The 112,140-nt window shown below is 47.3% G+C and carries 131 protein-coding genes and 1 other annotated feature (2 of these 132 running past the window's edge); of the genes, 80 read left to right on the forward strand and 51 right to left on the reverse strand.

The genetic code is table 11. The features are described 5' to 3' along the window. The 4 genes from M662_RS05240 to M662_RS05255 all read left to right on the forward strand — a co-directional run. Positions 1-171: the final stretch of a SpoVR family protein gene (locus M662_RS05240; protein WP_008634638.1), read on the forward strand. It extends 1,239 nt beyond the left edge of the window; only the last 171 of its 1,410 coding nucleotides appear in the window; its start codon lies off the left edge, out of view; its stop codon occupies positions 169-171. 198 nt (positions 172-369) lie between these two features. Then, entirely contained in the window at positions 370-906 is a 537-nt protein-coding gene (locus M662_RS05245) for a hypothetical protein (protein WP_008634641.1), read from the forward strand. 169 nt (positions 907-1,075) lie between these two features. Next, positions 1,076-1,966 (forward strand): D-amino-acid transaminase, encoded by an 891-nt coding sequence (gene dat / locus M662_RS05250; RefSeq protein WP_008634643.1) that lies wholly within the window; start codon positions 1,076-1,078, stop codon positions 1,964-1,966. Between the two features lie 113 nt (positions 1,967-2,079). After that, positions 2,080-2,526 (forward strand): hypothetical protein, encoded by a 447-nt coding sequence (locus M662_RS05255; protein ID WP_235601453.1) that lies wholly within the window; start codon positions 2,080-2,082, stop codon positions 2,524-2,526. Between the two features lie 25 nt (positions 2,527-2,551). Here M662_RS05255 and M662_RS05260 read toward each other — a convergent pair whose 3' ends face one another. Then, entirely contained in the window at positions 2,552-3,187 is a 636-nt protein-coding gene (locus M662_RS05260; protein ID WP_008634660.1) for a YczE/YyaS/YitT family protein, read from the reverse strand. Between the two features lie 133 nt (positions 3,188-3,320). Between M662_RS05260 and M662_RS05265 the strand changes: the two genes are divergently transcribed. Continuing rightward, entirely contained in the window at positions 3,321-4,070 is a 750-nt protein-coding gene (locus tag M662_RS05265; RefSeq protein ID WP_026578316.1) for a (S)-benzoin forming benzil reductase, read from the forward strand. 37 nt (positions 4,071-4,107) lie between these two features. Here the strand turns inward: M662_RS05265 and M662_RS05270 are convergent, their stop codons facing one another. The 3 genes from M662_RS05270 to M662_RS05280 form a co-directional block, all read right to left on the reverse strand. Beyond that, positions 4,108-5,085 carry a S66 family peptidase gene (locus M662_RS05270; RefSeq protein ID WP_026578317.1) on the reverse strand — a complete coding sequence of 326 codons (978 nt, stop codon included), beginning with the start codon at positions 5,083-5,085 and terminating at the stop codon, positions 4,108-4,110. Positions 5,086-5,202: 117 nt separating this feature from the next. After that, the gene (locus M662_RS05275) at positions 5,203-5,742 is read right to left on the reverse strand and encodes a dihydrofolate reductase family protein (RefSeq protein ID WP_008634666.1); all 540 of its coding nucleotides are present in this window, start codon (positions 5,740-5,742) and stop codon (positions 5,203-5,205) included. Positions 5,743-5,836: 94 nt separating this feature from the next. After that, a complete protein-coding gene (locus tag M662_RS05280; RefSeq protein WP_008634668.1) occupies positions 5,837-6,706 on the reverse strand; it encodes a DMT family transporter in 870 nt (289 codons plus the stop codon). 129 nt (positions 6,707-6,835) lie between these two features. On the opposite strand from M662_RS05280, the gene M662_RS05285 reads away from it, so the two are divergent. Together M662_RS05285 and M662_RS05290 are read left to right on the forward strand one after the other, a co-directional pair. Next, entirely contained in the window at positions 6,836-7,132 is a 297-nt protein-coding gene (locus M662_RS05285) for a hypothetical protein (protein ID WP_008634674.1), read from the forward strand. Positions 7,133-7,156: 24 nt separating this feature from the next. Then, positions 7,157-7,723, forward strand: coding sequence for a GNAT family N-acetyltransferase (locus tag M662_RS05290; RefSeq protein ID WP_008634676.1), 567 nt, complete (start codon positions 7,157-7,159; stop codon positions 7,721-7,723). Between the two features lie 29 nt (positions 7,724-7,752). Here M662_RS05290 and M662_RS05295 read toward each other — a convergent pair whose 3' ends face one another. Then, positions 7,753-9,261 carry a SulP family inorganic anion transporter gene (locus tag M662_RS05295; protein ID WP_051348945.1) on the reverse strand — a complete coding sequence of 503 codons (1,509 nt, stop codon included), beginning with the start codon at positions 9,259-9,261 and terminating at the stop codon, positions 7,753-7,755. Positions 9,262-9,466: 205 nt separating this feature from the next. Between M662_RS05295 and M662_RS05300 the strand changes: the two genes are divergently transcribed. Continuing rightward, positions 9,467-9,886, forward strand: coding sequence for a universal stress protein (locus M662_RS05300; RefSeq protein ID WP_026578319.1), 420 nt, complete (start codon positions 9,467-9,469; stop codon positions 9,884-9,886). Positions 9,887-9,939: 53 nt separating this feature from the next. Here M662_RS05300 and M662_RS05305 read toward each other — a convergent pair whose 3' ends face one another. The 3 genes from M662_RS05305 to M662_RS05315 all read right to left on the reverse strand — a co-directional run bounded on the left by M662_RS05305 (position 9,940) and on the right by M662_RS05315 (position 12,862). Next, on the reverse strand, positions 9,940-11,577 hold the full coding sequence (locus M662_RS05305) for a putative ABC transporter permease subunit (RefSeq protein ID WP_008634681.1): 1,638 nt from the start codon (positions 11,575-11,577) through the stop codon (positions 9,940-9,942). Continuing rightward, positions 11,570-12,292 carry an ABC transporter ATP-binding protein gene (locus M662_RS05310; protein ID WP_008634682.1) on the reverse strand — a complete coding sequence of 241 codons (723 nt, stop codon included), beginning with the start codon at positions 12,290-12,292 and terminating at the stop codon, positions 11,570-11,572. The genes M662_RS05305 and M662_RS05310 overlap by 8 nt, the downstream gene beginning before the upstream one ends. Positions 12,293-12,358: 66 nt before the next feature. Continuing rightward, positions 12,359-12,862 carry a GNAT family N-acetyltransferase gene (locus tag M662_RS05315; protein ID WP_008634692.1) on the reverse strand — a complete coding sequence of 168 codons (504 nt, stop codon included), beginning with the start codon at positions 12,860-12,862 and terminating at the stop codon, positions 12,359-12,361. Between the two features lie 89 nt (positions 12,863-12,951). On the opposite strand from M662_RS05315, the gene M662_RS05320 reads away from it, so the two are divergent. Together M662_RS05320 and map are read left to right on the forward strand one after the other, a co-directional pair. After that, positions 12,952-13,506, forward strand: coding sequence for a sugar O-acetyltransferase (locus M662_RS05320; RefSeq protein WP_026578320.1), 555 nt, complete (start codon positions 12,952-12,954; stop codon positions 13,504-13,506). A gap of 87 nt (positions 13,507-13,593) precedes the next feature. Beyond that, positions 13,594-14,349, forward strand: coding sequence for a type I methionyl aminopeptidase (gene map / locus M662_RS05325; protein WP_008634701.1), 756 nt, complete (start codon positions 13,594-13,596; stop codon positions 14,347-14,349). 73 nt (positions 14,350-14,422) lie between these two features. Here map and M662_RS05330 read toward each other — a convergent pair whose 3' ends face one another. The 3 genes from M662_RS05330 to M662_RS05340 all read right to left on the reverse strand — a co-directional run bounded on the left by M662_RS05330 (position 14,423) and on the right by M662_RS05340 (position 16,515). Next, the gene (locus tag M662_RS05330; RefSeq protein WP_008634702.1) at positions 14,423-14,620 is read right to left on the reverse strand and encodes a cold-shock protein; all 198 of its coding nucleotides are present in this window, start codon (positions 14,618-14,620) and stop codon (positions 14,423-14,425) included. Between the two features lie 195 nt (positions 14,621-14,815). Next, positions 14,816-15,667: a hypothetical protein gene (locus M662_RS05335; protein ID WP_008634703.1), complete on the reverse strand. Its 852-nt coding sequence runs from the start codon at positions 15,665-15,667 to the stop codon at positions 14,816-14,818. Positions 15,668-15,687: 20 nt separating this feature from the next. Further along, positions 15,688-16,515 (reverse strand): alpha/beta fold hydrolase, encoded by an 828-nt coding sequence (locus M662_RS05340; protein ID WP_008634704.1) that lies wholly within the window; start codon positions 16,513-16,515, stop codon positions 15,688-15,690. Positions 16,516-16,610: 95 nt separating this feature from the next. Here M662_RS05340 and M662_RS05345 point away from each other — a divergent pair, with 95 nt between their 5' ends. Then, positions 16,611-17,390: a cobalamin-binding protein gene (locus tag M662_RS05345; RefSeq protein ID WP_026578321.1), complete on the forward strand. Its 780-nt coding sequence runs from the start codon at positions 16,611-16,613 to the stop codon at positions 17,388-17,390. A 20-nt stretch (positions 17,391-17,410) separates the two neighbouring features. Here the strand turns inward: M662_RS05345 and M662_RS05350 are convergent, their stop codons facing one another. Together M662_RS05350 and nhaC are read right to left on the reverse strand one after the other, a co-directional pair. After that, a complete protein-coding gene (locus tag M662_RS05350) occupies positions 17,411-18,247 on the reverse strand; it encodes an MBL fold metallo-hydrolase (RefSeq protein ID WP_026578322.1) in 837 nt (278 codons plus the stop codon). 189 nt (positions 18,248-18,436) lie between these two features. Beyond that, on the reverse strand, positions 18,437-19,837 hold the full coding sequence (gene nhaC / locus M662_RS05355; protein ID WP_008634710.1) for a Na+/H+ antiporter NhaC: 1,401 nt from the start codon (positions 19,835-19,837) through the stop codon (positions 18,437-18,439). A 400-nt stretch (positions 19,838-20,237) separates the two neighbouring features. Here nhaC and M662_RS05360 point away from each other — a divergent pair, with 400 nt between their 5' ends. From M662_RS05360 to M662_RS05375, 4 genes are all read left to right on the forward strand, one after another. After that, positions 20,238-20,978, forward strand: coding sequence for an AzlC family ABC transporter permease (locus M662_RS05360; RefSeq protein WP_026578323.1), 741 nt, complete (start codon positions 20,238-20,240; stop codon positions 20,976-20,978). Continuing rightward, positions 20,975-21,268, forward strand: coding sequence for an AzlD domain-containing protein (locus M662_RS05365; RefSeq protein WP_026578324.1), 294 nt, complete (start codon positions 20,975-20,977; stop codon positions 21,266-21,268). The genes M662_RS05360 and M662_RS05365 overlap by 4 nt, the downstream gene beginning before the upstream one ends. Before the next feature lie 61 nt (positions 21,269-21,329). Beyond that, on the forward strand, positions 21,330-21,728 hold the full coding sequence (locus M662_RS19445) for a hypothetical protein (RefSeq protein WP_201276725.1): 399 nt from the start codon (positions 21,330-21,332) through the stop codon (positions 21,726-21,728). 122 nt (positions 21,729-21,850) lie between these two features. Continuing rightward, positions 21,851-22,384 carry a GNAT family N-acetyltransferase gene (locus M662_RS05375; protein ID WP_026578325.1) on the forward strand — a complete coding sequence of 178 codons (534 nt, stop codon included), beginning with the start codon at positions 21,851-21,853 and terminating at the stop codon, positions 22,382-22,384. 37 nt (positions 22,385-22,421) lie between these two features. Here M662_RS05375 and M662_RS05380 read toward each other — a convergent pair whose 3' ends face one another. Continuing rightward, positions 22,422-23,300: a cation diffusion facilitator family transporter gene (locus tag M662_RS05380; RefSeq protein WP_008634720.1), complete on the reverse strand. Its 879-nt coding sequence runs from the start codon at positions 23,298-23,300 to the stop codon at positions 22,422-22,424. A 309-nt stretch (positions 23,301-23,609) separates the two neighbouring features. Here M662_RS05380 and wrbA point away from each other — a divergent pair, with 309 nt between their 5' ends. The 3 genes from wrbA (at position 23,610) to M662_RS05395 (ending at position 25,747) form a co-directional block, all read left to right on the forward strand. Continuing rightward, positions 23,610-24,215 carry an NAD(P)H:quinone oxidoreductase gene (gene wrbA / locus M662_RS05385; protein ID WP_162129278.1) on the forward strand — a complete coding sequence of 202 codons (606 nt, stop codon included), beginning with the start codon at positions 23,610-23,612 and terminating at the stop codon, positions 24,213-24,215. A 383-nt stretch (positions 24,216-24,598) separates the two neighbouring features. Then, the gene (locus M662_RS05390; protein WP_008634724.1) at positions 24,599-24,841 is read left to right on the forward strand and encodes an IDEAL domain-containing protein; all 243 of its coding nucleotides are present in this window, start codon (positions 24,599-24,601) and stop codon (positions 24,839-24,841) included. A 126-nt stretch (positions 24,842-24,967) separates the two neighbouring features. Beyond that, on the forward strand, positions 24,968-25,747 hold the full coding sequence (locus M662_RS05395; protein WP_035388439.1) for a M15 family metallopeptidase: 780 nt from the start codon (positions 24,968-24,970) through the stop codon (positions 25,745-25,747). Between the two features lie 217 nt (positions 25,748-25,964). Here M662_RS05395 and M662_RS05400 read toward each other — a convergent pair whose 3' ends face one another. Continuing rightward, a complete protein-coding gene (locus M662_RS05400; protein ID WP_026578328.1) occupies positions 25,965-26,585 on the reverse strand; it encodes an NAD(P)-dependent oxidoreductase in 621 nt (206 codons plus the stop codon). Positions 26,586-26,925: 340 nt separating this feature from the next. Between M662_RS05400 and fumC the strand changes: the two genes are divergently transcribed. The 3 genes from fumC to M662_RS05415 all read left to right on the forward strand — a co-directional run bounded on the left by fumC (position 26,926) and on the right by M662_RS05415 (position 28,950). Beyond that, a complete protein-coding gene (gene fumC, locus M662_RS05405; protein WP_026578329.1) occupies positions 26,926-28,317 on the forward strand; it encodes a class II fumarate hydratase in 1,392 nt (463 codons plus the stop codon). A gap of 131 nt (positions 28,318-28,448) precedes the next feature. Further along, on the forward strand, positions 28,449-28,652 hold the full coding sequence (locus tag M662_RS05410) for an alpha/beta-type small acid-soluble spore protein (protein WP_008634733.1): 204 nt from the start codon (positions 28,449-28,451) through the stop codon (positions 28,650-28,652). A gap of 64 nt (positions 28,653-28,716) precedes the next feature. After that, positions 28,717-28,950, forward strand: coding sequence for a hypothetical protein (locus M662_RS05415; RefSeq protein ID WP_026578330.1), 234 nt, complete (start codon positions 28,717-28,719; stop codon positions 28,948-28,950). A 99-nt stretch (positions 28,951-29,049) separates the two neighbouring features. On the opposite strand, the gene M662_RS05420 is transcribed toward M662_RS05415, so the two are convergent. Beyond that, positions 29,050-30,147, reverse strand: coding sequence for an ABC transporter ATP-binding protein (locus M662_RS05420; protein ID WP_008634738.1), 1,098 nt, complete (start codon positions 30,145-30,147; stop codon positions 29,050-29,052). Between the two features lie 143 nt (positions 30,148-30,290). Further along, on the reverse strand, positions 30,291-31,184 hold the full coding sequence (locus tag M662_RS05425; RefSeq protein WP_026578331.1) for a PucR family transcriptional regulator: 894 nt from the start codon (positions 31,182-31,184) through the stop codon (positions 30,291-30,293). Between the two features lie 120 nt (positions 31,185-31,304). Between M662_RS05425 and M662_RS05430 the strand changes: the two genes are divergently transcribed. Next, complete coding sequence (locus tag M662_RS05430; RefSeq protein WP_008634743.1) at positions 31,305-31,586, forward strand: metal-sensitive transcriptional regulator; 282 nt, start codon at positions 31,305-31,307, stop codon at positions 31,584-31,586. A gap of 70 nt (positions 31,587-31,656) precedes the next feature. On the opposite strand, the gene M662_RS19450 is transcribed toward M662_RS05430, so the two are convergent. Continuing rightward, positions 31,657-31,833, reverse strand: a complete 177-nt coding sequence (locus M662_RS19450; protein ID WP_008634745.1) for a hypothetical protein — start codon at positions 31,831-31,833, stop codon at positions 31,657-31,659. A gap of 133 nt (positions 31,834-31,966) precedes the next feature. Between M662_RS19450 and M662_RS05435 the strand changes: the two genes are divergently transcribed. The 3 genes from M662_RS05435 to M662_RS05445 all read left to right on the forward strand — a co-directional run bounded on the left by M662_RS05435 (position 31,967) and on the right by M662_RS05445 (position 34,480). Continuing rightward, positions 31,967-33,103 (forward strand): DUF445 domain-containing protein, encoded by a 1,137-nt coding sequence (locus tag M662_RS05435; protein WP_026578333.1) that lies wholly within the window; start codon positions 31,967-31,969, stop codon positions 33,101-33,103. Positions 33,104-33,189: 86 nt separating this feature from the next. Next, positions 33,190-33,549, forward strand: a complete 360-nt coding sequence (locus M662_RS05440) for a YlbF/YmcA family competence regulator (RefSeq protein WP_008634748.1) — start codon at positions 33,190-33,192, stop codon at positions 33,547-33,549. A 160-nt stretch (positions 33,550-33,709) separates the two neighbouring features. Then, a complete protein-coding gene (locus M662_RS05445) occupies positions 33,710-34,480 on the forward strand; it encodes an enoyl-CoA hydratase (RefSeq protein WP_026578334.1) in 771 nt (256 codons plus the stop codon). Between the two features lie 46 nt (positions 34,481-34,526). Here M662_RS05445 and M662_RS05450 read toward each other — a convergent pair whose 3' ends face one another. After that, positions 34,527-34,712 (reverse strand): YhzD family protein, encoded by a 186-nt coding sequence (locus tag M662_RS05450; RefSeq protein ID WP_026578335.1) that lies wholly within the window; start codon positions 34,710-34,712, stop codon positions 34,527-34,529. Positions 34,713-34,872: 160 nt separating this feature from the next. On the opposite strand from M662_RS05450, the gene M662_RS05455 reads away from it, so the two are divergent. The 6 genes from M662_RS05455 to M662_RS05480 all read left to right on the forward strand — a co-directional run bounded on the left by M662_RS05455 (position 34,873) and on the right by M662_RS05480 (position 42,923). Further along, the gene (locus M662_RS05455) at positions 34,873-35,772 is read left to right on the forward strand and encodes an ABC transporter ATP-binding protein (RefSeq protein WP_008634754.1); all 900 of its coding nucleotides are present in this window, start codon (positions 34,873-34,875) and stop codon (positions 35,770-35,772) included. Next, positions 35,765-37,018, forward strand: coding sequence for an ABC transporter permease (locus tag M662_RS05460; protein ID WP_026578336.1), 1,254 nt, complete (start codon positions 35,765-35,767; stop codon positions 37,016-37,018). Before M662_RS05455 ends, M662_RS05460 begins: the two co-directional genes overlap by 8 nt. 120 nt (positions 37,019-37,138) lie before the next feature. Further along, entirely contained in the window at positions 37,139-38,386 is a 1,248-nt protein-coding gene (locus tag M662_RS05465; protein ID WP_051348946.1) for a metallophosphoesterase family protein, read from the forward strand. Then, entirely contained in the window at positions 38,383-41,304 is a 2,922-nt protein-coding gene (locus tag M662_RS05470; protein WP_026578338.1) for an ATP-binding protein, read from the forward strand. The genes M662_RS05465 and M662_RS05470 overlap by 4 nt, the downstream gene beginning before the upstream one ends. Before the next feature lie 92 nt (positions 41,305-41,396). Continuing rightward, positions 41,397-42,659 (forward strand): MDR family MFS transporter, encoded by a 1,263-nt coding sequence (locus M662_RS05475; protein ID WP_008634757.1) that lies wholly within the window; start codon positions 41,397-41,399, stop codon positions 42,657-42,659. A gap of 72 nt (positions 42,660-42,731) precedes the next feature. Further along, positions 42,732-42,923 (forward strand): sporulation YhaL family protein, encoded by a 192-nt coding sequence (locus M662_RS05480; RefSeq protein WP_008634758.1) that lies wholly within the window; start codon positions 42,732-42,734, stop codon positions 42,921-42,923. Between the two features lie 40 nt (positions 42,924-42,963). Here the strand turns inward: M662_RS05480 and M662_RS05485 are convergent, their stop codons facing one another. The 3 genes from M662_RS05485 to M662_RS05495 all read right to left on the reverse strand — a co-directional run bounded on the left by M662_RS05485 (position 42,964) and on the right by M662_RS05495 (position 44,941). Further along, positions 42,964-43,854, reverse strand: a complete 891-nt coding sequence (locus M662_RS05485; protein WP_008634760.1) for a peptidylprolyl isomerase — start codon at positions 43,852-43,854, stop codon at positions 42,964-42,966. A 233-nt stretch (positions 43,855-44,087) separates the two neighbouring features. Then, a complete protein-coding gene (locus tag M662_RS05490; protein ID WP_008634761.1) occupies positions 44,088-44,270 on the reverse strand; it encodes a hypothetical protein in 183 nt (60 codons plus the stop codon). Between the two features lie 119 nt (positions 44,271-44,389). Then, the gene (locus M662_RS05495; protein ID WP_008634763.1) at positions 44,390-44,941 is read right to left on the reverse strand and encodes a DUF3267 domain-containing protein; all 552 of its coding nucleotides are present in this window, start codon (positions 44,939-44,941) and stop codon (positions 44,390-44,392) included. Positions 44,942-45,169: 228 nt separating this feature from the next. Between M662_RS05495 and M662_RS05500 the strand changes: the two genes are divergently transcribed. Continuing rightward, positions 45,170-45,502 carry a DUF1878 family protein gene (locus tag M662_RS05500; RefSeq protein WP_008634765.1) on the forward strand — a complete coding sequence of 111 codons (333 nt, stop codon included), beginning with the start codon at positions 45,170-45,172 and terminating at the stop codon, positions 45,500-45,502. 52 nt (positions 45,503-45,554) lie between these two features. Here M662_RS05500 and M662_RS05505 read toward each other — a convergent pair whose 3' ends face one another. From M662_RS05505 to M662_RS05520, 4 genes are all read right to left on the reverse strand, one after another. Continuing rightward, positions 45,555-46,127, reverse strand: coding sequence for an HTH-type transcriptional regulator Hpr (locus M662_RS05505; protein WP_008634767.1), 573 nt, complete (start codon positions 46,125-46,127; stop codon positions 45,555-45,557). A gap of 515 nt (positions 46,128-46,642) precedes the next feature. Then, the gene (locus M662_RS05510; protein ID WP_008634769.1) at positions 46,643-47,050 is read right to left on the reverse strand and encodes a YtxH domain-containing protein; all 408 of its coding nucleotides are present in this window, start codon (positions 47,048-47,050) and stop codon (positions 46,643-46,645) included. A gap of 148 nt (positions 47,051-47,198) precedes the next feature. Beyond that, a complete protein-coding gene (locus M662_RS05515; protein WP_008634771.1) occupies positions 47,199-47,738 on the reverse strand; it encodes a tryptophan transporter in 540 nt (179 codons plus the stop codon). 127 nt (positions 47,739-47,865) lie between these two features. Beyond that, positions 47,866-48,288 (reverse strand): HIT family protein, encoded by a 423-nt coding sequence (locus M662_RS05520; RefSeq protein WP_008634773.1) that lies wholly within the window; start codon positions 48,286-48,288, stop codon positions 47,866-47,868. Positions 48,289-48,423: 135 nt separating this feature from the next. On the opposite strand from M662_RS05520, the gene M662_RS05525 reads away from it, so the two are divergent. From M662_RS05525 to M662_RS05535, 3 genes are all read left to right on the forward strand, one after another. After that, entirely contained in the window at positions 48,424-49,167 is a 744-nt protein-coding gene (locus M662_RS05525; protein WP_008634775.1) for an ABC transporter ATP-binding protein, read from the forward strand. After that, the gene (locus M662_RS05530) at positions 49,160-50,374 is read left to right on the forward strand and encodes an ABC transporter permease (RefSeq protein ID WP_008634777.1); all 1,215 of its coding nucleotides are present in this window, start codon (positions 49,160-49,162) and stop codon (positions 50,372-50,374) included. The genes M662_RS05525 and M662_RS05530 overlap by 8 nt, the downstream gene beginning before the upstream one ends. A gap of 110 nt (positions 50,375-50,484) precedes the next feature. Continuing rightward, positions 50,485-51,186: an EcsC family protein gene (locus M662_RS05535; protein WP_008634779.1), complete on the forward strand. Its 702-nt coding sequence runs from the start codon at positions 50,485-50,487 to the stop codon at positions 51,184-51,186. Here M662_RS05535 and M662_RS05540 read toward each other — a convergent pair. Together M662_RS05540 and M662_RS05545 are read right to left on the reverse strand one after the other, a co-directional pair. Continuing rightward, entirely contained in the window at positions 51,183-52,361 is a 1,179-nt protein-coding gene (locus M662_RS05540; RefSeq protein WP_008634788.1) for a M20 family metallopeptidase, read from the reverse strand. The two genes, M662_RS05535 and M662_RS05540, sit on opposite strands and share 4 nt — an antisense overlap. Positions 52,362-52,484: 123 nt before the next feature. Beyond that, positions 52,485-52,922 (reverse strand): ferritin-like domain-containing protein, encoded by a 438-nt coding sequence (locus tag M662_RS05545; RefSeq protein ID WP_008634790.1) that lies wholly within the window; start codon positions 52,920-52,922, stop codon positions 52,485-52,487. 206 nt (positions 52,923-53,128) lie between these two features. Between M662_RS05545 and M662_RS05550 the strand changes: the two genes are divergently transcribed. Further along, positions 53,129-53,554: a disulfide oxidoreductase gene (locus tag M662_RS05550; protein ID WP_152522229.1), complete on the forward strand. Its 426-nt coding sequence runs from the start codon at positions 53,129-53,131 to the stop codon at positions 53,552-53,554. After that, positions 53,551-54,048 carry a thioredoxin family protein gene (locus tag M662_RS05555; RefSeq protein ID WP_008634799.1) on the forward strand — a complete coding sequence of 166 codons (498 nt, stop codon included), beginning with the start codon at positions 53,551-53,553 and terminating at the stop codon, positions 54,046-54,048. The genes M662_RS05550 and M662_RS05555 overlap by 4 nt, the downstream gene beginning before the upstream one ends. 79 nt (positions 54,049-54,127) lie before the next feature. Here M662_RS05555 and M662_RS05560 read toward each other — a convergent pair whose 3' ends face one another. Further along, on the reverse strand, positions 54,128-54,634 hold the full coding sequence (locus tag M662_RS05560) for an antibiotic biosynthesis monooxygenase family protein (protein ID WP_008634803.1): 507 nt from the start codon (positions 54,632-54,634) through the stop codon (positions 54,128-54,130). A 96-nt stretch (positions 54,635-54,730) separates the two neighbouring features. Here M662_RS05560 and M662_RS05565 point away from each other — a divergent pair, with 96 nt between their 5' ends. From M662_RS05565 to hemY, 4 genes are all read left to right on the forward strand, one after another. Continuing rightward, a complete protein-coding gene (locus M662_RS05565; RefSeq protein WP_236096539.1) occupies positions 54,731-56,875 on the forward strand; it encodes a transglycosylase domain-containing protein in 2,145 nt (714 codons plus the stop codon). Between the two features lie 115 nt (positions 56,876-56,990). Next, positions 56,991-58,040, forward strand: a complete 1,050-nt coding sequence (hemE, locus tag M662_RS05570; protein WP_008638874.1) for a uroporphyrinogen decarboxylase — start codon at positions 56,991-56,993, stop codon at positions 58,038-58,040. Positions 58,041-58,042: 2 nt separating this feature from the next. Then, positions 58,043-58,969, forward strand: coding sequence for a ferrochelatase (hemH, locus tag M662_RS05575; RefSeq protein ID WP_008638872.1), 927 nt, complete (start codon positions 58,043-58,045; stop codon positions 58,967-58,969). A gap of 8 nt (positions 58,970-58,977) precedes the next feature. After that, entirely contained in the window at positions 58,978-60,384 is a 1,407-nt protein-coding gene (gene hemY / locus M662_RS05580; RefSeq protein ID WP_026578341.1) for a protoporphyrinogen oxidase, read from the forward strand. A gap of 32 nt (positions 60,385-60,416) precedes the next feature. Here hemY and M662_RS05585 read toward each other — a convergent pair whose 3' ends face one another. After that, entirely contained in the window at positions 60,417-61,346 is a 930-nt protein-coding gene (locus M662_RS05585; protein ID WP_026578342.1) for a nucleoside hydrolase, read from the reverse strand. 181 nt (positions 61,347-61,527) lie between these two features. On the opposite strand from M662_RS05585, the gene M662_RS05590 reads away from it, so the two are divergent. Further along, positions 61,528-62,541, forward strand: coding sequence for a LacI family DNA-binding transcriptional regulator (locus M662_RS05590; RefSeq protein WP_008638866.1), 1,014 nt, complete (start codon positions 61,528-61,530; stop codon positions 62,539-62,541). A gap of 97 nt (positions 62,542-62,638) precedes the next feature. Here M662_RS05590 and yhfH read toward each other — a convergent pair whose 3' ends face one another. Further along, positions 62,639-62,767, reverse strand: coding sequence for a protein YhfH (gene yhfH / locus M662_RS05595; RefSeq protein ID WP_081694921.1), 129 nt, complete (start codon positions 62,765-62,767; stop codon positions 62,639-62,641). Positions 62,768-62,886: 119 nt separating this feature from the next. Here yhfH and M662_RS05600 point away from each other — a divergent pair, with 119 nt between their 5' ends. From M662_RS05600 to M662_RS05615, 4 genes are all read left to right on the forward strand, one after another. Then, on the forward strand, positions 62,887-63,618 hold the full coding sequence (locus M662_RS05600; RefSeq protein WP_026578343.1) for an MBL fold metallo-hydrolase: 732 nt from the start codon (positions 62,887-62,889) through the stop codon (positions 63,616-63,618). A 69-nt stretch (positions 63,619-63,687) separates the two neighbouring features. Further along, the gene (locus M662_RS05605; protein ID WP_008638860.1) at positions 63,688-64,689 is read left to right on the forward strand and encodes a lipoate--protein ligase; all 1,002 of its coding nucleotides are present in this window, start codon (positions 63,688-63,690) and stop codon (positions 64,687-64,689) included. A gap of 138 nt (positions 64,690-64,827) precedes the next feature. Further along, positions 64,828-66,366, forward strand: coding sequence for a fatty acid--CoA ligase family protein (locus M662_RS05610; protein WP_026578344.1), 1,539 nt, complete (start codon positions 64,828-64,830; stop codon positions 66,364-66,366). 324 nt (positions 66,367-66,690) lie between these two features. Then, positions 66,691-67,623: a hypothetical protein gene (locus M662_RS05615; protein ID WP_051348947.1), complete on the forward strand. Its 933-nt coding sequence runs from the start codon at positions 66,691-66,693 to the stop codon at positions 67,621-67,623. A gap of 330 nt (positions 67,624-67,953) precedes the next feature. Here the strand turns inward: M662_RS05615 and M662_RS05620 are convergent, their stop codons facing one another. After that, entirely contained in the window at positions 67,954-68,412 is a 459-nt protein-coding gene (locus M662_RS05620) for a DUF3939 domain-containing protein (protein WP_026578345.1), read from the reverse strand. Positions 68,413-68,436: 24 nt separating this feature from the next. On the opposite strand from M662_RS05620, the gene M662_RS05625 reads away from it, so the two are divergent. Both M662_RS05625 and M662_RS05630 read left to right on the forward strand, forming a co-directional pair. Further along, on the forward strand, positions 68,437-68,658 hold the full coding sequence (locus tag M662_RS05625; protein WP_152522230.1) for a hypothetical protein: 222 nt from the start codon (positions 68,437-68,439) through the stop codon (positions 68,656-68,658). Between the two features lie 123 nt (positions 68,659-68,781). Then, positions 68,782-69,285 carry a competence protein ComK gene (locus M662_RS05630; RefSeq protein ID WP_152413409.1) on the forward strand — a complete coding sequence of 168 codons (504 nt, stop codon included), beginning with the start codon at positions 68,782-68,784 and terminating at the stop codon, positions 69,283-69,285. Here the strand turns inward: M662_RS05630 and M662_RS05635 are convergent. Then, positions 69,230-69,622 (reverse strand): YhjD family protein, encoded by a 393-nt coding sequence (locus M662_RS05635; RefSeq protein ID WP_008638839.1) that lies wholly within the window; start codon positions 69,620-69,622, stop codon positions 69,230-69,232. The genes M662_RS05630 and M662_RS05635 overlap by 56 nt on opposite strands. Positions 69,623-69,826: 204 nt before the next feature. On the opposite strand from M662_RS05635, the gene M662_RS05640 reads away from it, so the two are divergent. The 5 genes from M662_RS05640 to M662_RS05660 all read left to right on the forward strand — a co-directional run bounded on the left by M662_RS05640 (position 69,827) and on the right by M662_RS05660 (position 78,687). Next, positions 69,827-70,468, forward strand: coding sequence for a TVP38/TMEM64 family protein (locus M662_RS05640; protein WP_008638837.1), 642 nt, complete (start codon positions 69,827-69,829; stop codon positions 70,466-70,468). Positions 70,469-70,529: 61 nt separating this feature from the next. Continuing rightward, positions 70,530-71,066: a signal peptidase I gene (lepB, locus tag M662_RS05645; protein WP_008638835.1), complete on the forward strand. Its 537-nt coding sequence runs from the start codon at positions 70,530-70,532 to the stop codon at positions 71,064-71,066. Between the two features lie 132 nt (positions 71,067-71,198). Continuing rightward, on the forward strand, positions 71,199-74,696 hold the full coding sequence (addB, locus tag M662_RS05650) for a helicase-exonuclease AddAB subunit AddB (RefSeq protein ID WP_026578347.1): 3,498 nt from the start codon (positions 71,199-71,201) through the stop codon (positions 74,694-74,696). Between the two features lie 3 nt (positions 74,697-74,699). Beyond that, the gene (gene addA, locus M662_RS05655) at positions 74,700-78,416 is read left to right on the forward strand and encodes a helicase-exonuclease AddAB subunit AddA (protein ID WP_026578348.1); all 3,717 of its coding nucleotides are present in this window, start codon (positions 74,700-74,702) and stop codon (positions 78,414-78,416) included. Next, positions 78,400-78,687 carry an HNH endonuclease gene (locus M662_RS05660; RefSeq protein WP_008638821.1) on the forward strand — a complete coding sequence of 96 codons (288 nt, stop codon included), beginning with the start codon at positions 78,400-78,402 and terminating at the stop codon, positions 78,685-78,687. The genes addA and M662_RS05660 overlap by 17 nt, the downstream gene beginning before the upstream one ends. Before the next feature lie 99 nt (positions 78,688-78,786). Here M662_RS05660 and M662_RS05665 read toward each other — a convergent pair whose 3' ends face one another. From M662_RS05665 to M662_RS05690, 6 genes are all read right to left on the reverse strand, one after another. After that, a complete protein-coding gene (locus M662_RS05665; protein WP_008638817.1) occupies positions 78,787-79,005 on the reverse strand; it encodes a spore germination protein in 219 nt (72 codons plus the stop codon). A gap of 63 nt (positions 79,006-79,068) precedes the next feature. After that, on the reverse strand, positions 79,069-79,437 hold the full coding sequence (locus M662_RS05670; protein ID WP_008638816.1) for a spore germination protein GerPE: 369 nt from the start codon (positions 79,435-79,437) through the stop codon (positions 79,069-79,071). After that, complete coding sequence (locus M662_RS05675; protein ID WP_008638815.1) at positions 79,430-79,633, reverse strand: hypothetical protein; 204 nt, start codon at positions 79,631-79,633, stop codon at positions 79,430-79,432. The genes M662_RS05670 and M662_RS05675 overlap by 8 nt, the downstream gene beginning before the upstream one ends. Then, positions 79,630-80,184 (reverse strand): spore germination protein GerPC, encoded by a 555-nt coding sequence (gene gerPC, locus M662_RS05680; RefSeq protein ID WP_008638814.1) that lies wholly within the window; start codon positions 80,182-80,184, stop codon positions 79,630-79,632. Before gerPC ends, M662_RS05675 begins: the two co-directional genes overlap by 4 nt. Positions 80,185-80,228: 44 nt before the next feature. Further along, positions 80,229-80,456 carry a spore germination protein GerPB gene (locus M662_RS05685; RefSeq protein WP_008638813.1) on the reverse strand — a complete coding sequence of 76 codons (228 nt, stop codon included), beginning with the start codon at positions 80,454-80,456 and terminating at the stop codon, positions 80,229-80,231. 11 nt (positions 80,457-80,467) lie between these two features. After that, a complete protein-coding gene (locus M662_RS05690) occupies positions 80,468-80,689 on the reverse strand; it encodes a spore germination protein (RefSeq protein ID WP_008638811.1) in 222 nt (73 codons plus the stop codon). Between the two features lie 87 nt (positions 80,690-80,776). On the opposite strand from M662_RS05690, the gene M662_RS05695 reads away from it, so the two are divergent. The 3 genes from M662_RS05695 to M662_RS05705 are packed head-to-tail and all read left to right on the forward strand — an operon-like array spanning position 80,777 to position 83,681. Further along, positions 80,777-81,967, forward strand: coding sequence for a DUF418 domain-containing protein (locus M662_RS05695; protein ID WP_026578349.1), 1,191 nt, complete (start codon positions 80,777-80,779; stop codon positions 81,965-81,967). An 18-nt stretch (positions 81,968-81,985) separates the two neighbouring features. After that, positions 81,986-83,188, forward strand: a complete 1,203-nt coding sequence (locus M662_RS05700; RefSeq protein ID WP_008638807.1) for a DUF2157 domain-containing protein — start codon at positions 81,986-81,988, stop codon at positions 83,186-83,188. Next, entirely contained in the window at positions 83,181-83,681 is a 501-nt protein-coding gene (locus M662_RS05705; RefSeq protein ID WP_026578350.1) for a GDYXXLXY domain-containing protein, read from the forward strand. Before M662_RS05700 ends, M662_RS05705 begins: the two co-directional genes overlap by 8 nt. Positions 83,682-83,869: 188 nt before the next feature. Here M662_RS05705 and M662_RS05710 read toward each other — a convergent pair whose 3' ends face one another. Beyond that, positions 83,870-85,066, reverse strand: coding sequence for an ornithine--oxo-acid transaminase (locus M662_RS05710; protein WP_008638805.1), 1,197 nt, complete (start codon positions 85,064-85,066; stop codon positions 83,870-83,872). A gap of 218 nt (positions 85,067-85,284) precedes the next feature. Between M662_RS05710 and M662_RS05715 the strand changes: the two genes are divergently transcribed. From M662_RS05715 to M662_RS05745, 7 genes are all read left to right on the forward strand, one after another. Then, on the forward strand, positions 85,285-85,644 hold the full coding sequence (locus tag M662_RS05715) for a YisL family protein (protein ID WP_008638804.1): 360 nt from the start codon (positions 85,285-85,287) through the stop codon (positions 85,642-85,644). A 277-nt stretch (positions 85,645-85,921) separates the two neighbouring features. After that, the gene (gene asnB, locus M662_RS05720; RefSeq protein ID WP_026578351.1) at positions 85,922-87,763 is read left to right on the forward strand and encodes an asparagine synthase (glutamine-hydrolyzing); all 1,842 of its coding nucleotides are present in this window, start codon (positions 85,922-85,924) and stop codon (positions 87,761-87,763) included. A 103-nt stretch (positions 87,764-87,866) separates the two neighbouring features. Then, positions 87,867-89,249: an alpha-amylase family glycosyl hydrolase gene (locus M662_RS05725; RefSeq protein ID WP_026578352.1), complete on the forward strand. Its 1,383-nt coding sequence runs from the start codon at positions 87,867-87,869 to the stop codon at positions 89,247-89,249. Between the two features lie 113 nt (positions 89,250-89,362). Then, positions 89,363-89,605 (forward strand): spore germination protein, encoded by a 243-nt coding sequence (locus M662_RS05730; protein WP_026578353.1) that lies wholly within the window; start codon positions 89,363-89,365, stop codon positions 89,603-89,605. Between the two features lie 20 nt (positions 89,606-89,625). Beyond that, a complete protein-coding gene (locus M662_RS05735; protein ID WP_026578354.1) occupies positions 89,626-89,868 on the forward strand; it encodes a spore germination protein in 243 nt (80 codons plus the stop codon). A gap of 30 nt (positions 89,869-89,898) precedes the next feature. Further along, positions 89,899-90,351, forward strand: a complete 453-nt coding sequence (locus tag M662_RS05740) for an Hsp20/alpha crystallin family protein (RefSeq protein ID WP_236096556.1) — start codon at positions 89,899-89,901, stop codon at positions 90,349-90,351. A 42-nt stretch (positions 90,352-90,393) separates the two neighbouring features. After that, on the forward strand, positions 90,394-90,810 hold the full coding sequence (locus M662_RS05745; protein ID WP_026578356.1) for a hypothetical protein: 417 nt from the start codon (positions 90,394-90,396) through the stop codon (positions 90,808-90,810). A 76-nt stretch (positions 90,811-90,886) separates the two neighbouring features. On the opposite strand, the gene M662_RS05750 is transcribed toward M662_RS05745, so the two are convergent. Beyond that, on the reverse strand, positions 90,887-91,747 hold the full coding sequence (locus tag M662_RS05750) for a DegV family protein (protein WP_026578357.1): 861 nt from the start codon (positions 91,745-91,747) through the stop codon (positions 90,887-90,889). Between the two features lie 188 nt (positions 91,748-91,935). Between M662_RS05750 and M662_RS05755 the strand changes: the two genes are divergently transcribed. After that, positions 91,936-92,787, forward strand: a complete 852-nt coding sequence (locus tag M662_RS05755) for a YitT family protein (RefSeq protein WP_008638797.1) — start codon at positions 91,936-91,938, stop codon at positions 92,785-92,787. A 62-nt stretch (positions 92,788-92,849) separates the two neighbouring features. Beyond that, positions 92,850-93,782, forward strand: a complete 933-nt coding sequence (locus M662_RS05760) for a BsuPI-related putative proteinase inhibitor (protein WP_051348948.1) — start codon at positions 92,850-92,852, stop codon at positions 93,780-93,782. 44 nt (positions 93,783-93,826) lie between these two features. Here the strand turns inward: M662_RS05760 and M662_RS05765 are convergent, their stop codons facing one another. Further along, positions 93,827-94,090, reverse strand: a complete 264-nt coding sequence (locus M662_RS05765) for a NifU N-terminal domain-containing protein (RefSeq protein ID WP_008638793.1) — start codon at positions 94,088-94,090, stop codon at positions 93,827-93,829. 129 nt (positions 94,091-94,219) lie between these two features. Between M662_RS05765 and M662_RS05770 the strand changes: the two genes are divergently transcribed. Together M662_RS05770 and M662_RS05775 are read left to right on the forward strand one after the other, a co-directional pair. Next, positions 94,220-95,047: a DUF2785 domain-containing protein gene (locus M662_RS05770; protein ID WP_008638791.1), complete on the forward strand. Its 828-nt coding sequence runs from the start codon at positions 94,220-94,222 to the stop codon at positions 95,045-95,047. A 16-nt stretch (positions 95,048-95,063) separates the two neighbouring features. After that, complete coding sequence (locus M662_RS05775) at positions 95,064-95,492, forward strand: hypothetical protein (protein ID WP_035388518.1); 429 nt, start codon at positions 95,064-95,066, stop codon at positions 95,490-95,492. A 148-nt stretch (positions 95,493-95,640) separates the two neighbouring features. On the opposite strand, the gene M662_RS05780 is transcribed toward M662_RS05775, so the two are convergent. From M662_RS05780 to M662_RS05785, 3 genes are all read right to left on the reverse strand, one after another. After that, the gene (locus tag M662_RS05780; protein WP_026578358.1) at positions 95,641-95,844 is read right to left on the reverse strand and encodes a DUF3813 domain-containing protein; all 204 of its coding nucleotides are present in this window, start codon (positions 95,842-95,844) and stop codon (positions 95,641-95,643) included. A 2-nt stretch (positions 95,845-95,846) separates the two neighbouring features. Continuing rightward, complete coding sequence (locus M662_RS19455; RefSeq protein ID WP_008638785.1) at positions 95,847-95,993, reverse strand: hypothetical protein; 147 nt, start codon at positions 95,991-95,993, stop codon at positions 95,847-95,849. 93 nt (positions 95,994-96,086) lie between these two features. Then, positions 96,087-96,902 carry a Cof-type HAD-IIB family hydrolase gene (locus tag M662_RS05785; protein ID WP_008638784.1) on the reverse strand — a complete coding sequence of 272 codons (816 nt, stop codon included), beginning with the start codon at positions 96,900-96,902 and terminating at the stop codon, positions 96,087-96,089. Between the two features lie 180 nt (positions 96,903-97,082). On the opposite strand from M662_RS05785, the gene M662_RS05790 reads away from it, so the two are divergent. From M662_RS05790 to moaD, 5 genes are all read left to right on the forward strand, one after another. Beyond that, positions 97,083-97,847 (forward strand): alpha/beta fold hydrolase, encoded by a 765-nt coding sequence (locus M662_RS05790; protein ID WP_026578359.1) that lies wholly within the window; start codon positions 97,083-97,085, stop codon positions 97,845-97,847. A 104-nt stretch (positions 97,848-97,951) separates the two neighbouring features. After that, entirely contained in the window at positions 97,952-98,236 is a 285-nt protein-coding gene (locus M662_RS05795; RefSeq protein ID WP_369815262.1) for a metal-sulfur cluster assembly factor, read from the forward strand. 78 nt (positions 98,237-98,314) lie between these two features. Beyond that, a complete protein-coding gene (gene mobB, locus M662_RS05800) occupies positions 98,315-98,833 on the forward strand; it encodes a molybdopterin-guanine dinucleotide biosynthesis protein B (RefSeq protein ID WP_008638778.1) in 519 nt (172 codons plus the stop codon). Beyond that, positions 98,833-99,294 carry a molybdenum cofactor biosynthesis protein MoaE gene (locus tag M662_RS05805; protein WP_026578360.1) on the forward strand — a complete coding sequence of 154 codons (462 nt, stop codon included), beginning with the start codon at positions 98,833-98,835 and terminating at the stop codon, positions 99,292-99,294. Before mobB ends, M662_RS05805 begins: the two co-directional genes overlap by 1 nt. Continuing rightward, positions 99,291-99,524, forward strand: a complete 234-nt coding sequence (moaD, locus tag M662_RS05810) for a molybdopterin converting factor subunit 1 (RefSeq protein WP_026578361.1) — start codon at positions 99,291-99,293, stop codon at positions 99,522-99,524. Before M662_RS05805 ends, moaD begins: the two co-directional genes overlap by 4 nt. A gap of 75 nt (positions 99,525-99,599) precedes the next feature. On the opposite strand, the gene M662_RS05815 is transcribed toward moaD, so the two are convergent. Both M662_RS05815 and M662_RS05820 read right to left on the reverse strand, forming a co-directional pair. Then, on the reverse strand, positions 99,600-100,409 hold the full coding sequence (locus M662_RS05815) for an undecaprenyl-diphosphate phosphatase (protein ID WP_008638772.1): 810 nt from the start codon (positions 100,407-100,409) through the stop codon (positions 99,600-99,602). Positions 100,410-100,559: 150 nt separating this feature from the next. Further along, positions 100,560-100,733, reverse strand: coding sequence for a YjzD family protein (locus M662_RS05820; RefSeq protein WP_008638770.1), 174 nt, complete (start codon positions 100,731-100,733; stop codon positions 100,560-100,562). Positions 100,734-100,865: 132 nt separating this feature from the next. Here M662_RS05820 and M662_RS05825 point away from each other — a divergent pair, with 132 nt between their 5' ends. Then, the gene (locus tag M662_RS05825) at positions 100,866-101,360 is read left to right on the forward strand and encodes a hypothetical protein (protein ID WP_008638768.1); all 495 of its coding nucleotides are present in this window, start codon (positions 100,866-100,868) and stop codon (positions 101,358-101,360) included. Between the two features lie 98 nt (positions 101,361-101,458). Continuing rightward, positions 101,459-102,409, forward strand: coding sequence for a BMP family ABC transporter substrate-binding protein (locus M662_RS05830; RefSeq protein WP_008638766.1), 951 nt, complete (start codon positions 101,459-101,461; stop codon positions 102,407-102,409). A 200-nt stretch (positions 102,410-102,609) separates the two neighbouring features. Here M662_RS05830 and M662_RS05835 read toward each other — a convergent pair whose 3' ends face one another. Continuing rightward, positions 102,610-102,801, reverse strand: a complete 192-nt coding sequence (locus M662_RS05835; RefSeq protein WP_008638765.1) for a hypothetical protein — start codon at positions 102,799-102,801, stop codon at positions 102,610-102,612. A gap of 173 nt (positions 102,802-102,974) precedes the next feature. On the opposite strand from M662_RS05835, the gene M662_RS05840 reads away from it, so the two are divergent. Continuing rightward, the gene (locus M662_RS05840) at positions 102,975-103,913 is read left to right on the forward strand and encodes a beta-ketoacyl-ACP synthase III (protein ID WP_008638764.1); all 939 of its coding nucleotides are present in this window, start codon (positions 102,975-102,977) and stop codon (positions 103,911-103,913) included. Positions 103,914-103,934: 21 nt separating this feature from the next. Beyond that, positions 103,935-105,176: a beta-ketoacyl-ACP synthase II gene (gene fabF / locus M662_RS05845; RefSeq protein ID WP_008638763.1), complete on the forward strand. Its 1,242-nt coding sequence runs from the start codon at positions 103,935-103,937 to the stop codon at positions 105,174-105,176. Between the two features lie 124 nt (positions 105,177-105,300). On the opposite strand, the gene M662_RS05850 is transcribed toward fabF, so the two are convergent. Then, on the reverse strand, positions 105,301-106,314 hold the full coding sequence (locus M662_RS05850; RefSeq protein ID WP_026578362.1) for an LCP family protein: 1,014 nt from the start codon (positions 106,312-106,314) through the stop codon (positions 105,301-105,303). Positions 106,315-106,462: 148 nt separating this feature from the next. Between M662_RS05850 and M662_RS05855 the strand changes: the two genes are divergently transcribed. Together M662_RS05855 and M662_RS05860 are read left to right on the forward strand one after the other, a co-directional pair. Further along, positions 106,463-106,672, forward strand: a complete 210-nt coding sequence (locus M662_RS05855; protein ID WP_236096540.1) for a YuzI family membrane protein — start codon at positions 106,463-106,465, stop codon at positions 106,670-106,672. A 91-nt stretch (positions 106,673-106,763) separates the two neighbouring features. Then, entirely contained in the window at positions 106,764-107,525 is a 762-nt protein-coding gene (locus M662_RS05860) for a YjbA family protein (RefSeq protein ID WP_008638759.1), read from the forward strand. A 30-nt stretch (positions 107,526-107,555) separates the two neighbouring features. Here the strand turns inward: M662_RS05860 and trpS are convergent, their stop codons facing one another. Further along, positions 107,556-108,554 carry a tryptophan--tRNA ligase gene (gene trpS, locus M662_RS05865; protein ID WP_026578363.1) on the reverse strand — a complete coding sequence of 333 codons (999 nt, stop codon included), beginning with the start codon at positions 108,552-108,554 and terminating at the stop codon, positions 107,556-107,558. A gap of 60 nt (positions 108,555-108,614) precedes the next feature. Then, positions 108,615-108,812: a binding site (T-box leader), on the reverse strand. A 54-nt stretch (positions 108,813-108,866) separates the two neighbouring features. Continuing rightward, entirely contained in the window at positions 108,867-109,238 is a 372-nt protein-coding gene (locus tag M662_RS05870; RefSeq protein ID WP_008638755.1) for a DUF3899 domain-containing protein, read from the reverse strand. Between the two features lie 395 nt (positions 109,239-109,633). Between M662_RS05870 and M662_RS05875 the strand changes: the two genes are divergently transcribed. Both M662_RS05875 and opp3b read left to right on the forward strand, forming a co-directional pair. Beyond that, the gene (locus M662_RS05875; RefSeq protein WP_008638753.1) at positions 109,634-111,313 is read left to right on the forward strand and encodes a peptide ABC transporter substrate-binding protein; all 1,680 of its coding nucleotides are present in this window, start codon (positions 109,634-109,636) and stop codon (positions 111,311-111,313) included. Positions 111,314-111,496: 183 nt separating this feature from the next. After that, a protein-coding gene (opp3b, locus tag M662_RS05880; RefSeq protein ID WP_008638751.1) for an oligopeptide ABC transporter permease crosses the window boundary here: on the forward strand, positions 111,497-112,140 show its 5' portion. It continues 283 nt past the right edge of the window; only the first 644 of its 927 coding nucleotides appear in the window; it begins with the start codon at positions 111,497-111,499; its stop codon lies beyond the right edge, outside the window.

Here is a 112,140-nt window from a genome sequence, read left to right on the forward strand (position 1 = left end):
TATATTAAGCATCATTTTGAAGAGGTGGAGCTTGATGTTGGGTACTTGGAGAAGACGCTCCCATACATTCATCAGCTCTGGGGCCGCCCTGTCCATATGGAAACACTCATAGAAGGACGGGACGTCGTGTTCAGCTATGGAGGAAAAAAGATTCAAAAGAAATACTTGTAAGTACCGGACGGCCCTGTGAAAGGGCCGTCGTTTTTTTACATAAGAGACTTCCAAACGACAGCATCTGATCCGACGCTTGGGGAAAGCGGGTTCAAGGAGGAGGATGCCGTCGGATTTTCACGTTCAACGATCGCTCTATCAGAAGGGTTTCTCTGCTATAATGGCGGTAAACGTTACCATTCGGGGGAGGCGTGGAATATGAAACGTGTTCGTTTGGCGATTGCAGGTCTCGTTGTCCTTCTGATCATCTGCTGTTTCTTTTATTTCGATAATCGTAAGTTAAATCAATTGGCTGGTGATGAGTTGTATCCTATGGCAGGCGAACCTACACAGCATCCACAGCCGCTGACAGCGTCGTCGGTAGATATAGGGAATACGGGAATCCACGTAACGAGACTGTACAGTACCAATGCTTCTAAAGGGCTTTTTATGGGCATCTGGTATGGAAAGGGTAATAATAAAATGAATGCTGGTGAAAACGACTGGCTGATGGAAGACGGGGAAATCGATTTTCTTGTACAGGCCGTGGATACGAATGGAACAACCTTCAACGGTGAAATGAATGGTGTGATCCGAGGCACTTTCTCCACATTCCGGTATGTGAAGTTCGATAATTTCCATTATGATGATGAACTGGAGTCCATCACCCTCGCTTTCTACCCATTGATGGAAGGGGAGGAAGGAAAGGAGCCCTATCCCCATGCGTGGCTGGAAACATCGATTCCGGTAGAGTGACGAGCAAGGAATGGCTTCCTCCTGCATAGGTTAGTTTAAGACGGAGGACGGAGACGGACTGGTATCGGAAATGCTGTTTGTGCAAATATTTCGTAAATAATGCCCCTAACTTCTCTGTTTTCTGATACACTATTCGTTAATCGATATTAGGAGTGGAGGATGCTTATTCATGACGATCTATGACCATGTTTTGACAGAAGGCGGCTTTGTTGACCAGAACGATCTGCGTTACCCGTTTGAGGAACGGGGACTCCAATTCGGAGACGGCATCTACGAAGTCATCCGGGTTTACAACGGGACCAGTTATTTAATTCAGGAACATGTCGAGAGGCTGTACCGCTCAGCGGCGGCTGTTAAGATCAATGTTCCTTTTTCCAAAGAAGACATGTACCACAAGATGGAAGAGCTGCTTCATAAGAACGGGATCGACGGGGATGCCAAAATCTATCTTCAGATCACACGCGGATCTGCTCCACGCGACCACGTCTTTCCTTTAAATACAAATGCGAATCTTTATGCTTATGTGAAAGATCTTCCGCGTCCGGAGGCACTCCTTCGTGAGGGTGTATCAGCTGTAACACAGGAGGACGTAAGGTGGGATTGGTGCTACATTAAGAGCCTCAACCTGCTTCCGAACGTCCTTGCCAAGCAGGCGGCAAAAGAACAAAACTGTTACGAAGCCATTCTCCATAAACAGGGGGAAGTGACCGAGTGCAGTTCATCGAATATCTATTTGGTAAAAGACGGGAGCGTGTACACGCATCCGGCTAAGAAGAACATCCTTCATGGGTGTGTACGTATGCGAGTAGAGGCATTCTGCAGTGAGGAGGGCGTTTCTTTCATCGAGCAGGCGTTCCAGGTGGAAGACATATGGAATGCGGATGAAGTATTTCTTTCCAGCAGTACCTCAGAGGTGATGCCAGTCATCCAGGTTGATGGAAAACAGGTAGGGAACGGTGTGCCCGGGACCGTTACACGTACGCTTCAGAAGAAATATGAAGAAGATGCAAAGCTTTCTGCAGACGCATCTCTATTCTCCAGCGAAGTCGCAGCAGAATAGAAGTGGAACCCGCCCGGCATGAACCGGGCGGGTTTTTCGTGTGCGCTGGTTTCACGGGGCTCCCTTTCTTTTTCTATGGTATGCTATAATGCTTAATGAAATCTTCGGAGGGAGTGAGCGATTTGGCAGACGTCAAAATCGAAATGACGAAAGAACAATATGAAACGCTTGTGGAAGCGGTATTTCTTGGAACATGGATGGTTAACTCAACGAAGATGGAACTGGACGAAGCGTTTGAAGATGTTCGGGAACTTGTTCTATCTAAATATAAAGAAGCCGGATTAGAAGACCGTATCGTTTATCAGGATGCCATGGATATACATGACCTCGATGTGGATTATGAGTCTAAGCTGCTTGATACGCATGTGGAGGATTATGATGAATTCAGTTTCTGGGACAAGCTTGTGGAGAAGCTTACTGAAAAGGAATGGACAGAGAAGTATGGACCGATGGAAGGTTCTATGAATGAAGAGCAAATGATGAAGCGTCTGGAGATCGAGGAGAAGATCGGGCAGAAGCTTGAAGAAACTGGAGTAACGAAGCTTTCATTTGATAAGTAACGGACAAAAAGCGTGAGGCACGGCGTCACGCTTTTTGTTTCTCTTTTTTATTTGATTTCGTCCACATGCCCGCAACGGGTCGTGCGAGCGGGAAGGACCATTGAATAAACGGCCCGAGAAGGATGGCTACAAGTAATGTTCCGATACCGACCGGCGCTCCTAACAGGAAGCCGATCAAAGCCATTCCCGATTCGGTGAATATCCGGACGGTACTCTTTGATTGATTGGTCCTTTCGTTCATAATCATCATGAAATGATCGAGGGGGATTCTTGGGAATGGTGTACGCAGATAAAAAGCGATTCCGACAGCGGTGGCGATCAAACCGAGCGAGAAGGTCCCCCATTGGCTCCACCATGCTTCCAATTCAACGTCGGCAAGCATCCCGTAAAGAAAGATATCGAGCGTGCGGCCGCGTATAATGATTGGAATCAGCGATTCATATTGCGGCCGCTTTTTCTCCAGTTTGGCATTAATGAGAAGTAGTATGATGAATGCCGCAATCATGACGCTCCCGACAGTCACAGGCAGGTGCATCGATAAACCTACTGCGATACTGTCCCCGGGACCGACACCAAGACCAGAACGGATAATCAATGCCAGGCCGAGACTGGAAACGATCAGCCCTGCTGCATAGATGATAAACAATAAAAAGTATTTCATGGTCGTCTCCTTTGGCAAGATTCAAATGGACTGCGTATATCATATCGCTACCGGTGGGGGATGTAAAGCGATGCTGTATGGAGTGGTTTCGTCCTATAACGGGAACAGAAAAAAGAAAAGGAGGAGAAGATGAATGAACTATGCAATTATTACCGGTGCTTCACGTGGACTCGGAGAAGCGATAGCCGAGCAGTTGATGGATCGACAGGTATCTATACTTTCCTTATCTCGAACTTCTAATGAAGCGTTGAAACAGAGAGCAAAGGAGAAAGGGGTCTCTTTTTACCACGTTGCCTGTGATTTAAGTGAAGCAGAAGATACAGAAAGAGCGGTGGCGCGTGCATCCGAAATTGTCTTCCGACCGGATACGGATTACATCTACCTTGTAAATAATGCCGGTGTCGTAGAACCCATCGAGACGGTAGGTCAGTTGGACCCTGATTCGGTTTCCAAGCATATTCGAATAAACGTAACGGCACCGATGGTCCTCACTAATCATTTTTTGAAGGAAGCGAACAGCCGCAGCATACAGATGGGAATCATCAATATTACTTCCGGAGCGGCAGAGAAAACGATTCATGGTTGGAGTGTGTACAGCAGTTCGAAAGCAGCACTGAATAAGTTTACAGAGACACTGGCACTTGAGCAGAAAGATCGTACGCATACCATTATTTCCTTTAGTCCAGGCGTCATGGATACGGAGATGCAGGGCGATATCCGCTCATCATCCAAGGATGCTTTTGCTGATGTAGAAAAATTTAAAAAGCTGAAGGAAGAAGGCGGGCTGAGGTCACCGGAAGAGGTGGCCGCTGTCCTGATGAAACTGCTTGGGGATAAAAGTATAGAAAATGGGAAAGTATATCGGCTTTACGATCTAATTTAAAACGAAATCCGCCCTTTGGAGGGCGGATTTCGTTTTATTAATGCTTTAGAATTTCAATGCACGGGCTCTCATTGGAAGTGGAGATCCGTACACGTCCGCCGATTGGGAAGGTGAACATAGGCGTCGTATGACCGAAGCTTGCTCCGGCAATAATCGGTATGTGGTCGAGTTCCCGTTTGGAGCGGATGATGGCTGTAAGCTGTTCGTCTGTGATGTCTGAAACTTCCTGAAACTTTCCGAATACGATCCCCTGCACTTTATCAAAACCTGGTTGATGGAGCAGGGACTGCAAATCCCGATCGAATGTCCCTGCGTTCGTGAGTTTGTCATCTTCCAGAAATAAAACCGTGCCTTCCAGTGACGGCATATACTCTGTTCCTTGGAGGAGGTTGAGCGTGCAGAGATTTCCCCCCAGGGATATCCCTTCTGCTTCGCCTTCATTCAGAACGATACAGCCCGGATTCGGATGAAACGTTCTGTCTTCCTGATTTATGTACCATAAATCATCGCTCCAATGATCAGCAGGTGTGATGCTGATGGGTTTATCTGATGTCATCATATCAATGAAATGCTTGAAGGTGTATGCCGTCCCGCTTTTCATTCCGAACGTTGAAAAGTGGGGACCATTGTAGGTGACAAGACCTGTCTGTTTATAAATACTGCTGGAAAGAGCCGTAATATCAGAGTATCCGCAAAAAATCTTCGGATTTCTACCGATCAACTCATAATCGATGTAGCGGAGCAGCTGATTGCTGTCATAACCGCCGAGAGTCGTCCACACTGCTTTCACTGCCGGGTCGAGAAACGCTTCGTGCAAGTCCGATATGCGATGTTCAATAGGATTCGAGTGCAGAGATCTGTGCTCATCTGCATAAGTGCTGAAGGTCACGATAAATCCTGCGTCGGTCATCCGTTGTACAGCTAACTGCTTTTGATCCTCCGCTACAATAGCCAGCGATTCGGCAGGGGAAATCACACGTATTTCATCCCCTTGCTTCAATTTTTCAGGAAACATAGTCCAAGCCCTCTCTTTCTTTTGAAATTACTCAACTATATCAAATAGGGAAGAAAGAGTCTAGATAAATTTGGAAAATGGATCGAATAGAAGAGTGCAGCCGTAAAGAAGATGCGCCTACTTCTCCGTGGCAGTATTTCTGCGCGCATAGGTGACAAGCAGCATACCATCAGGATAGTGCTTCACGTCTTTGGTCATCAACTCTTCTTCGTGCTCATTATCGAGAAACAGTCGAATGCCTCTGCCAATTAACGTCGGCTGGATGGCTATTTGGAATTCGTCGATCAAGCCTGCACCAATGAAGTGGTGAATCAACTGGGCGCCACCGACCACCCATATGTTGCGGTCCTGCTCCTTCGACATAATTTGAATGAAAGGAACAATCTGCTCCGGTTCTAAATACGTCGCAAAATGATCATGACCTTGTCTGTGATCGCTGACCACATAAACATCCTTTGACTTGTAAGGGAACTCATCCGTCAATTCGAAAATATGGTCATACGTTTTCCGACCGAGAATGATGGTATCGATCGTTTGGAGAAACGCTTCATATCCGTAATCTTCATCGGTATCACTCCAGAGCCAGTCAATGCTCCCGTCCTCTCTTGCAATATATCCATCCAACGACTGGGCGATGTAAAGGATCACTTTTCCCATATCAGGTCCTCCTTCTTAATCGTACTTCAGACTAATCATAAAGAAAAAAGAGGCGAAAGAAAAGAAGCGCCCATTCACATGGACGCTTTCTTCTTCAGGCTTGTTCTGTTTTCTTTGCTTCTTTATTATTACGCAGGAACATGTACAGAGAAGCACCGAAGATGACGACATAGCCGATCACACTCAGAATATCAGGTATTTGTCCGAAGAGCAGAATGCTGATAAGGGCCGAGTACACCACTGTTGAATAGAAGAAAATAGAGATTTCTCTTGCTGGTGCGAACTTGTAAGCAATAGTCAGTCCGAACTGTCCGAGGGTAGCAAATAACCCGGCAGAGAGCAGGTAAACCCATTGTTTAACCGTCATCGGCTCATAGAACGCGATGGTAAACGGCAGAAGAATGACGGTGGTGAAGAAAGAGAAATAGAAAACGATCGTGTAGAATTTTTCTCTGTCTCCAAGCACACGAAGCAGCGTATAGGCACCTGCCGCAAATACTGCCGACAGCACCCCGGAGACATAGGGAATGAACTCTACCGAAAACTGTGGCTTAATAATAAACAAGGTTCCTACGAATGCGATAATAACAGCAATGATCTGATAAAGACGAGCTTTCTCTTTCAAGAAAATCGCTGAAAAAATGATCAGAAGAAAGGGACTCAATTTATTAAGCATGTCCGCATCCGAAAGGACCAGATGATCGATCGCATAAAAGTAAAGAACGATACCGATTGCTCCTAAGGTGGATCGGGAAAGCAGAAGCACCTGGTTCTCCTTCTTGCCAAAGAGCCGCTCTTTATTGTAAAGAACGAAACCGAATGCGATGACGGCAGAAACCAGATTACGGAATAATGTCTTTTGAACGGTGGGCACATCTCCTGACAGCTTGACAAATGCAGCCATCATGGAAAAGCCGAATGCTGATATCAATAATAGGATGATTCCTTTGTTTCGATTACTCATGATGGGTGACCTCCTGTTGTTCTTAGGATATACAAAAAAACACCTTTTCCATCCTAATACAAATTTCCTGCGAAGAAAAGGGAGAACACTCAAGCCCTGTTCTTTAGAAAAGAATGAGGTATACTAAAAGTGAATAAGGAAAGGACGGTTCTTATGATTTGTTCCCATCCGGTTTATTGGAAAGAGCGGAAGATCGAGAATAACAGACAAGTTTATATAGAGCATGAAGCGGTGCTCGAGCTGTTCGAGGACAGAGTCCAGGCTCCTGATGAACAATTCACCATGGATCAAATCCACGATGTTTCCTATAGAGGATTGTCGGAGACGTATGGTTTCTTCTATTTACACACGATTAAGGGTGTGCGGACGTTTATCGTCAAAGAGACGCCCCTGCACTGGATCGAGGCATTCCGGACGTGCAGGTGACATGAGTGATAGGAAGGGATATATGTGCGATCGGTAATAGAGAGTAAACGAATATATTTCAGAGAAGTGGAAGAGGGGGACTGGCCGGCCTTCTACCCGTTTGCTTCCAATGAAGAAGCGGTTCGCTATCAGCCGTGGGGGCCTAATACTCCGGAGGACTGCCAGTTTTTCGTCCGCCAGGTAATGTATGATCGGCAGCAAAGGCATCGCAGTCGCTTCGTTTTCGTTATTGTGAGCAGGCAGGATGGTGCGATTCTCGGTAATATGGAATTGAATATAAGGGACTGGGATGGTGTCGGGGAAATAGGGTTCATCATTAATCCTGATTATTGGGGAAAAGGGTACGCCACGGAGGCCGTACACCTTATCTTGGATTATAGTTTCGGTCTATGTGGTTTGCATCGAATTGCAGCGGTTTCCTGTCCGGAAAATAAGGCATCCATCCGAGTTCTGGAAAAAGCGAAGATGGTTAGAGAAGGCCTCTTGAGGAAGGATCTTTTCATTAAGGGGAAATGGATGGATTCTTGTGTTTACAGTATGTTAAAGGAAGAGTGGGAACAAGGAAAAAGAAGCGCAGAGCCTGCGAATTAGGCTTCCTGCGCTTCTTTGTTTACTTATGATTAATGATTAGACGCCGATGCGCCGGGTTTGTCGTACACAGCAAGGCGTTCTACGAGTTTGGAACTGTCCTTGTTAAGTCCGACAACGGAAACGTCTTTTTCATGTTCTCTGAATTTGATGACAAGCTTGTCAACGGCTCCGACTGCGGAATCATCCCACAGATGGGCGTTTGTAAAGTCTATTTCTACGTGATCCGCATCGACGGTGTAGTCGAATTGCTTAATTAAGTTCTCGGTAGAAGCAAAGAACACCTGTCCGCTGACACGGTACACGATTTTCTGTGCCCCCTCATCCAAGGAACGTTCGACATGTACTTTAGATATTTTAGCAGCGAAGAAAATCGCGCTCAAAAGTACACCCGCAAGGACACCGCGTGATAAATCGTGCGTCATGACGACAGTACCGACTGTAATGACCATCACGGCTGTATCGGTAATCGGTGCCTTATGAAATTTAGTTAAGGAAGACCAGTCGAAGGTTCCGACCGAAACCATGATCATAACACCTACGAGCACAGCCATCGGTATTTGTACAAGCAGATCGTTAAATACGATGATCAGCAGCATCATGAAGATGCCGGCAACTAAAGTAGACAATCGTCCACGTCCGCCGGAAGAGACGTTGATGACAGATTGGCCAATCATCGCACAACCGGCCATACCACCGAAAAGGCCGGAGACAACGTTAGCGACCCCTTGGCCGCGAGCTTCTTTGTTCTTATCGCTTTCCGTGTCTGTCATATCGTCAACGATTTGAGCAGTAAGCAGGGACTCTAGCAACCCGACGAAGGCTAAAGCCAGGGAAATCGGAAAGATGATCTGTAATGTCTCAAACGTCAACGGAATGTCAGGCAGTAGGAAAACGGGGAGGGTACTGGACAATTCCCCCATGTCTCCTACCGTTTTAAGTCCTGTCCCTGTTGTAATGGCGATGATTGTCATCACGATGATGGCAACGAGCGGGGACGGCACAGCTTTTGTGAACCTGGGCAGAATATAGATGATAGCCAGTGAACCTGCAACCATCGCATACATCGCCAACCCTGCTCCTTCAAAGTGAACGAGCTGAGAGGAGAAAATAAGGATGGCCAGTGCATTCACAAATCCGACCATGACGGAGCGCGGAATAAAGCGCATGAACCGGCCGATTTTCAGAACACCAAGCAGAAACTGCAGGATACCTGTCAGAATTGTGGCGGCAAGCAGATACTCGAGTCCGTAATCTTTGACCAGAGTAACCATCAAAACAGCCATCGCACCTGTAGCAGCGGATATCATCCCGGGACGTCCGCCGATGAATGCGATGACGACAGCGATACAGAAGGAAGCGTACAAACCTACCATGGGGTCGACTCCAGCTATGATAGAGAATGCGATTGCCTCAGGGATGAGCGCCATAGCGACGACCAAGCCTGAGAGCACATCGTTTTTTACGTTTCCAAACCATTGTTGTTTAATTGTAAGAGTGTTCAATCGTGCACCTCTTTCCTTGTTATTTGAACTGTCCATGACAGTCCTTCATTCCGGCAAGAACGATGAGATTATAACACTTATTCCAGATGAAACATAATGCGATGTAAGCGTGAAAATCCTGTTCATGCGCTTATATTCTTATCTTTACTCTTTTATTCTCTGTTTTTCGCAATTCGGATAGTGGGGTGAATATACGTGGAAACAATCATGGTAGAATAAGGATAAGAAGGGGGGAGGAACCATGTTCGCGAAGATATTAGTTGCTGCTGACGGATCCAAGCACTCGTTCCGGGCTGCAGAAAAAGCGGGGGAGCTTGCAGCAATGCAGGAAGATGCGGAGGTGACCGTTCTTTACGTAGTGGATAAAGAGAAAGCGAAGTCGGATGTGTTAAATGCTGGTGACAAGGAGACAATCGATCAAAGGAGAAAGGAAAGGCTTCAACCTGTGGAAGCTATTTATAAGGAAAAAGAGGTCCCTTTTCAAACGGTCATCTGTCATGGGGACCCTGGTCCGACTATCGTAACCTACGCTAACACGGAAGCCTTCGACCTCCTTGTTATCGGGAGCCGGGGATTGAATACTGTGCAGGAAATGGTGCTGGGAAGTGTGAGCCATAAAGTAGCGAAGCGTGCCGACTGCCCTGTCATGATCGTCAAATGAAGAGAAAGGCTGTTTCAGTAATAAAAGGCATGGGGAGTCCCCATGCCTTTTGATCAGCTGATTTTATGATACTTCTCTCTGACCATTTTATTTAATAGGAGATGGCCGAGGGTGATTAAGAGTAATAGGAAAGCAAGTACGATTCCGGTAGTCATCCAAAGTCCTTCCAGGCTGCTGTGCCACAGGAAGAAGATGAACAATCCGAATAGGACTGCTTCGACAGCGAGAGGTACAATCGTAATGAACCGGCCCTTGAATACTTCCCGTTCATCTGTCCAATTCAATTTCGGACTGTACAGGTCGATCAGCATTCCCCCGATGCCGGCAAGCCAGCTCATAGCCAGGGAAAGAAGGAACCAGATCCCCCAGATAAGCAGTGGAACTTTGAGTACGATCAGCGCCCCGGCACTGATAATGACCAACGTGAGCAGGTTCATCGTAAAGGAAGTCCACAGCTTACTGAAGATGACAAGCTTTGGCTGGATGGGTAAGTATAAATGATTAAACCAGCTCTTCCCGTCCCGGGAGATAGAAGAAAAGGAAGCTGGATTAACTCCAAGAGCAATGACAGCTACACCAAATGTCCCCAGTATGGCTTTTTTACCGGGAATATCAGCTAACTGTTGGCCGAAGCCGGCCATCGGACCATTCATATCCATTAGAAGGATGACGATCAAAAACACAGGAAAGAACAGGCTCTGCACGAAAATCTGTGTAAAGAACGTCGGTGTCCGAAAGATGACCCGCATCTCTTTCTGCCATAAACGAAGAAGAAGTGGACGTCTTTGCAGGCTTTTATCAAAATCTTCGGATTGGAAAGTGCTGCGTCTTCCGCCGGATAGTCCAAGCACCCCGCGGAAGTAAAGTTTCTGACCTATGGAAGCGAATAGAATAACAGCGGCGATCGCCAAGGCAATCATCAGCAGCAGGTAAAGGATCCCTCCCACACTGGCAGGTTCTGTAAGGGCGATACTGCTGAAATAAGCAGTCGGAACGAATTTCGTTACCATTTCCAGAAGGCCGTTCTGCTCAAGGAGCAGAGCAGCTATGTCGCTGTTTGTCCCACCATCCATACGGATAAGGACATTGATACCGATAGCAAATACAAAACCAAGCATTCCGACGATGATTTTCGTGCGGTCTTTGTTCTTAGAAATATTAGCGAAACGCATGATGAACATGACCAGTATCGACGTCACGACGAACGGAATGATCGGTGTAATCACCCACATGATTATGGAAAAAAAGTAATAAAGCACGCCGGCTCCGCTGTTCAACCCGTAAAAGATTAACGAAGGCAGCAGCAAAGCTGTATTTAATAAGTATAAAGAAAGAAAAGGGACAGCCGATTTCCCAAACAGGATTTGATATGGCTGTAAAGGAAGAGGAATAAAGGATTCAACGTCTTCCGCAAAATAAAATGAACTCAGAACCGTCCCAATGCTTAAGAAAAAGAACAAAATCGTCATCAACACAAATAAAAGTCCGAGAATAAGATTTTCCATACCGAGCGGCTCAAAGGCGGTGTACATATTGCCTATGATACCGTTGAGAAAATAAAGGATCATTAATCCGAAGGGGATGAGTGCAATAACGAGAAAACCGTAGCCCAGCTTTTCACTATTGCTCTTCCCCTGCATGGAGAGCTGCATTTTCAACATGGCTTTCGTCAGGATCCACGCTTTATTCATTTTCCGTCAACTCCAGGAACAGCCTTTCCAGGTTGTCATCTTCTTTGAACTGCTGCCGCATTTCCGTCATATTGCCTTGGAACTGGACATGGCCGTTATGTATAATAGCTACCTCATCACAAAGCTGCTCCACCACTTCTAAGACGTGTGTCGAGAAGAAGACGATCTTCCCTCTGGCGGCATGGTCACGCATCAGCTCTTTCAATGTATAAGCGGACTTTGGATCGAGTCCTGTCAAAGGTTCATCCAGAATCCACACATCCGGGTCGTGCAGCAGCACGCCGGTGACGACTATTTTCTGCTTCATCCCATGAGAGTAGGTTTGAATATGGTCATTCAGTGCATCATAAATACCAAAGCTTTTTGTAAGTTCATCGATTCTCCGGCGTCGTAAATCCTCTGGAACCTCGAAAATATCGGCAATGAAGTTTAAGTATTCGATTCCTTTCAGGCGGAGAAATATATCAGAGCGGTCCGGAACATATCCGAAGAGGCGCTTCGCTTTCATTGGATCTTTTGATATATCAACCCCGTTCAGGGTAATGCTCCCATCATCGATCGGAAGAATACCTGTCATCATTTTAATAGTCGTCGATTTGCCGGCGCCGTTTGGTCCTAAAAATCCGAAGATCTTCCCGTCAGGAATGGAGAGGTCCAGTTCCCGGACCGCCTGTTTGCCGGCGAAGCTCTTGGATATCCGGTTGATTTCTATCATATTTATCTACTCCTTTTATCAACAAGTTCTCACTACATGTACGGTCGAGGGCCGGGAAACGTTTCATTATGTAAGGAAGCACTCCATATGCTCTTCATCAAGGTACCGTTTCTCCAGTTTGACCGCATGTTTCTCCGTACCGTATGTCTTGAATCCAACCTTGGCGTAAAGTCTTTTTGCTGCTTTGTTTTCTGTGACGACGGAAAGGTGAAGCAGTTCGATGCGGATGGCTTTGGCGAATTGCATCACTTCGTTCATCAGCATTTCCCCGCCGCCCGATCCGCGGATGGAAGGTGTGACATACATGGCTACGATATTTGCTTTATGTAAGTACTTTGGATGCGTTTCTTTGACAAGGGTGACAACTCCGGACAGTTTTCCGTCTGAGAAAAGTCCGAATGTCCTGGAAAGATCGTTGTCCAGTCTATCTGCCGTTGTTGGAATAGGGTCCGGTCGCTGTTTCTCCTGGGCGTAGGTGGTGAGGAAAGCGTCCGGGTTTGTCAGCAGTGCTTCGAGTCGGAGTTCATAATAGTCCGCTGCATCTTTCCCGTTCAGTTCTCTAACTTGCATCGAATTCCCCCTTAGTAGTGGTTCCTAGACTAGCTGAAAACTATGGTAAAGTAAAGAAAGAAATGGAAACCTATGACGGAGGTGCGAGAATGACGGAAAAAGAAAAGATGTTAGCTGGAGAATTATACGAATCGTGGGATGATCAACTCGTTGTGGAGCGGTCGCGGGCGAGACAGCTCACCTACGCGTTGAACCATACGAAAGAGTCTGAATCCCATTATAGGAATCAATTGCTGCACGACCTTTTCGGATCCATTGAAGGAGAAATGAGCCTGGAGCCTCCGTTCCATTGTGATTACGGCTCCAACATCCACGTCGGGGACGGTTTCTTTGCAAATTTTGGATGTATCTTTCTGGATGTATGCGCGATTACAATTGGAAAAAGGGTACTGCTTGGCCCGCAGGTGCAGATTTATACCGCTACCCACCCGATGGACAGAAAAACAAGAGCAAGCGGGCTGGAATCGGGAAAGCCGGTCACCATTGGAGATGATGTATGGATCGGTGGTAATGCCGTCATCTGTCCCGGGGTTACAATCGGTGATAATGTCATAATTGGTGCCGGCGCTGTCGTAACGAAAGACGTTCCTTCCGATGTTTTCATTGGAGGAAACCCTGCGTCTATCATTAAAGAAGTGGAATAAGGGCTATGGGTGGTCGTTCTTTCATTTTTTCGTTATCATACTATATGGTGAACACATACGTAAGAAGATAGAAAGGGTTGAACCTAAATGATTAAACGTAAGAGTCGGAGAGAAATTGAGAAGATGCACGAAGCTGGTAAACTGCTGGCAAGTGTACATGAACGTCTACGCAGCTTCATCAAGCCGGGCGTAACGACGATGGAAATTGAACAATTCGTAGAGAAATACTTGGCGGAACACGGAGCGACAGGGGAACAGAAAGGGTACCAAGGGTATGAATTCACAACATGTGCTTCCATTAATGATGAAATCTGCCATGGATTCCCTCGCACCGAGAAATTAAATGCCGGCGATATCGTAACGATTGATATGGTCGTAAACTTGAACGGCTACCTTGCTGACTCTGCCTGGACGCACGCGGTTGGAGAAATCAGTGAGGATGCCCGTAAGCTGATGGATGTAACGAAAACGTCCCTTTATAAAGGGATTGAGCAGGCAGTGCCGGGTAACCGCATTGGAGATATCGGTCATGCCATTCAAAGTTACGCAGAAGGAGAAGGGTATTCTGTCGTCCGTGACTTTACTGGACACGGCATTGGTGAATCCATTCACGAAGACCCATATATCCCTCACTTCGGAGCTGCCGGTAAAGGGGCACGTTTGAAAGATGGTATGGTCATTACGATTGAACCGATGATCAATATCGGTGGATGGGCAAGCCAGATGGATGAAAACAACTGGACAGCACGCACCGTAGACGGATCCTTGTCTGCTCAGTACGAGCATACCATTGCGATTACGAAAGATGGTCCAATCATCTTAACAGAGCAAAGCGAAGAATAAAGAAAAAGCCCGGCAATGGATGCCGGGCTTTTTCGTATAAAAAAACTCCCCGGAAAGGGGAGTTTATACGTCCTTATTTTTGAACGTTAGCTGCTTGTGGTCCACGCTGACCTTCTTCGATTTCGAAAGTTACAACTTGACCTTCTTCAAGAGTTTTGAAACCTTCTTCTTGAATTGCAGAGAAGTGTACGAAGACGTCGTCTTGACCTTCTACTTCAATAAATCCGAAACCTTTTTCTGCGTTAAACCATTTTACTGTACCTTCAACCATGTACAATTACCTCCTGCGTGGAACATCCACATTGTATTACTATTCTTGCTCTCTTCAATTCCATCAAGACGACATCTTTCAAAACATCTTCTCTTGCATGAATCTGATTGAACAACGAATAATTAACATCAGTATAACAGATGGCCCAATTGAATGAAAGCCCTATCTCGAAGAAAGTTGCCATTAATTTGGATGTTATTCCTGGGGCTGTTTTGTGTATGCTTTATTCAGCAGAGCGAAGAGGCTTTTCTCTACAATCGCATCCACATCCCCCTTAGGAATCCTGACTAATTCCGGCAGAGAATATCCCTGTTCGAGAAGGTGGGAAACAACGAGCCATCCGGTGTAATTGGCCTCTTTTTCGTAACCGGATGCGCCTGTACCTTTTGTAAAGGAATAGAGTGCTTCATAATCCGTCCGATGGAGGTGTGGAAGAATGTTGATCATCACCCGGTTAGGTTCACGGGTACATCCCTCCTGATCCCACGTGAAGCAGGGGTCAAATCTGCTGTCGTCCTCGAGAAGAGCCTGAGTCGTATGGAGAGCGACCCCTTCCTGGAATAGGAGCTGTCCAAGCGTCCTGGTGAAGCTCGGGGCAAGACCCGAACGGCTGCAGTGTACGACTCGGGCCAGTTCCTGAATCAACCGGGATTCACTCGCTTCCAGCTCAACCGGGAAGCAGAGGGTATAAGTATCTTCTTCTTTAACGATGAAAGGGTCCGTTTCAAAGGTGCCTACGAAGAACAGCACGGTCAAAGATATCGGCTCTGTGTACCGCATTGTTTGTTTTATATAATCGAAACGATCGTTCAAGTCCACTGGGTCCATTTCAAAATACTTGATACGTTCGTAGGCGAGAGGGTACTGTCCCCACCCATATTCAAGCATTTCTTTAGCGAGCTGGTCATTCTGGTATCCCGGAGGTGTGTGGGGAAAAGCGTAATGTTCCTTCCAAAGGCTTAAGCGTTCATGCGGAGGTGTTTTGGATGCCAAATCATAAAACGTTAAGAAACGATCCAACATTTGTTCACACTTGACAGCAGTCATGATGATCTCCTCCCAATGGATTATGGTTTATTTAAGAATTCCAATCTTTTATTCCACACTTCTTGAGCATCACTGCCGATCCAAATCAAATGACTGTCCGAGTCGACTTCAAATATTTCACAATCACGGACGTTTGACTTTAAGAGAACGGCATGGGCATAGGGGACGGAGCGGTCATAATGGGAATACATTCCAAGTACCGGTACTTCCAGACGATCCATCACCGGGACCTGATGTCTCAAATCCGTCCGAAATCCTTTGCCGGAACGGGAAGTGGCAATCATGTCATAAATGAAGCGACGGTCGTTTGTAGACAACTCCCGGACGATATGATCGGCATCTTTCGTTGTTAACTCTGCCAGCATCTGTTTGATGACGAGGTCCGGAAATAGGGTAAGCATCGTCTTCAAACTTTTCCAAAACACTTTCTCAGCCGGGCCGAATAACACTTGTGCCCGCCGTCTTACTTTTTCTTCCCAAGGCATGGTCATTGCCGCTTCCATGATCAGCTTGGACACACGATCAGGGTGATGCAGTGCCAGGGCGATGCCGGTAGGACCTGCGGCTGATACAGCAATGACATGGACCTTCTCCAAACGTAAATGATTGAGAACTTCAATGATCGTATCGGCGAAAGCGTCAGGCGTGCGTCCTGTGGATATATCCGTTCCATCGTATCCTGGACGGGAAATCGTAAGCAGGGAATAGCCTTCATAGACAAGGCTGCCGTGGGAAAGGTCGGTTTCCCTGGTGCAGTGCCCGCCTTTCAGAAGCAGCACAACAGGGCCGACTCCTTTATATGTATATTCAACGACTCCTTTGGACGTATCGAGTAATGCTGTCGTCATGAAATCAGCCCTTTCTTTCATTTTCCATAAATTAAATATAAGCTATAATGAAGGAAATTGAAACATCAGATGATTCTGAAAAAAGAGGTGGGAACATGAGAATTGTGTCGATTTCTCCTAGCAATACTGAGATTGTCGCGTATTTGAATCAGACACATCTGTTGGTTGGTGTCGACAATTATTCTGATTACCCGGTGGAAGTAAAGAAGCTGCCAAAACTTGGCCCGGATTTGTCCATAGATATGGATAAAGTGGCTTCTTTGAAGCCTGACCTCGTCCTTGCGTCGTTATCCGTTCCGGGAATGGAGAAAAATATCGAAGCACTGGAAGACCGGGGCTTGCCCTACATTATATTGAAGGCGGACAGTCTTTATGAGATCGGCGAGGAAATCAGGAAAGTAGGCACAGCTCTTGGAGTAAAGCGGGAAGGAGAAGCAAAAGCATCGGCATTTCTCGCAGAAATTGATTCCTATCGACAGAAAAACAGGGAGAGTGGGGTTCGTCCTTCTCTTTACTGGGAGTGGTGGCCCAAACCGGTGTTCAGTCCTGGAGGAAAGAACTGGTTGACGGAGATAAGCGAGCTGGCTGGTGCTGTCAATATTTTTGCTGACAAGGATATCGCTAATTATAAGACCGATTGGGAAGAAGTGAAGAGGAGAGATCCCGATCATATCTGCATGGTCTGGGTCGGCGTTGCGGAGGATAAGATGAATCCCGATCTACTAAAGAAAAGATCAGGGTGGAACGGGCTTAAGGCGTTAAAATACGAGAGGATTCACGTCTTGGAGGAATCGTTGTTCTGTCGTCCTGGTCCACGTCTGCTGGCTGGACTTAGACAGCTTGATACTTTACTAAATGAAAAAAGAGACGGATGAATTTCCGTCTCTTCGCCGGGCTAATGGATGTTTCGCTTATGCTTCGGCACCGCGAGCTCTTTGAAGTTTTTTGCGAGCTCCTCCAATTGGGTCGTCAGGAGCTCTCCTTCCATTGGAAGCCCATGACCGGTAATCGCTACTCCAGGGTTCAGTGCAGCCAATGCCTTGACGGATTTTTCCGCATCGTCCCAGTTATGAGTGAAATAGGCAGGTGGCCCATGGACGTGTTGATGCTGAATGAACACAGCCATACTTGACTCCTGTTGAACCGTGATAAAGGCGTCGCCTGCGATCAGCGTCCTGTCCTGCTTTCTGAACAAGGAGACGTGTCCCGGTGTATGTCCCGGGGTGTGAACGATACGCCAATCCTCTAAAAAAGGAAGTGTTCCATCTTCCGGAAGCGGGTGAACGTATTTGCTCAGATCGACCGGATCTGTTGGGAAGAACGGGGACAACAGCGAGAAGAGCCCGCCTCCAACTGTAGCATCTCCAACCGGATAATCCCGTTTGCCTGTTACATAATCCATCTCCAACGGGTGAATATATATGGGTACTTCCCAATGGTGCGCGAGCTTCTTCGCAGATCCGACATGGTCGAAGTGACCGTGAGTGAGGAGGATCGCCCGCGGGGGATTGTCCTGTCCAAACCTTTTTTCTACCGCTTCAATAATCCGTTTGCTGTAATGAGCTATGCCGCAATCGATCAATACCCAGTCCTTGGTGTCCTTGTTTCCTATAAATACCACATTTGCAATCAGTGTTCTATAAAATGCAAGGTCCGGAAGAACTTCCTCTGCCTCTGCATGCCCCATATGCCAATCGTCATTCGAATGTTCTCCATGCTCGAACGTTTCCAATCGCTTCACCTCTTTCTTTTCCTTTCTTTATTTTGAGTGGTTCGCTCCTGCTTTATTCAAGAAGAGGGGATGCGGAAACAGGATATGGTAATAAGGCTTCCGATCTGCGTTAAAGGTATGGCTTTTCCTGTCAATATTTCTTCTGAAAGCTGAAAAAAAGAGCGCAGAGTGCGCTCTTTTTACCTTTGTTCAATTCACTTTTCGATATGTTTCTTCTGCTTTCGGTGTCAGAGTCCTTCCCGTCAATCCGAAAAGGATCGTGAGTATCGGACAGAGGATACAGAAGAAGGCGAAAGGTAGGTAATCCAGCACCGAAACCCCGAGAACGTCGGCAAGGAAGACACCGCACACGCTCCACGGAACGAGCGGATTGATTACTGTACCGGCATCTTCCAGTGTCCGGGAGAGGTTCTTCTTCGCAAGACCTGCTTTCTCATACACGCTTTGGTATGCTTCTCCTGTCAGGAGAATGGAAAGGTATTGCTCTCCGATAGCAACATTGATCCCGATGGCTGTGAGTGCTGTCGAAACGGTCGCTGCCCGTGCGGACTTCAAAGTGCTCTGAACGCTGGAGAGAACGGCTGGTATCACTCCTGTAACAAAGAATAATCCTCCTAATGCGAGTGCCAGAATGACGAGAGAAACGGTGAAGAGCATTCCGTTCATCCCGCCACGGGTTAGCAACTGGTCGATGACTTCGTTTCCAGTCGTTCCCTGAAAACCTCCAAACCAAGTACTCCATAATGCCTGCCAGTCAAGGATTCCCCGTAAACCTGCGATGACAGTGGCAGTCATACTGCTGATGGCGAGAGATAAGAACGCCGGTCTTTTGGTCATCGTCATGATAACTAAGACAAGAAGAGGAATCCAAGACGTCCAATGCATTAATCCGGTGTCCACAAGACCGATACGAAATTCATCCAGTGCTTCTGTATTCGTCGATGCATCAGGAGACAGAAATATGAAAAGCACGAAAGTCAGAATGGAAGCCGGAATAGTCGTCCAGGCCATATTTTTGATATGATCGAATAAGTCGACCTTTACGACGGTAGAGGCTAGGTTGGTTGTATCTGACAATGGTGACATTTTATCTCCGAAGAAAGCACCGGAGACGATTGCTCCCGCTGTCATGGGTAAGGAAACATCTGCGGACTGTGCTACACCCATAAAGGCGACACCGACAGTTGCTGCGGTTGTAAAAGAACTCCCCAGGGCGACGCCTACGATGGCTGTGACCGCGAAGATGATGGCCAGGAACCAAGGACCTCCGGCCAGCAGGAAGCCTGTATTCATAAGTACGGGAATGGTACCGCTCGCCATCCAGCTGGAAATAAGTATTCCGATGACGAAGAATAACAGAACGGCTCCCATTCCCGTCTGAGCACCTTCGACCATTCCGTGCTGCAATTGCTTAAACGACATCTTCTTTAAGAGACCGTAACCGATCATGATGAAGATGCCGATCAGAATCGGTACATGGGGAGTTGCCTGCAGACCTATAATGAAATAACTGATGACTCCCACTGTGATCAAAAGCATAATAATGGATTCTATGATGCCGGGCAGTGATTTGGGCTGTAAATGTAACATATCCTATTCCTCCTGTTCTTTTCTGCATACAAAAAAGCCTCGTCCTGGATCAGGGACGAAGCTTTACTCCGCGGTACCACCCTTGTTGGTAAGATAACTTACCCGCTCATTTGGTGTATCATCTGCAGCGAACCCTGTAATTCAAAGTTGGAAGGGCCCGGATTTCCACCATTTCATCCGGTCTCTGACTGCTGCTCTTTCCACTTCTACTTCGGAGTTCCTGATACGTATATATTCTTTTTCGCTTGAACGCTTTTGTGCAATGAAGTAAGTAAATACATAATATGAAAAACAAGGCTCCATGTCAATGGTTTTTTATGCTAGTCTATTTTCTTTGATCCTGATATTCTGTATATTGTAAATATTGTGAAGTTCTTAGTCGATCAGGAGGGGTTGCTAGATGGGAGCATCACTAATTGGAACGCCTGTTCCTGCGACACGTTTACATATGGTAAGGAACGGGATTGTTGCAGGTATGCCGATCATGCTCGGTTATCTCCCTGTAGCCTTGACCTATGGCGTACTGGCGGGAAGGTCGGGGATGACTATGGTGGAATTGACCTTAATGAGCGTATTGGTGTTCGCCGGAGCTGCGCAATTCCTGGCTGTAGGTATGGTGGCTTCGGGAACCGGAATCATTGAAATCATCCTTGCTACATTCGTTCTTAATTTTCGTCATTTTATCATGAGCTTTTCTTTTGTCAATCGTTTAAAAGGGATTGCCGTTAAACCCAAGCTTCCGATGGCGCTTGGACTTACGGATGAAACGTTTGCTATGTCTTCCTTATATAAGGATCCTGCCGACGAGCGGCATGGAGCGTATTTCTATGCGTCTCTTATTTTGACTGCTTATGTTTCCTGGGTTGCGGGTTCTTTCTTCGGAGGAGTGCTCGGGGATGTCATGCCGGAACGTCTGAGTGACAGCATGGGAATTGCGTTATATGCGATGTTTATCGGACTATTAATTCCATCTTTAAAAGGAAGTGTTCGAGTCGCATCCATAGCAGGAGCGGCTATGCTCATTAATTTTATTTGTCAATCCCCTGAGATGAGTGAAGGATGGTCGATTGTTCTCGGTACGGTAATCGGCGGCTTCCTCGGGATATGGATGCCGGATGAAGAAGGGGGAGAAGGTAAGTGATCGTTTGGATGATTATCGGTATGGCCGTTGTTACAGCCATCCCTCGCATTGCTCCGGTATGGATTGCCGGGTTCGTCAGCTTTCCTCCTTGGGTGGATCGGTGGTTAAATGCCATTCCTTACGCCGCGTTAGGAGCGTTAATCTTTCCTGGTATTCTGCGTGTAAAGCCGGATGCCCCGCAGGTCGGTATCATTGCGGGTCTTGCGGCCGTTTTGTTAGCCTGGCTGAAAGTACCCGTCATAGGAGTGGTTCTTGGTGCGGTCATCGTGGTGTTCCTCCTGACGTTGTAGGCACACCTCTGGTTGGGGTGCATATCGTATAAGGATAATTCGCGGAAGGGATTTGATCGTTATGTACCGACAACAATGGTTTCCTTTCGGGCCGCCGGGACGACCGCCCGGCCCTTCAGGCCCCCCTGGACCTCCAGGGCTCCCACCCGGGCCTCCAGGACCGCCGTTTGGAGGTGGAAGTGGTGCAGGACAGCTGCCGCCCCCTCCGCCCCCTCCTCCGCCGGAACCGCAGCAAAATCAGTACCAGTCTCCTGCCCCCCTTGCTGTGGATCCGCAGTCTCTGTTCGGCTGCATGTACCGGAATACGTGGATTCGCTTAGAGAATGGCAGCTCTTTCTGGTTTTATCCGACGTTCATCGGGAGGACGTCGGTCGCGGGATACAGATGGCAGCGCCGCCGGCAGCAATGGGTTTATACCGGTTTCGACACCCGGTTAATAGCAAGCTTCCAGTGTAGATAAGGGAGAAAGGATGATGCCCTCAGGTATCATCCTTTTTTATTGACGGCCGCAACGGGAAGAAGACTGCTATTTACAAGGCATTCTGATACAATAGAAGCATCTTAAGTGAAGGGACGAGTACCATGCCTGAAGTAAGAACGGCCCGTTTTGAAGATGCAGCCACTATAGCAGAAATACATGTGAAAAGCTGGAAATCTACGTATAAGGATCTAATAGCAGAGAAGGACTTAAGCAATACGACGGTCGAACATCGAATCGCGTTATGGGAAACCGTCCTGAAAAAACCGGTGAACGGTCAAATTGCCTATGTCATTGAGAACGATGATCACGAGCCCGTAGGATTTGTTTCCGGGGGGAAAGAGCGGACGAAAAACTACGGGTATGATGGAGAAATATACGCGATTTATTTATTGGAAGAATACCACGGAAAAGGATACGGAAAGCAGCTGCTGAGAGCATTTACGGAAGGAATGCTGGAAGCCGGATATCAATCGCTGCTCGTATGGGTGCTGACCAATAACCCGTCCAGCCGTTTTTATATTAAATATGGCGCCGACCCGGTGGAAGCGGAAAAGGTGACCATCGGACAAGGAACATACGAGGAGACTGCGTATGGATGGCGTAACCTTTTAGATCTTTTAGGAAAATTAAACTGAAGAAAAGCCCCTGCTGGAATTCCAGCAGGGGCTTTTCTTAATCCTCTTCTTTTTCGTAGGGCTCGATGTGAATGTGGGCATAAGTAATGTTGTTCTCTTTCTCCAAGTGGTCTTCGATTTCATCTGTAATGTCATGCCCCTGTTGAATGGTGATGTTGGGATCGACGTGAATGATCGCATCGACCAGTGTTTTGTTTCCTTGAAGACGCGCTTTCACATCCTTTACCGCCCACACTTCCGGATGAGAAGCAATGGCTTCACGTATGTGCTCCAAGTCCCCTTCATCGTATCCGTCGGTAAGGGTATGGGTGGAGTCCTTGAAAATATCCCAAGCGGTTTTGCATATGATGAGGCCTACGATAAGACCTGCCAGAGGGTCCAGCCAAAAGACTCCGAACTGGGCGCCGAATATCCCGATCGCTGCGCCGATACTGACAAGGGCGTCGGAGCGGTTATCCTGTGCTGCGGCATAGACGGCACTGCTGTTGACCGACTTAGCAAGGTTTAAATTATAGCGGTAAACGCCATACATAATGACAGCGGCGACAAGAGCGGTCCAGGCGGTCAGCATCTGCGGCTGCGTTGATTTCTGTTCCAGGATGTCCTGAACGGTACCGATAATTACTTCCAGACCGACGGTCATCATGATAAACGCTGCAATCAGGGAAGCGATTGTCTCTGCGCGGAAGTGGCCGTAGTGATGATCAGCATCAGGCGGCTTCCTGGAAATTTTCAGCCCCACCAGTACAGCGATAGAGGCGATTACATCGGTTGTATTATTCAATCCGTCGGCTCGAAGCGCTTCGGAATCACCGATGGAAGCAATCGTCAGTTTGGCGATGGAGAGGATGACGTAGGCAATGATACTTACCCAAGCTCCACGCTCACCTTTCTTCAAATTATCGTAATCATTCATTCTTCAACCCCCGATGTATTCGGATAAAAGCAAGATATAGCTTACCAGATACATTTTCGTTGAGTCTAGAGAAAAAATGCTTTCCACAGGCATCTTGCTTGGCTGAGGTAAGGATAGTTGCCTTTGTTCAAAAACTCAATGGTGTTTAGTATGTGGAATCTTTTTGATAATAAATATATCTGATAATTAAATCTATTTGTTTCCATTTAGAGGCAATCGGGTATAGAAGGCAGTGTATTGTACGAAGAATATGACAGATAGTAGGAGAGTAACGATTTTACCTTTAACTTAAAAAAAGGAGTGATCTGTATGTCTCAAGTCAAACTGGCAATCATTTATTACAGTTCGACAGGAACGAACTATAAGATGGCGAAGTGGGCGGAAGAGGAAGCGAAGCAAACAGGAGCAGAGGTGAAGCTTCTTCGCGTCCCGGAGCTTGCACCGATGGAGGCCATTGAGCAGAACCCTGCCTGGAAAGAACATTACTTACAGACGAAGGATGAAGTGGAAGAAGCGAAGGTGGATGACATGGACTGGGCTGATGCCATTTTGTTCAGTGTTCCCACCCGTTTCGGTAACGTACCGGCACAGTTTAAGCAGTATATGGATATGGCGGGTGGACTTTGGTTCCAGGGGAAGCTCGTCGACAAAGTGGTCAGCGCCATGACCTCTGCGCAAAACCTTCATGGAGGACAGGAATCGACACTCCTGAATCTCTACACGACTATGTTTCACTGGGGGGCACTCATTGCTGCGCCCGGATATACGGATGATGCAATATTTGCTTCCGGTGGAAATCCCTACGGTACAAGCGTCAGCGTCGATGCGGATGGCAATATGAAAGAAGATATTGAACCGGCCGTTCGTCATCAGGTCCGACGCACACTCGATGTCGCCGGTAAAATTAACAGGTAAGGGAGAAAGCAGCTTCTTAAGAAGCTGCTTTTTTTTATGTCGGAAACCCCTCAGCAATGCAGAATACAATCTCCTTCATCGACGTTGGAACGATTCTACCTGCCGGCCCGGCTCCTTCTCCTGGATACATGACTGCTTCAAAAAGCGCGTCTATTTTTATTTCAGACGTGTATAGAATCGGATACGAATTCCAATTGGTTCTTAATTACCATTTTTTGTTTCAGAGGTAAGGTGGGAATCTTGGAATCAGCCCTCTATTAATGCGTTTTTGCAGGTTTATAAATTTTTAAAATGGGAATCATATAACTAAATATTCAGAAAACTTGTTGCGTTTGCTTGATAAATCCTGCATAATGAAAAAAAGCATGAAGGGGGTATTCAAAATGAGAAAGCAAAAGATCATTTACGTTATCCGTCGGGACCCCGAATACAAAGGGAAAGAGATTACGGCAAAGAGAGAATTGTCCTATGGTATTCAACTTGCCTCACGTCTGCTTTTAGATCACTTAAGTTATCAATTCAATAAAGAACGCCTGGACGAGCAGATAAACCGGGCCATTGATAACCATGACCGCGAAGAATTCGAGCGCTTGAGTAAACAATATCAACCCTTCACATGGGAATAAATGATAAAGCCACTGGGACATGCAGTGGCTTTTTTTAATGGAAAAGAGAAGGGTTTCCCATATGCAACATCTTCCTCTGAGTGTTATAGTAGACTATATGAATACAGATATAGGAAGGTAATAACATTGAAAAAAGCACTGGCAATAACTATGATCAGCCTGTCGCTGACTGCGTGTTCCATCAACACTCAAACGACAGAGCAGAAGGACGAAACCGTTCCGGCTTCGGCGGAACAGAAGCAACAGACATCCGAACAGAAACAGTCTCAGGAAACGAAGCAGGAGCAGTCCGAAGACATAGCCTTGGAGGATGGGACAGTACAGGTTGGTGAGCCGGAGAGCATCACCGCTGTGGTCAACAAGGAAAGAAAGCTGCCCGGTGATTATGTACCGAATGATCTGACCGTTCCAGACGTCCCGTTCTATTTTGAAGAATTCCAGGAGAAGAAGCAGCTGCGTGAACCTGCGGCACGGGCTCTGGAGGATCTGATTGCTGCTGCAGAGGCAGATGGGATGAACATCGTCGCTGCCTCCGGTTATCGCTCGTATGACCGTCAGACGGAAATTTACGATCGCAATGTGGAGATATACGGAAAAGAGGAGACCGATACCTTTTCCGCCGAACCTGGTACAAGTGAGCACCAGACAGGGCTTGCCATGGACGTGACGTCCGCTCAAATGGCATTCAAGCTCGATCAATCATTCGGGGAGACACCGGAAGGAAAGTGGCTCGCTGAGCATGCTCACGAATATGGATTCATTATCCGATATACAGAAGGAAAAGAAGACATAACAGGTTATACGTATGAGCCGTGGCACCTGCGGTATGTAGGGACGGAATACTCTACGGAAGTCCATGAAGAATCCAAGTCATTGGAAGAATTTTTCGGTTTTTATAAGGAATGAGTAAAAAAAGAACTCCCTTTCCAATGAACGGGAGTTCTTTTTTTTCAAGAAGTGATGTTTAAGGAGCAGGATGCTTCAAATGGGACGCTGCTTTAAGGGCTGCCGGTAATACTTCTTTTTGCTGTTCCGGAAGCTATCCCGCGACCAGCACATCTTTCATGCAGTCCGCAGCTGTCCAACGTTTCTTTTCATCGTACACTCCAAGACAAAATCTATCTTAATAGCAGATGCCGACTCTTTTTTGGGGGAATCGGCTGTCGATCATTTCCTGCATAGCAAATTCCGCAGTATCTGTAACCGTTATTTTTTTGCCGTCTTCCGGCAGTTTGTTTATTTCATAACGCACAATTCCTTCTTTTCCACCGTCAGGAAGGTAAGTGGGGCATATAATCGTCCATTCAAGGTCGGACGCTTGCAATAGTCGATAAACCTGGGCGTGTTCTTCCGCAGCGAATGTCTGCTTCCGCTTGGATTCATTGGTTTCAAAGCGGAATTTCCCTTCCTCGTGCCGGCTGTTCAGTATGCCGGCGGTTCCAATAGTGACAATGCGGCTGATTCCCTTTTCCTTCATTACTTGAATAATGTGAGGAAATGATGTGGTTAATGTATCTGTTTTATCCGTACTCAGGCCACTGAAAACAAGATCGCAGCCATCCAGGGTTTGTCTGACGGCTGCCTCTTCTTTCGTATCTCCGACGATAAGCTCCGCACCCGGGATCATCGCTTCTGCTTTCGAGCGGTCTCTTACCAACGCTTTTACGGCGAACCCTCTTTCTATGGCATGCTTGACAACAAGCGAGCCAACTCGTCCTGTTGCTCCAAATACAGCTATTTTCATATAGATCAACTCCGTGTTTCTCAATTATCTTATTTCTTTTTCCTTACACACAAGACTCCTATGTAAACACTCGTCCATTTTAGACGCTACAAAAAAAGGGAGCCCGTTGCAAGGCCCCTTTTCACCACATTATACCCACTTGAGAGATCAAGCAATTATGGACGATGTGTTCAATGGTTGCTTGATACGGTCATTATACATAAAAATCAGAAAAATGTAAATAATCTGAATTAAAATAAGTAGTATTTTGTCAAAAAGAATCGGAACGGTACGTGATTGTTCAAAAGATTCTTGATACAATGAAATGGCAGAAAATGAAATGGTGAAAGGGAGGATTCTTATGGATTATCGTATGGAGAAGGATACCATTGGTGAAATCAAAGTGCCAAGTGAAAAATACTGGGGAGCACAAACACAGCGGAGTAAGCAGAACTTTCCGATCGGGGAAGAGAAGATGCCGAAGGAAGTTGTGGAAGGATTCGCTATATTGAAGAAAAGTGCAGCCAGGGCGAATGCAGAGCTCGGGCTTTTAGAAGCGGATAAAGCGGATGCCATCACCTACGCAGCGGATAAGATTATCGCAGGGGAGCTGGAGGAGCATTTCCCACTGGTCGTATGGCAGACAGGTAGTGGTACACAGTCCAATATGAACGTCAATGAAGTCATTGCCTACGTAGGAAACCAGTGGCTGGAGGAACAAGGCAAAGAAGTGCGTCTCCATCCAAATGACGACGTAAACAAATCACAAAGCTCGAATGATACCTACCCGACGGCGATGCATATCGCATCCGTAAGAAAAGTCGAAGACGTTGTACTTCCGGCTCTCGTACAATTGAAACAAACATTGAATGAAAAAATGGAAGCGTTTCATGAGATCGTTAAAATCGGCCGAACCCATTTGCAGGATGCCACTCCTTTAACATTGGGACAGGAGATCAGCGGCTGGCACCGTATGCTTGAAAAGACGGAAAAAATGCTGATTGAAAGCACTCAATATGTGAAGGAATTAGCTATCGGCGGCACAGCTGTAGGAACGGGGCTCAACGCTCATGTCGATTTCTCCGATCATGTCGTAGCTGAAATCAATAAAGCGACAGGAAAAACTTTCCTTTCTGCACCAAATAAATTCCATGCGCTTACATCTCATGATGAACTCGTCCATGCTCACGGAGCTTTAAAGGCATTAGCCGCGGATATGATGAAAATCGCCAACGACGTGCGCTGGCTTGCCAGCGGACCACGCTGCGGCATCGGTGAAATTACGATCCCGGCCAATGAACCGGGAAGCTCCATTATGCCTGGTAAAGTGAACCCTACTCAAAGTGAAGCCGTGACGATGGTGGCGGCCCAAGTAATGGGAAATGATGCGACCATCGGATTTGCAGCCAGTCAGGGAAATTTTGAACTGAATGTATTCAAACCTGTCATTGCTTATAATTTCCTCCAGTCTGCACAGCTCCTTGCCGACAGCATCGTTTCCTTTGATGAGCGCTGCGCAAGTGGAATTGAACCGAATCACGAACAAATTGAAAAGAATCTGCGCGATTCCTTGATGCTTGTCACAGCCCTGAACCCGCATATCGGTTATGAGAATGCGGCGAAAATCGCCAAGACCGCTTATGAGAAAAATCAGACGCTGAAAGAGACGGCAGTCGAACTGGATCTGTTAACAGAAGAACAATTTGAAGAATATGTAGATCCTAAATCCATGACGAAACCGAACGCAAAGTAAGTAATACCAAGGGTTTTCAGCCATCGTGATCTCTTTTCGTTTTATCTCCAAAAATTTCCTCTGTTTTTTTTGACATAAAAAACAGATGTCCGACCCATACTACGATTACACAGGACAGGAGGTGAGACACGATGGCTAACAACAACAGTTCAAACGAGTTGGTTGTACCTGGCGTACAACAAGCTCTAGACCAAATGAAATACGAAATCGCTCAAGAATTCGGCGTACAACTTGGTGCTGACACTACAGCTCGCGCTAACGGTTCTGTAGGTGGAGAGATCACTAAGCGTCTTGTACAAATGGCTGAACAACAGTTCGGTGGATACCAAAAATAAATATTGGTGACGAAGGAGGAAGGGTGAGCCCTTCCTCCTTATTTTTTGTTAAAGGAGTCCACTTATGCAGGAATGCAGTGCATGCAATGGCTGGGGGGACCAGGAGTATAACTGCCCGCGATGCCCGAACCTCATGAAGGACGAAGGCCGTGCGGCGGATTATTTCGATGATTACAGTCCTTATCTCGATCAGAATGCCACCGATCTCGTGGACGGAGTGGAGAACTCTGGTACCGGTACATGTGTTCATTTGTTTGTATGTGATTCATGCGGGTGGCAGGATATCCGGCAGGTGTAAGGAGAGGAATGAAAAAAAAGAATCCGGCATGACCATTATTGGTTCTGCCGGATTCTTTTCGTTTATACGTAAAATCGGTGGCTGTAAGATTGACGTATATTAATGGATGCGAAGTTCTGTATCTTTGTCGAAGAAGTGGACTTTGTTCATGTCGATCGCTAATTCAATCTTATCTCCGCCTTGAATGTCTGAGCGGGAGTCCACACGTGCGATAAATTCCTGGTCGTTTACTTTGGAATACAGGTAGGATTCGGATCCCATCAGTTCCGCAACTTCGATATCAGCTGTGATTTTCTTATCCTGGTTGGCGTCAATGAACAAAGGTTCGTCGTGCATATCTTCCGGGCGGACGCCGAGAATAATATCTTTGCCGATATAATTCTGCTCGCGAAGCGGCTTCATCTTACCTTCAGGAACGGCAATCTTAATTTCACCGAGCTCAATGTGCCCATCTGCCAGCGTTCCGTTCAGGAAGTTCATGGCGGGAGAACCGATGAAACCACCGACAAACACGTTATCCGGCTTGTCATAAACTTCTTTAGGAGCACCGACCTGCTGAATGATTCCGTCTTTCATAACGACAAGTCTCGTCGCCATTGTCATCGCTTCCGTCTGGTCGTGGGTAACATAAATCGTTGTCGTCTGCAGGCGCTGGTGCAGCTTCTGAATCTCGGCACGCATTTGCACACGAAGTTTCGCATCCAAGTTGGAGAGCGGTTCATCCATTAAGAACACTTTGGCATCACGTACGATGGCACGACCCAGCGCAACACGCTGGCGTTGTCCGCCTGATAACGCTTTTGGTTTACGGTCTAAAAGAGCTTCCAGACCAAGAATCTTGGCAGCATTGTTTACGCGTCGCTCAATTTCACTCTTGTCCATTTTACGGAGCTTCAGGCCGAATGCCATATTATCATAAACGTTCATGTGCGGGTACAAGGCGTAGTTCTGGAAGACCATCGCGATATCGCGGTCTTTAGGAGCAACATCATTCATGCGCTTATTATCGATCATGAAGTCGCCGCCGCTGATTTCTTCCAATCCGGCAATCATCCGGAGAGTGGTGGATTTTCCACAGCCGGAAGGACCGACGAAAACGATAAACTCTTTATCGTCGATATGTAAATTGAAATCATCTACCGCTTTCACATTTTTATCATAGATCTTATCGATATTCTTCAACATTAACTCTGCCATGATCATTTCCCCCTGTGCTAATTTTTAAAAACGCTTTCTGAAAACGTTTTCTTATTAGCTTCAGTGTAGCGGAGTTCCTTGATCTGGTAAATGGACAAAGTGCACAAACCTCTGTCGAATTGGTTTGTGCACTTTGTCGGATGTTACTGTTCCATTTGCAAAAGAGCCAGATATACCGGGACTGCCACTTCAAATTTCTTTACATCCAGTCCTGTTCTTTCAATGAATTTGTCGACCCTGTATTGCAGGCTGTTCCGGTGCATATACAATTTCTTAGCCGCGAGAGTCGTGTTGGAACCGGACTCGAGGAACACCCGGATGGTATCAAGCAGTTCCTTCTCCTCGTCCATATCTGAAAAAACGGTTCGTTTCATATAATTCCAATCCTCTCTGTTCAGAGAATCTAGAAAAAGGTACGGCAGGATTTCGATGGAGGACACGACGGGACCCAAATGATAATCGGCTGCAATAGCTGCTGCCCTTTCGGACCAGAGGAATACGGTGCGCGCATCTTGAATATGCGTTTCCGTATCACTGACATAGAAGCGGATGTCGGTATAGAGATCGCTCATCAATATGTCCGGGATGCCTTCCAAAGTGAGCAGTTCCTGATTTTCCTGAAATACTTCTTCAATAATCATTCCTTCCCGGTTATTCTTCCAAAGAATTGGTACTTCCTCCGGGAAAAGCGATTGGAAAGCTTCTTGTATCGATTCCTTATCAGGCGTTGTATCCTTGATGGAGAAAATTAAGAAACGAAAGGCCCGAGGCGGATGGAAATCAGGAGCTTTGTCCTGGCCTTTAAGTATTTGCCGCCATTGGGCTTCTCTTGTCGGTTCCCCGTGCCTCTCGTTGATCGGCGTGAGGAAAATCGACAGCAGGTCTGCTTCTTTATCGTGAAGTGCAGCTTTGTCAATACCGACCAAATCGCCGTCCTCCGTCGTAAACCATTGGAATTTTGCTGCCTCTTTTCTGTTTTTAGGTTTCTGTAATAAGATCGAAGGGTATATACGTGTGAGTTGATCGATTATCGTCATAGCTCGGCTCTCTTCCTTTTCATTAGAATATTTAATAATATAGTAGTACAATATAGGAATTACGCAAAGCGCTGTTATCAAAATAAGATAAAGGGTGTTAGTGGAGAGGAGGAAAAAGACATGGATCAATTGAAGGAAAAAAGCGTCTACGGTCAGGAGACCAAGAATCGGTTGAAGAGAATTGAGGGACAGGTCCGGGGCGTGTTGAAGATGATGGAAGAAGAAAAGGACTGCAAAGATGTCATCACCCAACTTTCCGCTGCCCGTTCTGCAATGGACCGTGCAATCGGGTACATCGTGGCGAAGAACCTGGAAGGATGCATTCGTCAGGCACATGAAGAAGGAGAATCAGCGGAGGATTTAATTAATGAAGCAGTTCAAATGATTGTTAAAAGCCGATGAGCTCGTCGGAATAAAGAAAGCTGTCGCTTCACCGCGTCTGGAACCCAGACCTTTTAGCGACAGCTTTTTTTTATTTCCCGTCTTTCTTATTTTCTGCCTGTTCCGGGATCTCATGGGCTTCTCCTATTTGTTCTCTGCCGTACACAGGGAGGACCGTGCCGCCGGCCATACCTTCATTGATCATACGGTCGACATCCAGCTCATATTTATCTTTTCCTTCGGGAGCTTCCTTTCGCTTCTTCGTCATTTTCTCACCTCCTTTTTTACATTCTGCCCGATATGGCAGAAACGATGAGGAAAGGAAGCGCTTCTTCTCTTATTGGCACGAGACGTGGAAATCGATTATACTTGGTACACTATGATTGGAAAGAAGGTTGAACATGAATCCAGTACTACTCATCATCATGATGGTCGCCATCGGGGCCCTGATTGGTGGTTTGACGAATTCATTGGCTATTAAGATGCTTTTCCGTCCGTACCGGGCGGTTTATATAGGGAAATTCCGACTTCCATTTACACCCGGGTTGATTCCTAAGCGTCAGAAAGAACTGGCGCAGCAGCTTGGAAAGATGGTCGTCAACCATCTGTTGACAGCAGAAGGACTTCGAAGGAAATTGGAGCATCCGAAATTTCAGGAACAGATGACCGCGTTTGCCGGCCGTGAGGTTCAAAAATTACTGCAGCAGGACAAGCCTTTACGTGACCTGCTCAACAAGTATCACGTGGACGTTTCGACCGCTATGTTGGAACAACAGATAGAAGCATGGGTCGAAGAGCGTTATGATCTGGTTATGGAACGATATCGCACGGTTCCGCTTAAAGAGGTTCTGAAAGAGCAATGGCTGGAACAGGCGGACGAAAGTATAGAAGCTCTGGCCGGGCATCTGCAGGCGAGCGTCGAACAATACTTCCGAAGTGGGGAAGGCCGGGAGAAAGTGGAGGCGCTCATTGAAAATTATATGGACAACCAAGGTTTTCTTGGCAGCATGATTTCCTCATTCATCGGTCCGGAGGGACTGACGGAGCGTATTTATCCCCTTATACTAAAGTATGTTTCCGATAGAGAGATGAATGACTGGCTGCAGTCGATGCTTCGTAAAGAGAAGGACAAGCTGCTCGAGCAGCCGGTCGGTTTCTTTGAAGATAAGGTCGGAAGCCGGACGATCAGCAAAACTCTAGGCAGGACAGCCTCCAACGCCCTCCCTGTGGAAGAGTGGATGAACCGGACGGTACAGGAGTGGACAGCTCCTTATCAGAAGAAGATTGTAGAAGAGTTCGTGCCTGTGGTCGTTCAGAAATCGATCGTCCTGTTATCCTCGAAGATAGAAGGTCTCATGTCTACGATGAAACTTGCAGACATTGTTCAGGAAGAAGTGGAAGCCTTTCAAGTCGATCGACTGGAGGAAATGGTTCTCGGCATTTCCAGAAGGGAATTTAAGATGATTACGTATCTTGGTGCTCTTCTCGGTGGATTAATCGGAATATTACAGGGATTGATTGTCTTATTGATGGGATAACCGGTAATTCCTATACAGAACGAAATGAGTTTGTTATAGTGGGGTAGGAGTTTTGAAAGAACGAAATCTTAGGAGGTACGTAAATTATGTCAAACCTATACGATCACGCATATGATCTTGAGAAAGCAATCCGCAACAGCGAGGAATTCAACGGACTGAAAAGTGCTTATGAAGCAGTCATGAACGACGAAGCTGCGAAGAAAATGTTCGATGATTTCCGCGAAACACAAATCAACCTGCAGCAGAAACAAATGCAGGGTCAGGAAATTACAGAGGAAGAAGTGGAACAGGCACGCAACGTGGTAGAGCTTGTTCAGCAGCACCCTCAAATCTCCAAGCTTATGGAAGAAGAACAGCGTCTGAACACGGTTATCAATGACATCAGCCGCATCATCACGAAGCCGTTGGAAGAGCTTTACGGTAACCCGGAAGCACCTCAACAGTAAGTAATTCGTACACGCCGCCTGAAAAGGGCGGCGTTTTTTTTGCCTTTTTAAAGATGAAAAGGCAAAAACAAGGGAATGCTGTCGATCAAAGCAGGAAAATGAATGGTCATTCACGAAAGAGTATGCATGGTTCAATTCTTATCAACGAAGGGGAATGGATATGAGTCGATATATCATAGAAGAAAAAGATAATGTCGTCCATTTGAAAATCGCCCGAGGGGAGAAATACAATGCCCTTGATGCGGGAATGCTTAAGGAATTTGTCCAGGCGCTCCACGATGTAGAGGCGTGTGAGGCGCAGATTGTCGTCCTTTCAGGAGACGGGCAGGGATTTTGTGCGGGTGGGGATGTTACGATGATGACGGAAGTGGCGGATAAAGATGTATTTGCTGCTGTTATGAATGATATTGAATCCATCGTGACGTCGATATTCCGTATGCCTAAGATTGTCATAGCCGCTGTTCACGGACCAGCTGTAGGATTAGGATTAAGCATTGCCCTTTCGGCTGATTATATTATCGCGGATGCGGACGCCAAGCTTTCGATGAATTTCATTGGTATTGGTCTCGCTCCGGATGGAGGAGGTCATTTCTGGCTTCAAGAACGGCTTGGAACCCATCAAGCAAAGCACTTCGTCTGGGCTGGAGAACAGATGACGGCCGAACAAGCTCTCGAGCATAAACTGGTGGATAAAGTTGTAGAGGGAGACATACAGGCTGAAGCGGATACGTTCGCTGCCTATTGGAGCAGGCGTCCATTATCTTCGATGATTGCAACAAAGCAGATCTATCATCAATATCAAATGCCTCAACTGCAGCGTTATCTTGCAGATGAGAGGGAAGCGCAGTGGCAGCTGAGGCAGACCGCCGATCATGAAGAAGGCGTTCGTGCATTCGTTGAAAAGCGAAGACCACATTTTACCGGGAGATAAGAAAGTAGGAAAGCCACGCACCTGAAGATGCGTGGCTTGATTTATTTCATCGGTGAAACAGGACGAGACGGCCGTCCGGAGATACACAGCGGTGAGTGTAGCTGTCGTATCCCTTCTCTGCTAACTTTTGAGAACCAATATCTTTCGCTTTGTCATCGTTCTCTGCTTCGAATGCTTCATCCAGTACATTTGTGCCGTCCTTTTCGAATACGGTTAAGTAGTAACGCTTCATGGCAATGCCTCCTCAGGTGAATAATCGTTCATTTTCTTACATTGGCTTTTCATACGGGAAAATCCTGCATGGAAGCTGGATTTCTTTTATTTTCCTTGATTATGAAACCTTTTGTTCAAATAGGGCGTACGTATAGAGTACAGAAAGGGGAGAGAAAGGCATGACATTGAAATTAAAATCTGTGACGAAGCAGTTCGGGTCGTTTACAGCTGTGAATGATTTATCGCTGGAAATACCGGAAAAGCAGATCTTCGGGTTTCTTGGTGCGAATGGTGCGGGAAAAACGACGACGTTCCGGATGATTCTCGGGCTGCTGGATCAATCAGCAGGAGAGATTACGTGGGAGGGCGAGACCGTCGGTTACGATAAGAGTCATTTAATTGGTTATTTACCGGAGGAAAGAGGGCTGTATCCGAAACTGAAGGTTCGTGACCAACTCGTCTATCTCGCCTCTTTACGCGGGATGAAGAAGGCAGAAGCCGTAAAGGAAGTTAAAGCCTGGCTCGAACGTTTCAAAGTGCCGGAGTATGAACAGAAACGAGTCGAGGAGTTGTCCAAAGGAAACCAGCAAAAAATCCAGTTCATATCTGCCGTTTTACATAAGCCGAAGCTGCTGATTCTCGATGAGCCTTTTTCCGGATTAGACCCGGTTAATGTAGAGATGCTTAAGTCTGCTGTCGTCGATTTGAAAGAAGCAGGCACGTCGATTGTTTTCTCTTCCCACCGGATGGAGCATGTAGAAGAATTGTGTGAGCATTTATGCATCATGCATCACGGCCGCCCGGTTGTCCATGGAAAGTTGAAGGACATTAAACGTTCTTTCGGAAAAAAGAATATCCGTGTACATGCGGACTTCGATACGTCCTACTTGGAGGCGGTGGAAGGGGTGACGGCTTACAAGTCCATGTCGGAAGGATGCGAATTGCAGATTGCGGAGGAATCGGTTGCCGGCCGCGTGTTTGAAGCGCTTCATGGGAAAGGATTCGTACGCACCTTCGATTTAGAAGAGCCTACCTTGAATGATATTTTCATTGAGAAAGTGGGGTCTTCCTATGAATAAATTCTTCATTATGATGGGGCATGCCTATAAAAACAGAGTGAAGTCGAAATCATTCGTCATCACGACGGTTGTGATGGTTGCTCTTATTTTTCTAGTTTCCAACCTTCAATCCATCATCGAAACATTCTCAGGAGAAGAAGACAGCAGGGAAGTAGCAGTCCTTTCTGAAAATCCGGAATGGTACGCTGCACTGGAACAGACACTATCGACCAATGAAGAGATGGAATTAACGAATTACAAAGGGAACCTCGATGAAGCAAAAGAGGAAGTGGAATCCGGCAATTATGATTCCATTATCGAAATAGAAGCGGATGAATCCGGCCTGCCTGTCGCGACGTATTATGCGGATCAGATCGCTAATACAGGAGAGAGTGAACCTGTCCGCCAAGCACTGGAACAAATGAAGGTCCTTCAGGTGACACAAGATGCGAACGTCGATCCGGAAGTCCTTCAGCAGATTAATCAGCCGGTCGTCTTCGAGTTGGTAGCTTTGGAAGAGAGTGCAAAAACGGCCGAAGAATTGGAACAAACGCGTGGGATCGTCTACATCATGCTGTTCTTTATGTATTTTTCCGTCATCATGTACGGCAATATGATAGCGACGGAAGTGGCGACGGAGAAGTCGAGCCGCGTCATGGAAATACTCATTTCTTCCGTCTCACCTGTATCGCAGATGTTTGCAAAAATCATCGGAATTGCTCTGCTCGGTTTGACTCAGTTTGCCGTCTTTATCCTGGCTGGGTATATTGGCTTGAAACAGAGTGCTGATGGAGGCGAAGATACATTCCTCAGCTTCATCGGTCTGACCAATATTGAGCCGATGACCATTATCTATGCCGTCATCTTCTTCCTGCTCGGCTATCTGCTTTATGCTACGCTTGCAGCTATGCTCGGTTCTCTTGTCAGCAGACTGGAGGACGCCCAGCAGATCGTTGCACCGATGATCATGATGATCGTCATCGCCTTCTTCCTGGCAATAGTGGGCTTAAGCATGCCGGATGCCACATTCATCACAGCAGCTTCGTATTTCCCATTCTTTACGCCGCTGCTTATGTTCCTGCGTGTAGGTATGCTGGATGTACCCGGTTGGGAAGTAGCTTTATCCCTAGGGGTTCTTATTGGATCGATCGTACTGCTTGCCGTCATCGGTGCAAGGATTTACCGCGGCGGTGTTCTCATGTACGGGAAATCCACGTCACTCAAGGATGTGAAGACGGCCCTTCAATTATCTAAAAAGGAAAAATAAAGCTGGAGATCTGCGGGAGAGGGCTTCCGCAGATCTTTTTTTGTGTTATAGGGGAACGTGCATTCGTTTCTTTCGTTTGGTAAAATGAAGATAAAGCTATTGGAAAAGGGGAAAGTCTACATGCATAAACCGATCCGTTTTATCCACAGTGCGGACCTGCACCTCGACAGCCTCTTCAAGACGAAGGGACATCTCGATGATCGTATACTGGAGCAGCTGCGCGAAAGTACCTTCCATGCATTCGATAAGCTGGTCCAGGCAGCTATTGAGCATGAGGTGGATTTTGTGCTGATTACCGGTGACTTATATAATGAAGAAAACCGGAGTCTGAAAGCACAGGTTCACCTCCGGGAAGGATTCAAACGCTTGAAGAAGTTTGGAATCCCTGTGTTTTTAAGCTACGGTAACCATGACTTTACGAAGGGGATGGAAGATCCAATTGAGTTCCCTGACAATGTACATATTTTTCGATCAGAGAATGTAGAACATTTTATATATGAAAAGCAGGGGGAGCCACTCGCTCATATATATGGCTTCAGTTATGAAACAAAAGCGGTGGAAGACAGAAAAGCACTCGAATACAAGCGTACAGGGGCCCCGGCATATCATATCGGAATGCTCCACGGCAGCTTGGATTCGAACAGCGATCATGATGTATATGCTCCGTTCACAATAAGTGAATTGAGGGAGCGTGACATGGACTACTGGGCGCTCGGTCATATTCATAAGCGAAGCATACTTTCCGAGGATCCGCCAATCGTGTATCCGGGAAACATCCAGGGAAGATCCATGAAGGAACAAGGGGAAAAAGGCTGCTATCTGGTGGAAAATAAAGACGGAACCTGGAGCCGCAGCTTCCTGCCGCTGCATACGGTAACGTTCGAAGCGAAGAAGGCAGCTTGTTTATCCGATCATCCACAGGCGATTGAAAAGGCATTAGACGAAGCGAAGTCGCAAGTCGGTGGAGCGAAGTCTGCTGTTATGCTGGAGGTGACGCTGACAGCAGAAGGTGGAGTGCTCAAGCGATGGGCAGAGCAAGGGACAGTCGATGAGTGGGTGGAAGTCCTGAACGAAGCGGAAGATGTAAACAGGGAAGATTGGATATGGATCGATCGTGTCGTTATTAATGATCAGCCTGGCTGGGAAGAAGCGGAACTTCGACGTGGAAACCACTTTCCCGGTGAGCTCTTAAAGATATCTGATGAAATAGGGGACGCAGAACTGGAGGAATGGCTGGCTCCAGTCTTTCAACATCGGAAAATAGCTAAATATGCGGCAGAGATGTCCAGCGAAGAACGACTTTCCATCATGCAGGAAGCGAAGGCGCTGACCATTGACCGGTTATGGAAGGGAGAGGACAGCGAGTGAAAATCCTCGAGTGGAAAATTTACGGATTCGGAAAATGGAACGACCAGTCGATGGAGCTCTCCACTACTCAGGTGAACCTGTTAACCGGCCCGAATGAAGCAGGTAAGTCGACGTTGTATCAATTCATCCTGTTCATGCTTTTCGGTATGAATCCAAAACAAAGAGAACGTTATCTGCCGAAATCCGGCGGAGCAATGGGGGGGCGGTTGGTGATAGAGACGGAAACAGAAGGGGTCGTATCGATCGAGCGCATCCATGATCGTCATAACGGCCGTGCCGTCTGTAGGATGGAAACAGGGGAAGAATATGGGGAAGAATGGTTAGGAGAGCTTCTCGGAGCCGCTGATCGGCATGTGTATCAATCGATATTCAGCTTCAATTCTGAAGACCTTCTTTCCCTGGAGGAAGTTACCGGAGAAAATCTTGGCGAGTTACTGCTGAATATCGGTCTCACAGGGTCCGACGAAATTTATCAAACTGAGAAATGGTTGGAGAAGATGACGGAAGACCGTTTTAAGCCGAAAGGGAGAAAGCCGATCATTAACGAGCAGCTGCAACGATTGGAAACTCTCGATTGCGAGCGAAGAGCGGCTGAAATGGAAGAGAAAGATTACCGGCGATTCCTGGAGGAAGAGAAGCGTACGCGCGAGGAGCTCGATTATCTTGACCAAGCGTGGCAGGAGAATTTGAACCGTCTATACAGAGCACAGCAGCTAATCAAAGCGAGGCCGGTGCTGCTGCAGTATCACCAAACGAAGGAAGAGGCGGAAGGCAAAGATAAGAACCTCCCCTTCCCGGTGTCCGGAAGAGAACGTTACCAGCAGTTAAGAGAATCTCTGCTTCCGTTAGAGTCGGAACAAAGAATGCTGGAAAGCAGGATAGAAGAGCTGAGAGAGGAACAGGCGGAACTCCTGGACAAGGTGGATGAAGATATGGGGGGGTTGGCCCCGTCTGTTTTAGCTGAAAAAGAGGGTTACGAGAGGCTCAGCCATGAACAGGAACAGTTGGAAGAGCGCCGACTGTCCTTGAATGAATCTGTCAACAGGGACTTGAAGAATATGGATGTTCCGGTGGGAGTGGAGGAACTCGACGAGTATACTCTGCCTTTCTATATTGAGGAAACATGGCGTGATCTACATGCAGAGTCCCAAATGGTGGAGCAGGAAGAGCGTCGTATAGAAGAACAGTGGACGGAGATGTCGCGGACTTTTGATCGTGTAGAAGTCCGAAAGGCAGAGATCGAGGAAGAACGGATCAGCAGGGATCAGCGGGACAGGTATGAAAAGCAGATAGAAGCTGCTTATGAGTCGGCTGCCGCTTCCAATCCGGACAGACAGGGACGTACGACAAAGGATCAGCTCTATAAACGGAGAACGGTTGGTGCAGGTGCAGCTGTGGGTTTTGTCCTGTTTATCGGTATTCTGATTGCATCAGGCGCTGGTAATGGATGGTTTTATCTACTCCTCCTTGGACTCGCCGCCATAAGCGGAGCAGCCGCCTTTATGAGTCATAAAAGGATCCGCATCCTCGCTGTATCTGCGGCAAATAAGCTTCCTATATCCCCGCACGGTCTGGAGGAAGCGAGAAGACAGATGAAGAGAGAGGAAAAGCTTCAGGCGGAGTGGGAACATTTGCACCAACAATGGAAACGACTCAGCCAAGAGGAGATTCGACTTGAGGAAAAGCGCAGCCATTTGTCGCAGAGAAAGAATAGACTGGACGCCGGCATCGACGAACAGAAAAGTCTGTACCCATTCCTGACATCGTTGCAGCTCGCTTATTGGGAAAAACTCTATCATCTATTGACGAGAGCCCGGGATAAGAAGTTGGAGTTGAATCAAACGGTGAAGAGAATGGAAGAGAATAGAGAGCAGCTTCTTCTTTCTGAAGAGCGGCTGAAAGCTTTTCATCACCAGATGAATTGGGAATTTAACTCGAAGGATGTGCAGAGAGGATGGCAGCGGCTCTCGGACTGGATTCATGAGCAGGAAAGGATCGATGAAAGAAGGCAGCAGCTGGAACAATCCATTTTAGGAATGAAGGAAAAGGCGAAAACCTGCCTGGATCGGATGAAAGTCTATCAGGATAAAAAGTATGAGCTTTTTTCCATGGCAGGTGTTGATAAGGAAGAAGACTTCCTGTTGAAGTCGAAGGAGAAAGAGGAAGCAGAAGATCTTCACGCACGGCTTTATGAACTCGGACAAAGAGTGGAGGGAATGCTGTCGGACGAAGAGCAGCAGGAATACGCCGTATGGTCGATGGTCCCTGACGAATCGTTTCTTCATGCAACAGTGGAGAAATTTCAGGCAGAGAAAGAGCAGCTGGAAGCGAAGAAGAAAGATACCCAGAAATTGCTTGTGGAAACGACAAGCAAGCTTCAATCACTGGAACGTTCCGGTCGGCGCTCGGAAACGGCACATCGTTTTCAAACAGAGAAAGACCGCCTTCAGGAACAAGTGAAAGAGTGGGCGAAATATCAAATGGCACTTCAGTTTCTTAGAAAAACCAAGCAAGCGTACAAGGATGGCTATCTACCTCGTGTGATGGATGCGGCGGAACGTTATTTTCATAAGCTTACGAAGGGCAAGTACGGGGAGATTTTTCTTTCGGAAGGTACGGAGGTTATACAGGTAAGGGATGGGGATGGCGTCGTCTACAATCCTGAAGAACTATCCAGAGGTACGAGGGACCAGTTGTATGTTTCCTTCCGTCTTGCCTTGGCGGAAACCATGGCGGATTCGTTCCAGCTTCCGTTTCTTGTGGATGATGCGTTTGTCCATTTTGATAAGGATCGTCTTGATACGATGCTGCAGATTCTGGAAGATATTTCTTTGAGGAATCAGGTGCTGCTTTTCTCATGGAGAAGCGACTTGTCTGTGCATTTCCGCTCTGCCCATACGATCGAGTTAACATCGTAATAAAAAGGATGGTGCTCTGCTTATGCGCACGATGCCGTATGATGGAACATGTGTGGAAGTGGAGCATTTTATATGGACAGGAGAAATAAAGAATGAAGTGGAAAGACTGGGATAGAAATTTAAAGATACGTTTGTTTGGAGAAGGGACGATGAATGTACTGTTCTGGGCATTCTTCCCTTTCATGACCATCTTTTTTGAACGTTCTTTCGGAAAAGATCAAGCCGGCCTGATGTTGATCATGTCACAGGCATTTTCGGTCGTCGCCAGTCTGACCGGCGGCTATTGTGCCGATCGTTTCGGCCGAAAGAAGATGATGGTTTTCTCAGCTCTTGGAGAATGCGGGGCATTCGTGCTGTTTGCTGCTGCGAATTCCCCCTGGCTGGATTCACCTTGGTTGACCTTCACGGCTTTCAGCCTGCTCGGGGTTTTCGGAGCGTTATACTGGCCGGCTTCGCACGCAATGGTGGCGGATGTCGTGGAAGAGAAGCACCGCGCAGGTGTTTTCGCTGTGTTCTATACGTCCATTAATATCGCGGTCGTCATCGGACCGTTGATCGGGAGTTACGTTTTCTATGAGCACCGATTTGAGATGCTTTTGACAGGGATCGTCGTTACCGCAGTGCTTGCCTTTGTGCTTTGGTATTTCCTTGAAGAAACGGTGCAGGTGAAAGAGCGTCATAAAACAGAGGGGAAAGGGTTCTTTGCCGTCTTATGGGAGGAATTGGCTGCTTACAGACTCATCGCAACGGACAAGCTGTTCCTCTTGTTCATTGTGGCCGGTGTCCTCGTCGCTCAAACATTCATGCAGCTTGATTTATTGATAGCTGTGTACACAAGTGAAGTCATCGATAATCAAACCCTGCTTGCATTCGGGAATTGGGAATGGACCGTTTCCGGCGAAAGGGCCTTCGGTTTGATTTTGGCTGAAAATGGCCTGCTTGTTGCTTTGTTCACGGTCATTGTCACCAGATGGATGACTCGTTATAAAGAAAAATGGGTTTTTATCGGTTCGAGTCTCTTGTACGCATGCGGGATTGTTTTGTACGGTTTCACGCAATCCATTTGGGTATTTGTCCTCGCCATGGCACTCTTTACGTTTGCTGAATTGATGGTCGTCGGTATACAGGAGAGCTTTGTATCGAAGCTTGCCCCGGAAGATATGCGCGGTCAATATTTCTCAGCTGCATCGTTGAGGTTTACCCTCGGGCGTTTATTAGCACCATTCAGCCTCATCCTCTCCAACTACTTAGGCTTTACCATGACCTTTGTATTGTTAGGAGTCTTCGCTTTGTTGAGTGCCGGAGTATATAGTGTCATGTTTCACAGGCTGGAGAAAAAGGAAAGTGCAGCTTAATGGAGAAGCTTGTTCATAAACTACTTCTTTCCTACATAAGATAGTGACAAATGGGATAGGGAGGATATATCCATGCTATTCGGATTTCCAATTTGGGTCATCTTGTGTGTTGTTTTTATATTTTTAAGCGGCTATATGGCATTCCGTGCAATGAAAGCGGAGCAGAGTCTGGAGCAGGAACATATCGAGAGGGAAGGGCAAGTGTATTTAAAGCGGATGGAACAGGAACGGGAGCGGAAGAAGAAGGCAGTCGTTTCCAAATGAAAAGCCAGGTGAATGCTCACCTGGCTTTTTTGATGGAGTATTATTCTTCTGTCTGCTGCTCGGAATCGGCTTCTTCTTTATCGAAAAGATCTTTGAATTGGTCGATTTTCACATCAGGATTGGCATCCTCGATGATTTGATCCATTTTTTCCTGAATGGCAGCTTGATCGAGCTTGCTGCTCTTCAGTGTGCGTTCAATTTCAGCTTTTTCATCTTCGTAAGAACCTACGTCTTCCACCTCACGCGTATCTGTAAGTTTGATGATGTGGAATCCATAAGAAGTTTGGACAGGGTCACTTACTTCGCCTTTTTCCAATCCGTATGCAGCATCTTCAAACTCTTCAACCATTTGTCCCGGACCGAACCAGCCGAGTTCTCCACCGCTCTCTGCACTTGTATCTGTGGAGTATTCTTTCGCAAGCTCAGCAAAATCTCCCCCGTCGGCAAGTTTCTGCTCGACTTCCTTCGCTGTTTCTTCATCTTCTACAAGGATATGGCTCGCTTGAAGTTCCGTCTTCATGCGGTCATAATATTCCTTCACTTCTTCTTCTTTGACTTCGATGTCCTCAGTCGCTGCTTTTTCCTGCAGTAGGCTTAAACGAAGCGTTTCTTTGAATTCATCTTCATCTTTAATATTGCTCTGTTTCAGAAGGTCTTCAAATTGATCACCGGTTTGGTCTTTGATCTTCTGCAATTCTTTGTCGACTTCCTCATCGGAAACTTCGTAGTTGCTCTTCAGCACTTCTTCCAGGACAAGTTGATTCAGGACTTGCTCTCCAGCCTGGTTTTGCAGTTCCTGGTAGAACTCTTCCTTCGTCACTTCTCCATCTTTTGTTTTCACGACCGCTTCGGACTCATCGGCATCCGATGAACATGCGGACAGGGTAAGTACACTTGCTGCTAAGGCAGCACTTATGACTATTTTCTTCATAGCTTGGACACTCCTAAACCTGTAATGTAGTTTTCCTGACGTAGAGGTTTTATCTTAACAGCCTATGAGTTAATATAACATATTTTCCTTCGTCAGTTCTATATGGACCCTATAAAATGTGTGAATAATTGGTTAATCGACGTTTTTCTTATAGCAGAAGGGGGAATAAGAAGTGGATGCGATGGAAGACATAAAAAAACAGGCCGGGTTAGGAGAACCTGCCTGCCTGCTTCTTATAGTGTATTCAGTACTTCCACATATGATGAAATCAATAAGATTGTAATCAACACATTAATAGTCCGGAAGACGCGGGTTTGCTTTTCATTCGACATTTTCGTCTTTAAGCATAAGGAATGAGTGAGTGAATTAAACACGAATAGAATGACGAGCGCGTACAAGCTGAATCCAATTGCCATGTTGAAGAACCTCCTTTATTCCCTATGAAACTACTCTATCAAAATTTGGATGGAATGAACAGAAAAAACACCCCTCATGATAAAAAACAGCGCCCCTTTTAACGGGCGCTGTTTTATTGTCACGCTTTAGGCTGGTGGATAAGGATGTCGTATCCTTCCTTGGCGTTTTCGATCAGGCATTTCTTCGGTGCTTTCGCGAAATGATTCAGATAAAGGTAATCCGGGAAAGACAGGCCGATGTTCACAGATGCCAGCAGGACAAAGTAAGCGAAGTAGTGAGGGAACATATATCCCATGATCAACGCCGGAAACGTAATTAACATCGTTGGCGCAAGAGCCATAGCGATGGATGTCTGTTTCGAAAGCTTTGTCTTGCATTGGTAGGTGAAAGTCGGAACGCATCTTTTCTTGACCCGGAACTTAACGTGCAGCCTCTTATAACTAAGAATAAGTGGCAGCATGTGCATCAGCCGGTGAATCGACGGCAGAAAGAACATCAGTAATAGAAATGGCAGAAAGCCTCGATCGTTCACATCGTGGCTGCCATGAATCATGGAAAAAGGCAGATACAAAAGTAAAAACGACAGTAAACCTGTCATGAAAGACATGAGTAAAAGACGATTCAAGCCGAATTCTTTATTGATGTTGACTGATTTCCAGCAGTTCATCATAAGAATCCCTCCCTTGCTACTAAAAATGGTGTAATTGTATAATGAATATCAATAAGATATGTTTGATTGTTTGACAGCCGATTAAGCGGCACAAATGGAATAATAGTATGTTTCTACACAAAAAGCAATAGGTTTTATGTAAAAAAATGATTGTCTTTTAAACTTGCAGGGAACGGATAGGTAACCCCTGTAAATAAAGCGTTAACAAGGCGTTGTGGAGGGAAGATTGTGAATAAAGAAAATAATGGGGATTTATGTGCGTTTCATTTGCAGTTGCTGCTGGACGTGGAAGAGATGGATAGATATCCTTTTACAAGGCTGGTTATTGATCGGGAAGTGACAAAGAGGGAGTATCGGCAGACGATGCACCTGCTGGATACGTTAGAAGCTCGCTATGAACAGGAGAAGGAAATCGGATTGATGGATCATACGCCGCTGCTGCTGCACTATGCCGGGATGCTCTGTCCCAAGCTCCCTGTCGGCGAATCCTTGGAAGCTCTTTTAGAAGAAGGATTGTACGAAGAGTTGATCAGCAGACTATTACTACTACATAAACCATAAAAAACCCTTTCCCCGAATCGGTTCGAGGAAAGGGTTTTTTATTGCCTGTTATTTACGAAGATTTAGACTGTTGCTTGTAACTTTCGATATCCGTAGGCTGTTTGATGTTTGTCTCCTGCTCAATATTCTCAAGAGAACGTTCTAGAATTTCCATATATTCATCTCCGTAGATCTCTTTAATCAGGGCAGATAAATCAAGGAATTCCGGTAATTTCCCATACATTTCTGTCATCGGCATCACACCACGCAGCACAGAATTATCTTCTGGATTGTATTCATTTAGTGTTGCTTCCAACAGTTCGATTCCGTCTGCAGTCAATTCCACGTACGTGTTTCTCTTATCATTTTCCCGTTTGGAAAACTGCAGAAGGCCTCGCTCTTCCATTTTCTTCGAGAAATTGAAGGCAGTGGATACATGCATGACTCCATATTTTGAAATCTCTGAGATGCTCGCACCTTTTAAATGGTAAGCAATCCATAAAATATGGTGTTCATTAATGTTCAACTGGAACGGCTTAATCCAATCTTGCCAATCCTTTTCGATGGCTTTCCAAAGCGCCTTGGACAACTGCGCCATTTTATGACTATAGAAAATCGCCTCTCGCTTGGAAACTTTATCCTTCATACATCTCACCTTCTTTTGGTTTTGTATTAGCTTATATTTTGACACGTTTGTCCTAACATAAAAAGATATAATGCGTTAGTTTACGATGATATCTTTCTCCACTATTAATGATATAAAATTTCTATGAATTATCAAGATATAATGTGCTGATATAGTATAAAAATTTCTCGAAGCCGGGTGTCCTCTCTTATGGAACACTTTCCCGAGATTGACGATTTCAAACTATAAATGTATAGGTATTTTAACATAAATTGGTTCGTTTTGGATGGAAGCTTCAAGGTTTTGGGTCAAAATACATTTTTTAAAGTATGGAGGATTTCATTTTCCATTCGTTCCATGGAATTTGAGTCGTTTCAGAATCTTTTTAAAAAAACAGACGTGAAGAACAAAAGGGGAGTATCGCTCGTGAAAAATCTGCATAGAGCTGAAATCGACCAAGCCCTATCTGATATACACTCCAAACAGACGGCTGAATAAAAAAGAATCCCGCTTCATGCAGCGGGATTCCGTGTCGTTTACTGGTGGTTAATGACTTCATGACTTGGCTGGGTTGTGTGGCCCGGCTGTTCTGCTTTGGCCTTCTCTTCCAGCTCTTTCAAGCTTTCTTCGATCTGTTCCAAGTACTTTTGAATGTTCTTCTGATGAGGCTCTACGGTACGCTTCCAGCCTTCAATGGAAGTCTTCACGTCTTCGGAAAGCTCTTTGATCAGCTCCGCGCCTTCTTTGGAAGTCTGAGCAATCTGATCCTTCAACTGGAATCCTTCTTCTTTCAAACTGAGGACGGTGTTCTTCAAACTCTCACTCCTCAGTTTCGCGTTCTCCCTGAAGTCCCGCCCGGAAGAAGGCGTATTAAGCAGGGTGTAAATGGCTGCTGCCGTACCTCCGACAAGAAAACCTAAAGCTAATGATTTACCGTTTGGCATATTCCGTCTCCTTTCGAAAATGGCTCTTATTTATATTTTCTCTTAATATGTATGATTGAAACATGAAAAACAACAAAAAATTCCTTGCTCCTCGAAGTAGTAAACCAAGGGCACTACGCCCGTAGTGCCCTTGCAGCATCCTCTGCTGTTATTTTGCTGTCACACCGGCGGCTGTCTTGGCGATGGATGTCCGTTTCATGATTTTCGTGGCAATCGGGTAGACTACCGCGATGAACAGGATGTTAAAGGCAGTTGCAGGCAACACGACGGTTGCGAACATAATACCGAAACTGGCATCCATCAACCCGATGATATAAAGAACAACGGCTAGGAAAATCGATCCGCTGATCATCGTGCCGATGCCGGCAAGTACAGGCTGTGTGACTTTATGATGAGAGATTTTCTTCGTCATCAGTACGAGAGCGAAAAATGCGAAAGCAGTAACGGGCTTATCAATGATATTGGCCAGTTGGCCGCCCGGGGCTGTGGTCGTAAGTGCGGATATGAACGCAGTCGCAAGGGAAATTAAAAGCACATATGGTACTTTTGGAAACATCAGAATCCCTAAGAACATCATGGCAAGCATCATATCCGGACGCATCCCGAAGAAAAACGGCGGTGCTACGGCGTGAAGCACGGCTCCAATTCCTACTAACAACGATAACATGACTAATACTCGAATATTCATTTACAAACCTCTCCTCAACTATGCTGGTCTCTACTGTATTTACGTCCAGGTGTGTCCTCATGACCACCTGCGATCGTATGCAGATATTATATCAAAAGCTCGTTAAAAATCAAAAAAGACGGCTGTTTTAAAGATGGCTCCCGATCTGGGCTGCGATTGTCTGCAGGTCATCGCTTGAGTAGTCGTCGGTATGCACTTCCCACTTGGCATCAAACCCATCCCCTTCGCCGTAGCGGGGAATCAGGTGGATATGTAGATGGAAAACCGACTGTCCTGCCGGAGCTTCGTTATTGTTCAGGATATTCATTCCGATCGGTTCATACTGCTTTTTGATTGCGTTCGCTATGGCTGGTACCTTCGAAAACAGGCGGGCAGCTATTTCCGGATCGGTGTGGTACACGTCTTGTGTATGGTGTTTCGGGATGACGAGGGTATGTCCTTTCGTCACTTGGCTGATGTCGAGGAAGGCGTACACGTCTTCATCTTCATATACCTTTGCCGACGGGATTTCGCCGTCAATAATTTTACAAAAAATACACGATTCTGCCATATGTCAACACTCCTTTTCTTTTGTCATTCATTGTATCACAGAAACTCTGCTGTTCTCGACGGCGAAAAGTGTATCGCGGAAGGAAATATGATAAAATTTTGGCAAACGTGATGTTCAAGAAAATGGGGGAATACAATGGAACCTTTATTACATATTGAAGATCTCCACGGAGGTTATACGCACAAAAACGTCCTGCACGGCATTTCCTTCAATGTGAATCCACAGGAAATTGTCGGTCTGATCGGACTGAACGGAGCAGGGAAGAGTACGACGATTAAACACATCATCGGCATGATGCAGGCGAAGAAAGGAAAGGTCGCCATCAACGGAACTTCTTTTGATGAAGAGCCGGAGAAATACAGGCAGCAGCTCGGTTATATACCGGAAATGCCGATCCTGTACGATGAACTGACTCTTTATGAACACCTGCATTTGACCGCGATGGCTTACAACGTTCCGGAGGATGAATTCAAGAAAAGGATGGACCCGCTCTTAAAAGAATTTCGGATGGAGAAGAAGCTGAAATGGTTCCCTGTTCATTTCTCGAAAGGGATGAGACAGAAGGTGATGATCATGTGTGCTTTCCTGATCGAACCAGAACTGTATATCGTCGATGAACCGTTCGTCGGTCTCGATCCGCTCGGAATCCAGTCCTATCTTCAGATGATGGAGGATATGCGCGACAAAGGGGCTGGAATCCTGATGTCGACCCATATCCTCGCGACGGCCGAGAAGTACTGCGATCGTTTCATCATTCTTCATGACGGGGAAATACGCGCACAAGGCACGCTGGAAGAACTGCGCCGTTCGTTTGGTAAAGCGCAGGCATCACTTGATGATATCTATGTGGAACTGACGAAGGAAGAGCAGCATGATTAATGCCAAGGAATTTTGGAAAAAACGCTTCTCCGCACATATGAAAGAAACGAACCGGTACTTGAAGTACATTTTTAACGGTCACATGGCCGTCGCGATGTTCTTCTTCGTTTCCGCTCTCGCCTATTTCTATCAGCAGTGGCTGCAGGATATCCCGGAAGGCTTTCCAACGGCTTTGATCGTAGGTGCGGCTTTCGGATATATGGTGAGCTACAGCCCGGTGCGTACGCTTCTCAAAGAGCCGGACTTAGTGTTTCTTCTTCCTGCAGAATATCAGCTCGGAGATTATTTCAGACGCTGCTTGTACTACAGCTATGTCATCCAGCTATACCTCATTTTCCTGATAGGTGCTGCGCTTGGGCCGCTGTATTTTGCCACATATCCGGAATTCGGCACCCGCCATTATTTGATGATGATCGGAGTCGCACTCATCATCAAGGTGTGGAATATGTTGTCGAACTGGTGGATGCTGAAAGAACGCAGTCCGCGGATCCGAGTCACGGACCAGCTTGTAAAAGCCGTCCTGAATGTCGTCATCTTTTACTTCCTGGCGAAAGGGGAGTGGTTGTTTGCAAGTATCGTAACCGTTCTGCTTGTGGTCGTCGTTCTTTATTCGTACAACCTTTCCAGGAAAAAAGCCGGGCTGACTTGGGATCTGCTTGTACAAAAAGACCAGCAAAGGATGCGTACGTTTTACAGAATCGCCAATATGTTTACGGATGTCCCTCATTTGAAGAACACCGTCAAGAAAAGACATGGTTTAGTGCGGGCACTGATTGGTGGACTAACCTATCGGCAAGACCAGGCTTTCGCTTATTTATACCGGATTACGTTCGTCAGAAGCAGTGATTATCTGGGCATGTATTTCCGTTTGATCGTCATAGGCGGTCTCGCTGTCTGGTTCGTTCCGAATGTCTGGTTCAAAGCGGCCTTCGCTCTCCTGTTTCTTTATTTGACCGCTTTTCAAATGATGTCGCTCTGGAACCATCACCGGACGATTGCCTGGATGGATATTTATCCATTAAAGAAGGAATGGAAAACGAAAGCGCTGCTTAGTTGGATGAAGCAGCTTATGCTGTTTCAGACATTTCTCTTCGGACTCTTATTCCTTGTCCAATGGAACCCTGTCGGTCTCGTCATCGTTTGGGGAGGCGGAGCAGTATTCAGCTATCTATTTATAAACAGTTATGTGAAACAAAAGCTGGTTTAGAAACGTACACGTTTACGGCCCGGCTTCATCCGGACATTGTCCCGGCATTCCTCCTCGGAAGACCGGCATGTCCGGATTTTTCATATAATAATCGGAATGGAGGGAGATACATGTCCTATGAATCACGTGTAAAGAGTGAAGCCGAGCGGTGGGCCCGCGCGCTTGAGAAACGACCTTCCCGGCTGCAGCGGTCATCCAAGCGGTTTCAGACGAAAGTGAATGATAAAATTCCGGACAACGTGCATAAGGTAGTCACGGAAGCCGTCAAAGGAATGATCGAAACCGCTTTGACAACATCGAAATATATAGATCGGGTCGAAGTAGATCCGGAATGGACGTTTGCAGAAAAGGAAGAGAAAGTGATGGAACTGCGCCGTAAATATAGCAGGAGTGCGGCATTAGAGGGGGCTGGAACAGGCCTCGGAGGTTTCTGGATCGGGTTGGCCGACTTCCCACTGCTCTTAAGTATAAAAATGAAGTTTTTATTTGATGCAGGTCAGGTTTATGGATGGCAAGTGGAAAGGTATGAAGAAAGGCTTTATCTTCTTCATATATTTCTGCTCGCTTTCTCAAGTGATGAGGCGAGAGCAGGGGTGAAAGAAAAGCTTTGGAAGTGGGAAGAGCTTCCGGAAGAAGCGAAGCAGATGGATTGGCAGACTCTTCAGCAGGAATATCGGGATACGATTGATTTTGTGAAGCTGTTCCAACTGCTCCCTGGAGTCGGGGCTGTAGTGGGATTCGCCGTAAATGGCAGAATGCTTCATCATTTAGGGGAGACGGCGATGCAGTGCTGCCGTCTCCGGATTCTTTAATGTTTATGGTTTTTCTGGTAGCTGAGGAATGTTTGGAACAGCGTCTTTGCAGCGTGTTTCATTGCCCGCTCATCAAAGTCGAATTTCGGATGATGATGAGGGTAATAGTGGTCCGGTAGTCTTGCTCCGGTGAAATAATAGGCGCCCGGTTTCTCCAGCAAATAATAGGAAAAGTCTTCGCCGGCCATGCTTGGAGCTATTTCTTCTGTTTCCAGCCCGGCTTCTGCTTTCGGAGCATTTTTTAGGATTAACTCGGCCTCTTCCGCATGATTGATGACAGGAGGATATCCTTTATGATATTCCAGGGTGTACGCTGCATCATAACCGGTACATGTCCCTTTCAGGATCTTCTCGATTTCTTCGATAATGGAATCCTGGACTTTTGTTTCGAACGTCCGGACGGTGCCGGTAATTTTAGCGGAGTCTGCAATGACGTTGAATGTTTGTCCTGCCTCGAACGTTCCGATAGTGACAACAGCCGTTTTAAGTGGGTCTACACGTCTGCTCACGATTTGCTGCAGGGAAGTGACGAGCTGGGAGCCGATGACAATAGCATCTTTTGTTTGATGAGGCATTGCTCCGTGTCCGCCTTTACCGTGAATGGTGATCTCAAAGCGGTCGGCACCGGCCATGAACGCGCTCTTGGACGTCTGGATCGTTCCGAATGGGGCATCGACCCATAAGTGGGTACCGAAGACAGCATCGACGCCGTCGATAGCGCCGGCTTCCACCATCGGTTTCGCCCCGCCGGGAGCATATTCTTCGGCATGTTGATGAAGAAACAGGATCGTTCCCGGAATCTCTTCTTTATACGGCAGAACGGCTTCTGCTAACCCGAGGAGCGCTGCTGTATGACCGTCATGGCCGCAGGCATGCATGACACCGTCGTTTTTCGAGCGGTAGGGGACATCGTTTTCCTCCTGAATCGGAAGTGCGTCGAAATCCGCACGCAGAGCGACGGTCTTACCTGGTTTCCCGCCTTTCAGAGTGGCGATGACGCCGTTACCTCCTATGCCCGTTTCATACGGGATGCCCAGCTTCTCGTATGTACCTGCAATGTATTTCGCTGTCTGTTCCTCTTCAAAGGAAACTTCCGGGTGCTGATGTAAGTACCTTCTCGTTTCGACCATCTTGTCGTACAAATCGTCGATCGCTTGGAAAATATTATCCCACATGTTTATCTGCCTCCTTTTCCTATGTGTAAATTTTAATACACTCCCGAGGCATTCACAAACAAATATTATTATTCTGATAATAAGAAAAGCCCCGGCACGGCCGGGGCTTTTCTGGATATGCTGTTAATCGTGAAGGCGTGAATCCTGCAGCAGGCGGCCGATTTCTTCCATGTGGCCGGTTTCATCTGCAATCATATCATCAAGCTTGACGGACAACTCTGTCAGCCCGAGTTCCTCTGCCTGCGCTTTACGTTCTTCATACCGTTGAATCGTCTGGCGTTCTGCCTCTTTCGCTTCTTCGAGCATCGGCCGGACATCCTTCAACTGTTTTACTTCTGCCGGAGTCGTCGTAGGCGTTCCGCCCAGTGTGCTGATTTTTTCTGCCAAATAGAGGGCATGGCCCTGCTCGTCGGCTACTTCACTTTCAAAGAACGGCTTTAAAACAGACCGGTACAAGCCTGTGACGACAGCGGCATTATACGTGTACATGATCGATGCCGCATACTCATGGGACAAATCCTCGTTTAAGCCTTCGATCAATGCTTTCATTTTTTCATCCATCGAGCAACATCCTTTCGTAAAACATGGTCTATAATTATCATTCCCCGTGCCTTTTCCTTTAAACATCAGCACTCATATATTGGAGGAAGACGGTGGGTATTTCCCTGGAAATAGGCGGTTGTCCGGCAGCCGGGAAATCCCTTTGTTTTCCTTTGGATCCATTGTATAATGGCAGGTGAGAGAGAGGTTAAGAAAGGATTTGGCGTATGAAAAAAGACATGGAAACACGGGTTTTCCTTATATGGGCAGTGGCGCTCGTCGCTACCGCCGGGAGTTTGTTCTTTTCCGAAGTGCTCGGCTATATTCCGTGCGAGCTGTGCTGGTATCAAAGGATCCTTATGTATCCGCTCGTCCTGATTTACGGTACTTCTCTGATCAAGAAAAATATGGACATCGCCCTGCCGGGGCTCTTCATGAGTGGAATCGGTTCACTCGTATCGATCTACCATTACTGTATCCAGAAAATTCCTGCACTGTCGACGACCGACAGCTGCGGACTTGTCCCTTGTAACGGGCAATACATCAACGTATTCGGTTTCATCACGATTCCTTTTCTGGCCGGTATCGCATTCCTTATCATCTTCATCATTCATTTGACACTTGTTAGACAGAAGGGGAGAAAAGAAGCATGAAAAAGAATATGATCATTTTTGCAAGTATTCTCGCTGTATTAATTGTCGTCCTGATTGTAGTCGTTAACTATCAAAACGGCCAGAAGACGGCGGATAATCCTTATGGAAAAGACAACTTGGATCAGGCGACGATCGATCAGCTTGATGATCCGAACTATCAGAACCAGATCCAGCCGGACGATCTACAGGAAGAAATCGCGTCCGGGGAGCCGGTTACGGTCTACTTTTACAGTCCTACCTGTGTCCACTGTCAGCGGACGACCCCGGTGCTTGTTCCGATGACCGATGAACTCGGAGTTGATATGAAGAAGCTGAATTTGGATGAGTTTGAAGATCAATTCCAGGAATACGGCATTGAATCGACGCCGACGCTCGTCCATTTTGAAGACGGGGAAGAGCAGGCACGGATCGTCGGCGAGCAGTCCGTCACAGCTTTCGATGATTTCTTTCATCAGGAAGTGCTGAAGGACGCAGAAGAGGAAGGGCAGGGCTGAACGAACAGCTTCGCGGGTTTCCTCTGATATTTCAAGCAACAAAAAAAGTGAGCGGCCTCGTGCCGCTCACTTTTCTATACTACCCGTCAAGCTGTGTCATATGGTATTTGGTGATATAAGCGTCACCGTCGATGAAAGAAGGCTTCTTCGCGTGCTTCGGTCCGGACTTCTTATGGGCATCGTCAAAGGATTTGGAGTTCTTCCAATCTTCAAAATCCTGTTCGTTCCGCCACTGGGTGAAGACGACATAGGTGTTACCTTTCAAAGGACGGAGGATGCGGATGGCTTGAAAACCTTCGCGCTGTTCCACATTTCCAGCCCGTTGTTTGAAGCGGTCCTCGAATACGGGACGGCCTTCGTCGCTGACAGGGATGTTATTCATGACCACGAAGCCGTCCGCTTGAACGGTTCCGACGTGGTCGACGGTTTCATAATCCCGTCCTTCTTCAAAGATGGATGTATCCTCCCCTTCATAATAAGCGACGGTCTTATCTCCGTCCTGCATGAAAAACAGAGGGGCTTGTGGATGCTGCTCTTTCAGTTTGGATAGATAGTTTAATGTACCATGCGTCATCGAAACCTTCATAACCGATGTCTCCTTTCTTCACGTTGGTTCCAGTTTACCAACCGCCGATCCACCATGGCAAGCAGGAAGGAGAATAGCAGGAAAGGATGCAAATAGTTGAACTTCAAGAAAATAACAGAAAAACTGCCGCCGTGGAGCAAACGGTTGAAGTGGCCGGGCATTGTCCTTGGTTCCTTCTTCCTGCTTGCACTCATCGGCTATATGACGATTCTTTTCGGCGGCCGGTTTGTTGTAGAGGAAGAAGATTTGATATTGAATGAAATGACGACGGTAGAAACGCCGGATGGAGACGTCATCGAGCGGATCTATACGGAGAATCGTCAGGTCGTCCCGATCTCCCAAATTCCGGAGCACGTGCAGGAAGCTTTCATCGCAGTGGAGGACAGCCGCTTCCGGGACCATTCCGGTGTAGACTTTAAAGGCATTATGCGAGCCGTCTATAAAGATATTATCGCCATGAAGAAAGTGGAAGGAGCGAGTACGATCACCCAGCAGGTGGCGAAGAACCTGTTCCTCTCCAATGAGAAGACGTGGATGAGAAAGACGAAAGAAATGATGGCGGCTTCCTACCTGGAAAGGAATTACACGAAAGATGAGATATTGGAACTGTATTTGAACCGAATTTATTTCGGGGAAGGCGCTTATGGTATTGAGGCCGCTTCCCAGCATTACTTCCAGACATCCGTGGAAAATTTGACCGTGGCTCAAGGAGCCCTGCTCGCTGGACTTCCGAAAGCACCAAACACGTACTCTCCTTTTGATCATCCGGAAGAAGCGGAACAAAGAAGAAATGTTGTACTTTCCCGTATGTATGACGTGGGCGCCATTGACGCTGCTACGATGAAGCAGATGCAGGGATCGACACTTGCTGTTGAAAAAGACGACGAAGAGCCGGAAACGTGGTCGAACAGTTATGTGGATCTCGTCATCGATGAAGCAGCGGATCGGTACCATATTTCCCGTGATGAACTGAAAAGGGGAGGATACCGAATCATCGTAGAAATGGATCCGGAGATTCAAAAGATCGCAGCAGGGGAAATGAAGAATGGGGAATTCGTGCCCGGATCAGCGGGAGAAGTCGAAGGTGCTTTCACGTTGATGGATCATCGAACCGGTGCGTTGGTAGCCGTGGTCGGAGGACGCAATTTCCAGCATGGAGACTTCAACAGGGTACAGGCGAAGCGGCCCCCGGCCTCCACCATTAAACCGCTGGCGGTGTACGGGCCGGCTCTTATGACCGGCGACTATGACCCGTTCTCCCTTTTGTCCGATGAGTTTCAGGGGTTCGGAGATTTTGAACCGAAGAATCATGATGGTCAATATGACGGGGAAGTTTCCCTGTATCAGGCCTTGATGGAATCAAAGAACGTATCGGCCGTCTGGCTGCTCGATAAAATCGGAATATCCTATGCAAAAGGGTACTTGGATAAGCTTGGCCTGCCGACGAAAGATAAAGGTCTTGCTATCGCACTGGGAGGTTTGTCGACCGGCTACTCGCCTATACAAATGACAGAAGCTTACGGCGCCTTTCCGGAAGGAGGAGCGGTACGGGACAGCTACACGATTCGGAAGATCCTCGACCGGAATGATGAAGTCATCCATGAGCATAAGCCTTCTGTAACGAAAGTGTTTGATGCGCAGACGTCCTGGTATATGACGGAAATGCTGCAAGCGACAGTGGAAGAAGGTACAGCTGATGCTGGAAATTATCCGAAGGCGCTTGCGGGCAAGACGGGCACGAATGGTAAGAAGGATGTATGGTTCACAGGCTATACCCCGCAGTACGCAGGCGCTCTTTGGATGGGCTATGATGAGAGCGGAGGCAATCAGGTCCTGAATGGGAGCAGTGTATATCCGACACGGTTGATGAAAGAAATTCTTAGCCGGATCGATCAGCAGCAACCTCTGCAGGAAACGTTCGATAAACCGGACGGCGTGGAGAGCCTGCCTGATCCAATCGAACTGCCGGTCATTGATGATGCCCGTGCTGATGCCGGGTTTGGCGGTATTGCTTCGTTCCGGCACACGATCACCTGGTCTGTACCTGAGGATGACCGGATCATCTACCGTATTTTTAAAATGGAAAACGGAGAAGATGTTAAGGTTGGAGAAGTGACTGGTAAAGGAGAATACAAGATCAATGGATTCCGTCTGTTCCAGCAGGAATCGTACTATATCGTCCCTTATGACCCATTAACAGGGAAAGAAGGACGCCGGTCCAACGTCGTTACCTTCGGATGACTCGTGTTAAAAAGTACAAAATAGTGACAAATTATCCTTTTTTCTATACACATAAAAGATAAATCGTTATAGTTGAAAGCGGATAAATGATGAACGTGATAAAGGAGTCCTTAGGATGAATAAAATCGAAAATGATACGATATTGAGAGCATTTCGAGGGGAAGAGACGGATCATACTCCGGTCTGGTTTATGCGTCAGGCCGGACGTTCCCAACCGGAATATCGGAAATTGAAAGAGAAATATTCGCTGTTCGAAATTACTCATGAACCGGAGCTTTGTGCTTATGTAACAAGGCTTCCGGTTGAACAGTACGGGGTGGACGCAGCTATCCTTTATAAAGACATCATGTCTCCGCTCCCGGCGATCGGTGTCGATGTCGAGATCAAGAAAGGCATCGGGCCGGTGATTCATAACCCGATCAAAAGTAAAGCGGATATCGAGAAACTAGGGTCCATCGATCCGGAGTCGGATGTACCTTATGTCATGGATACGATCCGGCTGCTTACGAGAGAACAGCTGACCGTACCGTTGATCGGTTTCAGCGGGGCACCTTTCACTCTCGCAAGCTATATGATTGAAGGCGGACCGTCCAAAAACTATAATAAGACGAAAGCGTTGATGTACAGTGAGCCGATGACTTGGTTCAAGCTGATGGAGAAATTGGCGGACATGGTGATTACCTATGTGAAGGCACAGGTCGCCGCTGGTGCGAAAGCGATCCAGATCTTCGATTCCTGGGTCGGTTCCCTTAATGTTGAAGACTACCGCACTTATATCAAGCCTGTCATGGAGCGGATCTTCTCTGAATTGAAAGAAGAAGGTGTCCCGTTGATCACGTTCGGTGTCGGTGCCCGTCATTTGATCAACGAATGGAATGACCTTCCTGTGGACGTCATCGGTCTCGACTGGAGAATGTCGATTACAGAAGCAAGAGAAGCCGGAATCACAAAACCGCTTCAGGGCAACTTGGATCCTTCCCTTTTGCTTTCGGACTGGGAAGTGATCGAGGAGCGTGCCAAACGTATCATTGATGAAGGCAGGAAGCATCCCGCCCATATCTTCAACCTTGGTCACGGTGTGACGCCGGACATCAAGCCTGAAACGCTGAAGCGATTGACGAATCTGATTCATGATTATTCGAAAAAGAGCGGAAGAGGTGTATAAGTATGGCAAAAAAACGCATGGGGCTGTTAGTGATGGCCTATGGAACGCCCTATAAAGAAGAGGACTTGGAAAGGTACTACACTCATATACGCAGAGGACGTAAACCGTCTGAAGAACTGCTTCAGGATTTGCGCGAGCGGTATGACGCCATCGGCGGCATATCTCCTCTTGCTAAAATTACAGAAGACCAAGGAAAAGCTTTGGAAGATAAGTTGAATGGTATCCAGGATGAAGTGGAATTCAAGCTTTACCTTGGATTGAAACATATTGAACCGTTCGTGGAAGATGCGGTGGCGCAAATGGCGCAAGACGGGATTACGGAGGCTGTCTCCATCGTTCTCGCCCCACACTATTCCACGTACAGCGTCAAATCATATAACGGTCGCGCAAAAGAAGAAGCGGACAAACACGGCATTTCCATCCAATCTGTCGAGAGCTGGTACGATGCAGAAGGATTTATCGATTATTGGAGCGGCGTTATTGAAGCGGAGTATGCCAAGATGGATGAAAAAGAACGGGAGAAGGCGTGCTTGATCGTATCTGCTCACAGCCTGCCGATGAAAATTCTTGAAGGCGGCGATCCATACCCGGATCAGTTGAAGAAGACAGCAGAACTCATCTCTGAATCTACAGGAATTAAACAATATGAAATCGGCTGGCAGAGTGAAGGGAACACCCCGGATCCGTGGATCGGTCCGGACGTGCAGGACTTGACGAAAGAGCTGTATGAGAAGAACGGTTACACCAGCTTCGTCTATGCTCCCGTCGGTTTCGTATCGGATCATCTCGAAGTTCTGTACGACAACGACTATGAGTGTAAAGTCGTCTGTGACGAAATTGGAGCGAATTACTATCGTCCGGAAATGCCGAATACCAATCCTCAATTTATTCAGACCTTGGCCGAAGTCGTCTTGGCTGAAGTAGAGTAGGGATACGGATGGGACAGAAGAAGGATGTTGTTGTCATCGGTGGCGGTATCACCGGTTTAACGGCAGCTTATTATCTTCAGAAAGAGGCGAAGTCTTCCGGGAAGGACATGAATGTTCAGCTCATGGAAGCCGGTGATCGCCTCGGAGGTAAAATTCATACGTATCAGAAGGATGGTTTCACGATTGAGCGTGGCCCCGATTCTTTCCTTGAGAGAAAAGAATCCGCAGGGCGCCTAGCAAGGGAGGTAGGCCTTGGAAGTGAGCTTGTTCCAAACGGGACAGGTCAGTCGTACATTCTTGTGAACGGCAGGCTTCATAAGATGCCGAGCGGTTCTTTTATGGGAATACCCACCAGGATTCGGCCGTTTCTTTTTTCTGGACTGTTTACTCCGGCAGGCAAAGTGCGGGCGGCGATGGACTTGATCAAATCGAAGAAAACCGTGGAAGGCGATCAGTCGCTCGGACTTTTCTTCCGCCGCCGTCTCGGCAATCAGGTTGTCGAGAACCTGGTAGAGCCGCTGTTATCGGGAATCTATGCCGGAGATATCGATCGATTGAGCATGCAGGCTACGTTCCCTGATTTCTACGATTTGGAGCAGGAATATGGCAGCTTAATCAAAGGACTTCGTGCCACGCGGAAGATCCCGAAGCCTGTCAAAGGACAGAAGAAGCCGAGTGCTTTCCGTACGCTGAAGCGCGGACTTGGTTCACTCGTTGATGCGGTTGAGGATCATTTAGAACCTGGTTCTGTTCATAAAGGGACAGGTGTCGATCATATTGAAAAGAAAGAGGAAGGGTATCACCTTCTCTTAAGTAACGGCACGGTCAAACAGGCAGATGCGATCGTTCTGGCGGTTCCGCATTTCGTTGTCCGCCGTTTGTTCTCGCAGTATGATTTCTTCAAGCCGTTCAAGGAGAAGAATGCAACGTCTGTCGCCAACATTGCGATGGCTTTTGACGCATCTGCTATTAAGAAGGATATTGATGGGACGGGCTTTGTCGTGTCGAGGAACAGTGATTTCCGAATCACTGCTTGTACGTGGACCCACAAGAAGTGGCCGCATTCCACCCCTGAAGGGAAAGTCCTTCTGCGCTGCTATGTCGGGAAACCGGACGATCAGGAAGTGGTCGATCTGTCAGACGAGCAGATAGAAGCGTTAGTCCTTAAGGATTTGAACAAGACGATGAACATAACGGCAGCCCCTGAATTCTCCGTTGTCACCCGCTGGCACCACGGTATGCCGCAATACAAAGTCGGTCATAAGGATCGACTGAAGCACGTGACGGAAGAAATGGCCGAACACCTGCCGGGGGTGTATCTGGCTGGTGGTTCTTTTTACGGTATCGGTCTGCCGGACTGTATCGATCAAGGAGAAGCGGCTGTCCGGAAAGTCGTGGACTATTTGAATAACTAACTGGAGCTGTCGCACACGTGCGGCAGCTTTTTCTATGCCAACACCTTCATGATGTCGTCGAGGAAAAGCTCCTTGTTGAAATCAAGGGCAATGGTGTGGACCGGTGATCCCGGTACCTTCTCCGGAGCGGCGCGGAAATCAGCATAGGTCAGCCCTTTAGATGGACCGGCAGTTACGACTTCGACCTGTTTATGGACGACCTGGTAGTACTCCGGATGCATTAAATAGGAGAAAACAATTAGATCGTGCAGAGGTGCACCGCCTGCATCAGGCAGGATTTTTTCGTACTGTTTGCTGTAGTAGCGGATCATCGGAATAAGGATGCTGCTATATGGACCGGACGCTTGCTTCGCAATGGATTCAATCATGTGATCCGGAACAATGGCCCGGTTGCTGACGTTTAACGGGAGGAGCGTCGTATTGCGGCTGTTGGATATGACCGTCGCGGCTGCGTGTGGGTCGCCGTATATATTTGCTTCTGCAAGCGGCGTTCGGTTTCCGGGAACGAGGAAAGCTCCGCCCATAAGAAGCGTCTGTTTCACTTTCGTTACATTGCTCTCCGCTTGTATGAACGCGAGGGCGAGGGAAGTCAGCCGTGCAAGGCTGATGATGGTCAATTCGGATCGATATTGATCGATGATTTGATAGATTTTCTGGAATGGGTGAATGCGCTGGATGCATTTGTCAGGGACGACAAACCCAAGGCCGTGTACTCCGTGGATGTCATAAAAATACTCGGGAGGATTTCCTGACAGCGGTCTTTTTGCTCCAACAATCACTGGAATTTGCTGCTGGTCGGTCAGGTCAAGCAGGAACGTGATGTTCTTTAAAGCATCTTCCTGGCTGACGTTTCCATAATCTGCAACGATACCTGTAACGGTGATGTCCGGATGGTTAAGTGCATAAAGCAGGGCGAATCCATCATCCACTCCGGGATCTGCGAAAATAAGGACCTTCTCCACGCTTACACTCCCTTTTTTTTCCTTTTAATAAGCGTACGTTAAGCGCGCAGCACCTATGATCCATTACATAAAAAGGAAAAAATATTATGATTCGTATAGTGACAGGGCTTGCAAGATGGCGGAAGGATTAGTATCATGATAATTGGAAACGTTTTCAAGATAACATCAAGGGGGAGTAGGAATGGCTACAATTGAAGATGTAGCAAAACTTGCGGGATTGTCCCGGACAACAGTATCCCGGGTTATCAATGATCAACCTTACGTGACGGAGGAGAAACGCCAGCGTATCCTTCAGGCGATGAAGGAACTGGGATATGTCCCGAACTCTTCTGCTCGAAGGCTCCGCAGTCAAAGGACGGAAACGATCGCTGTGCTCCTGCCTCGTCTCACGAATCCTTTCTTCGGAAACTTAATCGAGGCAATTGAGGAGAAAGCGTCGGAATGGGGTTATCAGGTCATTGTTTGCCAGACACACGATTCCAAGAAAAAAGAAATAGACTATCTGCAGTTGTTGAAAACCAAGCAGGTGGATGGGATGATTATGGCTTCTGTCGTTAATGATTGGAAGGAAGTGGAGCCGTATTTGGAGTCCGGTCCGATTGTTTTTTGTAATGAATATATGGACGAGCCGCTTATTCCTATGGTGCATATGGATCATAGGCAGGCCGCCTACGAAGCCACCTCCCATCTCATTGAACAGGGCTGCCGCCATTTTGCTTATGTCAGTGGAGGTCCGGGGTCGCATCTTGTGAGGGAGCGACGGCATGGGTTCGATCAGGCATTGGAAGAAGCAGGAATGGACCTGACGGAAGTGGTTGCTGTTGATTGGGCGATGGATGTGGGGGACGGACAGAAGGTCTTCCATTTCATCAAAGAAGATCATCCATACATCGACGGGGTCTTCACAGGATCAGATGAAGTGGCCGCGGGGCTTATCTATGAATCGGCATCATCGGATTGGAGCATTCCACAAGACCTGGCAGTCATCGGCTTCGATAATCAAATGATTTCCCTTCTGATGGTACCTTCTGTCACGACGGTGGAACAACCTGTCACGGAGATGGCGGATAAAACGGTTGAAATACTGATTCAGCAGCTTCTCCATCCAGGAGCCGTCATGCCGAGAAGGTATGTTTACCCTCATCAATTACTTATCCGCAATTCCACGAAGCGAAAGAAACTCTCCATCCAGTAGAAACTCTGCCGGGTGGTTTTTTTTGTGCAAAAAAAAGAGCAGCCTCGGCTGCTTGAAATCTCCTGTTCTTTCTTATGATATTTGTGGAATAATAAGATTAGCGGGCCGGATGGTCACATTCGTCGCAGAGGTTTCCGTAGCAGTCTGCTTTTTCATCGATAACCTGCCCACAGGTAGAGCAGTGTTTTTTCGGTAGGTTGCGGAAGAATTCTAGAATACTCATCATTTGTAAACGCCTCCAATTACTTTTAATGTAAAATCATTGTATTATAACAATATTCAGAAATCAACCAACTGTTATAAAACAATTGATAAATAGGAAAAAAGATACAGGGAGTGAGTGAATTGAAATTGACAGTAATAGGCTATTGGGGTGCCTTTCCCGGTCCTGGAAGTGCGACGTCCGGCTATTTATTTGAGAAAGACGGCTTCTCCATGCTGGTGGATTGCGGAAGCGGTGTATTGTCCAGGCTCCAGCAGTTTCGGAAACTGGAAGACATAGATGCGGTTGTCCTGTCCCATTATCATCAGGATCATATGGCGGATGTAGGTCCGTTGCAGTATGCGTGGCTTGTTCACAATAACCTGAAACAGACGGAGGAGATCCTGCCGATTTATGGACATCTGGAAGACGAAGAGAAGTTTTCCGCCCTGACCCATCAATACACAGAAGGAATCGCCTATGAGCCGGAGCAGCCGCTGCATGTCGGTCCTTTCCGTATAGACTTTCACCCAACAGCACATCCCGTTCCGTGTTACGGCATGAGGATAACCGATGGAGAGCAGACGGTCGTCTATACAGCGGATACGAGTTATAAAGAAACCTGGGCACGATTTGCTAAGGATGCAGATCTGCTTATTACCGATACGAATTTCTATAAAGGAATGGACGGGAAAGGTCCAGGCCATATGACGAGTACGGAAGCAGCGACGATTGCAAGAGACGCCGATGTCGATACACTCCTGCTCAGCCATCTCCCGCACTTCGGCTCCTGGACAAAACTGAAGCAGGAGGCGGAGGATGTTTTTTCGGGAACGATCCACCTAGCAGAGGAAGGATGGTCCTGGGATGGGTAAAATCATTGTCTAACTTTGTCGGAACGCTTACAATAAGAGAGGGAATAACGGACTGAAAGGATGAACGGTATGCTTTTTATCGATCATGAAGGAATTAACGATCCAAGAATCAACCTGGCTATTGAAGAGTACGCTTTGAAAAACCTGGATATTAACGAAACGTATCTGCTGTTCTATATCAATGAACCGTCGATTATCATCGGAAAGAACCAGAACACGGTGGAAGAGATCAACACGAACTACGTCGAGGAGAACGGCATCCATGTGGTACGCCGGCTTTCCGGCGGCGGAGCCGTTTATCATGACCTTGGAAACTTGAATTTCAGTTTCATTACGAAAGACGACGGAGACAGTTTCCATGATTTCGCGAAGTTTACAGAACCGGTAACGCAGGCGCTTAAGAAACTCGGTGTCAACGCTGAGTTGTCCGGGCGTAACGATATTGTCGCTGAGGACGGTCGCAAAATTTCAGGAAACGCTCAGTTTTCCACCAGGGGAAGAATGTTTAGTCACGGCACGCTGATGCTGGATTCAGAAATCGAGAATGTCGTCTCTGCCCTGAATGTCAAGACAGAGAAGATAAAATCGAAGGGTATTAAATCCATTCGCAGCCGCGTGGCCAACATCTCTGAATTCATGGACGAAAAGATCTCCATGCAGGAATTCAAAGAATTAATTCTCCGCTATATTTTTGATGTCGAAGACGCAGCCGATGTACCACAGTACAAGCTGACAGAAGACGACTGGGCGAATATCCACAAAATTGCGGAGGAGCGCTATAAGAACTGGGATTGGAATTACGGAAAATCACCGAAATTCAACATTCAGCATACGAAGCGTATCGAAGGTGCCGGCAGTTATGACATTCGTCTGGACGTGACGAAGGGGTATATACAGAATGCGAAGATCTTTGGAGACTTCTTCGGCGTTGGTGACATCTCAGAAGTGGAAGATGCGCTGATCGGTACGAAATATGACCGTCAATCGCTTTCTGCGGCTTTAGATGACATGGATGTGTCGTACTACCTTGGGAAGATAACGAAAGAAGATTTTCTGGAAATGATTTATTAAGGAGGACGCCGGTGCGGATAGGACGCACCGGTGTTTTTCTATTATTTTGCAAAAGTTGCTAAATAATTGTCAGTATTTTATAATTATATAGAAAATTAATAAATTGAATGATTATTCATTCATTGAGGAGGAGCATGCATGAACTTAAGCGAACAGCTGTCGCTTACCGCCGGCAGACAGCCCGAGAGCGATGCTTACATATTTCAGGGCAAACGGGTCAGTTACCAGGAGTTTGATTCGTCGGTTACGAAATTTGCTGGTGCGTTGTCGCAGCTTGGATATGGAAGCGGGGATCATATCGCGCTTGTGAGTGGGAATAGTCCTCTGTTTATGATCGGTCTTTACGGTTCCCTTCGTGCAGGAGCGACGGTCATCCCGATCAATCCGACTTATACCGTGGATGAAATGAGCTATATTTTAAAGAATGGCGATGTGAAGGCTGTCATTACGATGGACATCCTCCTTGAGCAGTTTGAGTATATGGATGAGTCCCTGGATATCCTTCATTACTTCGCTGCGGACACAGGGTCCGGGATCGATCATTCCGCTTCTTCGCTTTCGGAAAAAATGAAATCGTTTACAAGTGTAGTCGCAGGAGGAGACCCTTTGTTTGAAGGACCGCCTTTAAACGAAGAGGATGTGGGCGTCATTCTTTACACATCCGGTACGACCGGAAAACCGAAGGGAGCGATGCTCACCCATCGGAACCTGTATTCCAACGCCACAGACGTGGCAGATTACTTAGCGATCAACGCGGAGGACCGTGTCATAGCGACACTTCCCATGTTCCACGTGTTCTGTTTGACGGTCAGCTTGAATGCCCCTTTGATGAATGGTGGAACGGTGCTCGTCGTTCCTAAATTCTCTCCACAGGAAGTTTTTTCCGTCGCAGAGGAGCATCAGGCTACCGTATTCGCCGGAGTTCCGACGATGTACAATTATCTGCTCCAAACCGGTGCAGGGCAGGAGCCGACATTCCGCCATATGCGTCTGTGTATCTCCGGGGGGTCTTCTATGCCTGTTTCTCTGCTTCAATCTTTTGAAGAGCGGTTTGAGGTGCGTATTTCTGAGGGGTACGGGCTCTCCGAAGCGTCTCCTGTAACCGCATTCAATCCGCTGGACCGTCCAAGGAAGCCCGGTTCGATCGGTATGAATATAAAGAATGTTGTTAATAAAATCGTGGATGAGCTCGGGGAAGAGGTCGACACGGGAGAGGTTGGAGAACTCGTTGTCCAAGGTCCCAACGTCATGAAAGGGTATTATAAGCTTCCGGAAGAGACGGCTGTCACAATCCGCGATGGCTGGCTTTATACGGGAGACATGGCCCGGATGGACGAGGATGGTTATATTTATATCGTCGATCGGAAAAAGGATATGATCATTGTCGGCGGGTACAATGTGTACCCGAGGGAAGTGGAAGAAGTTCTTTACCACCATGAAGATATAACAGAAGCAGCAGTTGTCGGTGCACCCGATCCGGAGCAGGGAGAGACGGTGATCAGTTTTGTCGTTTCAAAGAACCCACTGCTTACGGAGGATCTGCTGAAAAACTACTGCAAGGAAAAACTGGCCAAATACAAACGTCCTTCGAGAATCGAGTTCATGAAAGAGCTGCCGAAGAATACGACAGGTAAAATCCTTCGCAGGAATCTTCGCGAACAACTCACCAATTCCTGACCGGTGTGGACGGCTTTCATCTAAATACAGTTCTTCAACAAAAGGACGTTTTCTAAGAAAGCGTCTTTTTGGTTGGCTGTTTTTATGGAGAGGAGCAGCGGGATCCGGAAAAAGGACACTTTCCACGTGGGCGGCCGATGAGTCTCCATCGCGTCGCGCTTCCAGGGGCTCACCTGTTGCGCTGATCCTGCTGGAGTCTGCCCGCTTCCCCTCCACCTTCTGGAGGAATTGGCCTTCCGTGATTATTTTGTATGACATAAAATGGGAACCAAAAGCTTTCATCCCTCGTAAAAGGTAGAAGAGATAAAAAGGAAGGTGACTGGAATGGCAGAATTACATGATTTGCTGATGGATGCAAAGAAGAAGATGTACGAAAAAGATCAGCTGGAGCGTAAAAGGGAGAAACGAATCGCAGAAGCGGAGGTGCTTCGGCTTAAGGAGGAGGCACTCCGGCATAAGCTGCAAGAAGAGGAGGAAGACGTAGAGAAACTCGAGAAGATGAGTCTAATGAACCTCTTCGTTACCGTGAGTGGAAGAAAGCTGGAACGGATGGAGAAAGAAAAGCGTGAGGTTGTCGAAGCGCGTCTTAAGTGGAGGGAGGTAAAACAGGCGGTTAAAGAGATTCAGCGGGAGATTTCCGGGATGGAAGCCTCCATCTCTGCACTTGGAAATCCTGAGAGGGAGTACGATCGCTGTTATAAGGAGAAAAAAGCAGATTTGATTAAAAAAGGCAGTCAAAAAGGAAGAAAAATAATAGAGCTTGGAAACCAGCGTTCTTTCCTTCAAGCAGAACTTGTGGAAATAGAGGAAGCTGTAACGGCAGGAAAGCAGGCGGGTTCGGCGTTGGACGAAGCAGCAGCTTCTCTGTCATCAGCAGAGAACTGGGGCGTACTCGATATGGTTGGCGGCGGTTTTTGGACAACCGCCGTCAAACATTCCGAACTGGATGATGCGGATCGCTACATCCGAACAGCGCAACAATATTTGCGGACATTCGCAAATGAGCTTGACGATCTACACGACCATTATGAAGTGAAATTGGAAGTTTCCAGCGGATGGGCTGCAGCTGACTACTTCTTTGACAGTCTGGTCGTTGATTGGTTCGTCCAAAATAAAATTCAAGCATCCCAGAAAGAAGTAGAAGATTTACGAAGCAGGACGTATGCAGCTGTTGCAGAACTAGAATCTCTCCATCAGCAATACGAACAGCAGGAAGCGGAATTGAAACGCGAACAGGACCAGGTCATCGGTGCCTGAGGGCGGATAGGTAAGTGGGTATTCGGTTGTAATTTATTTGAAAATTCGCAATGGGTTTGCGGAATACCGCAACTTTTTTTCGGTGATATAGGAGAAAGAATATATTACAATAGAATCAGATAAGCGCTGATGCTTATTTATCTCAACTATTTATGATTGGTTGTCATAAATAGGTCAGTAACTTGCTTACTGATGAGTGCAGCGTTGAAAAAGTGCTTTCCTCTCAAAAGAACTTTTTCAAACAATTTATTCCCTCACTCAAAAGTTAACCAGTCGTCTCTTTTTGCCAATGCTCACGTGAGCATTGGTCTTTTTTTTTATCCAGATCATTCATCCCCCCGGTTTTTGATAGGTGATCATATATTCCTCTTTTGTCAGATAGAAATCCCTTTCCGGACGATACGGTAACAGGCCGAGTCTCTCCAGCTTATAATAACTTATCCGTTTATATGGATCTCCATCGATGATGGGAAGCTCCTGTGTCTGCTTCATATAGAGATCCAGGGCATGCTGGACCATGTCAATGTCATGAGCCAGGTCCTTATCCTGCTCCTCGAACAGTTGATATGTTTCGCGTGACATGTAAAACGTGTCTTTAGGGACAGCGTGCAGGTAAGGGAAGAGCAGCTCATAATCCAGTGTTAAATCATCCTGGATGAGCACGCTGAGCGGCACTTCTTTCGGTTTCGCGTCGGCATAGGAATGGACGGCTTTCCTGATATCATGAATGGATAGGTCTTTTTGTTCCGGCTCTTTTCCGCCGGTCTGTTTCTTTTTGCGGTTCCACATAATAAATCCTCCTTGGATTTGGTTTTGGAGCGGATCGATTTGGAAAAGGCGGCGATGGATGGCGCAGTTAGCGAAATAGAGGGGATGATCATGTTGGAAAATGACAGACAGAAAGAAAAACAAAAGCTTCAGCCGGAGCTTGAATTCTTCACCTTACTTAACCCCGGCTTCGGTCAGGAGGCCCGTTCTTCAGAAGAAGAAGGAAAAGCAAATGGAAAGATCAATAGTTGTAGTATAACAGAGTGAAAAAAACATTTTTCGAGAAAGTTTAGACTTTTCGGACTATTTTTGGTAAATTGAAGAAGATAAGCGGTCAGTTCGACCTATGTGGATGGACGACCGCAACTTGAATGGAAAGGATTGAATTGGATGACGTATATTCGAATGGAAGATTATGAAATCAATTCCCACACGATGGCGCTGCTTGCAAAAGAAAACGAGGATGGACAAGTCTACACGGAAGTGCTCGAGCTTGGAGACAGGTTTGATATGACCAAGTGCCCGAGCGATATCGTTGATGATTCCTGTCGATATTTTGCAAGCAGCCTGGAAGGACGTCTGGCCGGGACAAAGCAGGTGACCAATTACACGCATAAACCCCCGATTGTGGTTTCCGAAGCCATGAGCATTTACTTCTTCCCTATTATTTCCCCAAAACGCAAGGATTGCACCTGGATTGCCCACAAATATGTCCTCACCTACGTTTCTGAACCCGACCATACGATTACGGTCCATTTTACAAATGGAGAATCCGTGAATCTGCCTGTATCTTATGGGATGTTTGCCAATCAGATTCAGCGCGCCGCCCATCTGCAGGTTATCCTGCAGGACCGGTTCCGCCAGGCTGACCGGATTGCTGAGACCTTCTCATAAGTTCAAATAGGATATTCTCGACCTTTTTCCTTATAGCCGGGTTGAAGTAGTTTCGTTTCTCTTCATACCCGTGGGCAAGGAACAGGAAGGAAGTGAAGGAATCATTACGTCCGGATTCCACGACCTGCAAATTCCGCTGGTCCATCTGCTTTCTCAATTCCTTCCGCTCTTTCCGTGCTTCCACCTCCATCTTTCCAAGCATCTCCATGTAAGGCTCTTTGATTTTGAATTTCCCCTGCTCCACATGTTTTCTGTCCTGCCGGATCACGGTGATCGCCATAGATAGAAATAAGTAGCGGGATGCGAGATCCAGTTCTTGTTGTTTCAAATACCTCATTCCATTCCCCTCCGAAAAGCGAACGTTTGTTCTTGTTTGTATTATACCACGCTGGACCTGTAATTATGCAAGCGGGTTTTTGGGAGAGGGATAAAATGGAATTACAAGGGCGGGGAATACGTTGAGTTCTGGCGGAGAGCGGTCTTTTTGGTTAAAATAGAAAATAAAGACTGCATCGAAGGCAGGTACATAAGGAGCTGCAACATGAATAGTGTGACGGGAAAGATCGATCAGTGGCGCAACCTTGCTGAGAACGATCAATTATTCGATTATATCATCAGGCAGCTGGAAGGGTTGGAGAAGTTCGGTCCGGTGCCGGGGATCTTATTTCCACTGCTGGAGGCATTTTTGCCTTTTCTTCCGCTGGTTGCATTTGTATTGGCTAATTCGGTGGTGTACGGGTTGTTCAAGGGATTCCTGTACTCTTGGCTTGGTGCTGTTCTTGGATCTATAGGGGTCTTCCTCATTTTCAGACGGCTAGGGGACAAGCGTGTTTTTCAAAAGATCACGAACCAGAAACAGGTCAGGAAGGTCGTTCGATGGGTAGAGGAGCACGGGTTCGGTCCGTTGTTTCTTCTCATGTGTTTTCCATTCTCACCATCCTCGATCATCAATATTGTGTCGGGACTGTCAAACGTCAGTAAGCAGCAATTCATACTCGCTGTTCTGCTGGGGAAATCCGTGATGATCTTTACCATATCCTATATTGGTGCAAGCATTGCCTCGTTTGCGCAGAATCCTATGAAATCGATTGTCGTAGGTGTATGTATCCTTCTCTTCTGGATCCTGGGGAAATACCTCGAGAAGAGAATCCAGAAGAAGATGGACGAAAAAACATACCGCTGAGGTTATTTTCATTCTCGTAAGGGTAGAATGTTTGTAGTATAACTACCTGGAGGATCAGAGGATGAGAAAATACCGCAGAGCTATCCGGATCGTACTTCTCGCACTGGTACTGGCCTTCGTCTTCCGAAACTATTTGTTCGCAAGCTACATCGTAGACGGGGAATCAATGGAACCGACGCTCTATGACGGCAATCTGTTGATGGTGAATAAAGTAGTCTACGACTGGAGTGATGTAGGCAGACAGCAGGTCATTGTATTTCACGCGAATGCCGAAGAAGATTATGTGAAGCGTGTGATTGGTGTTGCCGGAGATGAGGTTGCTGTCAGGGATGATCAACTGTACATTAACGGAAAGAGAATGGATGAAGGGTATCTCGATCCACTGCGTCCACATGACGGAATGCCGTTTACGGAGGACTTCACGCTTGAAGAAGTGACGGGGGAAAAGAAGGTGCCGGATGGTCACATATTTGTGATGGGAGACAATCGGCGCGACAGCTTGGACAGCCGTTACTTCGGTTTTGTTCCAGTAAGGCAGGTGGTCGGAAAGGTCGATGTCCGTTACTGGCCTTTCAATCAGCTGGGAGTGCAATTTTGACAGGCTTCAAGGGACTGCCTTTATCGGCGGTTCCTTTTTTTGTGTCGTGGATGAGCGCTCCAGGCCTCATACATGCCGGGGAAATGATAAAATGAGACATAACATATAAAAAACAAAAAGGGGAGAAATCGGATGGGAATACGTTTTTTGCTCGGACGTTCAGGAGCAGGGAAGAGCAGCCGCTGTCTTGCGGAAATCGAAGAGAAATTAAAAAAAGACCCGACCGGACGGGCGATCGTGTACATCGTCCCGGAGCAGATGACGTTCCAGCAGGAATACGGACTGTTAAAACGGGAGGGAGTGGAAGGATCGATACGTGCCCAAGTGTTCAGCTTCTCCCGTCTGGCTTGGCGCGTTCTTCAGGAAACAGGCGGCGGCACGAAGAAATTCATCACCTCGACCGGGGTCCAGATGATGCTGCGGAAAATCGTCGAAGAGCGGACATCGGATTGGCGGGTGTTTCAGAAAGCGGTGGAAAAACAGGGGTTCATTGAACAGCTCGAAACGATGATCACGGAATTCAAACGCTACCGGATCATGCCCGGAGACTTGCAGAATCAAATGGAAGCTCTGGACCAATTTGTCCATCGTACGAGCCAGGAGCAGGGCCTTCGCGACAAACTGGAGGACCTGACATATATTTATGATCGTCTTGTTGATGCACTCCGTGATACGTACATAGACAGTGAAGATCAGTTGGAGCTGCTTGCCTCCAAAGTTCCGGGCGCTTCGTTCTTGGATGAGGCGGATGTGTACATCGATGGGTTCCACAGCTTCACGCCTCAGGAGTACGGAGTAATTGCTGCTCTCTTAGATAAAGTGAAGACCGTCCACGTCACCCTCACGACAGAGCTTCCGGAGGACGAGCAGAATCCTGAGCTCGATCTTTTCCACGAAACGAAGCAGACGTACTTAGATTTGAAAGCTCTCGCAGAAGAAACGGGGGCAAAGGTGGAAGGTGTGGAAATCCTAGATCATAAAGTCGGAAGGATGAAGGAACAGCCGGCCTTTCTTCATTTAGAAGAGTTTTACGATAAGCGTCCGGCACACGCCTTCGAGGGAGAAGTGTCGATCAAGCTTGCAGAAGCGGTCCATCCCCGTGCGGAGGTGGAGGGTGTGGCCCAGGAGATCCTTCACCTCGTTCGCGACCAAGGTTACCGCTACAAAGATATCGCCATCCTCATGCGGGAGCCGGAGGTATATCACAGCGTTATTGAAACGCTGTTTGATGACTATGAAATCCCGGTCTTCATCGACGAGAAACGAACGATGCTCAATCACCCGATGATGGAATTCATTCGCTCGGGCCTCGATGTCGTAGAAGGGAATTTCCGCTATGATGCGGTCTTCCGGCTTCTTAAAACAGGTTTCATCCCGGCGACGGACCGGAAATATCCGCTTTCGGAAGATGCCATTGATGAGCTGGAGAACTATGTGCTGGAATACGGGATCCGTTCCAGGACGCAGTGGTTTTCCGATAACCCATGGGTGTACCAGCGGTTCCGTGGTTTTGAGCAAACGTCTCAGACGGATGAAGAAAAGGAGAAGCAGGCGCGCATCAACGCCTACCGTGAACAAGTCCGTTCCGGTCTTCAGGAATTCGATGAGAGTCTGCGGGCGGCGGAGACAATCGAAGAGCGCGCCCGGGCGATTTATTTATGGCTGGAAAGGACCGGAGTGCCGGCACGTCTTGAGAAATGGCGCGATTTCTATGATGAATCCGGGGAACTGGAGAGAGGCCGCGAGCAGGGACAGGTGTGGGATGCTTTTTTGCAATTGCTCGATGAAATGGTGGAAATGGCAGGAGAGGAGAAAATGTCTCTTCAGGTCTTCCGCAGTACAATGGAAAGCGGACTGGAGTCGTTGAACTTCGCTCATGTCCCGCCGAGTATGGATCATGTCATCGTAGGTAGTGTGGACCGGTCAAGGATGACAGGTATCAAAGCCGCTTTCCTGCTTGGTGTGACCGATGGTATGTGGCCGATGAAGCCGCCGAGCGATGGGATGATATCTGAAGAGGAACGCTCCTTGCTGGCTGGATTCGGACTGAAGCTCGCAGACGGCAGCAATCGCCAGCTCCTTGATGATCGTTTTTATGTGTATTTGGCATTGACGATGGCACGAGACAAGCTGTGGATCAGCTATCCGTTAAGCAATGAAGAAGGGAAGTCGAAAGTTCCCGCCACGCTCATACAACGTATGGAAGAACTGTTTCCATCCTGCCGGGAGCATGTCCTTCTTCAGGACCCGGATGATTTGTATGATGCGACCCGCTTCATCACAAATCCGGCCAAGACCCGGTCTGCGCTCACCTCGCAGTTCTCCCGCTATTTAAAGGGATATGTCATGCAGCCTGTCTGGTGGGATGTGCTCCATTGGTATATGGAAAACGAACCGGCACATGGTCTGACAAACAGAGTGCTGCAGAGCTTGTTCTATAAAAATAAACCGGTCGATTTGGCCAAGGAGACGACGAAGCAGTTATTCGAGAAGACGGTGAAGACGAGTGTGTCCCGTCTGGAGACCTATCACCGTTGTTCCTACCAATACTTCGCCCAGCATAGTCTTCAGTTGGACGAACGGCGCACCTATAAACTGGATGCGCCGGATATCGGTCAATTGTTTCATGAGGCGCTGAAACAGATCACAGAGTGGGTGCAGTCGGAGGGGCGCGACTTTGCCCAATTGAACCGCACGGAAACAGACCAGTATGCTGCCCAGGCGACCCAACAGCTTGCTCCGATTCTGCAAAATCAGATTCTGCGCAGCTCGAACCGCTATCAGTATATTCAGAAGAAGCTGGAGCAGGTCATCGCCCGCGCGGCATTTGTGCTCAGCGAGCAGGCGAGAAAAAGCAACTTCTCTCCGGTCGGTTTAGAACTCGGGTTTGGTACCGGTGGAGATGCCAAGCTTCCGCCGCTTAACTTCCAGCTTCCGAACGGTTTCGACTTGATGCTGAGAGGACGGATCGACAGGGTCGATAAAGCCCTCTCGGAAGAAGACCTTTATTTACGCATTATCGACTATAAATCAAGCAGCAAAGGACTGAACCTCGTCGATGTTTTCTATGGGTTGTCTCTGCAGATGCTGGCTTATCTGGACGTTGTATTGACGAATGCGGAGAACTGGCTCGGCATGCAGGCGACGCCTGCCGGAGTGCTTTATTTCCACGTTCATAACCCGATGATCACAGGCAAACAGCTGCTGCAGGATGAGAAAATCGAAGAAGAGATTTTCAAGAAGTTTAAGATGCAGGGTCTTCTGCTTGAAAATGAACGGGTCGTCCAGATGATGGATACGGGACTTGAGAAAGGCTACAGCCAGATCGTACCTGCTGCGTTGAAGGCGAACGGCGGATTCTATAAGAGTTCGCAGACGGCGGACGCCGAACGATTCGAGCAGTTGAAGAACTATATTCGGGGATTAATGGTGGAAGCAGGAACGAAGATTACCGACGGCAGAGTCGACCTTGATCCTTTCCAGAAAAATCAACAGGTCGCCTGTGAGTTCTGTTCCTACCGCTCCGTGTGTCAGTTCGATCCGTCGATGGAAGAACACCAGTACCGTAAACTTCAGGATATGAAGGATGATGATGTACTGGAGAGATTAAGGAAGAAAGGGGGGGGATGAGTGATGGTCAGCTGGACAAAAGAACAGGAACGTGCCATCTACACACACGGTTCGGATATCCTCGTCTCTGCGGCTGCAGGTTCAGGAAAGACGGCGGTACTCGTTGAGAGGATTATCCAGAAGCTCCTGCATGCAGAGCGTCCTGTCGATATTGACTCGCTCTTAGTCGTTACATTCACGAATGCGGCAGCGCAGGAAATGCGTAACAGGGTCGGGCAGGCGCTTGCGAAGGCGTTGGAGGCGAACCCCGGGTCCAATCATTTGAAAAAGCAACTCGCGCTGTTACAGAATGCATCGATTTCGACGCTTCACTCCTTTTGTATGGACGTCGTCCGCCGCTATGCTTATATGCTGGATCTTGATCCCGGATTCCGAATTGCGGATACAGTAGAAGCGGATATGATTCAACAGGAGGTGCTTGAGCAGCTGTTTGAAGAGTGGTATGGGAAAGAGGGAGAAGAACAGGACAAGTTCTTCGATATCGTCGAGCGTTTCTCCAGTGATCGAAGCGACTTGGACATGGAGACACTGATTCTGGATCTTTATACATTCGCGACCCAGAACCCCTGGCCGGAGGAATGGCTTGATGACATGGTCCGCATGTACGATGTAAAGAATGTAGAATCCGAAGCGGATCTGCCTTGGCTTGAACTGTTGAAACAGGAAGTCGTCAGTCAGCTGAAAGCGATGGAGGAAGAAGCCCTTCTTCTGGTGGAGTTGACGAGGGAGCCGGATGGGCCGTCCGCCTATGGAGAAACGGCAGATACAGATTTGGAGTTGATCCAGCACGCCAAAGGGGCGCTTGCCCATTCGTGGGAGGAGATGCAGCGCTTCATGAGCGGCCAAAAGTTCGCGGCGCTCTCCCGTAAAAAAATGGACTGCGACCCTGCCAAGAAGGAAAAGGCGAAAAAGGTGCGGGACCGCTATAAGAAACGATGGAATGACCTGCGGGATGAGTGGTTTTCCCGGACGCTCGCCAGCTATTTGAAAGATATGCAGGCTCTCTATCCTGTCATGGAACAGCTTGCTGTGATCGTAAAAGACTTTAAAGCAGGATACGAACAGAGGAAGAAGGAACAGGCGCTCGTGGACTTTTCGGATTTGGAGCATTACTGTCTCAACATTCTGCTTCATGAAGAGGCATCACCGGATCGTCTCGTCGCTTCCAGTGTAGCCGAAAGCTTCCAGCGCCAGTATACGGAAGTGCTGATTGATGAATATCAGGATACGAACCTCGTTCAGGAAACGCTGCTTCGCCTTCTTACGGAGGGGGACGAAGCGGGGCACTTGTTCATGGTCGGAGATGTCAAACAGAGCATTTACCGATTCCGGCATGCCGAACCGGCCTTATTCCTCAACAAATACAAAAAGTATGGAACGGAAGAGTCAGAAGGAGAGCGAATTGATCTTGCACGTAACTTCCGAAGCAGGAAGGAGGTGCTGGATGCGACGAACTACATCTTCCGGCAGGTATTGGATGAGGAAGTCGGGGAAATGGAGTATGAGAAGGATGCCGAACTTATTTACAGTAACGCCATTTATGACGAACTGACAGCCGACGATGCCGATGCTGAGCTTTTCCTGATTGACCGCGAATCCCAGGAAGGAGATGGCGTGGAGGATGAGGGGTACAAAGATTTGGAGAAGGCTCAACTGGAAGCCCGTGCCTATGGAAAGATGATTCGGAAATGGCTCGGTTATGACGGAGATGAACCGCTTCAAGTCGTTGATAAGGAATCAGGAACGAAGCGGCCGATCCAATACAGGGATATTGTCATTCTAATGCGTTCGATGACGTGGGCACCGACCATTGTTGACGAGTTGAAGCAGCAGGGAATCCCTATTTATGCAGAATTATCAACAGGCTATTTTGAGGCCATTGAAATAAAAGTGATGCTCAGCCTTTTGAAAGTTATCGATAACCCGATGCAGGATATTCCGCTCGCCTCCGTCCTGAAGTCGCCGCTTGTCGGACTGAATGAAGACGACCTTGCCCGGATCAGGCTTGCGAAGAAGCGCAGTACGTACTATGAAGCTTTGAAAGCCTATGTGGAAAAAGATGAGCTCGGTCGGAAAATTGATGCGTTTATGACCCAGCTGAAGCGTTTCCGGGAACAAGCGCGTCAAGGAGCCTTGTCCGAATTAATTTGGGCAGTTTTCCGGGAAACCGGATACTATGATTTTGTCGGAGGAATCCCGGGAGGTCGTCAGCGTCAGGCGAACCTCCGTGCTCTTTATGACCGGGCAAGAAGTTATGAGACGACGTCCTTCCGTGGATTGTTCCGATTTCTGCGGTTTATTGAGCGGATGGAAGAGCGGGGCGACGATCTGGGTGCAGCCAAGGCACTCGGGGAGCAGGAGGATGTCGTCCGCATCATGACGATTCACAAAAGTAAAGGGCTGGAATTTCCTGTCGTCATTCTTGGAGCAATGGATAAGCAGTTCAACATGATGGACCTTAAGAACCGCTATCTGCTTCACAAGGATTACGGATTTGGATCCCGCTATATCGATCCGGCTAAGCGGATCATGTATCCGACGCTTGCTTATCATGCGTTGAAGGAGGCGAAGCGCAGGGAGCTCCTCGCAGAGGAGATGCGTGTCCTGTACGTTGCGCTGACAAGGGCAAAAGAGAAGCTTGTCATGGTCGGTAACGTCGCCTCTTTTGAGAAAAAACAGACGAAATGGCAGGAATTTACGGAGGTGAAAGGCTGGACGCTTCCTCCGCATGAACGTTTGGCTGCGAAATCCTATTTGGACTGGGTAGGGCCGGCCCTTATCCGGCACGATGCTGCAGATGAGCTGCGCGGGGAAGTCGGCGTATCGACAGCGGATGAGATCCGCTATGATAATTCCCAGTGGCGTGTACAAATTGCACACGGAAGTGAATTCTCCGAGCTTGATGAGGTGAAGGAGCAGAGGGATGAAGTACTCAAGAAAGCGGTGGAGGAGTGGCAGCCGGTTGCCATGGAAGAGAGTGGCGACAACCTTACTGAACGGTTGAATTTCGTCTATCCTCATGAAAAAGCCGCTTATACAAGGGCGAAGCAGACGGTAACGGAAATCAAACGGCAGCGGGAAACGTTGGACGAATATTCGAGCGACCAGCTGCTCGTCCCCTATCGTCCACCGATTGTAAAACGCCCGCGCTTCATGCAGGAAGAACAAACGCTGACGGCTGCAGAACGCGGAACAGCGATGCACGCGGTGATGCAGCACCTCCCGCTGACAAAGGTATGGACACCGCTTCAGGTGGAGGAATATACAGAAAAATTGGTCGACAAAGAAATTCTTCGCAGGGAAGAGGCGGAAGCGGTCGACTTCGCCGCGATTGCTGATTTCTTTCAAACGGATGTCGGTGCGTTTCTTCTCCAGGCGGAAAGCGTAGAACGGGAGGTGCCGTTCAGTTTGACTTTACCTGCAGGAGAGGTTTACAAAGAATGGGACGCAGGTGCAGAGGAACAGGTATTTATCCAGGGGGTCATCGATGCGATTGTCCCTTACAAAGATGGTTGGATGATCCTCGACTATAAATCAGACAAGCTACCGGACGATCCGCTCGCTGCCGAAAAACAGATGGCCGATCGTTACCGGACGCAGCTGGGATTATATCGTACCGCTTTGGAGAAAATATGGAAGCAGAAAGTACACAAAGCTTGTCTTTACTTCTTTGACAAATCGCTTGTCGTGGAGGTCGATGCTGATGGAGGAGACCTGTGATTTGTGCGGCCGCTCTCCGGTGAAGACAACGGAACACCATCTGGTCCCGAAACAATATGGAGGCACAGATGGTCCGACGGTCATGCTGTGCAGTGCCTGTCACCGTCAAATTCATGCCCATTTCACTAATGAGGAACTGGCAGGCTTCTATCATTCGTTGGAGAGGCTGAAGGATCATCCGGATATGCAGAAATATATCCGCTGGGTGCAGAAGCAGGATCCGGAGAAAAGAATCACCACAAGAAAATCCAACCGACGGAGGCGGAAGTAGACGACATTACCTCTATGCGGAAAAGGAAAAGCCAGGGCGTTTCGCCCTGGCTTTTCCTGGTAGAAGGGCGAGCGCTGCTCGCTCTCGTGTGGGTCGCTTCTACGCGTTGGCTGTAATATTCTGGTCGTTAACGTCCGGGTCAAATGGGTTCGTAGAGCTCAGACCGTTGTTCGTAATGATCCAGTTTCCGGTATTCAGTGCTCCGGAACCGGAATTCGTTTTGGAACTGCTTTTCGGAGACAGATAAAACGAATCTCCAAAGTTGACTACGCCTCCGCCGACGCTGTTGATGCTGATGGGACCGACGATAGCCGGCATCGCAATCGCCTCCTTCGTGGTGCGATTCCTGCGTTATATATCTACAATATGCAGGGTGGGCTGTTAACGTTCGTCTAACAGAATACGGAAATGCTTTGTATAGTTGACGGCATCTATGTGGTCGATCCCTCCAATCTGGACGACAGCGGAAGTAGATGCACCCGTAATTCGGACGTTATCCACTTGAATCGACCCCGCGGGGTAGAAGTAGGAATCGACGGCCACAGGGCTGAGGGGGGGAGTGGAGGACCTGGAGAATATTAAAAAATCTTCAAAACGAAAAGGATCGGATTCAAATCTGGCGCCCTCTTTTTGAACGGCAAGCACCTTGGAGAAGGGAGCAGATCGATAGACGTCCCCAATGTCGAATACAGAACCGATGGCGAGGGACTGCAATTCTACATGGTCTGCATACACCATTCTCTTAACCATTCGGTTCCATCTCTACGTTGGAGTCTTCCAGTACCTCTTCGAATGGACCGATAATCAGCGATTCTGGTGGTGTATCGAAGAAAGACTGGAGGCGGATCGTTTTGTTATCCCCGATCAGAAAGACGGAAGATGCCGAGACACCTGTCACATGGATGTTCCCGACATGCAGGCCGTAGTTGTGCACAACATGGTTCACGGTTTATCATCCCCTTCAAGTGTTTGGAAATATTGAGCCATAGACTCCTGAATTTCTGTTTTGATCTGGTGATAGATCGTCTCTGCAGGAAGCTGTGGATTGTGGCTGCGATAGCTTTCCAGCCGTCTAGGCAGCTGTTTCTTTATATCTGTGATCATTCGTTCCTTATGGTCTTCCCGGATAGGGACGTTGTGATCGCATATATATTGGTCCATCCATGGCGGAACATCGGAAGCCATATAATTCTGCAGGGCATGAAGTACTTGCTCATCCGATTGAAGCGCCTGGTGTTGTGGATTGCTGTAAAGGTCGCCGATATCAGAAAGGTCGGACCCGTTTGGCGTCAGGCCGATCTGGAGAGTGCCTTCCAACGTCTCGATTTTCAATTGGTCGAAGTGGTATTCGATTTTTTCAATGACGGTTTTCGGTGGGGGATCCGTGTCTTTCATTTGTTCCACCTGTTTCTGGAGTTGTTCGATCACCTTCTGCTGTTGTTCCATCTGCTGCATCATCTGCTGGACCCACGCCTGCCATGATTGATAAGGATTCATATGCGTTCACCCCCTGTCTCATATGTATGAGAAAAAGGGACGTACTATGTTATGGAAAATGGAACCAGCGACCCTGCAGCTGTTTCTGGAATGACGACTTCTCCCTCGACCGGCTGGGCTTCCTGGGCGGGACCGGTGAACTTCCCGGAGTTATAAAGGTCGGCCTTCGCCTGAATAACGCCGGAGCTTCCTATCTGGACGACCGAGGAGTTCGAGACAGAGCCGATTCTTAATATATGGATATAGATCGATTGATGGACGGTAAGGTTCATGGAATCCCCCCCTATGCGTTGTTAAAGATCGGCTGATCGATCACTTCCGAGTCGTTGATATACGTATTGGCGCTGTTCAAATCGATGCGGATCCCGTCACCGGTGTTGAACGAACCGCCGCCGGCAAATGTTTTAGCCATGGCTTGAGGAGCCATGTTGTACACATCGCCGATGTTGAAAATACTGGATGACGAAATGGATATGACTTTGACGGCACCTACTTTAGCTGGCATATGAAAAAACTCCTTTCCACATATTATGAAACGTCGTTGTCTAAATGACGTAATAAAAGTAAAATAATCTTCATAGGGGGAATACATATGAAAACGACCGCTTCACCTTTACATGACACCGAACGTCTGGATTGGGTCGATGCGGCCAGAGGTCTTGCCATTTTCGGTATCTTCATGGTCAATGTACCTGCATTCAATGCTCCATACTTCCTGTATGGAGGCGAAGCAGTTTATTGGTCTTCGACGCTCAGCCATTCGGTACAGACGTTCATCGATATCTTCTTTCAAGCAAGCTTCTACACATTGTTTTCCTTTCTGTTCGGCTTTGGCATGCAGATGATGAAGGACCGATTGGAGTCGAGAAGGCTCGCCTATCGTTCTGTCCTTTTCCGCCGTCTGGTCGTCTTGATCTGCTTTGGGATGATTCATGCCTTCCTTATTTGGCACGGAGATATCCTTCTTTCTTACGGGGTACTCGGCATGGCGCTTCTCTTCTTTTTCCGTGTGGAAGCCCGGACGCTGCTCCACTGGGCATTTGGAATGCTGTCCTTCCTCGTTATTCCGCTCACATTCAGCCTCTACACCGTAAGGGATCAAATCCAGGGTATCGTTAATCAAGAAGCGATCGTGGAAGCAAAAATGAATTATGGGTCTGGTTCCTTTCCGGACATATGGCGGCAGAACTGGAGCGATTGGGCGTATGCTAATCAATGGGGAAATATTCCTTTTCTCGCTCTCAGTTTAATTCCGATGTTTCTCTTCGGCATGTATGTCTGCAGAAAGCGCTTCCTGCATGAGCCTCTGGACCACATGGCTTCCATTATTCGTTTATGGGTGGCGACGGGAGTGATCTTCTTTTTGTTCAAGGCGGTACCGCATTTCTTTGGTAACCCGGAATGGTTCCACCTTGCGCAGGACAGTATCGGCGGCTCGGCATCTGCCATTTTTTATATTTTATCTATTACACTACTGTTCCGGACGGAGTTTGGTGCGAAAATAGCAAGGCCGCTGACTTGGGTGGGGAGGATGTCCCTGTCCAACTATATCCTCCAATCGCTCCTCAGTTTCGTGCTTTTTTATTCCGTAGGCTTCGGTCTGTACGGGACCGTTCCGCCGTTTGGGAGCGCTCTGATCGTCGTGGCTTTCTTCATCATCCAAATCTTTCTCAGCAGGGCGTGGATGAAGAAGTTTCGTTACGGACCTTTGGAGTGGGTATGGAGAACAGGGACGTACGGAAAGAAACAGCCGTTGAAGCGGAAAGGTTCCGCAACTTCATAGGAGAAGGGGGCGTTAGGGATGAACCGGGAACAGCTTAATAAAGAAAGTAAGAAATGGGTGGAGCAGTCCATTATCACAGAAAGTCAACGGGAACAACTAATGGGGCTTTATCCGAAAAAGCAGAGTAAACCGATACTTGTCCTTTTTGCAGCCATTTTCATCGGACTCGGCTTCTTGACATTCGTGGCCTCCAATTGGTCTTACTTGACGAATATCGGCAGGATGGCCATTTTAATCGTTTCGCTGCTCGGTTTTTATGTGGCGGGTGAGCAGGTTTATCATAAAAGATCGAAGCAGATCGGAACGTCATTGATCATTGTCGCTGTCATGATTTTCGGTGCCAGCTTGTTCTTAATCGGGCAAATGTATCATTACAGCTCCTATAGTGCTCTTCCGTTCTTTCTTTGGGGTCTTGCCGCTTTCAGTTTATATGTTTTATTCAAAGAGGTGCCGTTTTACTATACGACGCTCGTCATCCTCTCTGTGGGGCAGTTATACAGCGGTCTCTTCCATCAGGACTATCATTTATGGATCGGGGTCCTCTTCCTTTTCGGCATAGGATGGGCTGTGTACCAGGAGCAGGGGGAGAGAAGTCAGGCAGCATTCGGTATCGGGTTTGTCATCCAGTCGATCGTCCTCGTATTCAGTGAAGGCATTCCATACTACTGGCTGCTTGCACTGTTCTTGTTCCTGTATGTAGCGGATGACTTTCTCATCCGTAAAGGAGCGAAGCATCTACTGAAGACCGTAAGTATTCTGGCTGTATTTATTATTCTTGTTTTTCAGGCTTTCTTCCTTGGAAACGTGTACGTTGGGGAACTAACGGAGTCTTCCCTTTATTTTTTCTTGGTATGGGCGGTGCTGTTCGTCTTTGCAGTGGTGCGATCGGCTGTCAGCTCCACTAACTATTACTGGATTGATTTGCTGCTTTTCGTTCCTGTCTTCCGCTTTATGTTTGGTGATTTCCTGTCCCTTGGACTGCTGTTCATCTATGCACTGCTCTGGCTCATCTCAGGCTACAGGCAGGAAGTGTCCAGATGGGTGAATAAAGGTACGGCGGCTTTCCTGATTGCGACACTTGTTGCTTATTTTCAACTGGCATGGAATTTTCTCGACCGCTCCTTGTTCTTCTTCCTGGGAGGATTACTTTTATTTGCTCTCAGCTTCTTCCTTGAGAAGAAGCGGCGGACGATTTATAGAGGAGGGGTAGAGCATGACTAAGCGGAAGTGGTATTACGCGTTGGTCCTTCTACAGGTGCTCTTCCTTGCAACGATGTCCGCTTCCTACTATGCGATGGACATATGGGGGAAAGAAATTACCCTGCGAACCGAGCCGATCGATCCCCGGGATCCTTTTTACGGTGATTACATACGACTCGAATACGAAGTAGAGACAATTCCTGAGGATCGTTGGAAAGTGGAAGAAGAGTTGAAGGAGGGAGAGCGGGTTTTCCTGATTTTACGAGATTCGGGAGAGGGTATTTATGAGCTGGATCGAGCGACTACGATGTGGCCTGAAACGGAAAAAGCAGTCGTACTTCAAGCGAAATACGAGAGGTATGACAGCGGTTCTTCGAACTATCATGTCGACATCGGGTTAAGCCGATATCATGTTCAAGAGAATACCGGTCTTTTATTGGAACGACGGGAAACGTTATTTGTCGACATCGTTCTAGCTCCCTGGAAGCAGAAGAAGATTTCTGAAGTGAAATAAAGTGGGAATTGTTCAAGGGAGAGAGAAGAGGGGTGCTTTGCAGGGGATGGACAGGAAGATTCCTGATCGCCGGGCTCTTCCTGGGTCTCACCTGTAATCGTTTCTTTAACTTATGGATCGTATTCCTTGCCTTAACGGTTCTTGACAATGAAAAGAGACAGCTCTGTATCAGAGCTGTCTCTTTTTTATCAGGATAAGACGGATTTGATCTGTTCAATCGCCCAGTCCAGATCTTTTTTGTCGATAATGAGCGGAGGGGCGAAGCGGATGACGTTCTCATGTGTTTCTTTGCAAAGCAGCCCTTTTTCTTTCAACTGTTCACAATACTTTCGGGCCGGCTCAGTCAGTTCAACTCCGATGAATAACCCTTTTCCGCGAACTTCTTTGATCTTCGGATTAGCGATTGATTTCAATTCCTTCATCATATAGGTGCCGAGTTCCAGGGAACGATCTGCGAGTTTCTCTTCTTCCAATACTTCCAGAGAAGCGACAGACACCGCACAAGCGAGTGGGTTCCCTCCGAATGTCGAACCGTGCGAGCCTGGGTTGAATACACCGAGGACATCTTTGTCAGCGACAACGCAGGAAATCGGGAAGACTCCTCCACCAAGTGCTTTACCGAGAATCAGCATATCCGGTGTGACATCCTCCCAGTCGCAGGCGAACGTCTTGCCGCTCCGTCCAAGACCTGCCTGGATTTCATCGGCAATGTAAAGGACGTTCGCTTCTTGGCAGATGTCGTACGCTTCTTTTAGGAATCCTTCCGGAGGAATGACGATACCGGCTTCCCCTTGAATCGGTTCAAAGAGGAAGGCAGCGGTATTTTCGGTGATCGCTTCTTTTAAAGCTTCCGCATCTCCGTAAGGAATCAGTTTGATTCCAGGAAGCATCGGACCGAAACCACGCTTGTATTCTTCTTCAGATGAGAGAGAAACGGCGCTCATCGTCCGGCCGTGGAAGTTACCGGTACAAGCGATAATCTCCGCCTTGTTATCGGGTACGTTCTTCACTTCGTAAGCCCATCGGCGTGCCGCTTTAATCGCTGTTTCCACCGCTTCTGCACCTGTGTTCATCGGCAGGGCCATCTCTTTGTTCGTCAATTTGCAGATCTTCTCGTACCACGGCCCGAGCTGATCATTATGAAAAGCACGTGAAGTGAGCGTCACACGTCCGGCCTGGTCATTCAAGGCCTGGATGATTTTCGGGTGACGGTGTCCCTGGTTCACGGCTGAGTAAGCGCTTAACATATCCATGTAACGATTTCCTTCAGGATCTTCCACCCATACGCCTTCGGCTCTTGCGATGACAATCGGAAGCGGGTGATAATTCTTCGCTCCGTATTCCTGGGTTTGATCAATAATGTGACGACTACTGATTACAGACATGCTATCCCTCCAAATTCATTTGAATCTTCCATCATTATAACAGGTTTCCTTTCTGTTTTCTTACTATTGGAAAGGTTTCGTCAAATAGTCCTGTGAAAGGGTGCGGGATGCACGAAATGGAGGGGAGTGTAATTGGGAAAGGAACACTTTTTGATAGGATATATCGAAACAATCGTGGTATCATAGCAATAGATACTTATGCAAAGGAGGAGAAGAACATGGCTCACTTACATATCACTTCATGGGTACTCGCACTCGTGCTGATCATCCTTGTTGTTTCATTCACGAAGAGCGGAAAAGCGAAAGCGGCGAAGATCTCCCATATGATCCTTCGGTTGGATTACCTGCTCATTCTATATTCCGGTGGATCGCTGTTCGCCAGCTACTCCGTTTACGGGGCGCTCGTTATCATTAAAGTACTTGCAGGTTTATGGGCAATTACGGCGATGGAAATGGCGTGTGTGAAGACGACGAAGGGCAAACCTGCCGGCATCTGGTGGGGACAGCTTGTCCTTGCGGTCATTCTGGCAATCATTCTCGGATTCGGCTATTTGCCGATGGGAATTCTGCCGGCATAAAAAAATAACGCTGCCTGCTTATTTGCAGGCAGCGTTTTATTTTTTATAAAAAGGGGGCAAAACTATTTGTCTGATGTTCTCCGTTACTTGGGGGATAACGGGATCACTTGATACTTATAATGATAATCATTCTCAATTGTGTTGTCAATAGTTTTATGACGTTTATTTCTGCCGGCAGAGCAGGCTGCCTTCCGCATAACAGGTAAGACGTGTTCATAGAATGAGTTGTGATGCTTTTTTATATGGAACGCATGTTATGAAAAGGATGGTGGATCAGATGTGCGGCATTGTCGGATGGGTGGATCTAGCACATAAAACCGATGGTAAAACAGCGATATTGGAAGATATGGCGAAAACACTGGAGCACCGTGGACCGGATGATTATCAGAAATGGATAGAGGGTCCGGCTGCCTTCGGACACCAGCGTTTGATCGTCGTCGATCCTCAAGGTGGAAAACAGCCGATGATCCGGAAGGCAAGGGGCGAAGAGTTCGTTCTCTGCTATAATGGAGAGCTTTATAATACCGAGGACGTCCGGGGGGAACTGAAAGCGTGCGGGTGGAGTTTTTCATCCCATTCGGATACGGAGGTCGTTCTCGTCAGTTACATGGAGTGGGGACCTGATTGTGTCGATCGTTTGAACGGCATTTTTGCTTTCAGTGTGTGGGAGCGGCAAAGACAGCGGCTTTTTCTCGCGCGCGACCGTCTCGGTGTTAAACCGTTGTTCTATAGTGACAGAGGTAACGGCGTTTTGTTCGCTTCGGAAATGAAGGCCATTCTTGCGCATCCCGACGTCCGCCCGACGGTCGATCGAAACGGCCTACATGAAATTCTATCCCTTGGACCGTCCCGTACACCTGGGGAAGGGATATTTACAGAGATTCAGGAAATCCGCCCCGGTCATAGTGCCGTATGGGAAAAAGGCAGATTCACGACCAGTCGGTATTGGAACGTGAAAAGTGAACCGCATGAAGACACGTTCGAACAGACGGTAGAGCGGGTGCGGGAATTATTCATGGATGCGTCCAAACGTCAGCTCATCTCAGACGTGAAGCTTGGAACCTTCCTGTCCGGCGGGGTTGACTCCAGCGCCATTACAGCGGTGGCAGCAGAACAATACAAGCAGGAACGGCGCGGGGCTTTGCAGACATTCTCGATTGATTATAAAGACCAGGATAAATTCTTCAAGAAGAACGCTTTTCAGCCGGACCGGGATGAAGCCTTCATCAATATGGTCCGTGACAGGCACGGCACCGATCACCTTGTAATGGAAGCGAAAACAGAGGATTTGGTGGGGCGCTTGAAACGGGCCGTTGAGTTGAGAGATTTACCTGGGATGGCCGATGTCGATTCTTCTCTCCTTTGGTTTTGTGAGGAAATTAAGAACCATGTGACGGTGGCGCTGTCTGGGGAATGTGCGGATGAAATCTTTGGCGGTTATCCTTGGTTCTATCGGAAAGAAGATAAAGAGCGGAACGGTTTTCCGTGGATCCGGTCACTGGATGAACGCGTCTCTCTCGTTCGCAGCGATCTTAAAGGTGATATTGATATTGAATGGTATATGCTCAAACGATATAAGGAAACCGTTGCGGAAACGCCGGTTCTTGCAGGCGAATCGGAAGGTGCCCGCAAACATAGAGAGATGTCCTATTTAAATATGAATTGGTTCATGCAGACGCTGCTTGAACGGAAAGACCGGATGAGTATGGGGGCGAGTCTTGAAGTACGGGTTCCGTTCAGCGATCACCGCTTGGTGGAATACGTTTGGAATGTACCATGGAGCATGAAGTTTTATAAGAATCAGGAGAAAGGATTGCTGCGTGAAGCGCTGAGAGGTATTCTCCCGGATGAGGTTTTGTTCCGGAAGAAGAATCCGTATCCGAAGACCTTCCACCCGGATTACACGAAAGCAGTATGCCGATGGATGGACGATGTCCTGAGTGACCAGGGTGCTCCTCTCTTCAACATATTCGACAGGGAAGAAGTACGTAAATTGAAGGAGTCGGAAGGGAAATCCATTGATACACCGTGGTTCGGGCAATTGATGACCGGTCCTCAGCTGATCGCGCACTTATGTCAAATCGATCATTGGCTCCGGACCTACAAGGTTCAACTGTAAGCCGCTGTCTCAAGCGGCTTTTTTGTTTTTTGAAAAGATTGTCAGAATAAATTGACCTTTACGACTGCGACCGCTAACCTAAAAAGAGGAAGGAGGCGTCCGGATGAAAAGGATGATCATCGCTTTTCTACTGATCCCGCTGTTTTTTGGCAGCGCTTTAACAGTACAGGCAGAAGAGAAGTGGCAGCAGGAAAGTATCTATTATATCGTGGTGGACCGTTTCATGAACGGATCGACAGCGAATGACGGGGAGTTGGACCTGGAGGACCCTTCCGCCTATCACGGGGGAGACTTGTCCGGGGTAAGAGACCAGTTGGACTACATAAAAGAACTAGGCTTTACGACTATTCAGCTATCTCCGATCATGTCTAGCGAATCGGACGGGTTTCATGGCTTCGGAGTAACGGACTATGAGACGGTGGAAGAGCACTTCGGTACGATGGAAGACGCGCGAAAGCTGGTTGCAGAAGCCCATGAAAAAGGAATGAAGGTCATCTTTGACATGCCGTACGGTTTTGTAGGTAACGCTCACCCGTGGCTCGAAGACCAACGTAAATCCAGCTGGTTTCTGGAGGAAACGCTGGAAGGCGACTCCTGGTTCGACGGACTCCCGAAGCTTGATACTTCCAATCCGGAGGTAGCAGATTATTATAGCGAGGTATGGAAGAAATGGGAAGAAGAAACCGATGTTGACGGTTTTCGCTTGATTACTTCCGGGGGAGCTGCTCCTCAAAATGACCTCCTGGTATTCTCAGAAACTTACGATGAAGAGAAGGAAGAACAGCAAACGCTCCGAGATGTTTTCCAAGCGGCGGGAGCATCGCTTGAGCCGCTGGCGCTTGGAGAGGGAGAACAGATTTGGGAACTGGATGACTTCCTCGGGTCACGTTTTACGCATGAAGCGGTGGAAGAGGGACAGAATCCGGTTACCCGGCTCCAGCTTGCCTGGACGTACCTCTATACGATTCCTGGCACGCCGCGCTTTTATTACGGTTCCGAGATCCCTTTGGATGATGGCGGGGATCCGTCTGAAATACCCATGATGAATTTTAAAGCAGGAGAGGAAGCCCTCAGTCAGCGGATTGAAAAGCTCCATTCCATGAGGGAGGAATTCCCTGCACTGACGAAGGGGAGCGTTCATGAGCTGTATAACGAAGAGGGGCTGCTTGTTTACGAAAGGTCCTATGAAGGAGAGCGGCTGATCATAGCCATCAATAATGCAGAAGCTACGAAGACGATGGAGCTGGATCACTTGGAAGGCGGTCTGCAGCTGAGCGGTCTGCTGGAGGACGGCATTATCCGGGAACAGCGGGACGGCGTCTACCGAATCGGCATGGAGAGGGAGACGGCGGACGTATTTGTGGTGGAAGCAGATAAAGGCTACAATTGGCTTTTCATCGGATTTGTCGGAGGAGTACTGCTTATCTTCGTACTCAGTGTCACGATGATAAGTATTAAAAATAGGAAGGATCAAACCGTGGAGTGAGTACTCCACGGTTTTTCATTTAGGAAGTCACTTCCGTCATTCCGTCTTCTTTTACACGCATAGCCCAAAGCTGCATATAGTGATAGTAACGGAGGGAACAGGAGGAGATAGCGATGCCGTCATTCATTAACATTTTCAACATTAAGATCAACAGTATAGCCAGTAACGGTTCCTTTAACATTGGTGATGCCTTTCATAATTCTCCAACGGCCAATACTAAATCCCAAGGACAGAACTCTTCATATGGGGATGTCTCCCCGACTTCATCCGGAATGGAGAACGTCTTTATAGACCCGGATATGAACGATATGGGGGAAGTTGCAAACCCGACCAATACCAATTCAGCTCAAGGATAACGAGGAAAGGATGCGAGGAAATGCCCTTTTTAATCAGTGTGTTTAATATAAAGACAAATGGTGTGACACAGAACGGTAATATCGATATCGGAGCGGTCGTCCATAACAGCCACACGGCGAATACGAAGCTGTATGGTGCAAACTTCTCCCTTGGAGATTGTTCGGTAACGAGTTCCTGCAACGCGAACGCTATCATAGACCCGGATGTAAGTGACCAAGATCAGAATGCCAACCCGTCTCTGCCTTTGACCAATCAACTGTAGAGATGAGAAAGGGGGAGGGCGCAAGTGGAAATGGATCGTTTAAAGGAATGGCTGGATGTCGCACAGCAATACCAGACCAGCACATTCTGGGGACACATATTCGAGAAGGCCAACTTGGATCAGGCAGAAGATCTTGTAAATATACAGAATAGAGGGGGCTCCTCCCCGTCTTCTTATCCGGCAGCGGATGTTTTTATGACAGACACTCATGTCATAATCTTTGTAGAAATGCCGGGGGTTAGGAAAGAAGATATCCAGTTATCCGGGAGCGGATCGAATTTGAGCATTAAAGGGCAGGTGAACCTGCCGATTGAAGGGGCCGTACCGGTGCAGCAGGAACGCGCCTTAGGGCCTTTTGAGAAAACGATCCCACTACCGGATACCATCGACAATAAACAGGTCAAGGCCACTTTCATAAACGGGCTTATGATGTTGAATTATCCAAGAAGTCCCGACACCCATAGAAATATCACCATCGAATGATCGCTTAGAAAGGATAGTTGGAGAGGAGGTGTATCCCTTTTTATGAATAATGGGAGTCTGTCATTAGAAGCTTTGAACAAAAGGATCTCCAAACTGGAAGCAGCCCAATCTAAACAAACTATACATACTCCAAAAACAGGAATGGGAAGCAGCAGGGGTATCAATCATAACGGCGTGCAGACGGAACATATTCTGAATGCATTAGATGAATACTTGACGAAGATCCTTTCCACTTATGAGCAGGAAATCGATCGATTGATGAAGCGTGTGGAGGATATGGAAAAGGAAATGGCTGCTTTGAATTCCGGGGGACGCGCCAATCCATCCTCTGTCTTTTTCATAGATCAATTGACCTGTGAGAAGTTGGAAACGAACAATCATATCGCCCAATTGGGTATCAATCAGCTCAAAGGTCGATTGGATATCGGGAGTACAAGAGAACAGCCGGAAACCAAGTGATATTACTTGATTTCCGGCTGTTGTTTTCCTGCAGGGGCCGGTTACATGGACTAAAGGCTCCGCTTATAGGGAATGTTTATTGATAACGATCATTCAGGAAAAATAACGCGATGGTTCCAGGTCCGGCATGAGCACCGATCGTGGCTCCGACATAGCCGATATGGATGGTTTCGGCACCGAACTGTTCCTTGATCATAGCAGCAAGCTGTTCTGCGCGCTCCACGTCGTCCCCGTGGCTGATGGCGATCCGCTGGCCGCTCAAATCCACGCCGCGTTCATCCATAACTTCCAGCATTCGTTTCAGAACTTTCTTCGAGCCGCGGATTTTCTCAAGCGGAATCAGCTTCCCATCCTCCATGTGGAGGAGCGGCTTGATTTTTAAAAGACTGCCGACAAAGGCCGCAGTCCGGCTTACCCGGCCCCCTCGCTGGAGGTATTCCAGATCATCAACCGTGAAGATGTGTTCCATATGCTCGGCGTGATATGTCCCTGTCTTAAGGATTTCTTCATAAGAAGCACCGTCGCTTGCCAGTTCGGCCACTCTCATTATGACAAGACCGTAGCCGAGTGAGGCTGCTTTCGTGTCTACGACATCAAAGACAGCTTCCGGGTACTCTTCTTTTACTTCCTGTTCGACCATTTTGGCAGTCTGATAGGTACCGGACAGTTCCGATGAGAAAGCGAAATAAATGAATGGTTGTCCTTCTGCCGCATAGCTGGTGAAAGCATCACGGAAAGCCTGCGGGGATACCTGCGCTGTCTTCAATGATTCCCCCGCGCGCATCCGGTCATAAACTTCTTTTGGTTCGATCGACGTTCTGTCCTCATATTCCTCGCCGTTCATAATAACCTTCAGAGGCAGGGAGTGGATCGATAAACGGTCTGTCGTTTCCAAGTCCAGATCGGCAGCCGAATCACATACTATTTGTACAGTCATAAACGTCACCTTCTATATTATTATAGTACTATCAGTTTAGGCATAGTCGCGCTTTATAGTCAAAACAAATTCCTCCAAAAACCATGTTTGCGAAAACTTTGCAAAGTTCTCCAAAGTTTGACTTGATTTTACGAATTGTCGGTGATAAAAATGAATAGATGAATTCAGGAAAGCAAGGAGGTTTACGATTGTTTGTTGTAGAAATTAGAAGAATATTAATTGTTTTACTGGGATCGTTATTAAATGCGTTGTCCCTTAACTTATTCTTAATAGAGGCAAATGTTTATGCAAGCGGATTTACGGGGGTTTCCCAGCTCTTGACGAGTATTTCCAGTGATTTTCTGGGCATTCCTGGTGTGAGTACGGGACTTGTCCTGTTAGTGCTCAACATCCCTGTCGCCATATTGGGTTGGTATAAGGTAGGGAAAGGGTTCACCGTCTACAGCGCCATTTCTGTTGCGTTCACGACGTTGTTCCTCGAAGTCATCCCCGTGCAGCAGCTTTCCGGAGATATTATACTGAACGCCGTGTTCGGCGGTGTTATCGGTGGAGCCGGTGTCGGGATCACGTTGAAATGGGGTGCTTCCACCGGAGGCCTGGACATCATCGCCATGGTGCTGTCCCGTATGAAGGACCGCCCGATCGGTATTTATTTTCTTATCATTAACAGTGTAATTATTGCGGTAGCCGGTATTTTATATGAACCGGAAAACGCGCTTTATACATTATTAACTCTTTACGTAACGACAAGGGTCATTGATGCGATCCATACGCGTCACGAGAAGTTGACGGCCATGATCATCACGACAAAGGCTGCTGCCCTGGAGAAGGAAATCCATAAAAGCATGGTTCGTGGAATTACCACGCTGCCTGCCAAAGGAGCCTTCACCCAACAGGACAAGAATATGCTTGTTATGGTTATTACGAGATACGAGCTGTATGATTTGCAGCATATTATTCAGGAAGTGGACCCGCAGGCGTTTACCAACATCGTTCAAACGACAGGTATCTTCGGTTTCTTCCGAAAAGATGATAAATGATGTAACGTTTTCCAGCCGGAGGACGTCTTATTCATTGAATAGAATAGATAGGGAGTGGCGAAATGAAAAAATTTCTTGCCATTTTGTTAGGGGCCCTCTTGTTGTTGTTGGTGGCTGCCTGTACAAATGATTCAGGCCAGGAAGAAGCAGACGGAGAAGAAAAAGAAGAGACGGAAGCATCAGCTTCACCGGATATGGAGGCGGAGATTGATATGGAGACATTGCTCGATCAGATTGAAATGGATGCGGCAGTAAATGCATCCGGCGACGCAGCAACCTTCGAATTCTCGCTTAAAAATACAGGAGAAGATCCAGTGATTTTGGGCTTTACTTCCGGTCAGAAATACGAAGTGGAAGTGAAGAATGTATCAGGAGAAACGGTGTACAAGTATTCCGATGGTCAAATGTTCACACAGGCGCTGACGACGGAAGAACTTGCCGGCGGAGGCACGTATCAGGCTGAGGATACATGGAAAGGGATCGAACAGCCCGGGAAGTATGAGGTTACGATGACAATCCTTGTACATACCATCAATGACCAATCCCTCGAGGCGAACCCGTTCCAAGTGACGCAGGAATTCACGGTGCAGCCGGATAAGAAAGAATCGGATCAGGATCAGGCGTCGACAGAGGAAGAGACGCCTTCGGAAGAGACAGAGGAAGCAGCTCCGCCCGTCGAGGACAGTTACAGCGGAGATGGGGAAACGTTCCGGTCTCTTACCGTGTCAGGGGACAATGGATCCTATGTGGTTAAAGGGGAAGCCAATGTTTCCAACGGTACCTTCATTTATACCGTGGAAGATGGACATAATGTGCAGGTGGAGCCTTCTGAAAAACAGGTAGGGGCGTCGTCTTCCTGGACACCTTTTGAAATAAGTGTCACCATTCCAGAGGACAAACTTCCGGACTTCGGCACGATCACCCTCACTATGTTTACGGAAAATGGGGACGGTCTGCCTGAGAACTTGAACTACATTCCACTGGATCGATTCTAATAGAAAAAAAACCACCATACGAGGGTATGGTGGTTTTTTTGAAATCAATATCCGTGTTCTTCGAGCGTGCTTTTCACTTTTGGATTCAACTCGTCCCAGTCGGCTTGGGGAAGTTTATTGACCGTGATGAAATTTTGGAAACCAAAGACGTTGTCGACGCCGTCGAGCTCCATCAAATCGTTCATGATTGTATGTTCACTCGTTTGTCCCGGCATAACGGAAACGCTGCCGTCTCCTTGGAAAATAAGCTTTTCCACCGTGAATTTACGAGCATTTGGATTAGGTGTTTCTTGTACTTGTATAGCCATCATCGTATCCTCCTTCTTCACTCTGCTCTTATCTTACCAAAAAATCGCGCCCACCTAAATAGTAAAACACTTCAATTCAGAACCGGCCGCATCTGTGATACAATGATATCACTTTTCAGGAGGTGTGTTATGGAAACGAGATTAATCGATGTCTTGCAGCCGATCAAAGACAATGATTATACATTGCAGGACGGCCAGAATTTACAAGAGCTCACGACTATGATGCTACAAAAAATCGGATCTGTCCATCCTGTTCTCAGGGAGGATCTTATTCGTCCGGTTTTTACATCCTTTATTGCCAGAAACCATTACACCAACGAACAATTAAAGAATATTCTCCAATCGATTTTAAATAAAAATTATTTGTTTTACCGGATAGCGATGTCCAAAAATGAAGAAGACGCCGTGTTCAAGCGCAGCTATTCCGTGCTTCTGATTCCACCGATCATGGACAAGCACCGGGAAGATCCGTTCCTGAAAGAAGAAGATATCCGGCGGGTTTGGGACAGCCTGAAGAAATATGTTCCCCAGGAGAAAGATACCCGTGCCTGCGTCAAAGACAAAGGTTGGGCTCATGCGATGGCTCATGCAGCGGATGCGGTATACAGTACGGCAGCGTGTGAAGAAATTACAAGGGAAGACATTCTCGATATGCTTCCGATCATCCGCGATAAATTCATGATCGACAAACCGTATCTGTTTGATGAGGAAGAACGGATGGTGACGGCGGTATTGATGATGTTCCGGAAAATCAGTCATGCGGAAAGAGTGGAATGGCTGGAATCACTCCTTTATGAGCGGGAAAGCTGGAAAGATCCCGATGAGGATATCATCATCAATAACAGCAAACACTTCTTAAGAGCGCTGTACTTCCGAATGCTCGACGGCGATTACCGGGAACTTAAACAGGTTTTAGAAAATCTGCTGCGGGAATTGAGGAAACAGGAAGCCTATTAAGATGTGGGGGAAGCGTATGATTCGTTGGGGGCTCTTTATCGGAACGACATCAGGAATTGTGCTGGGTCTGTACCTGTGGTTTGTAGAGCAGGTGACAGGAATGAGAGTGTACACGCTGCTTATGAATGTAGACTTCATCCCTGTCCTAGGTGATATCGATTGGCCTGTCTTTATGGAGTGGTTTTTCCATATCCTCATATCGTGGGCAATCGGAATCATCTATGCGTACTTATTGATGTATCGCCTGCGTAAAACCAATCGGAATCGATGGCTGCTTGCCGTCGGACTGACACTGTTTGCTGCATTTACTTATGTTCCACTCACGATCCTTGCTGTGAAAGAGACGCCGGGTCTGACTGATGGGGCGGCCATTACACAGTGGCTTATCGGTCATGCTTTGTATGCCATCACGTTGAAGATGTCCTTCAGCCGCTTCCGCACTTGAATAAAACAAAGCAGCGCCTGATATGTATAAGTATCAGGCGCTGCTTTGTTTTAGAAAATCATTAGGGGGTAATGTACTGTACCCGCTTACATGAAAAATAAACGTACCCGCAATAAAAAAAGGCCGGAAATAGTCCGGCCTTTCCTTGTTATCGCAAGCTGTTGTTATGCGCTTCGATTTGCTGCTCCAATTGCTGTAGCTGTTGTTTCTCTTCTTGAGAACATTGGCTATATGCAGACTGGATAGCATCTTTAGCGGCTTTCATATCCTCTTGGCTGGCGCCGTTCGTATCACGACGCTGAGTGAAACGGTTGACCGCTTCGCGCGCATTTTCAAAAAGGTTTCTTTCCATCGTTAAAACCCTCCTACGGTGTGCTGATCGGCTTCCATCTGTTTTCGATCCGCATCTGTCAGCTTTTCCGCTTCCAATTTACGTTCATCGAAGGATGGCACTTCCGACCCGCGTTTCTCGTTGCGATTGTCATTCTTTTGCTGCTCCATGACAAGACCCTCCTGTCATAAAAAAGCCTGAACGCTTTCACGTTCAAGCTTAGTATGGCGGCAGGGCGGTTTTTTACACGAGGAAAAATGTACCTAGATCGCCCGTTTGTTTATTTGAAGATAGTCATTAAGAAACGTTCCGATGCCGTCTTGTTCATTCGTAGCGGTGACGTGATCAGCCATGCTTTTCAGCTCATCGATGGCGTTCCCCATGGCGACGCCTATCCCCGCATAATCGATCATTTCAAAATCGTTGTCCTCATCACCGAAAGCGATCACCCGTTCTTTCGGGATATGGAAGTAGCGCGCAATTTTATCAAGACCGACCGCTTTGTTCATACCGGCCCGGACAATTTCGATAACGTGCCACGGCGCGCCCCATTTCCGGTGATCGATCAATTCTGCATGCTGATCCAGTTCCTGTCTCAGACGTTTGATTTTCTCTTCTTCCGGGTGGATAAGAATGGAAGTAGGGTCATCTTTCAAGTGATGCTGCAGCCTTCCAACGGTCGGCTTAATATCTGTTTGAAAAATCCGCAGAATTTCTTCGTCGTGCCTGTCGAGGTAAACGTCATCCTTCACTTCCGCAAGAATATTCTTTACACCGAGTTCCTGACAGGTATGAATGATTTTATGCGCCGTTCTTATGCCGAGCGGAGAATGCAGCGCATCCCATTTATGGTCCTTAGGGTGGTGGATGAACGCACCATTGAAGTTCACCATTGGAGTATCCAGACCAAGTTCGTGATAGAAATCGATACTTGCCCGGTGCGGCCTTCCTGTCGCAATTACGACGATATGGCCTTGGTCCATGGCCTGAAGCACGGTTTCTTTTGTTTTGCCACTGATGACTTTATCATCGGTCAATAATGTTCCGTCTAGATCCAACGCAATCAAATGCTGTTTCATTAGCTTCACCTCATTTGTATGTATAGTGTAGCGGGTTCTCAGGCAGGTTGTAAAGAATTTCTGTGAACGCTGCCTATGACTTCCAAATTGATGACAGCAGTGTTACGATGTGTATTATATAGGAAATTTATTAATCGCGCCTAAAGCACAGGTAAAGATTTTCAGAAAGGAACCATGGCAATGATCGGAGTTTATCGGAACACATTGAAAGATATACCAGTACTGACAGTCGTCGACTCTTCCAAAGAGAACGAGGCGCTCCCGGTATTCATTTATTTCCACGGCTTCACCTCAGCGAAAGAACATAACCTCCCGCAAGCCTATCTGCTTGCGCAGAAGGGGTACCGCGTCATCCTCCCGGACAGCGCGTATCATGGCGAACGCGAGGAGGATTTGTCCAAAGAAGAGCTCAGCCTCAAATTTTGGGAGATCGTGTATCAAAACTTGAAAGAGCTTCAGGATATGAAAGATGAACTCGATCGCATGGAACTGCTCGAAAACCGCAGAATTGGTATCGGCGGAACATCGATGGGGGGAATCACTACGAGCGCTGCTTTGACGATGTACCCCTGGATTCAGGCGGCTGCGGTCATGATGGGTTCACCCAAACCGGTCGAATTCGCTCAGAAGCTTATTGAAGATGTAAAAAACAACGGATACGAGCTGCCTCTGAAACAAGAGGAGTTAGATGAGCTCTATCATTCGCTTGCAGGCATCGATTTATCCCTGCAGAAGGATAAGCTATACAGCCGGCCGCTCTTTTTCTGGCACGGAGATGCCGATCCTGTTGTTCCATTTGAGCACTCCTATGATTTCTATAATGATGCGATCAGCCAATATAAGAATCCGGAGAATATCCGTTTCTTGAGAGAGGTCGGGCGTGATCATAAAGTCAGCCGTTTCGCCATTCTTGAGTTGGTCAACTGGCTGGAACTCGTCCTTTGATGGTAGGGAATATTTTGTCCCGGCAGGATTTTTGTTTATAATAAGGTTTGAACAATTGTGAAGGGGGAACAAAAGTGGATAGAACTGCATTAGAAGAAAACGCAATGGGTGCCCTTGAGAATGTCATTGACCCGGAACTCGGCATTGATATCGTGAACTTAGGCTTAGTCTATGGCGTCGATATAGATGAGGATGGCAATACAAAGGTAACGATGACCTTGACTGCGATGGGCTGCCCGCTGGCCGGTCACATTGAACAGGATGTAAAGCGCTGCCTTGCAGACCTTCCTGAACTAAATGAGATATCGGTGAATATTGTCTGGAATCCGCCTTGGACGAAGGATCGTATGAGTCGCTACGCGAAAATCGCTCTTGGTATTCCGGATTGATCGAAGGATGGTCCGCCCCTGCCGTAGGTAACACGGCAGGGGTTTTTACATATTACGCTTATGAAGGAGGGGAGAGATATGGAACGTGCACCAGTGTTTCAAATCGTCGGATATAAAAACAGTGGAAAAACCACCTTATTGTCGGATTTGATCGCCTATGGTACGGATCGTGGCGAGAAAATCGCGGCAATCAAGCACCATACTCATGAAGAGCCGTTAAAAGTGATGCACCATGAAACGGACAGCTACCGTCTTCATGAATGCGGCTCATTCTTAACAGGGGTAGACAGCCCGCGCCGGTTCCAGATGGAATTGTCCCATGATGATGATTTCGCTCTGGACCATCTAGTGGATATTTACCGCCATTTTTCGCCTGATTTAATTACGGTGGAAGGATATAAGGAAGAGCACTACCCGAAGGCGGTCATCATCAAAAGGGTGGAAGACTTGAAACTGTTGGATAACTTGACAAACATCAAGCTCGTCATCACGTGGGATGAAACGTTGACGGCTCATGTCTCTCATTCCGTTATCGCTCTGAAAGATTGGAGAAAACGCTTACCGGAAGTGCTGGAACTTGCTAAGGGGGAATCTTGATGGGGGAGAAGAGGTGCTGGATCACAGAAGAACCGATTGATGTCGGTTCTCTTGTCCATACAGTTACAAGGCCGGAAGCAGGAGCCATCAATACGTTCATCGGAACGGTCAGGGAGTTTACTAAAGGAAAGCAGACGCTCTACTTGGAGTATGAAGCTTATACCGCTATGGCGGAGAAGAAGCTCGAGCAGATTGCCCGGGAAATGGAAGAACGATGGCCGGACATTCAAACGGCGATCGTCCACCGGACCGGCCGTCTTGAAATATCCGATATCGCGGTCGTCATTGCTGTTTCGACCCCGCATCGGGCTGATTCCTATGAGGCGAGCAGATACGCAATTGAACGGATAAAAGAGATTGTCCCAATATGGAAGAAAGAACATTGGGAAGATGGCGACAGCTGGATCGGGGATCAAAAAGAAATCGTCCCCGGTGTACCAGGGAAGGGGGATGGAATGTGAATCGTATTCTTTTTTTTGCTGGCTTAAAGGAACAAATCGGTGAAGGAGAATGGTCCTTTGATGCGGCGGGTTTAACAGTAGAGGACTTGAAGGAAACGGTGCGGCAGGAGTTTGGTGTGGAACAGGTTATGACAAGTATGACAGCGGTCAATGAAGAATTCGCTCAAAAAGAAACGATCGTAAAAGAAGGAGATACGATAGCTTTTATCCCGCCTGTAAGCGGAGGATGAAGCGGAACATCCCCTTTATGAGAAAAGGCTCCGCGTTATGGAAACGCGGAGCCTTTTTTTCTTTCTGACTACTTTTTACAGGAATAGAACGACCAGTCCACCGACGATGAAACAGTAAAAGGCGAAATACTTCAAGTTTCCCTTGGCCATGATATTCATGAACCAACGGAGAGAGAAGTAGGAGGCAACGATGGATGCAAGAAAAGCAAGCCCATACGCAAGCCACACGCTTCCTGAATCCGCACTGGCGAATACATCTTCAATGGAGAGGAGCATCGTTCCAAGGCTCACCGGAATGTATAAAAGGAAAGAGAAGCGAAGTGCGGTTTCCTGTTTCATTCCTAAGAACATGGCGGCGACGATTGTAGCACCGGATCGGCTGATTCCCGGTATAAGAGCGACTGCCTGTCCTAAACCGACAATGACAGCATCCTTCCAAGTCATTTGGGCATCTCCCTTGCGACCGCGCATGTTGCGGATCAGCCATAAGGCAATACCGGTAATGATCAAGGTGATCCCCACTGTTTTAACAGTGGATAAGCCTTCGATAGCATCGCCGAGCAGAATACCCAACACACCTGCCGGGATCGTACCGATGATCAAATAAATGATGAAGTCGAAGTCATCCTTCTGTCTTTCATCACGACTGATGATGTACCCGATCCCATTCCGGATCAGCCGGAGCAGATCCTCGCGGTAAATGATCAAAACGGCGATCAAGGAACCGAAGTTGACGAGTACTTCAAAGCTCAGACCTTCTAGTTTAATTCCAAGAAGGTCTTGTGCGATGACCAGGTGCCCGCTTGAGGAAATCGGTATTGGTTCTGTGAAACCCTGAAATATTCCTAAAAACAAATATTTAATCAAAAGCCAAATTTCTTCCATCATTAAATCCTCCTGAAAGTAAAAACTCACCCGTTCACTATAACGCTGTCGAGTTGCTATGTAATGAGTAATGCCGACCATTTTTGTACAGGGAAAATGGTATCCGGTATGAAAAAAACGCTGCCATCGATTGATAGCAACGTTTACTACTTATGCTTCGTCTTTGATGAGACCTTCTCCCAATACCACAGCAGCAAGGGTGAAAAGGATGGTCATCGTAATTACCTGCGAGAAAGCAAAGTCGCTTCCTGACATGTTACTGACTACATAAGCAGACATGAAGCTTAAAAGAAAGGCCCAAACAATCGTCCAAATCATCCGCATCAATGTTCACCTCATTTATCCATTCTAACGTCTATCTTAGCAGAACGAGGAAGAAAAAGAAATATGAAATCGCTTCATGATTCAAGGGAAGTGTGAATAAAATGGTAACAGTAAGAGGAAGGGGGCGGAGCTGTGGTAGTCGTTGTCCATCCCAGTTTTCATTGGATAGGGTATCACGTGTGTAAAGAGCTTCTTCAGGAAGGGCATGTAGTTATAGGGATCGATCCGATCAAAGACAAGCGGAGTGATCTTTTATATATGTACGTCGGCAGAAACAGTAACTTTCAACACTTTTTTCAGAAATCGGACAAAGAGAACCATATGCATAATAGTGGATCAGAAGTCGAGGTGGATATCAAGAAAGGGAAGGTGAGGATTGTGACATCCGAAGGAGAGGAGAGAGTGGAAATCCCGGCTCTTTATGGAGAGTGGATGCCGATGGCGGACCATTCATTCCAGGAGAAAGGAGATTTAAGAAAATGGATAGAGGAGACGGAAGCAGTGTACGTCGGAGACTTCGTTAAGACGCTGCTTCCGTCCTACCTCACCCGGAATATGGAAGAGGAGTCTTTGGAGGAGAGAGTGGAAGCAACCTGGCGCTGTCGGAAGCTCCTGGAACGTGTCTGACCCTGTTTTTTACTAATCGCTGTTTTACTTTCTTCTATCGAAACATGTAGAATAATGATAAAAGAAGGAACCAGCGGGTTTGTACAGGGGTGCTGACAATGAAAAGAAGATACGGCCTATTTCTATGCGTCCTCGTTCTTCTGGCAGGGTGCGGATCATTCCCGGGCTACGGCGAACATTCAGACGTCGGCATGCTGCTCGAAACGACGGCGGATGATCAAGGCTTCGGGGAGCGTGGATATGAGGGGCTTCAGATGATTGAGCAAGAGTTTGATGCGGACGTCTACTATAAGGAGAATATAAAAACGTATGATCAGACGGCAGCGGCCGTCGAGGATCTTGTCCATAAGGGCGTAGATATCATCTTCGGGCACGGAAATATTTATGAGAGTCACTTTAAAGAGCTCCATGCTTCTTTTCCTGATGTGGAATTTGTTTATTTTAATGGTGAATTCTCAGCGGATAATGTCACCAGCCTTAATTTCAGTTCGCGGGCGATGGGCTTCTTCGCAGGGATGGTTGCTGGAGAGATGACAAAATCCGATAAAATCGGTTTGATCGGCGCATTCGAATGGCAGCCGGAATTAGAGGGGTTCTATGAGGGGGTACTCTATCAGAATCCGGAAGCAGATGTTTCTGTGTCTCTCACCAACAGTTGGAGTGACACACAGACGGCTCTTGGAATTTACAGCACGATGCAGAGAAATGGCGCGGATGTCTTTTACCCTGCGGGTGATTTATTCGATATCTCCATCATCAAGCAGGCAGAGCAGGACGGGAAGTATGCCATCGGTTATGTGAAAGACCGGTCTTCCGTTGCAGAGAACGCCGTATTAACAAGTACCATCCAGCGGATTGATGAAGTGTATGAACTGGTGATGGAGCGATATGTCGACGGAAACCTGACGGGAGGGTCGCTGACCTTTGATTTTCAAGAAGGAGCGATCGAAATGGGCACCTACAGCTCTGATGTTCCTGTCGGTTTTCAGAAAGAGATGGATGAAGCAGTCGCTTATTATGAAGAGACAGGAGAATTGCCAAACCGGTAAAAACTCGGGAGTTGTTTACTCGCCAGTTTTTCAGCATGATGAAGAAGTGGTTGGGGGATGTGAGGGGCGGGATTGCCCTTGTATTTTTCAAAGCCACGTTTTCTTTCAACCATTGCTGCCTATGTATTAATCTTTTCTTATCCGTTTAAGTTTCTCAGCAATCTGAAAAGACTCGGGAGTTTTGCCCCCGAGTTTTTTTGTTATTTCTTAAAACGGTCGAACATCGGCTTGATCATCGGTGACACGGATTTCCAAGTTTTTGATGCTTCTTCAAACAAATCGGGCCAGTTTGGTTTGGATTGACCTTCTGTTTCTGTCGTTTTCTCTTTGCGCTCTTCTGACGGATTAAACCCCCAGAAATTATCGAAAGGAGACTTTCTGTTATTCTCCATCCACTGCACCTCCCTCTACATGCAGTTTATGACAGAAACCCTTATATTTTGTGGGCTGCGCACTGCTTCGCTCCTTTTGCGACTTGCAGAATAAATGGAGATGAATTAAAATTAGTACCAAGTCATAAGAATTGATAATAGATATTCAGATATTACCTTAAGGGGATGAACATATGAGAGCAGGATTCTTAGGTGTCGGGCACTACGCACCGGAAAAAGTTCTTACAAATAAAGATTTAGAGAAAATAGTCGATACAAGTGACGAATGGATCCGGACACGTACCGGGATCGAAGAGCGCAGGATCGCGTCCGACGATATGGATACGTCCGACTTGGCACTTCGTGCAGCTGAAGCTGCGCTGGAAGATGCGGATATGAAAGCGGAAGAACTGGATATGATCCTCGTTGCCACCGTTACTCCGGACACACCATTTCCATCTGTAGCGACAAAGCTTCAGAAAAGCCTCGGCGCACCTAAAGTAGCAGCGATGGATCTTAGTGCTGCGTGTGCAGGATTCATGTACGGGGTTATCACGGCCAAACAGTATATTGAGACAAATGCCTATAAGAATGTGCTGGTGGTAGGTGTAGAGAAACTTTCCAAGATTACGGATTGGACCGATCGAAATACGTGCGTCCTTTTCGGAGATGGAGCGGGAGCTGCTGTCATCGGCCCGGTAAGTGAAGATAAGGGGATCCTTTCCTTCGAACTTGGATCCGACGGTAGCGGAGGATCGAACCTCTATCAGACACCGGAAGATGTCATCTACATGAATGGACGGGAAGTATTCAAATTTGCTGTCCGCCAGATGCCGGAATCCTCTGTCAATGTCGTGAAAAAAATCGGCCTTAGTGAGCAGGATGTCGATTACTTAGTCCCGCACCAGGCAAACATAAGAATAATGGAAGCAGCAAGGCAGCGCCTGGGCATTCCGGAAGAGAAAATGTCCACAGCTGTGAAGCGTTACGGCAACACATCTTCTGCATCGATTCCAATCGCTTTGTCAGAAGATGTGAAGGCAGGTAAAATAAAAGAAAACGATTTAGTCGTTCTTGTCGGATTCGGCGGCGGTCTCACATGGGGAGCCGTTGCCCTTCGATGGGGCAAGTAACCAAGGAGGAATAGAATAGTCATGGATAAAAGACGAGTAGTCATTACCGGAATGGGGGCGGTGACCCCCGTCGGTAACTCAGTAGACGAATTGTGGGAGAGTATTAAGAACGGTGTTTCTGGAATCGGCGAAATTACGAAAGTAAACAAAGAGGACTACCCGGTACACGTCGCGGCAGAGCTCAAAGATTTTGACCCTTCCAAGTACATCGAACGTAAAGAAGTACGGAAGATGGACCCATTTGTTCAATATGCAATGGTCGCTTCCCACATGGCGGTGGAAGATGCCGGCCTTGAAATTACGGATGAGATTGCACCTCGTACGGGAGTCTGGATCGGTTCCGGTATTGGAGGAATGGGAACATATGAATCCCAGTTCGAGACGTTCCAGAAGAAAGGATACCGTCGTGTCAGCCCGTTCTTCATCCCGATGATGATTCCTGATATGGCCGCTGGACAAGTATCTATCTCTCTAGGTGCGAAAGGCATTAACTCTTGTACCGTTACGGCATGTGCATCCGGCGCCAACTCGATCGGTGATGCGTTCAAGGTACTTCAGCGTGGAGACGCTGACATCATGATTGCCGGCGGGACGGAAGCACCAATGAACAAAATGTCCTTCGCAGGCTTTGCCGCTGCGCGTGCGCTTTCCTTGAATGAGGATCCGAAAACAGCGAGCCGGCCTTTTGATAAGAACCGTGACGGATTCGTCATGGGAGAAGGCGCAGGAATTCTTATTATGGAAACGTTGGAGTCAGCGAAGAAGCGTGGTGCGAAAATTTATGGTGAAATTACAGGGTACGGCTCTACGGGAGATGCTTACCACATCACATCACCGGCACCGGAAGGCGATGGAGCGGCCCGTGCCATGAAACAGGCGTTGGGAGATGCCGGTCTTGAACCGACAGCTGTCGATTACGTAAACGCCCATGGTACGTCCACGGAGCTTAATGATAAGTTTGAGACGTTTGCAACGAAAACTGTCTTTCAAGAGCACGCGAAGAAGCTTGCTATTTCTTCGACGAAGTCAATGACGGGTCACCTGCTTGGAGCGGCAGGAGCAGTGGAAGCGGTCATCTCACTGAAAGCCATCAATGACGGCATTCTGCCACCGACGATCAATTATGAAACACCTGATCCGGAGTGTGATCTTGATATCGTACCGAACGAAGCAAGAAAACAGGAAGTAAATACGGTTATGAGTAACTCGCTTGGGTTTGGTGGTCACAACGCGACCCTGATTTTCCAGAAATACCAAGACTGATTAAAACCCGGCAGCCACGAGGCTGTCGGGTTTTTTGTCTTATTATCCTTTATTAGAAGGAAGAATCACATGGGTTTAGATGTTCCATCACACCTTTGTCAGCAAATAAAGAAACCCGAAAGCCTCAAGGGCTCTCGGGTTCTTCCGTACCTCCGTCCAGAAAGGCGCGGAGCGTCTTCTGTGTTTTATCTTCGTCATGATTGAGTACTAATCCGATTGGATATTCTTTTCGTTCGTTCCAAACGTTGTCCGTTGTCGGAATGCTGAGTGTCTCGATATCTTCGGGAGGGTGAAGCAGGATATCCTTCCCTATATCCACCACCTTGGTCCCTTCGATATTTGTATCAATATAAGGCTGGACCGTACCGATTAAGCGTGGTGCTTTCAGGACACCGCTGAAGGATACCAGCTGATCTTTCAACAATCCGATTGCTTCCTGCTGCCTTTCCACACGACCGAAATCCGATCGGATATCACTGCGGAATCTTACGTAGCCGAGCAATTCTTCCCCGTCAAGCTGCTGTTTTCCGGCTTTCAAATCGATTTTTGTGCCGTCACCGCCGGCTTCGTAATACATATCCTTATCGATATCCACTTCAATACCGTCCGGAGCGAGCGTGTCCACAATATGGGTGAATCCTTTGAAATCAACGATCGCATAGTACTCCGGTTCAACTGCGAAATTATCTACAATCGTTTCCCGGAGAAGCTCAGGACCACCGATGGCAAAGGCTGCGTTGAGCTTGTTGTATCCGTGCCCTGGAATATCCACGTACGTATCTCTCATTAAGGATACCATCTTTACATCTTGATTCTCTTTATTATATTCAGCCAGCATAATCGTATCTGTCCGAGCCGTTTCCGTTCCTCGCTGGTCTGTTCCTAACAGCAGAATCGTCATCTTTTCGTCTCCGTTATCGACGCCCCGGAAAGAATCCTTGTAGGGGCTTTCCTCGAAATCGATTCCTTCTCCATCTTCCGCTGAAGCCTGATTTTCCATCGCTTCATGCTTCCCGGATAAATATTCATAGGCAGAATAACTAATAAACAATAAGAACGTTAAAGACAGGATTGCAAGTATGGCCTTGCGTTTACGGCGCTTTCTCCGCCTTTTTCGCAAGGTGCGTTTCTGTGACAACGATCATCATCCTTTCGTCCATGATACCTGTTCCATATAAATGTACCTTTAAATGGAAAGGAAGTAAAGACCAGGTTTTAAGAGCAAATACCCGCATGTCCCATGACTAACATTCATAAGATATTCATAGGAGGACAAGGAGAAGGGGATGAGGCGGATGTGGTATTGGCTGCTGCTTTTAACTGGATTCGGATTTGCCGTCGCCGGTGGAACGGTGACGATTACGTATTTGAACCTCGTCCCGGCCGGTATGAGTTGGATAGAGTTCTTTATTCTGATTCGGACCCGGGTGGAATGTTACTTATTCCCTGCCGGCATCCTGCTCATTACGACAGCTTTGCTTCTCATGAAAGATTAATTTTCTAAAATATGGTTGTAAAGAATAAAAAAGCCACCAATGGTCATAATGTAACCAAAAGAGATCACTGAAGTGAAAGTGAGGGTCCGAAATGTTATACATGCATGATCTGTGGGTGAACTGGTTCGAAGGTGAAGAGAATGGGTATAACGTGTGCCGGTTCCATGAATGGCGCAAAGAAGATGGGATCGAGTTGATCGATCAGATACCCTTAGTTCTGGTGAATGATGAACTTTTCCATTTTATTGAGAACGATCTACAAGACCTGCCGGCATCCTTTCTGCAAGCGATCCACCGAAAGACGTACATGAAGAAAAATCAGGAGCGGCACACGGTCGAATACGCAGCTGTCGTCACGAATGGAAAGGACATCATTGTCTTTGACACGATTGGTTATACTCTTCCCGTGAAGAAGAGCCGTCTCATACCTAGACAGGAGCGTTTAGTATTCGAGATGGTTCAGGGAAAAGTACCGGAAACCTATTCAATAGAAGGAAGTGCGTGGAAGGAGCATCATATTCTTTCACTTCCACCAGGAAAAATGTCCGGTTTGACGCGTAGAGAACGGCAGTTGAAGCAGTTGTTGATGATGGCGCTCGATCAGTTGAAACACTCGGATCATCCAGAGGAAATCAGATATTGGCTGACTGAATGGGATCCGTCCCAATATCCAATTATCAAAGAATTTTCTACAGAAGAAGCGTGGGACCGTTTATATGAAGGTACGTGCAGAGGCTGGTCGATGATTCATGAGGAGCTGTGCCGGAAGATGGTAAAAGGGCAGCCTTTCTTTGAAACGATTTGGCAGGGTGAACAGGAACGTGTTTCACAGCATATGAAAAGCCAGAATTGAGTAACACCACTCAATTCTGGCTTTTTCTCTTTACTTCTTCTTCACGCGACCGAGGCCCATTGCTTTTTTTGCTTTACGAAGCATTTTCTGTGCTTCATACGATGCTTTATCTGCTCCCTGATCAAGTATATCGTCTAATTCATCGGAATCGATCAGTGCTTCATAACGTTCCTGAATCGGTTTCAGTACAGCGATGACAGCATCAGCCACCCCTTGTTTAAAGTCTCCGTAGCCTTTCCCATCGTACTTCTGTTCCAAATCAGCGATCGGTGTACCACTGCAGACGGATTCAATGGTCAACAGATTGGAGACGCCCGGCTTATTCTCTTTATCGTAACGGACAACTCCATCGGAATCCGTCACGGCACTCTTGATTTTTTTAAGAATCTTCTTCTCATCGTCCAGCATGGAAATGAATGCCTTCTGATTGGAGTCCGATTTACTCATTTTCTTCGTCGGATCCTGAAGCGACATGATGCGTGCGCCTTCTTTTGGAATCCGTACTTCCGGCACTGTGAAAATGTCATTGTACTTATTGTTGAAGCGCTGCGCCAGGTTACGTGTGAGCTCCAAATGCTGTTTTTGATCTTCCCCGACTGGGACGATATCTGTGTTGTACAGAAGAATATCGGATGCCATCAGCGGTGGGTAAGTCAACAGGCCGGCAGAAACTCCTTCTTTACTTCCCGTGGCCGACTTATCTTTAAACTGCGTCATCCGCTCCAATTCCCCAATGTAGCTGACACACTGGAGCATCCACCCAAGCTGCGTATGTGCGGCCACTTCGGATTGGATAAACAGCGTTGATTTATCCGGGTCAATACCGGAAGCCAGGTATAACGCCGCAAGAGAGCGGATGTTCCGGCGGAGTTCCAGCCGGTCCTGTGGAACGGTTATAGCATGTTCATCCACAATACAGAAGTAACAGTTGTGGTCATCCTGCAAATCTGTGAAATGCTTCATTGCTCCGATATAGTTCCCTAGTGTCAACGTTCCGCTTGGTTGAATCCCTGAAAAGATTGTCTTCATTTGTCATCACCTCTATGAATTATTCGTTTCTGCATACAAAAACGCCCCTTCCAATAACATGGAAGGGACGAATATACCGCGGTGCCACCCTAATTACCTGTATGCGATACAGGTCAGCTTCAATCGTTAACGCCGATTTACGTCAAAAGATGCTCCGAAGGCCCAATTCCAACCCGTTCCCATGATTGCTTCCACCAGCCGCAACCTCTCTGTATGAATGGGGAGACAGATGTACTTATCCTTCATCCAAGCATTTCAGTCCTATTTAAGTAGTTTCTAATTATATCGCAGAAATCGCATTCCATCAACTCTTCATCCCTGATAATAAAAAACGAGTAAAGCAAGAAGTCCTACGGTCAATACACTTCCCTGAAAGAGGAAGAAGCGCAGCCAGGACCGCCCGATCGTTTGGGAGGGAAGGGGCTTCTCTTTCCAATCGTCCAGATAATCCTTCTGCTTGGACATCGTACTGTAAAACCGGCGAAAGCCGTATGCGATTCCGTCAAAGAACCCGCCTCGGATCACCCACATAAGAATACCGATGAACAAGTAGAAATAAGCAAGATAGAACAATTGATTTATATAATGGAATAAATCATGCTCTGGAGACAACAGGAAGAAGAGTCCTGTGACCAGGGCGAAGTTAAAAAGAATCATCAGCCACTTATTTCTTATGATACTCAACAAAGGTCACACCTTTCATACAAATTCGTACCAATTATAGCATGTACCCTTACCTTATGGAATTGTAAAGCGGATTCAATAGACTGAAAATTCTATTTTGAATGGGGTATGCATTTCCTTTCATGAGGAACTGGGATAAATAATAACCTTTCCCGATACCTAATCATTTTTTATACATTAGTCCTTATAATTAGTTATTTTCAGTCTTTAACATTGTAAAATAAACTAGGTAAAAAGACTCATTTAGTGTCATTGAAACGTAATAATGATGGGAATTCTGTGTCTTTTCGAAAAATTAGGTAATGCAAAATAGTTAGAAAACTTGTATAATTCGATATGTGGACAACGAGCCACGGCAAATTTTTAGAAAATTTTTAGGGGAGGTCATTTTCTACATGAAAAAGACAAATTGGTTACTGCTAGTACTGGCACTGGTACTAAGCATGTTCCTCGCGGCATGTTCCGGCGGGGACGATACGTCTGGTTCTTCAGACGATTCATCCGACAGCTCGTCTGATGGGGAAGCATCACCAGACAGCGAGCAAGTACTTAACCTTTATGACACAGCAGAGATTCCTACAATGGATTCCTCTCTTGCTACGGACGCAGTAGCGTTCCAATTCCTTGGATCTACAATGGACGGGCTTTATCGTCTTGGTGAAGGTGCAGAAGCGGAACCTGGTATCGCTACAGAACATGAAGTAAGTGAAGACGGTCTTACTTGGACATTCACTCTTCGTGAGGACGCTGTCTGGTCAAACGGCGATCCTGTAACAGCGAACGATTTCGTATATGCATGGCAGCGTGCGGTTAACCCGGATACTGCTTCCGAGTATGGTCCATATATGATGAGTGGCGTAATCAAAAATGCAGAAGCAATTGCTGCCGGTGATACTCCAGTTGAAGATCTTGGAGTAAAAGCAGACGGTGATTATACATTGACAGTTGAGTTGGAAAAACCGATTCCTTATTTCGAGTCTTTGACTACGTTCGGTACGTTCCTTCCATTGAACCAGAAATTCGTTGAAGAACAGGGCGATCAATATGCGCTTGAAGCGGACACGCTTGTCTATAACGGACCATTCGTTATGACAGAGTGGAACCACGGCGAAGGCTGGACGCTTGAGAAGAACGAAGATTACTGGGATGCAGAAAACGTGAAGCTTGATACAATCAACGTCAAAGTTGTTAAAGATACAGCAACGGCTGTAAACCTTTATGAAACTGGGGAAGTCGATCGTGTGAACCTTTCTTCCGAGTTCGTCGATCAGTACCAGACTTCTGAAGAGTTCGGCGTCAAAGAAGAGCCGACATTGTTCTACTTGAAGATGAACCAGGAAAACGAAATTCTTGGTAACGTAAATGCACGTAAAGCGATTCAAATGGCGATCGACCGTCAAAGCATGGTTGACGTTATTCTGAACAACGGTTCCATCCCTGCAGTTGGTGACATTCCTGCCAAGTTCGCGAACCATCCGGAATCCGGAGAAGACTTCCGCGATCTTAACGGTGACTTGATCGAGTACAACCTTGATGAAGCGCAGAAGCTTTGGTCTACGGCTAAAGAAGAGCTTGGTCAAGATACACTTGAATTGGAATACCTTGGCGGCGATACAGAAGTTGCCAAGCAGATGGATGCTTACATCAAAGACCAGCTTGAGAAATTGGAAGGCTTGACTGTTAACGTCACTTCCGTACCTTTCAAAGAGCGTCTTGAGCGTGACACAAGCATGAACTATGAGCTTCAGAACTCCGGATGGGGTCCTGACTACATCGATCCGAACACATTCTTGAACATGTGGGTAACAGACGGTGGAAATAACATGACTGGTTATTCCAGCGAAGAATATGATGCGTTGATTGAAAAAGCGAACAACGAACTAGCTCTTGAGCCGGTTGAGCGTTTCGAAGCGTTTCTTGAAGCGGAGAAACTTTTGATCCAGGAAGATGCAGTCCTTGCTCCACTTTACCAACGTGCTCAGGCACAACTTTATAAGCCGTATCTTAAAGGTGTAATCGTCAACCCGATGGGACCTGACTACACTTACAAGTATGCTTATATCGAAGGTAAATAATAGCGCGCACCATACTAACCACATATAAGTTTCTTTTATAAGGGAGAGAGTATATGACCAGCGCGTTGGCATATGCTCTCTTTTTCCCTGAAAAGGAAATATTCTAATTATAAACAAAATTCAGTTAATTTCGACAGAGATAGAAAAATAAGAGATAGGGTTTACTTAAACGGAGGTGTTCATATGGCACGTTATATACTACAACGATTGGTCTATATGGTTATAACGATGTTTCTTATTGCAACCTTTACGTTCTTCCTGATGAAGTTTTTACCAGGTACTCCCCTAAGTGCTGCAGATAAATTGTCAGAAGAGCAACAGCAGGTTGTGTTGGAGAAGTACGGATTGGATGACCCGGTTCCTGTACAGTATTTTAATTACATGGTCAACTTGACTCAAGGTGACTTGGGAATCTCCTTCCAATTCGATAATCGTGAAGTGACGACGATCATGATGGAACGGGTCGGCCCGTCTATGCAGCTCGGCGTGCAAGCGATGATCATCGGTACGATTTTCGGGATGCTTCTCGGAATCATATCGGCCATTTATCATAATGGGTTCATGGATTACCTATCGACATTCATTGCAGTCATCGGGAAATCTATCCCTTCTTTCGTATTTGCAGGTATTCTTCAATATTACATCGGTGTAAAACTTGGTTGGTTCCCTGTTGCTCTTTGGGGAAGCTGGGAGTACACGGTTCTTCCTACCGTAGCCCTTGCCATATTCCCGATAGCAATTGCCGCTCGTTTCATGCGGACGGAAATGCTTGAAGTCATGAGCTCAGACTATATCACAACGGCACGTGCGAAAGGTGTCAACAAATT

It is taken from the genome of Bacillus sp. SB49 (genome assembly GCF_000469135.2).
Classification (GTDB): domain Bacteria; phylum Bacillota; class Bacilli; order Bacillales; family Halobacillaceae; genus Halobacillus.

Coding starts and splice junctions, on each gene's coding strand:
- M662_RS05690 (WP_008638811.1), bottom strand. CDS start 80,689: ATGCCAGCTAAAGTAGGTGCCGTCAAAGTCATATCCATTTCGTCATCC.
- M662_RS05785 (WP_008638784.1), bottom strand. CDS start 96,902: ATGAAACAGCATTTGATTGCGTTGGATCTAGACGGAACATTATTGACC.
- M662_RS05705 (WP_026578350.1), top strand. CDS start 83,181: ATGACTAAGCGGAAGTGGTATTACGCGTTGGTCCTTCTACAGGTGCTC.
- M662_RS05750 (WP_026578357.1), bottom strand. CDS start 91,747: ATGACTGTACAAATAGTATGTGATTCGGCTGCCGATCTGGACTTGGAA.
- M662_RS05605 (WP_008638860.1), top strand. CDS start 63,688: ATGCTTTTTATCGATCATGAAGGAATTAACGATCCAAGAATCAACCTG.
- M662_RS05615 (WP_051348947.1), top strand. CDS start 66,691: ATGGCAGAATTACATGATTTGCTGATGGATGCAAAGAAGAAGATGTAC.
- M662_RS05260 (WP_008634660.1), bottom strand. CDS start 3,187: ATGAAATACTTTTTATTGTTTATCATCTATGCAGCAGGGCTGATCGTT.
- M662_RS05430 (WP_008634743.1), top strand. CDS start 31,305: ATGGATCAATTGAAGGAAAAAAGCGTCTACGGTCAGGAGACCAAGAAT.
- M662_RS05460 (WP_026578336.1), top strand. CDS start 35,765: ATGAATAAATTCTTCATTATGATGGGGCATGCCTATAAAAACAGAGTG.
- addB (WP_026578347.1), top strand. CDS start 71,199: ATGGGAATACGTTTTTTGCTCGGACGTTCAGGAGCAGGGAAGAGCAGC.
- M662_RS05450 (WP_026578335.1), bottom strand. CDS start 34,712: ATGAAGCGTTACTACTTAACCGTATTCGAAAAGGACGGCACAAATGTA.
- M662_RS05335 (WP_008634703.1), bottom strand. CDS start 15,667: ATGACTGCTGTCAAGTGTGAACAAATGTTGGATCGTTTCTTAACGTTT.
- M662_RS05495 (WP_008634763.1), bottom strand. CDS start 44,941: ATGATGAACTGCTGGAAATCAGTCAACATCAATAAAGAATTCGGCTTG.
- M662_RS05330 (WP_008634702.1), bottom strand. CDS start 14,620: ATGGTTGAAGGTACAGTAAAATGGTTTAACGCAGAAAAAGGTTTCGGA.
- M662_RS05515 (WP_008634771.1), bottom strand. CDS start 47,738: ATGAATATTCGAGTATTAGTCATGTTATCGTTGTTAGTAGGAATTGGA.
- hemY (WP_026578341.1), top strand. CDS start 58,978: ATGGGACAGAAGAAGGATGTTGTTGTCATCGGTGGCGGTATCACCGGT.
- wrbA (WP_162129278.1), top strand. CDS start 23,610: ATGTCTCAAGTCAAACTGGCAATCATTTATTACAGTTCGACAGGAACG.
- addA (WP_026578348.1), top strand. CDS start 74,700: ATGGTCAGCTGGACAAAAGAACAGGAACGTGCCATCTACACACACGGT.
- M662_RS05805 (WP_026578360.1), top strand. CDS start 98,833: ATGGGGGAGAAGAGGTGCTGGATCACAGAAGAACCGATTGATGTCGGT.
- M662_RS05275 (WP_008634666.1), bottom strand. CDS start 5,742: ATGGGAAAAGTGATCCTTTACATCGCCCAGTCGTTGGATGGATATATT.
- M662_RS05875 (WP_008638753.1), top strand. CDS start 109,634: ATGAAAAAGACAAATTGGTTACTGCTAGTACTGGCACTGGTACTAAGC.
- map (WP_008634701.1), top strand. CDS start 13,594: ATGATTAAACGTAAGAGTCGGAGAGAAATTGAGAAGATGCACGAAGCT.
- M662_RS05445 (WP_026578334.1), top strand. CDS start 33,710: ATGAGTCGATATATCATAGAAGAAAAAGATAATGTCGTCCATTTGAAA.
- lepB (WP_008638835.1), top strand. CDS start 70,530: ATGAGAAAATACCGCAGAGCTATCCGGATCGTACTTCTCGCACTGGTA.
- M662_RS05435 (WP_026578333.1), top strand. CDS start 31,967: ATGAATCCAGTACTACTCATCATCATGATGGTCGCCATCGGGGCCCTG.
- M662_RS05745 (WP_026578356.1), top strand. CDS start 90,394: ATGAATAATGGGAGTCTGTCATTAGAAGCTTTGAACAAAAGGATCTCC.
- M662_RS05685 (WP_008638813.1), bottom strand. CDS start 80,456: ATGAACCTTACCGTCCATCAATCGATCTATATCCATATATTAAGAATC.
- M662_RS05380 (WP_008634720.1), bottom strand. CDS start 23,300: ATGAATGATTACGATAATTTGAAGAAAGGTGAGCGTGGAGCTTGGGTA.
- M662_RS05715 (WP_008638804.1), top strand. CDS start 85,285: ATGGCTCACTTACATATCACTTCATGGGTACTCGCACTCGTGCTGATC.
- M662_RS05610 (WP_026578344.1), top strand. CDS start 64,828: ATGAACTTAAGCGAACAGCTGTCGCTTACCGCCGGCAGACAGCCCGAG.
- M662_RS05345 (WP_026578321.1), top strand. CDS start 16,611: ATGAGAATTGTGTCGATTTCTCCTAGCAATACTGAGATTGTCGCGTAT.
- M662_RS19450 (WP_008634745.1), bottom strand. CDS start 31,833: ATGACGAAGAAGCGAAAGGAAGCTCCCGAAGGAAAAGATAAATATGAG.
- M662_RS05415 (WP_026578330.1), top strand. CDS start 28,717: ATGCAGGAATGCAGTGCATGCAATGGCTGGGGGGACCAGGAGTATAAC.
- M662_RS05455 (WP_008634754.1), top strand. CDS start 34,873: ATGACATTGAAATTAAAATCTGTGACGAAGCAGTTCGGGTCGTTTACA.
- M662_RS05700 (WP_008638807.1), top strand. CDS start 81,986: ATGAACCGGGAACAGCTTAATAAAGAAAGTAAGAAATGGGTGGAGCAG.
- M662_RS05630 (WP_152413409.1), top strand. CDS start 68,782: ATGACGTATATTCGAATGGAAGATTATGAAATCAATTCCCACACGATG.
- M662_RS05375 (WP_026578325.1), top strand. CDS start 21,851: ATGCCTGAAGTAAGAACGGCCCGTTTTGAAGATGCAGCCACTATAGCA.
- hemH (WP_008638872.1), top strand. CDS start 58,043: ATGGCAAAAAAACGCATGGGGCTGTTAGTGATGGCCTATGGAACGCCC.
- M662_RS05670 (WP_008638816.1), bottom strand. CDS start 79,437: ATGGTTAAGAGAATGGTGTATGCAGACCATGTAGAATTGCAGTCCCTC.
- M662_RS05790 (WP_026578359.1), top strand. CDS start 97,083: ATGATCGGAGTTTATCGGAACACATTGAAAGATATACCAGTACTGACA.
- M662_RS05820 (WP_008638770.1), bottom strand. CDS start 100,733: ATGCGGATGATTTGGACGATTGTTTGGGCCTTTCTTTTAAGCTTCATG.
- nhaC (WP_008634710.1), bottom strand. CDS start 19,837: ATGTTACATTTACAGCCCAAATCACTGCCCGGCATCATAGAATCCATT.
- M662_RS05270 (WP_026578317.1), bottom strand. CDS start 5,085: ATGTTTCCTGAAAAATTGAAGCAAGGGGATGAAATACGTGTGATTTCC.
- M662_RS05765 (WP_008638793.1), bottom strand. CDS start 94,090: ATGGCTATACAAGTACAAGAAACACCTAATCCAAATGCTCGTAAATTC.
- M662_RS05710 (WP_008638805.1), bottom strand. CDS start 85,066: ATGTCTGTAATCAGTAGTCGTCACATTATTGATCAAACCCAGGAATAC.
- mobB (WP_008638778.1), top strand. CDS start 98,315: ATGGAACGTGCACCAGTGTTTCAAATCGTCGGATATAAAAACAGTGGA.
- M662_RS05245 (WP_008634641.1), top strand. CDS start 370: ATGAAACGTGTTCGTTTGGCGATTGCAGGTCTCGTTGTCCTTCTGATC.
- M662_RS05660 (WP_008638821.1), top strand. CDS start 78,400: ATGGAGGAGACCTGTGATTTGTGCGGCCGCTCTCCGGTGAAGACAACG.
- M662_RS05295 (WP_051348945.1), bottom strand. CDS start 9,261: ATGGACAGTTCAAATAACAAGGAAAGAGGTGCACGATTGAACACTCTT.
- M662_RS05525 (WP_008634775.1), top strand. CDS start 48,424: ATGGAACCTTTATTACATATTGAAGATCTCCACGGAGGTTATACGCAC.
- M662_RS05815 (WP_008638772.1), bottom strand. CDS start 100,409: ATGGAAGAAATTTGGCTTTTGATTAAATATTTGTTTTTAGGAATATTT.
- asnB (WP_026578351.1), top strand. CDS start 85,922: ATGTGCGGCATTGTCGGATGGGTGGATCTAGCACATAAAACCGATGGT.
- M662_RS05535 (WP_008634779.1), top strand. CDS start 50,485: ATGTCCTATGAATCACGTGTAAAGAGTGAAGCCGAGCGGTGGGCCCGC.
- M662_RS05480 (WP_008634758.1), top strand. CDS start 42,732: ATGCTATTCGGATTTCCAATTTGGGTCATCTTGTGTGTTGTTTTTATA.
- M662_RS05305 (WP_008634681.1), bottom strand. CDS start 11,577: ATGAATAAAGCGTGGATCCTGACGAAAGCCATGTTGAAAATGCAGCTC.
- fabF (WP_008638763.1), top strand. CDS start 103,935: ATGGATAAAAGACGAGTAGTCATTACCGGAATGGGGGCGGTGACCCCC.
- M662_RS05695 (WP_026578349.1), top strand. CDS start 80,777: ATGAAAACGACCGCTTCACCTTTACATGACACCGAACGTCTGGATTGG.
- M662_RS05795 (WP_369815262.1), top strand. CDS start 97,952: ATGGGTGCCCTTGAGAATGTCATTGACCCGGAACTCGGCATTGATATC.
- M662_RS05425 (WP_026578331.1), bottom strand. CDS start 31,184: ATGACGATAATCGATCAACTCACACGTATATACCCTTCGATCTTATTA.
- M662_RS19445 (WP_201276725.1), top strand. CDS start 21,330: ATGTACCGACAACAATGGTTTCCTTTCGGGCCGCCGGGACGACCGCCC.
- M662_RS05315 (WP_008634692.1), bottom strand. CDS start 12,862: ATGCAAGTTAGAGAACTGAACGGGAAAGATGCAGCGGACTATTATGAA.
- M662_RS05420 (WP_008634738.1), bottom strand. CDS start 30,147: ATGGCAGAGTTAATGTTGAAGAATATCGATAAGATCTATGATAAAAAT.
- M662_RS05550 (WP_152522229.1), top strand. CDS start 53,129: ATGAAAAAAGACATGGAAACACGGGTTTTCCTTATATGGGCAGTGGCG.
- M662_RS05855 (WP_236096540.1), top strand. CDS start 106,463: ATGAGGCGGATGTGGTATTGGCTGCTGCTTTTAACTGGATTCGGATTT.
- M662_RS05620 (WP_026578345.1), bottom strand. CDS start 68,412: ATGTGGAACCGCAAAAAGAAACAGACCGGCGGAAAAGAGCCGGAACAA.
- M662_RS05280 (WP_008634668.1), bottom strand. CDS start 6,706: ATGAGTAATCGAAACAAAGGAATCATCCTATTATTGATATCAGCATTC.
- M662_RS05835 (WP_008638765.1), bottom strand. CDS start 102,801: ATGGAGAATAACAGAAAGTCTCCTTTCGATAATTTCTGGGGGTTTAAT.
- M662_RS05635 (WP_008638839.1), bottom strand. CDS start 69,622: ATGAGGTATTTGAAACAACAAGAACTGGATCTCGCATCCCGCTACTTA.
- M662_RS05830 (WP_008638766.1), top strand. CDS start 101,459: ATGAAAAGAAGATACGGCCTATTTCTATGCGTCCTCGTTCTTCTGGCA.
- M662_RS05860 (WP_008638759.1), top strand. CDS start 106,764: ATGTTATACATGCATGATCTGTGGGTGAACTGGTTCGAAGGTGAAGAG.
- yhfH (WP_081694921.1), bottom strand. CDS start 62,767: ATGATGAGTATTCTAGAATTCTTCCGCAACCTACCGAAAAAACACTGC.
- M662_RS05530 (WP_008634777.1), top strand. CDS start 49,160: ATGATTAATGCCAAGGAATTTTGGAAAAAACGCTTCTCCGCACATATG.
- M662_RS05490 (WP_008634761.1), bottom strand. CDS start 44,270: ATGGCAATTGGATTCAGCTTGTACGCGCTCGTCATTCTATTCGTGTTT.
- M662_RS05640 (WP_008638837.1), top strand. CDS start 69,827: ATGAATAGTGTGACGGGAAAGATCGATCAGTGGCGCAACCTTGCTGAG.
- M662_RS05485 (WP_008634760.1), bottom strand. CDS start 43,854: ATGAAGAAAATAGTCATAAGTGCTGCCTTAGCAGCAAGTGTACTTACC.
- M662_RS19455 (WP_008638785.1), bottom strand. CDS start 95,993: ATGGAGCAGCAAAAGAATGACAATCGCAACGAGAAACGCGGGTCGGAA.
- M662_RS05310 (WP_008634682.1), bottom strand. CDS start 12,292: ATGATAGAAATCAACCGGATATCCAAGAGCTTCGCCGGCAAACAGGCG.
- M662_RS05465 (WP_051348946.1), top strand. CDS start 37,139: ATGCATAAACCGATCCGTTTTATCCACAGTGCGGACCTGCACCTCGAC.
- M662_RS05780 (WP_026578358.1), bottom strand. CDS start 95,844: ATGGAAAGAAACCTTTTTGAAAATGCGCGCGAAGCGGTCAACCGTTTC.
- M662_RS05665 (WP_008638817.1), bottom strand. CDS start 79,005: ATGCCGGCTATCGTCGGTCCCATCAGCATCAACAGCGTCGGCGGAGGC.
- M662_RS05510 (WP_008634769.1), bottom strand. CDS start 47,050: ATGCCAAACGGTAAATCATTAGCTTTAGGTTTTCTTGTCGGAGGTACG.
- M662_RS05340 (WP_008634704.1), bottom strand. CDS start 16,515: ATGACGACAGCATTACTCGATACGTCCAAAGGAGTCGTTGAATATACA.
- M662_RS05560 (WP_008634803.1), bottom strand. CDS start 54,634: ATGAAGGTTTCGATGACGCATGGTACATTAAACTATCTATCCAAACTG.
- M662_RS05540 (WP_008634788.1), bottom strand. CDS start 52,361: ATGTGGGATAATATTTTCCAAGCGATCGACGATTTGTACGACAAGATG.
- M662_RS05545 (WP_008634790.1), bottom strand. CDS start 52,922: ATGGATGAAAAAATGAAAGCATTGATCGAAGGCTTAAACGAGGATTTG.
- M662_RS05440 (WP_008634748.1), top strand. CDS start 33,190: ATGTCAAACCTATACGATCACGCATATGATCTTGAGAAAGCAATCCGC.
- fumC (WP_026578329.1), top strand. CDS start 26,926: ATGGATTATCGTATGGAGAAGGATACCATTGGTGAAATCAAAGTGCCA.
- gerPC (WP_008638814.1), bottom strand. CDS start 80,184: ATGAATCCTTATCAATCATGGCAGGCGTGGGTCCAGCAGATGATGCAG.
- M662_RS05555 (WP_008634799.1), top strand. CDS start 53,551: ATGAAAAAGAATATGATCATTTTTGCAAGTATTCTCGCTGTATTAATT.
- M662_RS05760 (WP_051348948.1), top strand. CDS start 92,850: ATGAAAAAATTTCTTGCCATTTTGTTAGGGGCCCTCTTGTTGTTGTTG.
- M662_RS05505 (WP_008634767.1), bottom strand. CDS start 46,127: ATGAAGGATAAAGTTTCCAAGCGAGAGGCGATTTTCTATAGTCATAAA.
- M662_RS05775 (WP_035388518.1), top strand. CDS start 95,064: ATGATTCGTTGGGGGCTCTTTATCGGAACGACATCAGGAATTGTGCTG.
- hemE (WP_008638874.1), top strand. CDS start 56,991: ATGAATAAAATCGAAAATGATACGATATTGAGAGCATTTCGAGGGGAA.
- M662_RS05740 (WP_236096556.1), top strand. CDS start 89,899: ATGGATCGTTTAAAGGAATGGCTGGATGTCGCACAGCAATACCAGACC.
- M662_RS05390 (WP_008634724.1), top strand. CDS start 24,599: ATGAGAAAGCAAAAGATCATTTACGTTATCCGTCGGGACCCCGAATAC.
- M662_RS05265 (WP_026578316.1), top strand. CDS start 3,321: ATGAACTATGCAATTATTACCGGTGCTTCACGTGGACTCGGAGAAGCG.
- M662_RS05730 (WP_026578353.1), top strand. CDS start 89,363: ATGCCGTCATTCATTAACATTTTCAACATTAAGATCAACAGTATAGCC.
- M662_RS05320 (WP_026578320.1), top strand. CDS start 12,952: ATGACGGAAAAAGAAAAGATGTTAGCTGGAGAATTATACGAATCGTGG.
- trpS (WP_026578363.1), bottom strand. CDS start 108,554: ATGAAGACAATCTTTTCAGGGATTCAACCAAGCGGAACGTTGACACTA.
- M662_RS05400 (WP_026578328.1), bottom strand. CDS start 26,585: ATGAAAATAGCTGTATTTGGAGCAACAGGACGAGTTGGCTCGCTTGTT.
- M662_RS05360 (WP_026578323.1), top strand. CDS start 20,238: ATGGGAGCATCACTAATTGGAACGCCTGTTCCTGCGACACGTTTACAT.
- M662_RS05770 (WP_008638791.1), top strand. CDS start 94,220: ATGGAAACGAGATTAATCGATGTCTTGCAGCCGATCAAAGACAATGAT.
- M662_RS05735 (WP_026578354.1), top strand. CDS start 89,626: ATGCCCTTTTTAATCAGTGTGTTTAATATAAAGACAAATGGTGTGACA.
- M662_RS05725 (WP_026578352.1), top strand. CDS start 87,867: ATGAAAAGGATGATCATCGCTTTTCTACTGATCCCGCTGTTTTTTGGC.
- dat (WP_008634643.1), top strand. CDS start 1,076: ATGACGATCTATGACCATGTTTTGACAGAAGGCGGCTTTGTTGACCAG.
- M662_RS05410 (WP_008634733.1), top strand. CDS start 28,449: ATGGCTAACAACAACAGTTCAAACGAGTTGGTTGTACCTGGCGTACAA.
- M662_RS05840 (WP_008638764.1), top strand. CDS start 102,975: ATGAGAGCAGGATTCTTAGGTGTCGGGCACTACGCACCGGAAAAAGTT.
- M662_RS05590 (WP_008638866.1), top strand. CDS start 61,528: ATGGCTACAATTGAAGATGTAGCAAAACTTGCGGGATTGTCCCGGACA.
- M662_RS05300 (WP_026578319.1), top strand. CDS start 9,467: ATGTTCGCGAAGATATTAGTTGCTGCTGACGGATCCAAGCACTCGTTC.
- M662_RS05475 (WP_008634757.1), top strand. CDS start 41,397: ATGAAGTGGAAAGACTGGGATAGAAATTTAAAGATACGTTTGTTTGGA.
- M662_RS05520 (WP_008634773.1), bottom strand. CDS start 48,288: ATGGCAGAATCGTGTATTTTTTGTAAAATTATTGACGGCGAAATCCCG.